Source organism: Leisingera aquaemixtae, assembly GCF_001458395.1.
Lineage (GTDB): Bacteria > Pseudomonadota > Alphaproteobacteria > Rhodobacterales > Rhodobacteraceae > Leisingera > Leisingera aquaemixtae.
The window spans coordinates 111,300-224,566 of sequence record NZ_CYSR01000030.1; the positions used below are offsets into that span (position 1 = coordinate 111,300).

Annotated in this window: 104 protein-coding genes and 1 tRNA gene (2 of these 105 cut by a window edge); 53 read left to right on the top strand and 52 right to left on the bottom strand. The window is 64.3% G+C overall.

What is annotated here, in order from left to right:
- The 5 genes from rplM to PHA8399_RS14165 all read left to right on the top strand — a co-directional run.
- Window positions 1-196, top strand: the final stretch of a protein-coding gene (rplM, locus tag PHA8399_RS14145) for a 50S ribosomal protein L13 (protein ID WP_008554374.1). 263 nt of this gene lie to the left of the window's left edge; the window shows 196 of its 459 coding nt (coding positions 264-459); its start codon lies off the left edge, out of view; the stop codon is at window positions 194-196.
- 5 nt (window positions 197-201) lie between these two features.
- Window positions 202-687, top strand: a complete 486-nt coding sequence (gene rpsI / locus PHA8399_RS14150) for a 30S ribosomal protein S9 (protein WP_058286771.1) — start codon at window positions 202-204, stop codon at window positions 685-687.
- 165 nt (window positions 688-852) lie between these two features.
- Window positions 853-1,476 (top strand): CatB-related O-acetyltransferase, encoded by a 624-nt coding sequence (locus tag PHA8399_RS14155; RefSeq protein WP_058286772.1) that lies wholly within the window; start codon window positions 853-855, stop codon window positions 1,474-1,476.
- Between the two features lie 134 nt (window positions 1,477-1,610).
- Window positions 1,611-1,979, top strand: coding sequence for a group I truncated hemoglobin (locus PHA8399_RS14160; RefSeq protein WP_058286773.1), 369 nt, complete (start codon window positions 1,611-1,613; stop codon window positions 1,977-1,979).
- A complete protein-coding gene (locus tag PHA8399_RS14165) occupies window positions 1,976-3,034 on the top strand; it encodes an adenylate/guanylate cyclase domain-containing protein (RefSeq protein WP_058286774.1) in 1,059 nt (352 codons plus the stop codon). Before PHA8399_RS14160 ends, PHA8399_RS14165 begins: the two co-directional genes overlap by 4 nt.
- Window positions 3,035-3,043: 9 nt before the next feature.
- On the opposite strand, the gene PHA8399_RS14170 is transcribed toward PHA8399_RS14165, so the two are convergent.
- From PHA8399_RS14170 to guaA, 10 genes are all read right to left on the bottom strand, one after another.
- Window positions 3,044-3,661 (bottom strand): TetR/AcrR family transcriptional regulator, encoded by a 618-nt coding sequence (locus PHA8399_RS14170; protein ID WP_058286775.1) that lies wholly within the window; start codon window positions 3,659-3,661, stop codon window positions 3,044-3,046.
- Complete coding sequence (gene ppk2 / locus PHA8399_RS14175) at window positions 3,654-4,523, bottom strand: polyphosphate kinase 2 (RefSeq protein WP_058286776.1); 870 nt, start codon at window positions 4,521-4,523, stop codon at window positions 3,654-3,656. The genes PHA8399_RS14170 and ppk2 overlap by 8 nt, the downstream gene beginning before the upstream one ends.
- Window positions 4,524-4,584: 61 nt before the next feature.
- Window positions 4,585-5,538, bottom strand: a complete 954-nt coding sequence (locus PHA8399_RS14180) for an alpha/beta fold hydrolase (protein WP_058286777.1) — start codon at window positions 5,536-5,538, stop codon at window positions 4,585-4,587.
- 1 nt (window position 5,539) lies between these two features.
- Entirely contained in the window at window positions 5,540-6,457 is a 918-nt protein-coding gene (gene metA, locus PHA8399_RS14185) for a homoserine O-acetyltransferase MetA (RefSeq protein WP_058286778.1), read from the bottom strand.
- Window positions 6,458-6,516: 59 nt separating this feature from the next.
- Window positions 6,517-7,380 carry a hypothetical protein gene (locus PHA8399_RS14190; RefSeq protein ID WP_058286779.1) on the bottom strand — a complete coding sequence of 288 codons (864 nt, stop codon included), beginning with the start codon at window positions 7,378-7,380 and terminating at the stop codon, window positions 6,517-6,519.
- A gap of 55 nt (window positions 7,381-7,435) precedes the next feature.
- Window positions 7,436-8,350, bottom strand: coding sequence for a DMT family transporter (locus tag PHA8399_RS14195; protein WP_058286780.1), 915 nt, complete (start codon window positions 8,348-8,350; stop codon window positions 7,436-7,438).
- Between the two features lie 119 nt (window positions 8,351-8,469).
- On the bottom strand, window positions 8,470-9,594 hold the full coding sequence (locus PHA8399_RS14200) for an OmpP1/FadL family transporter (RefSeq protein ID WP_058286781.1): 1,125 nt from the start codon (window positions 9,592-9,594) through the stop codon (window positions 8,470-8,472).
- Window positions 9,595-9,697: 103 nt separating this feature from the next.
- Entirely contained in the window at window positions 9,698-10,582 is an 885-nt protein-coding gene (locus PHA8399_RS14205) for a DMT family transporter (RefSeq protein WP_058286782.1), read from the bottom strand.
- 143 nt (window positions 10,583-10,725) lie between these two features.
- The gene (locus PHA8399_RS22715) at window positions 10,726-12,243 is read right to left on the bottom strand and encodes a hypothetical protein (protein WP_244270227.1); all 1,518 of its coding nucleotides are present in this window, start codon (window positions 12,241-12,243) and stop codon (window positions 10,726-10,728) included.
- 104 nt (window positions 12,244-12,347) lie between these two features.
- Window positions 12,348-13,910 carry a glutamine-hydrolyzing GMP synthase gene (gene guaA / locus PHA8399_RS14215; RefSeq protein WP_058286783.1) on the bottom strand — a complete coding sequence of 521 codons (1,563 nt, stop codon included), beginning with the start codon at window positions 13,908-13,910 and terminating at the stop codon, window positions 12,348-12,350.
- Window positions 13,911-14,153: 243 nt separating this feature from the next.
- On the opposite strand from guaA, the gene PHA8399_RS14220 reads away from it, so the two are divergent.
- Entirely contained in the window at window positions 14,154-15,701 is a 1,548-nt protein-coding gene (locus tag PHA8399_RS14220; RefSeq protein ID WP_058286784.1) for a trimethylamine methyltransferase family protein, read from the top strand.
- Window positions 15,702-15,715: 14 nt separating this feature from the next.
- On the opposite strand, the gene PHA8399_RS14225 is transcribed toward PHA8399_RS14220, so the two are convergent.
- Window positions 15,716-16,075, bottom strand: a complete 360-nt coding sequence (locus PHA8399_RS14225; protein ID WP_058286785.1) for a DUF6477 family protein — start codon at window positions 16,073-16,075, stop codon at window positions 15,716-15,718.
- A 270-nt stretch (window positions 16,076-16,345) separates the two neighbouring features.
- Here PHA8399_RS14225 and PHA8399_RS14230 point away from each other — a divergent pair, with 270 nt between their 5' ends.
- Window positions 16,346-17,383 (top strand): DUF6456 domain-containing protein, encoded by a 1,038-nt coding sequence (locus PHA8399_RS14230; protein WP_500683701.1) that lies wholly within the window; start codon window positions 16,346-16,348, stop codon window positions 17,381-17,383.
- A gap of 44 nt (window positions 17,384-17,427) precedes the next feature.
- Here PHA8399_RS14230 and PHA8399_RS14235 read toward each other — a convergent pair whose 3' ends face one another.
- The 3 genes from PHA8399_RS14235 to PHA8399_RS14245 form a co-directional block, all read right to left on the bottom strand.
- Complete coding sequence (locus PHA8399_RS14235) at window positions 17,428-17,889, bottom strand: cupin domain-containing protein (RefSeq protein ID WP_058286786.1); 462 nt, start codon at window positions 17,887-17,889, stop codon at window positions 17,428-17,430.
- A gap of 160 nt (window positions 17,890-18,049) precedes the next feature.
- Complete coding sequence (locus PHA8399_RS14240) at window positions 18,050-18,598, bottom strand: peroxiredoxin (RefSeq protein WP_058286787.1); 549 nt, start codon at window positions 18,596-18,598, stop codon at window positions 18,050-18,052.
- A 196-nt stretch (window positions 18,599-18,794) separates the two neighbouring features.
- A complete protein-coding gene (locus PHA8399_RS14245) occupies window positions 18,795-19,709 on the bottom strand; it encodes a hypothetical protein (RefSeq protein WP_058286788.1) in 915 nt (304 codons plus the stop codon).
- A 222-nt stretch (window positions 19,710-19,931) separates the two neighbouring features.
- Here PHA8399_RS14245 and lipA point away from each other — a divergent pair, with 222 nt between their 5' ends.
- Window positions 19,932-20,882 carry a lipoyl synthase gene (lipA, locus tag PHA8399_RS14250; protein WP_058286789.1) on the top strand — a complete coding sequence of 317 codons (951 nt, stop codon included), beginning with the start codon at window positions 19,932-19,934 and terminating at the stop codon, window positions 20,880-20,882.
- A complete protein-coding gene (locus tag PHA8399_RS14255) occupies window positions 20,879-22,021 on the top strand; it encodes an amidohydrolase (protein WP_058286790.1) in 1,143 nt (380 codons plus the stop codon). Before lipA ends, PHA8399_RS14255 begins: the two co-directional genes overlap by 4 nt.
- Window positions 22,022-22,024: 3 nt before the next feature.
- Here PHA8399_RS14255 and PHA8399_RS14260 read toward each other — a convergent pair whose 3' ends face one another.
- Entirely contained in the window at window positions 22,025-22,402 is a 378-nt protein-coding gene (locus PHA8399_RS14260) for a hypothetical protein (protein ID WP_058286791.1), read from the bottom strand.
- 244 nt (window positions 22,403-22,646) lie between these two features.
- Window positions 22,647-23,192: a hypoxanthine phosphoribosyltransferase gene (gene hpt, locus PHA8399_RS14265; protein WP_058286792.1), complete on the bottom strand. Its 546-nt coding sequence runs from the start codon at window positions 23,190-23,192 to the stop codon at window positions 22,647-22,649.
- Between the two features lie 74 nt (window positions 23,193-23,266).
- Here hpt and PHA8399_RS14270 point away from each other — a divergent pair, with 74 nt between their 5' ends.
- Window positions 23,267-23,713, top strand: coding sequence for a type II toxin-antitoxin system RatA family toxin (locus PHA8399_RS14270; RefSeq protein ID WP_058286793.1), 447 nt, complete (start codon window positions 23,267-23,269; stop codon window positions 23,711-23,713).
- Between the two features lie 94 nt (window positions 23,714-23,807).
- The gene (gene tmpT / locus PHA8399_RS14275; protein ID WP_058286794.1) at window positions 23,808-24,449 is read left to right on the top strand and encodes a thiopurine S-methyltransferase; all 642 of its coding nucleotides are present in this window, start codon (window positions 23,808-23,810) and stop codon (window positions 24,447-24,449) included.
- A 102-nt stretch (window positions 24,450-24,551) separates the two neighbouring features.
- Here the strand turns inward: tmpT and PHA8399_RS14280 are convergent, their stop codons facing one another.
- The 4 genes from PHA8399_RS14280 to PHA8399_RS14295 form a co-directional block, all read right to left on the bottom strand.
- Entirely contained in the window at window positions 24,552-25,733 is a 1,182-nt protein-coding gene (locus PHA8399_RS14280; RefSeq protein WP_058286795.1) for an ammonium transporter, read from the bottom strand.
- 139 nt (window positions 25,734-25,872) lie between these two features.
- On the bottom strand, window positions 25,873-26,364 hold the full coding sequence (locus PHA8399_RS14285) for a CinA family protein (RefSeq protein WP_058286796.1): 492 nt from the start codon (window positions 26,362-26,364) through the stop codon (window positions 25,873-25,875).
- A gap of 2 nt (window positions 26,365-26,366) precedes the next feature.
- On the bottom strand, window positions 26,367-26,873 hold the full coding sequence (locus PHA8399_RS14290; protein WP_058286797.1) for a phosphatidylglycerophosphatase A family protein: 507 nt from the start codon (window positions 26,871-26,873) through the stop codon (window positions 26,367-26,369).
- Complete coding sequence (locus PHA8399_RS14295; RefSeq protein WP_058286798.1) at window positions 26,870-28,006, bottom strand: bifunctional 2-C-methyl-D-erythritol 4-phosphate cytidylyltransferase/2-C-methyl-D-erythritol 2,4-cyclodiphosphate synthase; 1,137 nt, start codon at window positions 28,004-28,006, stop codon at window positions 26,870-26,872. The genes PHA8399_RS14290 and PHA8399_RS14295 overlap by 4 nt, the downstream gene beginning before the upstream one ends.
- Before the next feature lie 181 nt (window positions 28,007-28,187).
- Between PHA8399_RS14295 and dusB the strand changes: the two genes are divergently transcribed.
- The 5 genes from dusB (at window position 28,188) to ntrX (ending at window position 35,410) form a co-directional block, all read left to right on the top strand.
- Window positions 28,188-29,174 (top strand): tRNA dihydrouridine synthase DusB, encoded by a 987-nt coding sequence (dusB, locus tag PHA8399_RS14300; protein WP_058286799.1) that lies wholly within the window; start codon window positions 28,188-28,190, stop codon window positions 29,172-29,174.
- Window positions 29,171-30,250: a two-component system sensor histidine kinase NtrB gene (locus PHA8399_RS14305; RefSeq protein WP_058286800.1), complete on the top strand. Its 1,080-nt coding sequence runs from the start codon at window positions 29,171-29,173 to the stop codon at window positions 30,248-30,250. The genes dusB and PHA8399_RS14305 overlap by 4 nt, the downstream gene beginning before the upstream one ends.
- Before the next feature lie 3 nt (window positions 30,251-30,253).
- Window positions 30,254-31,621, top strand: coding sequence for a response regulator (locus tag PHA8399_RS14310; protein ID WP_058286801.1), 1,368 nt, complete (start codon window positions 30,254-30,256; stop codon window positions 31,619-31,621).
- 100 nt (window positions 31,622-31,721) lie between these two features.
- A complete protein-coding gene (locus PHA8399_RS14315; protein WP_058286802.1) occupies window positions 31,722-34,004 on the top strand; it encodes a sensor histidine kinase NtrY-like in 2,283 nt (760 codons plus the stop codon).
- A complete protein-coding gene (gene ntrX, locus PHA8399_RS14320) occupies window positions 34,001-35,410 on the top strand; it encodes a nitrogen assimilation response regulator NtrX (RefSeq protein ID WP_058286803.1) in 1,410 nt (469 codons plus the stop codon). The genes PHA8399_RS14315 and ntrX overlap by 4 nt, the downstream gene beginning before the upstream one ends.
- 45 nt (window positions 35,411-35,455) lie before the next feature.
- On the opposite strand, the gene PHA8399_RS14325 is transcribed toward ntrX, so the two are convergent.
- The gene (locus tag PHA8399_RS14325; RefSeq protein ID WP_058286804.1) at window positions 35,456-37,789 is read right to left on the bottom strand and encodes a caspase family protein; all 2,334 of its coding nucleotides are present in this window, start codon (window positions 37,787-37,789) and stop codon (window positions 35,456-35,458) included.
- A 438-nt stretch (window positions 37,790-38,227) separates the two neighbouring features.
- A complete protein-coding gene (locus tag PHA8399_RS14330; RefSeq protein ID WP_082649553.1) occupies window positions 38,228-38,698 on the bottom strand; it encodes a hypothetical protein in 471 nt (156 codons plus the stop codon).
- Between the two features lie 113 nt (window positions 38,699-38,811).
- Between PHA8399_RS14330 and trkA the strand changes: the two genes are divergently transcribed.
- The 4 genes from trkA to hflX all read left to right on the top strand — a co-directional run bounded on the left by trkA (window position 38,812) and on the right by hflX (window position 43,357).
- On the top strand, window positions 38,812-40,188 hold the full coding sequence (gene trkA / locus PHA8399_RS14335; protein WP_058286806.1) for a Trk system potassium transporter TrkA: 1,377 nt from the start codon (window positions 38,812-38,814) through the stop codon (window positions 40,186-40,188).
- Window position 40,189: 1 nt separating this feature from the next.
- Window positions 40,190-41,725: a TrkH family potassium uptake protein gene (locus PHA8399_RS14340; RefSeq protein WP_058286807.1), complete on the top strand. Its 1,536-nt coding sequence runs from the start codon at window positions 40,190-40,192 to the stop codon at window positions 41,723-41,725.
- A gap of 121 nt (window positions 41,726-41,846) precedes the next feature.
- On the top strand, window positions 41,847-42,086 hold the full coding sequence (gene hfq, locus PHA8399_RS14345) for an RNA chaperone Hfq (protein WP_005611588.1): 240 nt from the start codon (window positions 41,847-41,849) through the stop codon (window positions 42,084-42,086).
- On the top strand, window positions 42,086-43,357 hold the full coding sequence (hflX, locus tag PHA8399_RS14350; protein WP_058286808.1) for a GTPase HflX: 1,272 nt from the start codon (window positions 42,086-42,088) through the stop codon (window positions 43,355-43,357). The genes hfq and hflX overlap by 1 nt, the downstream gene beginning before the upstream one ends.
- Before the next feature lie 65 nt (window positions 43,358-43,422).
- On the opposite strand, the gene PHA8399_RS14355 is transcribed toward hflX, so the two are convergent.
- Complete coding sequence (locus PHA8399_RS14355) at window positions 43,423-45,897, bottom strand: penicillin acylase family protein (protein ID WP_058286809.1); 2,475 nt, start codon at window positions 45,895-45,897, stop codon at window positions 43,423-43,425.
- A gap of 116 nt (window positions 45,898-46,013) precedes the next feature.
- Between PHA8399_RS14355 and PHA8399_RS14360 the strand changes: the two genes are divergently transcribed.
- Window positions 46,014-46,886, top strand: a complete 873-nt coding sequence (locus PHA8399_RS14360) for an NAD(P)-dependent oxidoreductase (protein WP_058286810.1) — start codon at window positions 46,014-46,016, stop codon at window positions 46,884-46,886.
- 101 nt (window positions 46,887-46,987) lie between these two features.
- Here the strand turns inward: PHA8399_RS14360 and PHA8399_RS14365 are convergent, their stop codons facing one another.
- On the bottom strand, window positions 46,988-47,563 hold the full coding sequence (locus tag PHA8399_RS14365) for a lipid-binding SYLF domain-containing protein (protein WP_058286811.1): 576 nt from the start codon (window positions 47,561-47,563) through the stop codon (window positions 46,988-46,990).
- Between the two features lie 139 nt (window positions 47,564-47,702).
- Complete coding sequence (gene hemB, locus PHA8399_RS14370) at window positions 47,703-48,701, bottom strand: porphobilinogen synthase (protein WP_058286812.1); 999 nt, start codon at window positions 48,699-48,701, stop codon at window positions 47,703-47,705.
- A 185-nt stretch (window positions 48,702-48,886) separates the two neighbouring features.
- Between hemB and PHA8399_RS14375 the strand changes: the two genes are divergently transcribed.
- Window positions 48,887-49,408 (top strand): hypothetical protein, encoded by a 522-nt coding sequence (locus tag PHA8399_RS14375; RefSeq protein WP_058287275.1) that lies wholly within the window; start codon window positions 48,887-48,889, stop codon window positions 49,406-49,408.
- Window positions 49,409-49,479: 71 nt separating this feature from the next.
- A complete protein-coding gene (mfd, locus tag PHA8399_RS14380) occupies window positions 49,480-52,935 on the top strand; it encodes a transcription-repair coupling factor (RefSeq protein WP_058286813.1) in 3,456 nt (1,151 codons plus the stop codon).
- Window positions 52,936-52,990: 55 nt separating this feature from the next.
- Here the strand turns inward: mfd and PHA8399_RS14385 are convergent, their stop codons facing one another.
- The 4 genes from PHA8399_RS14385 to PHA8399_RS14400 all read right to left on the bottom strand — a co-directional run bounded on the left by PHA8399_RS14385 (window position 52,991) and on the right by PHA8399_RS14400 (window position 58,270).
- The gene (locus PHA8399_RS14385; protein ID WP_058286814.1) at window positions 52,991-54,664 is read right to left on the bottom strand and encodes a tetratricopeptide repeat protein; all 1,674 of its coding nucleotides are present in this window, start codon (window positions 54,662-54,664) and stop codon (window positions 52,991-52,993) included.
- Between the two features lie 61 nt (window positions 54,665-54,725).
- Complete coding sequence (locus tag PHA8399_RS14390; RefSeq protein WP_058286815.1) at window positions 54,726-55,949, bottom strand: multidrug effflux MFS transporter; 1,224 nt, start codon at window positions 55,947-55,949, stop codon at window positions 54,726-54,728.
- A 153-nt stretch (window positions 55,950-56,102) separates the two neighbouring features.
- Complete coding sequence (locus PHA8399_RS14395) at window positions 56,103-56,768, bottom strand: DsbA family oxidoreductase (RefSeq protein ID WP_058286816.1); 666 nt, start codon at window positions 56,766-56,768, stop codon at window positions 56,103-56,105.
- Complete coding sequence (locus PHA8399_RS14400) at window positions 56,765-58,270, bottom strand: class I adenylate-forming enzyme family protein (RefSeq protein WP_058286817.1); 1,506 nt, start codon at window positions 58,268-58,270, stop codon at window positions 56,765-56,767. Before PHA8399_RS14400 ends, PHA8399_RS14395 begins: the two co-directional genes overlap by 4 nt.
- Before the next feature lie 64 nt (window positions 58,271-58,334).
- Between PHA8399_RS14400 and PHA8399_RS14405 the strand changes: the two genes are divergently transcribed.
- Window positions 58,335-58,958 carry a helix-turn-helix domain-containing protein gene (locus PHA8399_RS14405; RefSeq protein WP_058286818.1) on the top strand — a complete coding sequence of 208 codons (624 nt, stop codon included), beginning with the start codon at window positions 58,335-58,337 and terminating at the stop codon, window positions 58,956-58,958.
- Between the two features lie 10 nt (window positions 58,959-58,968).
- Here the strand turns inward: PHA8399_RS14405 and PHA8399_RS14410 are convergent, their stop codons facing one another.
- The 5 genes from PHA8399_RS14410 to PHA8399_RS14430 form a co-directional block, all read right to left on the bottom strand.
- Window positions 58,969-59,160 carry a hypothetical protein gene (locus PHA8399_RS14410; RefSeq protein ID WP_375543688.1) on the bottom strand — a complete coding sequence of 64 codons (192 nt, stop codon included), beginning with the start codon at window positions 59,158-59,160 and terminating at the stop codon, window positions 58,969-58,971.
- A gap of 134 nt (window positions 59,161-59,294) precedes the next feature.
- Window positions 59,295-59,987, bottom strand: a complete 693-nt coding sequence (locus tag PHA8399_RS14415; RefSeq protein ID WP_058286819.1) for an aquaporin — start codon at window positions 59,985-59,987, stop codon at window positions 59,295-59,297.
- Window positions 59,984-60,460, bottom strand: a complete 477-nt coding sequence (locus tag PHA8399_RS14420; RefSeq protein WP_058286820.1) for an arsenate reductase ArsC — start codon at window positions 60,458-60,460, stop codon at window positions 59,984-59,986. Before PHA8399_RS14420 ends, PHA8399_RS14415 begins: the two co-directional genes overlap by 4 nt.
- Window positions 60,461-60,482: 22 nt before the next feature.
- Entirely contained in the window at window positions 60,483-61,316 is an 834-nt protein-coding gene (locus PHA8399_RS14425; protein ID WP_058286821.1) for an arsenate reductase/protein-tyrosine-phosphatase family protein, read from the bottom strand.
- A gap of 72 nt (window positions 61,317-61,388) precedes the next feature.
- The gene (locus PHA8399_RS14430; RefSeq protein ID WP_244270228.1) at window positions 61,389-63,104 is read right to left on the bottom strand and encodes an extracellular solute-binding protein; all 1,716 of its coding nucleotides are present in this window, start codon (window positions 63,102-63,104) and stop codon (window positions 61,389-61,391) included.
- A gap of 427 nt (window positions 63,105-63,531) precedes the next feature.
- Between PHA8399_RS14430 and PHA8399_RS14435 the strand changes: the two genes are divergently transcribed.
- On the top strand, window positions 63,532-64,305 hold the full coding sequence (locus PHA8399_RS14435; RefSeq protein WP_058286822.1) for a 3-hydroxybutyrate dehydrogenase: 774 nt from the start codon (window positions 63,532-63,534) through the stop codon (window positions 64,303-64,305).
- 103 nt (window positions 64,306-64,408) lie between these two features.
- Window positions 64,409-65,437, top strand: coding sequence for a patatin-like phospholipase family protein (locus tag PHA8399_RS14440; RefSeq protein WP_058286823.1), 1,029 nt, complete (start codon window positions 64,409-64,411; stop codon window positions 65,435-65,437).
- Here PHA8399_RS14440 and PHA8399_RS14445 read toward each other — a convergent pair.
- From PHA8399_RS14445 to PHA8399_RS14460, 4 genes are all read right to left on the bottom strand, one after another.
- Window positions 65,434-66,150 (bottom strand): DUF502 domain-containing protein, encoded by a 717-nt coding sequence (locus PHA8399_RS14445; RefSeq protein WP_058286824.1) that lies wholly within the window; start codon window positions 66,148-66,150, stop codon window positions 65,434-65,436. The two genes, PHA8399_RS14440 and PHA8399_RS14445, sit on opposite strands and share 4 nt — an antisense overlap.
- Before the next feature lie 81 nt (window positions 66,151-66,231).
- Window positions 66,232-67,146, bottom strand: coding sequence for a pseudouridine-5'-phosphate glycosidase (locus tag PHA8399_RS14450; protein WP_058286825.1), 915 nt, complete (start codon window positions 67,144-67,146; stop codon window positions 66,232-66,234).
- The gene (locus PHA8399_RS14455) at window positions 67,143-68,051 is read right to left on the bottom strand and encodes a PfkB family carbohydrate kinase (RefSeq protein WP_058286826.1); all 909 of its coding nucleotides are present in this window, start codon (window positions 68,049-68,051) and stop codon (window positions 67,143-67,145) included. The genes PHA8399_RS14450 and PHA8399_RS14455 overlap by 4 nt, the downstream gene beginning before the upstream one ends.
- A 41-nt stretch (window positions 68,052-68,092) precedes the next feature.
- On the bottom strand, window positions 68,093-68,902 hold the full coding sequence (locus PHA8399_RS14460) for a DUF4198 domain-containing protein (protein ID WP_058286827.1): 810 nt from the start codon (window positions 68,900-68,902) through the stop codon (window positions 68,093-68,095).
- Here PHA8399_RS14460 and PHA8399_RS14465 point away from each other — a divergent pair.
- On the top strand, window positions 68,901-70,052 hold the full coding sequence (locus tag PHA8399_RS14465; protein ID WP_058286828.1) for a HupE/UreJ family protein: 1,152 nt from the start codon (window positions 68,901-68,903) through the stop codon (window positions 70,050-70,052). The genes PHA8399_RS14460 and PHA8399_RS14465 overlap by 2 nt on opposite strands.
- A 49-nt stretch (window positions 70,053-70,101) precedes the next feature.
- Here PHA8399_RS14465 and PHA8399_RS14470 read toward each other — a convergent pair whose 3' ends face one another.
- The gene (locus PHA8399_RS14470) at window positions 70,102-70,734 is read right to left on the bottom strand and encodes a thiamine phosphate synthase (RefSeq protein ID WP_058286829.1); all 633 of its coding nucleotides are present in this window, start codon (window positions 70,732-70,734) and stop codon (window positions 70,102-70,104) included.
- A gap of 165 nt (window positions 70,735-70,899) precedes the next feature.
- On the opposite strand from PHA8399_RS14470, the gene PHA8399_RS14475 reads away from it, so the two are divergent.
- Genes PHA8399_RS14475 through PHA8399_RS14485 form a run of 3 tightly spaced genes read left to right on the top strand, consistent with a single transcriptional unit; the run spans window position 70,900 to window position 74,331 of the window.
- Window positions 70,900-71,652: an RNA methyltransferase gene (locus PHA8399_RS14475; RefSeq protein WP_058286830.1), complete on the top strand. Its 753-nt coding sequence runs from the start codon at window positions 70,900-70,902 to the stop codon at window positions 71,650-71,652.
- Window positions 71,653-71,712: 60 nt separating this feature from the next.
- Window positions 71,713-72,858: a heme A synthase gene (gene ctaA / locus PHA8399_RS14480; RefSeq protein WP_058286831.1), complete on the top strand. Its 1,146-nt coding sequence runs from the start codon at window positions 71,713-71,715 to the stop codon at window positions 72,856-72,858.
- Between the two features lie 3 nt (window positions 72,859-72,861).
- Complete coding sequence (locus tag PHA8399_RS14485) at window positions 72,862-74,331, top strand: carboxypeptidase M32 (RefSeq protein ID WP_058286832.1); 1,470 nt, start codon at window positions 72,862-72,864, stop codon at window positions 74,329-74,331.
- A 192-nt stretch (window positions 74,332-74,523) separates the two neighbouring features.
- Here the strand turns inward: PHA8399_RS14485 and PHA8399_RS14490 are convergent, their stop codons facing one another.
- Both PHA8399_RS14490 and gyrA read right to left on the bottom strand, forming a co-directional pair.
- The gene (locus PHA8399_RS14490) at window positions 74,524-74,874 is read right to left on the bottom strand and encodes a DUF6614 family protein (RefSeq protein WP_058286833.1); all 351 of its coding nucleotides are present in this window, start codon (window positions 74,872-74,874) and stop codon (window positions 74,524-74,526) included.
- Window positions 74,875-75,002: 128 nt separating this feature from the next.
- The gene (gyrA, locus tag PHA8399_RS14495; RefSeq protein WP_244270230.1) at window positions 75,003-77,711 is read right to left on the bottom strand and encodes a DNA gyrase subunit A; all 2,709 of its coding nucleotides are present in this window, start codon (window positions 77,709-77,711) and stop codon (window positions 75,003-75,005) included.
- 223 nt (window positions 77,712-77,934) lie between these two features.
- On the opposite strand from gyrA, the gene PHA8399_RS14500 reads away from it, so the two are divergent.
- Window positions 77,935-78,204, top strand: a complete 270-nt coding sequence (locus PHA8399_RS14500; RefSeq protein ID WP_058286835.1) for an usg protein — start codon at window positions 77,935-77,937, stop codon at window positions 78,202-78,204.
- Window positions 78,205-78,385: 181 nt separating this feature from the next.
- Entirely contained in the window at window positions 78,386-79,513 is a 1,128-nt protein-coding gene (locus PHA8399_RS14505) for a hypothetical protein (RefSeq protein ID WP_058286836.1), read from the top strand.
- A gap of 7 nt (window positions 79,514-79,520) precedes the next feature.
- Here PHA8399_RS14505 and PHA8399_RS14510 read toward each other — a convergent pair whose 3' ends face one another.
- Window positions 79,521-80,474: a radical SAM protein gene (locus tag PHA8399_RS14510; RefSeq protein WP_058286837.1), complete on the bottom strand. Its 954-nt coding sequence runs from the start codon at window positions 80,472-80,474 to the stop codon at window positions 79,521-79,523.
- Between the two features lie 140 nt (window positions 80,475-80,614).
- Here PHA8399_RS14510 and zwf point away from each other — a divergent pair, with 140 nt between their 5' ends.
- The 3 genes from zwf to pgi are packed head-to-tail and all read left to right on the top strand — an operon-like array spanning window position 80,615 to window position 84,380.
- Window positions 80,615-82,090, top strand: coding sequence for a glucose-6-phosphate dehydrogenase (zwf, locus tag PHA8399_RS14515; RefSeq protein WP_058286838.1), 1,476 nt, complete (start codon window positions 80,615-80,617; stop codon window positions 82,088-82,090).
- Window positions 82,087-82,758: a 6-phosphogluconolactonase gene (gene pgl, locus PHA8399_RS14520; protein ID WP_058286839.1), complete on the top strand. Its 672-nt coding sequence runs from the start codon at window positions 82,087-82,089 to the stop codon at window positions 82,756-82,758. The genes zwf and pgl overlap by 4 nt, the downstream gene beginning before the upstream one ends.
- A gap of 17 nt (window positions 82,759-82,775) precedes the next feature.
- Complete coding sequence (gene pgi / locus PHA8399_RS14525) at window positions 82,776-84,380, top strand: glucose-6-phosphate isomerase (protein ID WP_058286840.1); 1,605 nt, start codon at window positions 82,776-82,778, stop codon at window positions 84,378-84,380.
- A gap of 81 nt (window positions 84,381-84,461) precedes the next feature.
- On the opposite strand, the gene PHA8399_RS14530 is transcribed toward pgi, so the two are convergent.
- The 4 genes from PHA8399_RS14530 to PHA8399_RS14545 form a co-directional block, all read right to left on the bottom strand.
- Complete coding sequence (locus PHA8399_RS14530) at window positions 84,462-84,887, bottom strand: hypothetical protein (protein ID WP_244270231.1); 426 nt, start codon at window positions 84,885-84,887, stop codon at window positions 84,462-84,464.
- A gap of 215 nt (window positions 84,888-85,102) precedes the next feature.
- A tRNA-Gly gene (locus PHA8399_RS14535) sits at window positions 85,103-85,176 on the bottom strand.
- A gap of 75 nt (window positions 85,177-85,251) precedes the next feature.
- Window positions 85,252-87,297 carry an ASKHA domain-containing protein gene (locus PHA8399_RS14540; RefSeq protein WP_058286842.1) on the bottom strand — a complete coding sequence of 682 codons (2,046 nt, stop codon included), beginning with the start codon at window positions 87,295-87,297 and terminating at the stop codon, window positions 85,252-85,254.
- Window positions 87,298-87,441: 144 nt separating this feature from the next.
- Window positions 87,442-88,608, bottom strand: a complete 1,167-nt coding sequence (locus PHA8399_RS14545) for a CaiB/BaiF CoA transferase family protein (RefSeq protein WP_058286843.1) — start codon at window positions 88,606-88,608, stop codon at window positions 87,442-87,444.
- Window positions 88,609-88,792: 184 nt separating this feature from the next.
- Between PHA8399_RS14545 and guaB the strand changes: the two genes are divergently transcribed.
- From guaB to PHA8399_RS14560, 3 genes are all read left to right on the top strand, one after another.
- The gene (gene guaB / locus PHA8399_RS14550; RefSeq protein WP_058286844.1) at window positions 88,793-90,241 is read left to right on the top strand and encodes an IMP dehydrogenase; all 1,449 of its coding nucleotides are present in this window, start codon (window positions 88,793-88,795) and stop codon (window positions 90,239-90,241) included.
- Between the two features lie 36 nt (window positions 90,242-90,277).
- Window positions 90,278-91,450, top strand: coding sequence for an RsmB/NOP family class I SAM-dependent RNA methyltransferase (locus tag PHA8399_RS14555; protein WP_058286845.1), 1,173 nt, complete (start codon window positions 90,278-90,280; stop codon window positions 91,448-91,450).
- 100 nt (window positions 91,451-91,550) lie between these two features.
- On the top strand, window positions 91,551-93,866 hold the full coding sequence (locus PHA8399_RS14560) for an ATP-binding response regulator (RefSeq protein ID WP_058286846.1): 2,316 nt from the start codon (window positions 91,551-91,553) through the stop codon (window positions 93,864-93,866).
- 55 nt (window positions 93,867-93,921) lie between these two features.
- Here PHA8399_RS14560 and PHA8399_RS14565 read toward each other — a convergent pair whose 3' ends face one another.
- Window positions 93,922-94,521 (bottom strand): hypothetical protein, encoded by a 600-nt coding sequence (locus tag PHA8399_RS14565; RefSeq protein WP_058286847.1) that lies wholly within the window; start codon window positions 94,519-94,521, stop codon window positions 93,922-93,924.
- 193 nt (window positions 94,522-94,714) lie between these two features.
- Here PHA8399_RS14565 and recA point away from each other — a divergent pair, with 193 nt between their 5' ends.
- From recA to PHA8399_RS14585, 4 genes are all read left to right on the top strand, one after another.
- The gene (gene recA, locus PHA8399_RS14570; protein ID WP_058286848.1) at window positions 94,715-95,782 is read left to right on the top strand and encodes a recombinase RecA; all 1,068 of its coding nucleotides are present in this window, start codon (window positions 94,715-94,717) and stop codon (window positions 95,780-95,782) included.
- A gap of 157 nt (window positions 95,783-95,939) precedes the next feature.
- On the top strand, window positions 95,940-98,591 hold the full coding sequence (gene alaS / locus PHA8399_RS14575) for an alanine--tRNA ligase (protein ID WP_058286849.1): 2,652 nt from the start codon (window positions 95,940-95,942) through the stop codon (window positions 98,589-98,591).
- Window positions 98,592-98,669: 78 nt separating this feature from the next.
- Entirely contained in the window at window positions 98,670-98,957 is a 288-nt protein-coding gene (locus tag PHA8399_RS14580; RefSeq protein WP_058286850.1) for a DUF1330 domain-containing protein, read from the top strand.
- Window positions 98,957-99,439 (top strand): MOSC domain-containing protein, encoded by a 483-nt coding sequence (locus PHA8399_RS14585; RefSeq protein ID WP_058286851.1) that lies wholly within the window; start codon window positions 98,957-98,959, stop codon window positions 99,437-99,439. Before PHA8399_RS14580 ends, PHA8399_RS14585 begins: the two co-directional genes overlap by 1 nt.
- A 40-nt stretch (window positions 99,440-99,479) precedes the next feature.
- Here PHA8399_RS14585 and typA read toward each other — a convergent pair whose 3' ends face one another.
- Together typA and PHA8399_RS14595 are read right to left on the bottom strand one after the other, a co-directional pair.
- Window positions 99,480-101,300: a translational GTPase TypA gene (gene typA / locus PHA8399_RS14590; RefSeq protein ID WP_058286852.1), complete on the bottom strand. Its 1,821-nt coding sequence runs from the start codon at window positions 101,298-101,300 to the stop codon at window positions 99,480-99,482.
- Window positions 101,301-101,394: 94 nt separating this feature from the next.
- Window positions 101,395-101,730, bottom strand: a complete 336-nt coding sequence (locus tag PHA8399_RS14595; RefSeq protein WP_058286853.1) for a DMT family transporter — start codon at window positions 101,728-101,730, stop codon at window positions 101,395-101,397.
- Window positions 101,731-101,978: 248 nt separating this feature from the next.
- Here PHA8399_RS14595 and PHA8399_RS14600 point away from each other — a divergent pair, with 248 nt between their 5' ends.
- The gene (locus PHA8399_RS14600) at window positions 101,979-102,761 is read left to right on the top strand and encodes a class II glutamine amidotransferase (protein ID WP_058286854.1); all 783 of its coding nucleotides are present in this window, start codon (window positions 101,979-101,981) and stop codon (window positions 102,759-102,761) included.
- A 24-nt stretch (window positions 102,762-102,785) separates the two neighbouring features.
- Here PHA8399_RS14600 and PHA8399_RS14605 read toward each other — a convergent pair whose 3' ends face one another.
- The 3 genes from PHA8399_RS14605 to PHA8399_RS14615 are packed head-to-tail and all read right to left on the bottom strand — an operon-like array spanning window position 102,786 to window position 104,847.
- Complete coding sequence (locus PHA8399_RS14605; RefSeq protein WP_058286855.1) at window positions 102,786-103,955, bottom strand: HD domain-containing protein; 1,170 nt, start codon at window positions 103,953-103,955, stop codon at window positions 102,786-102,788.
- Window positions 103,952-104,194, bottom strand: coding sequence for a hypothetical protein (locus tag PHA8399_RS14610; protein WP_058286856.1), 243 nt, complete (start codon window positions 104,192-104,194; stop codon window positions 103,952-103,954). The genes PHA8399_RS14605 and PHA8399_RS14610 overlap by 4 nt, the downstream gene beginning before the upstream one ends.
- Window positions 104,194-104,847, bottom strand: coding sequence for an alpha/beta hydrolase (locus tag PHA8399_RS14615; protein WP_058286857.1), 654 nt, complete (start codon window positions 104,845-104,847; stop codon window positions 104,194-104,196). Before PHA8399_RS14615 ends, PHA8399_RS14610 begins: the two co-directional genes overlap by 1 nt.
- A gap of 187 nt (window positions 104,848-105,034) precedes the next feature.
- On the opposite strand from PHA8399_RS14615, the gene iscR reads away from it, so the two are divergent.
- The 10 genes from iscR to PHA8399_RS14665 form a co-directional block, all read left to right on the top strand.
- Complete coding sequence (gene iscR / locus PHA8399_RS14620; protein WP_058286858.1) at window positions 105,035-105,493, top strand: Fe-S cluster assembly transcriptional regulator IscR; 459 nt, start codon at window positions 105,035-105,037, stop codon at window positions 105,491-105,493.
- Between the two features lie 129 nt (window positions 105,494-105,622).
- Window positions 105,623-106,666, top strand: coding sequence for a cysteine desulfurase family protein (locus PHA8399_RS14625; protein ID WP_058286859.1), 1,044 nt, complete (start codon window positions 105,623-105,625; stop codon window positions 106,664-106,666).
- A gap of 14 nt (window positions 106,667-106,680) precedes the next feature.
- Complete coding sequence (sufB, locus tag PHA8399_RS14630) at window positions 106,681-108,204, top strand: Fe-S cluster assembly protein SufB (RefSeq protein ID WP_058286860.1); 1,524 nt, start codon at window positions 106,681-106,683, stop codon at window positions 108,202-108,204.
- 38 nt (window positions 108,205-108,242) lie between these two features.
- Window positions 108,243-108,557: a YbjQ family protein gene (locus tag PHA8399_RS14635; RefSeq protein WP_008556922.1), complete on the top strand. Its 315-nt coding sequence runs from the start codon at window positions 108,243-108,245 to the stop codon at window positions 108,555-108,557.
- 17 nt (window positions 108,558-108,574) lie between these two features.
- Complete coding sequence (locus tag PHA8399_RS14640) at window positions 108,575-109,177, top strand: hypothetical protein (RefSeq protein ID WP_244270232.1); 603 nt, start codon at window positions 108,575-108,577, stop codon at window positions 109,175-109,177.
- 41 nt (window positions 109,178-109,218) lie between these two features.
- Complete coding sequence (sufC, locus tag PHA8399_RS14645; protein ID WP_058286862.1) at window positions 109,219-109,974, top strand: Fe-S cluster assembly ATPase SufC; 756 nt, start codon at window positions 109,219-109,221, stop codon at window positions 109,972-109,974.
- The gene (locus PHA8399_RS14650; protein WP_058286863.1) at window positions 109,975-111,255 is read left to right on the top strand and encodes a SufB/SufD family protein; all 1,281 of its coding nucleotides are present in this window, start codon (window positions 109,975-109,977) and stop codon (window positions 111,253-111,255) included. It begins immediately after the preceding gene.
- Complete coding sequence (locus PHA8399_RS14655; protein ID WP_058286864.1) at window positions 111,255-111,740, top strand: YIP1 family protein; 486 nt, start codon at window positions 111,255-111,257, stop codon at window positions 111,738-111,740. The genes PHA8399_RS14650 and PHA8399_RS14655 overlap by 1 nt, the downstream gene beginning before the upstream one ends.
- Window positions 111,737-112,321 carry a YIP1 family protein gene (locus PHA8399_RS14660; RefSeq protein ID WP_058286865.1) on the top strand — a complete coding sequence of 195 codons (585 nt, stop codon included), beginning with the start codon at window positions 111,737-111,739 and terminating at the stop codon, window positions 112,319-112,321. The genes PHA8399_RS14655 and PHA8399_RS14660 overlap by 4 nt, the downstream gene beginning before the upstream one ends.
- A protein-coding gene (locus PHA8399_RS14665; RefSeq protein ID WP_058286866.1) for a cysteine desulfurase crosses the window boundary here: on the top strand, window positions 112,314-113,267 show its 5' portion. The gene runs 267 nt beyond the window's last position; only the first 954 of its 1,221 coding nucleotides appear in the window; it begins with the start codon at window positions 112,314-112,316; the stop codon falls past the right edge of the window. Before PHA8399_RS14660 ends, PHA8399_RS14665 begins: the two co-directional genes overlap by 8 nt.

Below are 113,267 nucleotides of genomic sequence, written 5' to 3' on the forward strand. Positions count from 1 at the left end.
ACAGGAAATCCTGGAAGGTGCACACCCGGAGCGCGTCGTGTTCCAGGCCGTCAAGCGCATGCTGCCGGGCAACCGCCTGGCGCGCCAGCAGATGACCAACCTGCGTATCTATGCCGGTGCCGAGCACCCGCACGAAGCCCAGGCCCCCGAAGTTCTGGATGTCAAATCCATGAACAAGAAAAACACCCGGAGCTGATATCGATGGCTGATCAGATCAACACTCTCGAAGAGCTCGCAGCTGCAACCGGTGTGGAAGCAGTGGCTGAGGAAACCATCGCGCGTGAGCCGGTTCGTGACGAACTGGGCCGCGCCTATGCCACCGGCAAGCGTAAAGACGCTGTTGCCCGCGTCTGGATCAAGCCGGGCTCCGGCAAGGTCGAGGTGAATGGCAAGGAAATCAACAAGTACTTCGCCCGTCCGGTGCTGCAGATGATCCTGCGCCAGCCGTTCCAGGTTGCCGGCGTCGAAGGCGAGTTTGACGTTTACGCCACCGTCAAGGGCGGCGGCCTGTCCGGTCAGGCCGGTGCGGTCAAGCACGGCATTTCCAAAGCACTGCAGCTTTACGATCCCGCCCTGCGCGGCGCGCTGAAAGCAGCAGGCTTCCTGACCCGCGACAGCCGCGTTGTGGAACGGAAGAAATACGGCAAGGCCAAAGCCCGCCGTTCGTTCCAGTTCTCGAAGCGTTAATTCGGAACATATCCAATTCGAAGGGGTCCGCCGCTGGCGGGCCCTTTTTTTGTGCCTGTTTTTTGAACCTGCCCGCTTTTGCCGAAATCTTTCAGGGTTCTTTTAGGAAGATTTTCTAATTTGTTTCCTGAATCGAGCGACCAGCAAGCGAAGGCAGGACAGATAATGGTAACACCGGAGAACCCCAAGACTGCTCCGATCGGCAACGGGCAGCTGGACATCGGCCGCCTCACTCATGGCTACGAGGATCTGGACATCCAGGAGCAGGGCGGCGGGGCCAATGTGTCCATTGGCGCGTTCTGCAGCATCGGTAGGGGGATGCGGATCCTGCTGGATGCCTCGCCCATGCTGGACCGGATCACCGCCTTTCCCTTTGGCGAGGTTTTCAGCGAAGAACTGGGCGGCGCCGGGGTGCACGTGCCGCGGCAGAACGGCGGCGATGTTGTCATCGGCAACGACGTCTGGATCGGTGCCAATGCCACCGTGCTGGCCGGTGTGACCATCGGAAATGGCGCTGTCATCGGCCCAAACGCCACTGTCGCCAGCGATGTCGGCGCCTATGAGGTCTGGGCGGGCAACCCGGCCCAGCGGGTGCGCAAGCGGTTTGACGACGCGGTCTGCGAAAAACTGCAGGAGCTGCGCTGGTGGGATCTGCCGCTGCCGCTGATCCGGGAAATGGCACCGCTGCTGTCGGCGCAGCCGACGGTTGAACTGCTCGAAGGCCTGCAGGGCATCGTTGCCGATCTGGTGACCTTCACCGACCAAGGCGCGGACGAAAGCGCGGCCTGAGGCCGGGCAGGGCTTTGCCCGCGGCAAACCGGCTTGATGTGCGGCCCGGGACCGGTCAGGTCCCAGGGCCGTTAACTTTTTGGCAGAACTGGCGTAACATGGGCTGACTGCTTCCTGTTGGGAGGACAGCTGCCATGCCGCAAACCATCTATGAGAAATACGGCGGGTTCAGCGCCATCAGCCGCGTCGTGATGACATTTTACGAGATGGCGCTCGAGTCCGATCAGATCGGCGACTACTTCGCCGACGTCGACATGGCGCGGCTGATTGACCATCAGACCAAGTTCATCTCCTCGCTCCTGGGCGGGCCAGCCTCCTTCAGCGACGAGCGGCTGGAGGCGGTGCACAGGGCGCTTGGCATCACCCATGAGGATTTCGACGAAATGGCGGCCCTGCTCAAGGAGGCACTGGAGCAGCACGGTCTGTCCGAACCGGATGTGCGCACCACGCTGACCGCGATCGAGGCCAAGCGAAACATCATCGTCACCAGGAACGCGGCATGAGCATTGCCGCCATCAATGAGCAGCTGCTGCGCGCGATTGGCGTCGGGGTGGCGGTGGTGCGGGCCTCTGACCTTGGGTTTGTCTTTCACAATCAGCCCTTTGCGGAATGGTTCGGCACGCCGGGCGAGGGCGCGGCGCTGACCGATGCCATCGACGGGCTGGACCGCGAGGATCTGGGCCCGCTGTGCGAGGAGGGGCTGCGCTATTCGGCGGAGCTGAAGATCAAGCGCAAGCGGCGCACGCTGGTCTTTGCCATCAACATCTCGCAGGCCAGCCATCTGGACGAGGCGCTCCTGGTGGTGGAATGCCAGAACATCACCCGCATCCGCGAACTGGAAAGCATGATCGACAGCTATTCCGCCATGGTTGAGCGCAACACCCGCGAACTGGAGCGCGAGAAGGAGCGGGTGGAGCGGCTGTTGCTGAACCTGATGCCGCGGCAGGTATATGAGGAGTTCAAAACCTTTGGCGTCGTCACCCCGCAGCTCTATCCCAAGGTCTCGGTGGTGATGCTGGATTTTGTGAATTTCACCGATTTCGCCTCCCGCACCGATCCGACGGTCACGCTGGGAGAGCTGAACGACATCTTCACCGCCTTCGACCGCATCGTCGAGCAATACGGCTGCGAGCGGATCAAGACCATTGGCGACGCGTATCTGGCGGTGGCCGGGATGCCGGAACCGATGCCCGAACACGCCACCGCCGTGGCCCATTGCGCCACCCGCTTCCTGCGTTATCTGGAGCGGCGCAATCAAAGCCACCAGCACAAATGGCAGGCGCGGATCGGGCTGGGCACCGGCTCCGCCGTGGGTTCGGTGGTGGGGATCCAGAAATACGTCTACGACGTGTTCGGCCCCGCGGTGAACCTGGCGTCCCGCCTGCAAGTCTTTGCCAATGCGATGAAAATCGTCGCCCCCGAAGAGATGAAGGCCGCGCTGTCGGAAGAATTCCGCGTCACCGACATCGGCCCCGAAGACATCAAGGGCATCGGCGAGGTCCATCTGATCAATGTCGGTGACGAGCTGAGCGCGCCGCAGCCCGCCAGCCGGTACTAACTGTCCGTTCTAGCTGTCCGGCTCTATCAGACCCAGCCCGCGTAAATAGATGCCAATGCCGCTTTCCAGCAGATCCTCGGGCGGAAACGGAGAGGTGGCGCCGGGAGAGTTGCGGGCATAAAGCTCCACCACCCCGTGGCTCATCGCCAGCACATGCGCCGAGAACATCGAGGCCGGCGGGCGTTTGTGTTCGGGGATGTGCTGGCTCAGGTCCGCCGCGGCGCGTTCCAGGATCTGCCGCGCGCGGGCGGCGGCATCGGCCAGCTCCGGCGTGCGGTTCACCGACACGCCGCTTTCGAACATGGCGATGTAATGGCCCGGATGCTTGCGCGCAAAGGCCAGATAGGCCCGGCCAGTCGCCTCGAACGCGGCCAGCGCCGAGGGCTGGTACTTGTCATAGGCGTGCTGCATCAGGTCGGCAAACATGATGTAGCCCTGGCGCGCGGCCTCGGCGATCAGGTCTTCGCGCCCTTCGAAATGGCGATAAACCGCGGCCGGGGTGACACCCGCCGTTTTGGCGGCCTCCGACAGGCTGAAACCGGTCGGGCCCTTGGCCTCGATCAGCTGCAGGGCGGCTTCGACCAGCGCCTGGCGCAGGTTGCCGTGATGATAACCGCGTTTAGGCATCCCAGATGTCCGGGCCTCCGCAAATTTCCGTGTCCAGGGCGCCGATGGCCTTGGCGTCCTTGTTGTCATAGTCAATGCCGCTCAGCACCGCGCGGATCGCCGCCAGCCGCGCCCGCCGCTTGCCGTCGGAGCGCACGATGGTCCAGGGAGCCTCGGGGCAATGGCTGCGCGCCAGGGTCTCGGAGATCGCGTCCGTGTAGGCGTCCCATTTCTCCAGCCCCTTGACGTCGATCGGGCTCAGCTTCCACTGCTTCAGAGGGTCGGATTCCCGCTTCAGGAACCGGCGCAGCTGTTCCGCCCGGCCGACGTTGAGCCAGAACTTGAACAGCTTGACGCCGTCCTCCACCAGCGCCTGCTCAAACCCCTTCACCTGGTGAAAGAACCGCTCGCGCTGGTCATCGGTGCAAAAACCGAACACCTTTTCCACCACGCCGCGGTTGTACCAGCTGCGGTCGAAGAACACGATCTCGCCGCCCGACGGCAGATGCTGGATGTAGCGCTGAAAGTACCACTGGCTCTGCTCTTCTTCGCTGGGTTTGGACAGCGCCACAACCCGGGCGCCGCGCGGGTTCAGGTTTTCGCGGAAGCGTTTGATGGTGCCGCCCTTGCCGGCGGCATCGCGGCCCTCCAGCACAATGGCGATGCGCGCGCCGCTAGCCTTGACCCAGGCCTGCAGCTTGACCAGTTCGACCTGCAGCGCCTCCAGCTCCGTCTCGTAGGTCTTGCGCGCCATCCGCTCCCGGTGCGGATAGCTGGGGGTGATGATTTCGTCCTTGTCAGCGGTCTGGATCGCCTTGCGGATCTCCTCCGGCGCGCCGGTCTGGTAGTAGCGGCTGATGGCCCCGTCAAATGGCAGCGTCATATGCAAAACCCTTCTGTCCCCAACACCTTATATGGGGATGCAGTATGGAATGTGAATCGCATTAACGCAAATCTGCCCGGGCGGCAGCGCGCTGCACCGCGGCGGCAACTTCATCGGTTGCCACGTGGTGCGGCATGTGGCCGATCCCCTCCAGCAGCGTCAGGGCGGCACTGGGAACATCCTGCACCAGCTGGCGCGCGTGGATATTGGGGCTGACGGTGTCATCCGCAGTGCCGTGGACGATTTCGACCGGGACCCCGATCCGGCTGTAAAGCGGTGCCAGCGCCTTCACCTCAGACAGCAGGTTGGCGCGCTGCCGGGCATTGGCCCGCAGCGAGTTGCGCCGCAGCGTCAGCCCGATGCCGAAATGCTCAGCATAGCCTTCCGGCACCGGCTGGGGCGCAAACACCGCGTCCAGCGTGTCCATGACGGTGGCGCGGGACACAAACGCGGTGAGGGCCGGGACCGCGAGGGCGCTGCCGATCCGCGACGACGTCACCTTGTAAAACGTGTCCAGCGGCGTGTCCCACGGGTGCGACACACCTGCAACGGACACCAGCGCCGCCAGCGCCTCCGGGTGGTCGACCGCCCAGGCCAGCGCCACCGCACCGCCGTAGCTTTGACCCAGCACCACAGGCTGCTGCGCGCCCAACTGCGCCGCGGCCTGGCGCAGCAGGTCCGCCTGCTGCCGGATCGTTGCGCCGCTGCTGTTCAGGCGGTCGGAATAGCCCAGGCCCGGGCGGTCGAACACCAGGATGCGGAAATCCCTGGCCAGCGCCGGCGCCAGCCGGAAGGTCATGTCCCGGGTATTGCCGCTGGAGCCGTGGATCAGCACCAGGTCCGGCGCGCTGCCCTTGGGCTGGCCCATCTCCACCACATGCACCCGGTGGCGCCCGACCACCAGCACCTGACCCTGCGGCGGGTGGCTGGCCTCGGCGGCGGCCTCGCGCCGTCCGGCCTGCCAGGCCGTCAGCGCGGCGCCGGTTGCAACAGCGAGGCTCAGATAAACCAGCATCCTACCGGCCGATCTGATCCAGCTCATATGGCGTGGTCTGGTAGATCTCATTGATCCAGTTGCCATACAGAAGATGCGCGTGGCTGCGCCAGCGGTTCTGCGGCTGCTGGCTGGGATCATCGTTCGGATAGTAGTTGTCCGGCACGTTGATCGGGGTGCCATTGGCCACGTCGCGGTCGTATTCCTGCTTCAGCGTATCACTATCGTATTCGAAATGGTTGAAGATATAGAGCGCGCGGTGCGCCTTGTCCTCCACCAGGCAGGGGCCGACCTGATCGCTGCCCAACAGGGTGCGCAGCCCCGGGGCCGCGTCAATCTCATCCTGTTTCATCTCGGTCCAACGGCTGACCGGGATCACGAAATCATCCGAAAACCCGCGCAGGTACGGCGAGGCCGGCGCCAGGTTCCGGTGCCGGAAGCATCCGAACGCCTTGTGGTCCAGCATGTGCTTTCTGACGCCATGGAAATGGTTGATCATCGCCATGCCGCCCCAGCAGACGCCAAAGGTCGAATGCACGTTGGTCTGGGTCCACTCGAACACCTCCTGCATCTCGTCCCAATAGGTGACTTCCGGAAACTCCAGATGCTCGATCGGGGCGCCGGTGATGATCAGCCCGTCAAACTTCTCGTGCTTCACGTCCTGGAAGGAGTGATAGAACTCCTCCATATGCTCAGCCGCGGTGTTCTTGGTCTGATGCTCGGTCATCCGGATCAGGCTCAGCTCGATCTGCAGCGGCGTGGCGCCGATCAGCCGGGCAAACTGGTTCTCGGTCTGGATCTTCTTGGGCATCAGGTTCAACAGCCCGATGCGAAGCGCCCGGATATCCTGCCGTGCTGCCTGATCCGGCGACATGACCATCACGCCTTCGTTCGTCAGAACGTCATAGGCGGGGAGGTCTGCTGGGATCTTGATGGGCATGTCACTGTCCTGATTTGCGGAAGGGTGTACGATATAGCGGAAGTTGAGAAATAGGCGGCTTAGCTGCGGGCCTCAAGGGCGGAGGCGATCAAATCCACGAAACCGGCCTCATCCTTGACGGCTGAGATCTGGTCGGCGGTGACAGTGATACCCCAATTGTCCGCCATCGCCTGATAGCGCGGCTGGCGGTGCGCCAGCGCCTGGGCGTAGGTCCAGCGGATAAAGGCATCGGGGTCCACATCGCCCTCAGCTATGCCATTTTCCTTGAGATACTCTTGCCAGACACGGTCCAGGAACTCCGGCTGATAGGACATCGGCTTGGGGGCGCGGTCGAACCGGCGCACCAATTCCTCGGTGTGGGCGTCGGTGCCCTTGATCCAGACCATCAGCGTGTGCTTGCTGAGTTCGGACATGATCTGGTCGTGGGGATCGTCCACATCCACCCATTCGCAGATCGACCCGCCGGTATCGCAGATGAAGTTCGGATAGCCATAAAGCTGCTGCGCACGGTCTTCGAAATACTCGGTGTCCAGCAGCGCGCGGATCTCGGCGACGCGGAACTGCTCTTGACGCCGCTTGTATTCCGCGATCGGCAGCCCGCCCTTGGCCACATCGCCCGGCTTGCCCAGATAGGCCGCGACCGGTGTCAGGTTTTCAAAGGTGATGTTGGAGCCGATAAAGATCGAATCCGACAGCAGCAGCTCCCGCAGGAACGGCACTTTCATGGCCTCGGCCTTGGCGTTGTCGGCGATGTATTCGCCCATGTAGCGGGTGCCGATGCGGTAATCGACGGAGTAATGGAACCAGCTGCCGGCCCCGCGCAGGACGTTGCTGACATAAGTTTTGCCAAGCCCGGACATGCCAAAGAACAGCACCCGTTTGTTCGGCGCCTCGCGCCAGTCCTGTGCGGAAGAGTAGAGCATTAGATAAGTAGTCCCTGAAGGTTTCAGGCCTTGCTAATCCTCTGCGCGGGCTGGGTCAATTCCGTGCGCGCTTGCGCCGCAACCGGGGCATGCCGTTCAGGATCAGCAGCCCCGCCGCCAGCAGGGCAAAACCGGCATAGGCCTGCGGTTTCAGCGCTTCACCCAGCACCGCAGCGCCCAGCACGATGGCGACCGGCGGGATGATCAGCGTGACCAGCATCAGGTTGCCGCTGCCCGCCAGCCCCAGCACCCGGTAATAGAGCAGATAGGCCCCGGAAGTGGCGATCAGCGAGAAATAGGCGATGGACATCCAGGTGTCCGTTTCCAGCGCCAGCGCCGGAGGCCCGTCAATCAGCAGCGCAGCCGGTGCCAGGCACAGGGTTGACCCCGTGAGCATTCCCGCCGCCGCCACCTGCGGCGGCAGGCCGGACAGATGCAGCCGTGCCCAGGCACTGGCAAACGCATAGGACACCGTGCCCGCCAGAACCGCCAGCTGCGCCGTGCTGCGGATGTCAAAGGCGGCAAATTGCTCCAGCCCGATGGCCGTGGCCACGCCCAGGAAGCCAAGGGTGACCCCCAGCGCCTTGCGCGCCGTCAGCCGCTCATCGGCAAAGACCAGGGCCGCCACGATCACCCCGAACACGGCCGTCGCCGCATTCAAAATCGAGGTGAGGCCGGTTTCGATATGCAGCTGCCCCCACGCCATCAGCCCGAAGGGAATCACGTTATTGAGCAGCCCCATCACCAGGAACGCCGCCCAGACCCGCGGCGCCTTTGGCACCGGCAGCCGCATCAGCAGCACAACGGCCCACAGCAGCAGCGCCGCCCAACCGCAGCGGTGCAGCACCAGGGTGGCAACGGGGATTTCATCGAGGGCGATGCGGATCGACAGGAACGATCCGCCCCAGACCGCGCCGAGCAGGATCAGCTCGGCCCAGGCGCGGGGGGATATGGTCTTTTGCGGGCTCATGCACCTCAGCTAGCGCGCGGGCGGACGCCAAGCGACCCGTTTCTTGCGGCAAAAGAAAACCCCGCCCTGAAAGGGCGGGGTGTAAGCTGTCTCTGTTCAGGCGGAAGCCTGCCAGCGGATCAGAAGTTGTAGCCGACCTTCAGGCCAAAGCTGACAGCATCGTTGTCCTGAAAGTTGGTGACCGGGTTGCCGCTGGGAGAAGCGACCGCGTCGCCCAGCTGGGTATAGCGGATGCCGGCAGAAATGGTCATGTTGTCCTGCTTATAGCGCACGCCAAGCCGGATCGCCTCATACCCGTGGGTCGGCGCCAGCGGCGACACCAGATCGTCGCCGTCCACATCCGCATAGATAAACGCCAGCGACCCGGACCAGTTCTCGTTGAAGCTGCGGCCGATCCCCAGCGTGTAGGTAAAGGAATCGTCCAGGTCGATCAGGTCGACAGAGCGGCCGGCCAGGGTGCTCAGGCCCGGTACCACCAAATCCGTCACGCTGTGTTCAGCCCAGCGCACACCGCCAAACAGCAGCGTGTCCTTGGCGATGCCGGTCTGGAAGTCCAGGTTCACCGACTGCGGCGTCTTGGTCTGGGTCGAGGTGCTGGCGGTGGCCCCGGTTGCGAAGGTTTCGTTCAGATTGAAATCATGCTCGATTTCAGAGCTGTAGGTCAGCGCCGCGCGCAGGGCGATCTCGGGGATCTCATAGGCAACGCCAGCCACCCAGCCAAAAGCGCCTTCCTTGTTCACCTTCACGTTGTAGACGCCGCCGATCGAGGTGTAAGCGCCGCCCTGCAGATTGATTTCGCCATCAATCTCCTGATAGCGGATACCGCCATGAACGCTGAAACGCTCATTGAACTTGTAGCGCAAGAGGGCGGTGATCGCATTGGAGTCCGCCTGCGCGGTGGTCCCGCCCAGCAGCAAAGAGCCGGTGGTCGGGTAGTTCACGTCCACACCCCAGGGCTGATCGAAGATCAGGGCGAAGGACAGCTGTTCGTTAAGGTCCCGCTTGTAGCCCGCGCCGAACATGTTGAAGCGTTCGCCGACATCGCCGGTGGCAGAGCCGAGCGGGTTCAGGGTTGTCCGGTCATTGCCCGACAGGTCCACGGATGTGGTCGCGAAGGAGAATTCGGCGTAGTTGCCTTCTTCAAAGATAATCCCGATCGGCTGGCCGGTGCGGTCAAGGCCGCTGGCCATGGCAGGCCCGGACACCAGCGCCAGAGCGGCGGTTGTTGCAAGATAGCGTTTCATTGTTCCTCCCTTGGTAGCGGCCTGTGCGGACCGCTTTACGCGAAGGTAATAGGGCAGAAATCCGCAGATCAACCGTAACCAAGCGGCAACTAGCGTGAAACCTTCAGTTGCGGGCGGACCTGACGGGATTTCCGGCAACAATGTTGAGGTAATTCGCGATGCAGATGATGGCCGCGCCGCTCAGCACCCAGGCATCCAGCGCCTCGCCGTAAATCACCATGCCCAGGATCGCGATGGCGGGCAGCCGGGCGAAATCGATGGGCACCACGACGCTGGCGGGGGCCAGCGACAGGGCGGTGGTCAGGCAGAAATGCGCGGTGAGCCCGGCAATGCCGATCAGCACCAGCCAGGGCAGGGTGGAGGAATCCGGCAGCGCCATGTCGCCGTCCCATCCGGCTGCCAGCAGACCCATCACAAGTTGCATCGCCGTCAGCCACAACAGGATCGAGGCGGTCGTCTCGTGCCGGGTCAGCCGTTTGGTCAGGATCGCGGTCAGCGCAAAGAAGATCGCGCAGCCGGCCGCCGCGGCGAGGCCCAGGTTCACGGTGTCCGGACTGGGGCGGGCAACAATCAGGATGCCGGCAAAGCCCAGGCCCGCCGCCAGCATCCGCCGCCGGGTCAGGGTCTCGCCCAGCAACAGCGGCGACAGGATGATGACCCAGAGCGGTGAGGTGAACTCCAGCGCGAACACCTGCGCCAGCGGCACCAGCGTCACCGCCAGGAACCACAGGTTCTGGCCGGTGAAATGGACCGTGTTGCGCAGGAGATGCACGCCCAGCCGATCCCGCCGCACCTGTTGCCAGCGCCCGGTGGCCGTCAGCACCGCGGCCACGATCAGCAGCCCGACCATGCTGCGGTAGGTCATGATCTCGAAGGTGTCCAGCGTCAGCCCGGCCTCGCGGCCCGCGATGGCCATGGCGGAGAAGGAGACGATGGCGCCAATCATCCACAGGGCGGCCAGTCCCGCGCGCGCCTCACCCTCTGCCATTGCGGTTCCTCCCCCGTTGCTGCTGGCGGGAACAGACAAGGATACCGGCCGGGGGTCAAGGACAAGAAAGGCCCGGCTGCTGCAGGCGCGCAGCCGGGCCGGGCATCAGGTTCAGAAGTGCCGGGCTGGCGAAGCCCCGGAGATCAAGCCGCTGCGCTGCGCTGCGCAGCGCCGTCCAGGGTGCGGCCCGCGCTGAGATAGGCGTTTGCCTGAGCTACCGGGTCAAAGTTCAGCCGGCCCAGCAGCGTCCGGATTTCGGCGGTCAGCGCCTCCGTCACCTCGGACTGATTGCGGGTGGCGTTCTTTTTCTCCGGCAGCACCGGTGCGCCGTGGTGGCCCAGGGCCTCCAGAAGCCTGGCGGCACCGTCCGGCTTGGTGGCCTCCTCCAGCCGCGCCTCGACAAAGTTGATCCTGCCGCCGTACTTGATCAGATAGTAGGCGTAGCGGGCTTCCATCTCCAGCGCGTACCAGATGGCCCAGCCAATCTGCCCCATCTGCCGGAACACGGACGGGTTCACGATCACGTTGCGGTAGCTCATGTCCAGGTACCACTGCCAGGGGATGGTGATATTCTGGAAATCGTTGCGGCCGACGTAGCTGGCGCACTGCTTGGCCAGGTCGCGGCGCAGGATGATGACAGTTGTGCGGCTGCAGATGCTGCTGTCGGCGAGGGCCTCGATCAGCCCGCATTTGCCCAGGATATGATTGGATTCCGCATAAGGCGCCTGCAGCGAAGCAAGCTTGTTGCGCCAGAAGTCCCGCGTCACCCCGTCCATGCCCAGGGTGTTGAACCTGCGCATGTGACTGAATTCCGGCATGGCCGTGCCGAAATCCTCGACCCCCAGGGGTTCGTGCACAGAACGGATCTGCAGGTTGTCACCTAGGAATTGCGCAAGCCAAGCTGTTCCGGTCCGCCCGGCGGACAGGGTGAAGATAAAGTCGTTTTTGCCGGCCTGCTCCGGCTTGGCCATTGCCGGCACAGTGCTAGGGCGTTTGTAACCGAACTTGCGGATTTCAGTTGCGCATTGCTCTGCCACGATATCTGCCGCCCCGGGGTGCCGGGTATTCAGAGTGTCCGGATCGGCGCCGCTGCGCGGACGGAAGGCGCCCTTGGCGCGCAGGCCGGAGAACCGCTCCCACAGCCCGTCAATGCCCAGTGCCGCTATATCTTCCTCAAGATGTTCGTAGCGCAGATAAACATTCAGCGCATCCGGCCCTTCCAGCGGGGTGATGCGGCTGTTCTCTGTCAGCATGGTTTTGAAATTGCGCACGAATTTTCCGAACGGAATGCCGGCAGCGTCCGCCTTTTCCCAGTAGTAGCGGGAAATGATGGCATCATAAGGATCCCGCCATATGGTGACCTTGGTATAGCTGTCCCAGATCTCCTGCGGGATGATGGCTTTAGCCTGGGCCGCCGGGATGTGGTTATAGAAGGTCTCAGCGGTCTCAGTGCCGTCCGGCCAGACCTGCCGCCGATGGTTCTGCTGGCCGCGATAGCCCAAATCTGCACGGGTTGTCTCATCGTTCGGAGAAATCGGGGTTATGACACTGGTTTCGTCGCAGAAGCTGGACAGGGCGATTTCAATAGACGTGCCGCCGACCTTCTTGGTCTTGATGAAGATAAGTTTCAGCGGGTGGCAAATGATCGTTGGGTTCTCCAAACCAGTGGTGTTTGGGGAACTATTCCATTAACAGCTGACGGATTGGTTAACCGGAGCTGGCAAAAAGAAACCCCGGCCGCTGGGCCGGGGTCTCGAAGACTGGATCATTCCCACTCGATGGTGCCCGGAGGCTTCGAGGTGATGTCATAGGTGCAGCGGTTGATGCCCTTCACCTCGTTGATGATCCGGGTGGCGGTTTCGCCCAGGAACTCGTGGGTGAACGGGTAGTAATCCGCGGTCATGCCGTCCACCGAGGTCACCGCGCGCAGCGCGCAGGCATAGTCGTAGGTGCGGCCGTCGCCCATCACGCCGACGGTGCGCACCGGCAGGATCGCGACAAACGCCTGCCAGATCTCGTCATAGAGGCCGTGCTTGCGGATCTGGTCGATATAGACCGCATCCGCCTCACGCAGGATGTCCAGCTTTTCGCGGGTGATCTCGCCCGGGCAGCGGATCGCCAGGCCCGGTCCCGGGAAGGGGTGGCGGCCGATGAAGCTCGCGGGCAGGCCCAGCTCATGGCCCAGGGCGCGCACCTCGTCCTTGAACAGCTCGCGCAGCGGTTCCACCAGCTTGAGGCCCATTTTCTCCGGCAGGCCGCCCACGTTGTGGTGCGACTTGATGGTGACAGACGGCCCGCCCGAGAAGGAGACTGATTCAATCACATCCGGATAAAGCGTGCCCTGCGCCAGAAACTCGGCGCCCTCGATGGTGTCGGCGTGTTTCTGGAACACGTCGATAAACAGCTTGCCGATGATCTTGCGCTTGGTTTCCGGGTCCGACTGGCCGTCCAGCTCGCCCAGGAACAGCTCGCTTTCGTCGGCGTGGATCAGCTGGATGTTGTAGTTGTCGCGGAACATCTTCACGACTTCTTGCGCCTCGTTCTTGCGCAGAAGGCCATGGTCGACAAAGACGCAGGTCAGCTGGTCGCCGATCGCCTCGTGGATCAGCACCGCCGCCACCGAGGAATCGACGCCGCCGGACAGGCCGCAGATCACCTTCTTGTCGCCGACCTGCTCGCGGATCTGGCGGATCGCTTCGTCCTTGTAGGCGCCCATGGTCCAGTCGCCGGTGAAGCCGGCAATTTTGACGAAGTTCTCATACAGCGTCTTGCCGTTCGGGGTGTGGTGCACCTCGGGGTGGAACTGCACCGCAAAGAAATTGCGCTCCAGATCGGCGGTGATCGCAAAGGGCGCGTTGGGCGAGGTGCCATAGACCTCAAAGCCCGGCGCGATTTTGGAGACATGGTCGCCGTGGCTCATCCAGACCTGCTCGCGCTCCTCCAGGAACCAGCCGTTCAGCAGCGGGATGCGCTCCTGGCTCGGGGTCACGTAGGCGCGGCCGAATTCGGCGGTGCCGTGGCCGCTGACCACCTGGCCGCCGAGCTGGTGCATCATCACCTGCTGGCCATAGCAGATGCCCAGGATCGGCACGCCATAGTCGAAAATCTCCTGCGGCACACGCGGCGACCCCTCGCGGGTCACGCTGTCCGGTCCGCCCGAGAAGATCACCGCCTTGGGCGCCAGCTCGCGCACAAAGTCCATGGTGACATTCTGATAGGGGTGGATTTCGCAATAGACGTTCAGCTCGCGCAGGCGGCGCGCAATCAGCTGCGTGACCTGGCTGCCAAAGTCGATGATGAGAAGGCGGTCATGGGATGTCTCTGTCATGCACGCGCCATAGGGCAGGAACGCATTTTCCGCAAGGGGGTTTGGTGCTTGGCCCGCGTTCGGCCCGGTTTTTCAAGGCGGTGCGCCCTGTAACCCGCGCAAGTTTTGCCAAACTCCGCTGCCGCGGTGGAAAATGCCCCGCCAATGTCGCTTTTCAACTTGAATGGCCGCAATCCTGCGGCGCGGGGCGGCGCGGTGGCTATAATACCCTTCGCAATGAAATGCCTGTGGTGAGGATAAACCATGACAGAAGCAGCCCCGCGCCGTCGTGCCCGCGGTTCCGGCGGCGGCGCCGCCCGCCGCGCCGAACGCACCAGTGTCAAGATCGAGACCGCAAAGTACATCGAGCGCAATATCCCGAACTTCGAAGTCCTGAACGACGAAGCGCTGGAGATCATCGAGTACAACGCGGAAACCATCCTGGAAGAGGTCGGCGTCAACTTCGTTGACAACCCGGCGGCGCTGGAGCGCTGGCGCGCGGCGGGCGCGGATGTGCAGGGCGAGCGTGTGCGCATTCCCCGCGGCCTGGCCCGCAAGCTGTGCGAAACCGCGCCTGCGGAGTTCACCCAGCATGCCCGCAACCCCGAGAAATCGGTGGTCATCGGCGGCCGCAACATGGTGCTGGCGCCGGTCTACGGCCCGCCGTTCGTGCGCGACGCCAATGGCGGCCGCCGCTATGCGACCATGGACGACTTCAACAAGTTCGTGAAGCTGGCCTATATGTCCAAGTGGCTGCACCACTCCGGCGGCACCGTGTGCGAGCCCACCGACATCCCGGTGAACAAGCGCCACCTGGACATGCTGATGGCGCATATGACCCTCAGCGACAAGCCGTTCATGGGCTCTGTCACCGAACCCAGCCGCGCCCAGGACTCCGTCGACATGGCCGGCATCCTGTTCGGCAAGGACTTCGTGCAGAACAACACCGTGATGACCTCGCTGACCAACATCAACTCGCCGATGACCTTCGACGACGTGATGATGGGCTCGCTGGAAGTCTACGCGCAGAACATGCAGGCCTGCATCATCTCGCCGTTCATCGTCGGCGGCGCCATGGCGCCGGTGTCGGTTGCGGGCACCCTGACCCAGGTGCTGGCCGAGGTTCTGGCCGGCATCGCCTACAGCCAGCTGTGCCGGGCCGGTGCGCCTGCGATCTTCGGCGCCTTCGTGTCCTCGATCGACATGAACTCCGGCGCGCCGACCTTCGGCACCCCCGAGGCGTCGCTGGTCACCTACGGCGCAGGCCAGCTGGCCCGCCGCCTGGGCGTGCCGTTCCGCTCGGCCGGCTCCTTCTGCGGCTCCAAGCTGCCGGATGCGCAGGCGGCTTATGAAACCGCCAACTCGCTCAACATGGGCCTGCTGTCCGGCGTCAACTTCATGCTGCACTCCTGCGGCTGGCTCGAAGGCGGCCTTGTTGCGGACTTCGAGAAGTTCGTGATGGACGCCGACCAGCTGGGCACCCTGCACGGCCTCGCCAAAGGCATCTCGGTGGACGAGAACGGCCAGGCGATGGAAGCCATCCGCGAAGTCGGCCCCGGCGGCCACTACCTCGGCTGCGCCCACACCCAGGCCAACTTCAAGTCGGCGTTCTGGAAGTCCGACCTGCTGGATTACAAGCCGTTCGAGCAGTGGGAAGAGGAAGGCAGCCGCGACACCTATGCGCTGGCCACCAGCCGGGTCGAAAAGCTGCTGGCCACTTACGAGCAGCCGGCCATGGATCCCGCCATCAAGCAGGCGCTGGAAGAATACGTCGCCGAGAAAAAGGCCTCGATGCCCGACGCGTTCATGTAAACGCCAGAAAAAAATCAGGGGCAGGGGGCCGTACCCTCTGCCGCACTGGAACGGCGGTCCGCAGGGGCCGCCGTTTTTGCATCCCCCGGACGTCCCGCCGCGCGCAAGCAGGCCGCTTCACCCGCCAGCGCGATCAGCACATCCACATGGCGGATCAGGGAATAGCCCGCTTCGCCCGCCGTGCGCGCGGCATTCAGGGCGCTTTCCATATCCAGAAGCCGCATTACCGCGGCGGCGGGTTTCGGCAGTGTCCCATAGCCCAGGATCCGCCGTAAATCGCGCTGGCGGCAATAATTTGCGGCGCCCAGACGGGCCGCCCTGGACAGAATCCGCGGACGGCGAAGCAGCGATACCCGGGTGACTACATCCTGCATTGTCCTCTCCTTTTTCATTCTCTGTACCGGACCTGCTATAACACAACCTATCGTGGTGTTGCGGAGAGGGCGCTACCGGCGAACGGTCCGTTTTGTGATGATTATTCATTTTCTGGAAACAATAGCGCCTGATCTGAATTTCTTTTCAAAACCAGTCGGGTGACCGTGGAGGAGCCTTCGGGCGCGGTGAGCGCGGCCGGCGGGCGGGCCCGACTGACGACCGGGGGTCTGAAAATGCAAAACCTACCGCACGCACCCTTGCCTGGCTGGGTGCCGCTTGAGACATGCCGTTATCTTCAGCACACGGAGGCGGGCCGCCCGATCCGGCAGCTGGCCCGCAAAGCCGGGTGCCACCCGTCCACCATCCTGCGCCAGGTGCGGCGGGTGGAAACCTTGCGGGACGACCCGCTGATAGACGAGGTGCTGACCTATCTTGCCGGCCGCTATCAGGCCGACGGCGCCGCCAAGGCGGGCGCGGCTGCGGACAAGCCCGCGACGCGCGGCCTCACTGCCGGGTTCGAGCGCGAGGCCGCCAGCGTGCTGACCCTGCTCAGCCGCGGCGGCGCGGTTCTGGCTGCTGCGGAAGGGATGGAAATGGCGGTGGTCGTGCGGGAAGGCCAGGACAGCGACGGCCAGAAGGTGGCCGTGTCCCGCCCGCTGGCCGGGGCGCTGGCGCTGACCGGGTGGATCACCTGCTCCCGGCGGGGGCGGATCAGCCGTTATGCGATAACGCCTGCCGGCCGCACCGCCCTGAAACGGATCATCGCCGATCAGGAAAACCGGGCCAGGGCGCGGCTGGAGGGCGGCTTTGCCGAGGCGCAGGCGCCGTTTCTGGCCCCGGAAGGCAGCGGAATGCCGGGCTCTGTCCGCAAACCGCGCTATGGCACCTCGGAAACCCCGCTGGAGATGCTGGCGCGGCTGTCGGACAAGGACGGCAAGCCGTTCCTGTCCTCCGCCATGGTCCGCGCGGGCAAGCGGCTGCGCGAGGATTTCGAGCTGGCCCAGATCAGCAGCCATCTGATGCAGGAGACGCTTTATTTCACGCCGGGCAGCCGCGCCCTGCGCAGCAACAGCCACGAGGCGGGCGCCGCCGCGCAGCAGCGGATGACGGAGGCGCTGCAGAAACTGGGGGCGGGCCTCGGCGACATTGCCCTGCGCTGCTGCTGCCATCTGGAAGGTCTGGAAACCGCCGAGCGCAGCCTGGGCTGGCCTGCCCGCTCCGGCAAGGTGGTGCTGCGCATCGCGCTGCAGCATCTGGCGGATTACTACGGCGAAAGCAGCGCCCGCGAGGCAGAGCTGATCGGTTAGGGCCGCGCTGGCAGGCCGGGCAGGTCAACCGCGGCGTCAGCGTCCTACAGGTAAACGACGCCGAACCGTTCCTCAATCAGCCCGGGATCCCGCGCGCCGGACATGTTCTGCCGCGAGGTTTCAGCCATGAATTCCTCGGCCCAGTCGCCGGGGAAGATATAGCTGATGAGCTTCGCTTGCGACTGGCCGGTATTCCTCATGAAATGCGGCACGCCGCGCGGGCAGTGGACGCTGCCGCCCGGGCCGAGCGTATGGGTCTCGCCGCCGATCCTGGCTTCAAGCTGCCCCTCGATGACGTGAAACGTCTGGTCTTCCCATTTGTGGAAATGCTCCGGGATGACCGCACCCGGCGCAACCACGCCGTTGGTGATCACGTATTCCGACCCCGTGGCTTCTTTGCCGACCACGATCCCGGTGAATTCATCCTCGGCCATCATGTAGTTGCGGCTACTATCCCAGCTGGCAACAACAGTCTCCTTGACGGTTCCGGTTTGCTTGCGCGTCATCTTCTGCTCCTCTGCGGCGACGGGGGCCTGTGTCCTGCACATGGCTGCCGGACAGTGAACGCGATGCGGCTGCAGGTCAAAAATTTACCAATGCCGGCAGCACCAAAAACAAAAGGCCCGGCGCATCGGCCGGGCCTGGTGTTCAGCTTGAAGAGACGGCTCAGGCCGCGACTTCTGCCTTGGCTTCTTTCAGGTGCTTCAGCACGGTCTCCGGGGAGGAGACGCCATAGGGGTCTTCGCCGTGGTTGTCGGACAGGCCCGGCTCTTCGAACCATGCCTCGACCACGCCATCGTTGATGATGGCGGCATAACGCCAGGAGCGGTTGCCGAAGCCCAGGTTGTCCTTGGCGACCAGCATGCCCATCTTGCGGGTGAATTCGCCGGAGCCGTCCGGGATCACTTCCACGTTCTGCAGTTCCTGAGCGCGCGCCCAGGCGTTCATCACAAAGCTGTCGTTCACCGACATGCAATAGATCGCGTCGATGCCTTCGGCCTGGAAGTCGGCAAAGCCTTTCTCAAAGCCCGGCAGCTGGTAGGTGGAGCAGGTCGGGGTGAAGGCGCCGGGCAGTGAGAACAGCACAACGCGCTTGCCCGCAAAATAGTCGGCGGTGGTCTTGTCTTCCCAGCGGAACGGGTTCGGGCCCTCGATCGACTCGTCACGGACACGGGTGCGGAAGGTCACGTCGGGCAGCTTAACGCCAGCTTTCATCTCTGAATCTCCTGAAGGTTCATGCTCGTTCGGCGCGCAGACTTAAAACGATTCTAAGCCGGTATCAACACGTCCATGACTCCAGGATGCAGCTTGTGGTTCTGCGCCGCGGCAAGCAGCGCAGATGCGCCCTTCAAGGCGCGGATCGCGGCATGTTCCTGCCGCCGATCCTCGCTTTCAGCCGCCGGCCGCGGCGCTAGGCCGCAGCCTTCTTGATCGTCACCGTGGTGCCGCGCAGCTTCCGCTCAGCCGCGGCAGTAAGGTCATTGAATTTCTTCAGCGTCGCCAGCAGTTTTTTCTTGTCCTTGGAGTCGTTGATCGCGCCGGGGAACTTCTTTTTCACGGCTTGATACTGGTCGTTGATCTTCTTCAGATCCTTGAACTTGGCCGCCGCCGACTTCAGATCCGGCGCCGCCGCCTTGAGATCCTGGCCCGCCTTGTCGATCGCCGCCACGCAATGGGCGTTGATCGCCTTCACCAGCGCCCCGACCTGGTTGGTGTATTTCTTCAGATTGCGGTCCACCAGCAGCTGCGGCAGCTCGGTCATATCCTTTTTCTTATCGTGGCTGTCCGGCGACTCCTTCATGATCTTGGCCACGTTCTTCTGGAAGTTCGCCGCATAAAGCTTCTGCATCGCGTTCAGCTTGCCCTCGTATTCCGAGGCCTTCTTGACCTCGGCCATCTCCTTGGCCAGCGCGCCCTGCAGCGCCTCGATGTCCTTCTTCGAGGCAGAGGTCTTGGAACGCTTCTTCAAATCCTTTTCGATATCGCCGGCCAGTTTGTTTATCTTGGCCAGATGCGCCTTGGCCTCCGTGCAGAAGCCCTTCATCGCGTCGACTTCGCCCTGATGGAGGTCCACCGACTTGTTCCAGGTGGCCATGCCGTCCTTGAAATGCTTGTTCTTCTGGAAATCTGCCATCTTGCCGGAGGTCACCCCGTCAGCCCGCGCCTTGGCCAGGCTCTCGCGGAAATAATCCTCGCCCTCCCAGGCATTGCCCAGCGAAATCCCGATCCGCTTCTTGATTTTGTCACCTTCGGCGGTGGTGAATTTCTTGGTGCCCGCAGCCAGCTTCTTGTGCTCCGCCTTGAACTTTTCCAGCTCCTTGGCCATCACGCCCTCCCATACTGATTACCTGTGCCGATTACCTGAGCAATTGCCCTGCACAGCTGGACTATGTGCGGCGATGCGGCGCTTTGGCAAAGGAAAACGGCGCCAGTATCCGGGGGCTCAGCCATGATCAGGCGGCAAGGCAGGGTTGACGATATCCCCGTGCCAAGCCAAGTCAGCTATGATACACCCGCAAGAAAGCCAGAGGCCGGAAGGGAAACCCACGTGAGAGACCTTAAGATCCCGGAGCAGCGCCACCCCGAGAAGGCGCATCGTCCCGACAACGCTCAGCCCAAGAAGCCAAGCTGGATCCGGGTCAAGGCGCCGGGCGGCAAAGGCTATGCCGAAACGCATAAGATCATGCGCGACAACCAGCTGACCACCGTGTGCGAGGAAGCAGGCTGTCCCAACGTCGGCGAATGCTGGAGCCAGGGCCACGCCACCATGATGATCATGGGCGAGATCTGCACCCGCGGCTGCACCTTCTGCAACATCGCCACCGGCCGCCCCGACGCGCTGGATGCGTTTGAACCGGGCCGGGTGGCCCACGCGGTCCAGAAGCTGGGCCTGAACCACGTGGTGATCACCTCGGTGGACCGCGACGATCTGGAGGACGGCGGTGCCGAGCATTTTGCCCAGACCATCCGCGCCGTGCGCCACCGCAGCCCCAGCACCACCATCGAAATCCTGACCCCCGATTTCATCAAATGCGATGACAAGGCGCTGGAGATTGTGGTGGAGGCCAAGCCTGACGTCTTCAACCACAACCTGGAAACCGTTCCGGGCCTCTATCCCGAGGTCCGCCCGGGCGCGCGCTATTTCCATTCCCTGCGCCTGCTGCAGCGGGTGAAGGAGCTGGATCCCTCGATCTTCACCAAATCCGGCATCATGGTCGGCCTGGGCGAGGACGCGCAGGCGGTGAAACAGGTGATGGATGACATGCGCGCCGCCAACATCGATTTCCTGACCATCGGACAGTACCTGCAGCCGACGCCCAAGCACCACGCAGTCGACCGGTTCGTGACGCCGGAGGAATTCAAGACCTACGAGAAAGCCGCCTATGGCAAGGGCTTCCTGATGGTCTCGGCCACCCCGCTGACCCGGTCCTCCTACCACGCGGGCGACGATTTTGCCCGCCTGCGCGAGGCGCGCAACAAGAAGCTGGGTCTGGCATGACACCTGAGCGTCTGGCGCGGCTGACCCGGCTGCGCCACGCTCTGCACCAAATCCCCGAAGTGTCCGGCGCCGAGGAAAAGACCGCCGCCATGGTGGCGGGCTATCTGCGCCAGCAAAACCCCGATCAGCTGCTGACCGGCCTGGGCGGCCACGGCGTTGCCGCGGTTTATGAGGGCAGGGAGGATGGCCCTACGGTCGTCATCCGCTGTGAACTCGACGGGCTGCCGATTGAGGAGCTTTCGGACCAGCCTTACCGCTCCGCCCACCCAGGCCGCGGTCATCTGTGCGGCCATGACGGCCATATGGCAATGGTGGCGGCGCTGGCAGAAGACTTCTCCGCCCGCCGTCCCGCGACAGGCCGGGTGGTGCTGCTGTTCCAGCCCGCCGAGGAGACCGGCAAGGGCGCTGCGGCGGTGATCGCCGATCCCGCCTTCCCTCAGATCGCGCCGGATTATGCGTTCTCATTGCACAATCTGCCGGGTCTGGCGGTGGGGCAGGTGGACTTGTGTTCCGGCCCCGCCAACTGCGCCTCCCGCGGAATGCGGATCAAGCTGACCGGCAAGACCTCTCACGCTGCCGCGCCGCAGGACGGGGTGTCGCCCGCCGGGGCCATCGCCCGGTTGCTTCCGGGGCTTGCGGCTTTGGGCAGCGGCGGCGGTCTGGGGCCGGAATTTGCCCTTGTCACGCCGACCCATGCCCGGCTGGGCGAAGCCACGTTCGGAATCGCACCGGGGGAGGCGGAGGTCTGGGCCACCCTGCGCACCGTCACGGACACCCGAATGGACCAGCTGATCACTGCGGCCACAAAGCTGGCGGAGCAGGTCTGCGCGGCGGAAGGGCTGGAATTGGCGGTGGAATTCGACGACGTGTTCGCCGCCTGCAGCAACCACCCGGAGGCGGTTGAGGTGCTGCGCACAGCGGCCGCCGCGGCTGGCTGTCCGGTGCAGATGCAGGAGCTGCCCCAGCGCTGGTCCGAGGATTTCGGGCAGTTCGCCAAGGGCGCCAAAACGGCGATGTTCTGGCTGGGCTCAGGGGAGGCGCAGCCGCAGCTGCACAACCCCGATTACGATTTCCCGGACGCGGCAATCCCGGCCGGGGCCGGGATTTTTTTGCACGCGATCCGGGGTTTGCTTGGCTGACCTTTACTGGGTCAGCGCATTGACGACAGCCACCGCGCCGACAATCGCCAGCGTGTCCTTGACGACCTCAAAGATCTTGTTGTCCTGGCGCACGTAGCGGTGCCCGTCGCGCGGCGGCTCCAGCCCCCAGCGGCCGTAGTCGTCCACGTAGACCCAGTCATCCCCGCGGATGCGGCCTTCATAGCGGTCATGATTATGGTCGTGGCTGTGCTTGGAGTGGCTGTGCTTGGAGTGGTGGCGTTTCTTCACCTGGCCCGGGGCGTAATGGGCGGCGCTGTTATTGTGGCCCGGCGCCCATTTCGGCGGCCCGGCGTGGGCGGCTGCGGGGGCAAGGGCGAGGCTGGTGGCCGCGGCGGCGGCCGTCATCAAAAACTTGTGCATTGGCGGATCTCCCGTGATCTCTGCGCTTGCAGACCAGATGGGCAAAGCGGGCGGAAAAGGCAAATCGGCTGCGCCGGAATGTGCCGTCGGCAGAGCAAAACCGGCGGAGCGGCGCCGGTTCCTGGGTCCGTGCAGGTTCCTGATTTCTGTGGCATTTCTGCAAGGAAGCTGCGGCAGGCCGCATGAGCGGTGCACGGGCGGTGCACAGGGGGTGCACGCATGTCACCCCCGGTCATCGGCTGGCTCAGCCCTCGCCGGTGAAGCGCACCTTGCCGATATGCGGCAGGTTCCGGTTGCGCTGCGCATAGTCGATGCCATAGCCGACGACGAACTCGTCCGGGATCTCGAAACCCACCCAGTCAGAGCGAAAATCCACCTCGCGCCGCGACGGCTTGTCCAGCAGCGCAATCGACTTCAGCCGCGCCGGATTGCGGCTTTGCAGCAGGTGGGTGACGTGGTTCAGCGTGTGGCCGGTGTCGACGATATCTTCGACAACCAGCACGTCGCGCCCTTCAATCGCGCCGCGCAAGTCCTTGAGAATACGCACTTCCCGGCTGCTTTCCATCGCATCGCCATAAGAGGACGCTTCCAGGAAATCGACCTCGATCGGCAGGTCCAGTTCCCGCACCAGATCGGCGATGAACACAAAACTGCCGCGCAAGAGGCCGACGACGACCAGCTTGTCGGTATCGCCGAACTCCTTCTGAATCTCTTCGCAAAGTTCCTCGATCCGCGCGGCAATTGCCTTGGCCGAGATCATCACATCAATGACATATGGACGCTGTGACATGGCTGCCCCCTTGAATTTCCCGCGCGTACATAGGACATGACGCGTCACAATTGTAGCAGAAAATCAGCGGACAGATGCCCACACACTCGGAAACCCGCCAGATGCCCTATTCGGCGCAGCAGATGTACGATCTCGTGGCTGATGTCGCGCAATACCCCCAGTTCCTGCCCTGGTGCGCTGCCGCCCGCATCCGCAGCCGCGCGCCGCTGGGCGAGGCGGAGGTGATGGAGGCGGATCTGGTGATCTCCTTCAAGGTCTTCCGCGAACGCTTTGGCAGCCGGGTGACTTTATATCCCGGCGAGAAAAAGATCGACACGGAGTATCTGGACGGCCCGTTCCGCTACATGAAATCGAACTGGTCCTTTGCACCGCGCGAGGACGGCACCTGCGACGTGTCCTTCTTTGTCGATTTCGAATTCAAGAACGCGGTTCTGCAAGGCATCATCGGGGTGGTCTTCAACGAGGCGATGCAGCGCATCGTGCGCGCCTTCGAGCGCCGCGCGGCGGAGCTGTACCGCTAGGGGGCCGAGGGACAGAAACCTGTTGACCTCATGCGGGCTTCAAGCGGTATCCCCGGGTGAAACCATCAAACCCCACGGAAGGAACACCCCTGAAATGGAGCAGGAATTCTGGCAAGCGCGCTGGCGGGAGAACCGGACAGGCTTTCATGAGGCAGCCCCCAATTCCTTGCTGACGAGGCATTTCCCGGCGCTTGGCCTGACGGCGGGACAGTCCGTCTTTGTGCCGCTCTGCGGCAAGGCGCTGGATCTGGACTGGCTTTGCGCGCAGGGGCTGCGCGTGACCGGTGTGGAGTTCAATGAAGGCGCGGTGGAAGAGGTGTTTGCCCGCCAAGGGCTGACGCCGGAAATCACCCGCGCGCAGGGTCTTATCCGCTATCAGGCCGGGGATCTGACGCTTTTTGCCGGTGATTTCTTTGCCGTGGCCGCGGCGCATCTTGGTGCGGTCGATGCGGTCTATGACCGGGCCGCGCTGGTGGCGGTGATGCCTGAGGAGCGCGCGAAGTATGCCGCGCATCTGAACCGGATCACCGGCACGGCGAAACAGCTGCTGATCGCCTTCAGCTATGACCAGTCGCTGATGGACGGGCCGCCGTTTTCGGTGCCGGGCCAGGCGGTCGAGGCGCTTTACCGGGACACCCACAGGGTCACGCTGGCGCAGGAGCGTGCAGCGGACGGCCGGATCGGCAAACTCTGCAATGCGCAGGAGCAGGCCTGGCTGCTGACGCCCTTGTCCTGAAACCGGCTTGCCCGGAAACGGAAAACGGGTCCCCGAAGGGACCCGCCCGGTGCGAAAAATTGCACCTTCTGCCGTGAGTGGCGGCATCCGCCATGGCCGGGGTCAGCTGTTCATGTCGTATGCGCGCTCACCGTGTACGGACAGATCGAGGCCGTTGGTCTCGCTTTCAAGATCCACGCGCAGGGATGTGATCGCGGCGGAGACTTTCACCAGCACGATGGTCACGACCACGGTGAAGATCCCGACGATCACCAGCGCGCCCAGTTGCGCAGCCCAGGCACCGGCGCCGAAGACGGCGATCATGATGGTGCCGAAGATGCCGCCGACGCCGTGCACGGCAAAGACGTCCAGCGTGTCGTCGATCTGCATCCTGTTGCGGATCAGGTTGACCATCTCCTGGCACAGCACGCCGGCAACCGCCCCGATGATCAGCGCCTCCACCGGGCCGACAAAGCCGGAGGCCGGAGTGATCGAGGCGAGGCCTGCAATGGTGCCGGTCACCATGCCGACCAGGGAGGCCTTGCCGTATTTGATCTTTTCCCACAGCGCCCAGCTGAGCGAGGCCGTAGCGGCAGAGAGATGGGTCACGGTCAGCGCCATCGCCGCACCGCCGTCGGCGGCCAGCTGCGAGCCGCCGTTGAAGCCGAACCAGCCGACCCACAGCATTGCGGCGCCGATCATCACATAGCCGGGGTTGTGCGGCGGGATGGTGCGGTTTTTGCGCGGGCCCAGAAAGAAGGCGATGATCAGTGCGGCCAGACCTGCGGTCTCATGCACCACGATGCCGCCGGCAAAGTCCCTGACGCCGGTGTCGCCGAAGATGCCGCCATCGGCCAGAAAGCCGCCGCCCCAGATCCAATGCACCACCGGAGCGTAGCACAGAAGCATCCAAAGGCCGGAGAACACGAGCACAAAGCCGAAGCCCACACGCTCCACATAGGCGCCGACGATCAGCGCGGGCGTGATGATGGCGAATGTCATCTGGAAGGCAAAAAACAGAACCTCGGGCAGGGTGCCCGACAGGCTGTCGGCGGTGACGCCGTTCAGGAACATCTTGTCCAGCCCGCCCCAGAGGCCGCTGGTGCCGCTTCCGAAGGCAATGGTGTAGCCGAAGGCCAGCCACAGAACGCTCATCAAACAGGCAATGGCATAGCAGTGCATGAAGACGCTGAGCACATTGCGGGCACGCACAAGGCCGCCGTAAAACAGGGCCAGCCCTGGCAGTGTCATGAAGAGGACCAGGGCCGTGGCCACAATGATCCATGCGGTATCCGCTCCGTTCATCCGATTGTTCCTTCCCCTCAAAAACCGGTGGGATCAGGAGAAAGCGGAAAGCCCGCGCAGAAAAAAGCGGCAGGGGTGCGCAGCGCGCACAAAAACGGGGCTTTTTTGCAAGTGCTGAAAAATTGAGCGCCGCAGCGGGTCAGCTGCCCGTTTCGCGTTCGATTTGGGAAATGGCCTGCGCCAGCAGCTCCAGCGCGCGGTCGCGGGCCGCGGTGCGGACTTTGTCCCGCCCGATGGCGCCGAATTCCACCGTCTCGGTGATAGTCTTTTGGCGGTCGCGCGCGAGGCCGAAGCAGACGCGGCCCTCCGGTTTGAACTCGGAGCCCCCGGGGCCTGCGATGCCGGTGACGGAGACGGCAATCGTTACGCCTGCGTTCCGCACGGCACCTTCGGCCATCTCTGCGGCGACCTCTTCGCTCACCGCGCCCACCGCATCCAGGGTTTCTGCCCTGACACCCAGCATCTGCATCTTGGCGGCGTTTGAGTAGGTGACAAACCCCCGGTCCACCACCGCGGAGGATCCGGGGATATCCGTCAGCGCCGCGGCAATCATGCCGCCGGTGCAGCTTTCGGCGGTGGCGATGGTGATGCCAGCGGCAGTGGCGCGGCGGATGAGCTCGGCGGTGTCCATGCTTACATCCCTAGAACACCGTGGGACAGGAAGGCCAGCGCAACAACGCCGATGGCGGCAAGGATGCCTGCGATCACGTCATCCATCATCACGCCGGTGGCGCCTTTTTGGCGGTCGGCCCAGCCGACCGGGCCGGGCTTCCAGACGTCGAACAGGCGGAACAGCACAAAGGCGGCAATCCAGCCCGGCCACAGGGCGGTGATCTCGATATCATGCGCCCAGGCCGGATAAGAGACAGCCCAGAGCGCGGTGAACTGGCCTGCGACCTCGTCCAGAACAAATTCCGAGGGGTCCATGTTCTCGCGGTTGCGGGTCATCGCCTCCGCCGCCCAGACGCCGACGATCATGCAGACCACAGTCGCCAGCGCCAGAAGGAGAAACCCGCCCATCTGATGCAGTGCGTAGGCCATGGGAAGCGCGGCGAGGGAGCCCCAGGTGCCGGGGGCCGGGCGCAGGTAACCGATGCCGCCGACGGTGCCGATCAGGAAAGCCAGACGCGATGTCTTCATGTCTTCACCAGAGCTGCAGTGGCGATGGCGGCGATGCCTTCGCCGCGGCCGGTAAAGCCGAGGCGTTCGGAGGTCGTGGCCTTGATCGAAACACGGTCCGCGCTGATCCCGAGGATTTCTGCCATGACGGCGCGCATCTTGGCCGCATGCGGGCCGACCTTGGGGTATTCGCAGACCAGGGTGCAGTCGACGTTGGAGAGGGTGAAGCCCATCTCGCGGGCCAGATTGGCGGCGTGGCGCAGGAAGATTTCGCTGGCGGCGCCCTTCCACTGCGGGTCAGAGGGCGGGAAGTGCTGGCCGATGTCGCCCTGCGCCAGCGCGCCATAGATGGCGTCGGTGACGGCGTGCATGCCCACATCGGCGTCGGAGTGGCCTTGCAGGGTCTTTTCGTGCGGGATTTCGACACCGCAGAGGATCACGCTGTCACCGGGGCCGAACCGGTGCACGTCGTAGCCATTGCCAAGCCTGATATCCATGTCTGCTCCCAGTATGCGCTCCGCCCGGGCGAAGTCCTCGGGGCGGGTGATTTTGATGTTGTCGGGCTCGCCCGGAATGATGCGGACGTCAAGGCCTGCGGCGCGGGCGACCTCCACGTCATCCGCCGCGCCGCCCGGGTGGGCCAGGTGTGCGGCAAGGATCTCCTGATAGCGGAAGCCCTGCGGCGTTTGGGCTCCAAACAGGCCGCTGCGGTCCTGGGTGCCGGTCACGCTGCCCCCGGCACCGGTCCAAAGCGCATCGGTCACGGCCAGCGCCGGGGCCGCTGCAGGCCCATCGTCCAACGCGCTGATGATACTGCGGATCAGAGCGGAGCTGACACAGGGACGGGCGGCGTCGTGGATCAGCACCTTGTCCACCCCTTGTGCGTCCAAAGCCTTCAGCCCGTTCAGGACCGAGGCCGCGCGCTCGGCTCCGCCTTTGGCGAGGATCAGTGCGGGCTGGCCGGAGAAGGCCTCCCAAGCCTGTTGGTCGTCTGCCGAGAGAACCAGTACGGTAAAGTCCACGCCCGCCTTTTCAAAGGCGTCCAGCGTCCAGTCGATCACCCGGCGGCCCTTCAGCGGGCGCCATTGCTTGGGGGTGCCGCCGCCTGCGCGGGTGCCGCGTCCGGCGGCGACGATCAGGGCGGCTGTGGTCATGAAGGCCTCGTTGCAAATCCGGCCTTTGTTTATGAGGTGGCGCGGAGATAGGCAATCACCTGGCGGAAAGTGCCTAATAATTAGGCAAATGAGGGCTGGCAGTGCCTTGCACAGGGCGGTTTCATTGCTGCATAGCAGTGACTTCGGATAAAAAAGCTTCAGTTGCACAAGGATTAGGCAGTTGTCCTTCACGCTTGGAACCACCTCCATGTCTCCGCCGATTGCATTGGCGCCGATGGCCGGAATCACCGACCGCCCGTTCCGGGATCTGGTCCGCTCCTTCGGGGTGGGGCTGATGGTGAGCGAGATGGTGGCAAGCCAGGAGATGGTGCAGGCCAAGCCCGGCGTGCGGGAACGCGCGGAGCTGAGCGCCGATGCGGAAAACACCGCGGTGCAGCTTGCAGGGCGCGAGGAATACTGGATCGCCGAGGCTGCCAAGCAGGTCGCGGGGCAGGGCGCGCGGATCATCGACATCAACATGGGCTGCCCGGCCAAGAAGGTGACCAACGGCTATTCCGGCTCGGCCCTGCTGAAAACGCCCGACCACGCGCTGCGGCTGATCGAGGCTGTGGTCGGCGCGGTGGATGTGCCGGTCACGCTGAAGACGCGGCTGGGCTGGGACGATCACTGCCTGAACGCCCCGGATGTGGCGCGCCGCGCGGCGGAGGCCGGGGTGCAGATGGTGACGATCCACGGCCGCACCCGCTGCCAGTTCTACAAGGGGTCGGCGGATTGGGCGGCGATCCGGGCCGTCAAGGACGCGGTGAACGTGCCGGTGCTGGCCAATGGCGATATCGTGGACACGGCCTCTGCCAGGCAGGCGCTGGAGCTGTCGGGCGCCGATGGTGTGATGATCGGGCGCGGCGCCGAAGGCAAACCCTGGCTGCTGGCGGAGGTGGCGCATCATCTGTGGGGCACCCCGGCACCGGACGTCCCCGAGGGAGCGGCGCTGATTGCAATGGTTTCAGAGCATTACAAGGCGATGCTCGCGTTTTACGGGCCGGAACTGGGCGTGCGCGTCGCGCGCAAGCATCTGGGCTGGTACATGGATGAGGCCGGGACCGGCCCGGCCATGCGCCGGGCGGTGCTGACAGAGAAAGACCCAGCAGACGTTCTGGCCCTGCTGCCGGAGGCGCTGAGCGCGCGGGATGCGGAGGCTGCCGCATGATGGACAGCGCCGCCCTCTGGGCCTCTCTGCCGGTGCCTGCGTTCCTGATCGACGCCTGGGACAAGATCGCGGATGTGAACGCGGCCGGAGAAGGATTCTTGAACACCTCCCGCAAGGCGCTGCTGGGCCAGCCGGTCTGGGACACGCTGGCGATTGACGCGCCGATCGAGGATGCCTTTGCCCGCGCCCGGGTGCAGGGCACGCCGCTGTTCGTGAACGACATCGACGTCGGGTCCGGCAGCCGGGCGCCTTTGCAATGCGGGGTGCAGATCGCCTCGCTGCAGGGCCAGGAGGGGGTGATGCTGCTGATGGTCACCCCGCGCGAGCTGGCCGGGCGGATGACCCAGACCCATTCCGCCAAATCCGCCGCGGCCTCGGCCATCGGCATGGCGGAGATGCTGGCGCATGAGATCAAGAACCCGCTGGCGGGGATCACAGGGGCGGCGCAGCTTCTCAGCATGGGGCTGGGACCGGAGGATCTGGAGCTGACCGACCTGATCGTCAGCGAAAGCCGCCGTATCGTGAAGCTTCTGGAGCAGGTGGAGCAGTTCGGCAACCTGACAGAACCGGAGTTCAAGCCGGTGAACCTGCATGACGTGCTGGACCGGGCGCGCCGCTCGGCGCTGCTGGGCTTCGGGGCGCATATGACCATCACCGAAGGTTATGACCCGTCGCTGCCGATGGCCTGGGGCGATGCGGACCAGCTTTTGCAGGTGGTGCTGAACCTGCTGAAGAACGCCTCGGAAGCGGCTGATCCCAAGGGCGGGCATATCCGCATCCGCACCTTTTACGAACATTCCTTCCGGCTGCGCCGCAGTGACGGAACCGGCAAGCTGCTGCCCTTGCAGATCGAGATCATCGACGACGGGCCGGGGCTGCCGGAGAATATCAAGGATGACATCTTCGACCCGTTTGTGTCGGGCCGGGAGAATGGGACCGGGCTGGGTCTTGCTTTGGTGAGCAAGATCGTCTCGGAGCATAATGGCTGGATCTCGGTAAGCTCGGTTCCCGGGCGCACGGTGTTCCGGCTGTCGCTGTCGCGCGTGCCGCGTGACGCAAAACCTCAGGAGAGCTGATTCATGGACGGCACCGTTCTGGTCGCTGACGACGACCGCACCATCCGCACCGTTCTGACCCAGGCGCTGACCCGTGCAGGCTGCAAGGTGCATGCGACCTCCTCGCTGACCACGCTGATGCGCTGGGTGGGCGAGGGCAAGGGCGACGTCGTGATTTCGGATGTGATGATGCCGGACGGAAACGGGCTGGAGATGCTGCCCAAGATCCAGGCGGACCGGCCCGGGCTGCCGGTGATCGTGATCTCGGCGCAGAACACCATCATGACGGCAATCAAGGCGGAAGAGGCGGAGGCCTATGACTACCTCCCCAAACCCTTTGACCTGCCGGAGCTGATGAAGCGCACCGCCAAGGCGCTGTCGGCCAAGCGGGTGGCGCCGGCGGCCGCCAAGGGTGAGGTGCGGGAACGGCCGGAGGAGCTGCCGCTGATCGGCCGCAGCGAGGTGATGCAGACGCTGTACCGGCTGATTGCACGGGTGATGAACACCGATCTTCCGCTGCTGATCACCGGGGAAAGCGGGACGGGCAAGTCCCTGATCGCGCAGGCTATTCACGATTTCTCAGATCGCCGGACCCTACCGTTTGTGCATGCCGACGCCGCCAGCCTGATTGAGCTGGAAGGCCCGGCGCGGCTGCTGGCGCAGGCCAAGGGCGGCACGCTGGTGATTGATGAGCTGGCCGACCTGCCGGAAGAGGCGCAGGCGCGGCTGGTGCGGATGATGGACAGCCCCGGCGACCATGCGCCGCGCTTCATCGCCTCCAGCCAGAAAGACCTGGCGGCGGCGATGGAGGCAGGCGCGCTGCGCCAGGACCTGTATTACCGGATCTGCGGCACCGCGCTGCATGTGCCGGCCCTGCGCGAGCGGGTCGAGGATATTCCGCTGCTGTCGGAGCATTTCCTGATCCGGTCCGAGAACGAGGGCGCGCCGCACCGGGTATTGAGCGAGGGCGCGCGCGAGGTGCTGCGCCATTTCGGCTGGCCGGGCAATGTGCGGCAGCTGGAAAACGCGGTGCGCCGCCTGGCCTTGACCGCCCGCGGCGAGGAGATCACCCAGGCCGATGCCGCCGCTGTGCTGGGGCCGCAGTCCGGGCCGGAGCCCGCGGTGGCTGGCCTGTCCAGCGAGAAACTGTCCGAAGCCGTCGGCCGCCACTTGCAGCGCTACTTCGACCTGCACGGCGACATGCTGCCGCCGCCGGGCCTGTACATGCGGCTGCTGCGCGAGGTGGAGACACCGTTGATCGAGATTGCGCTGACAGCGACGGGCGGCAATCAGGCAAAATGCGCCGAGCTGCTGGGCATCAACCGCAATACCTTGCGTAAGAAGATCACCGATCTTGATATTGAGGTGACACGCCGCCGCAAACTGATGTAATATCGCCACAGAAATGTGGCTTTGCCGTGAATTTCCTAGGCAGGGCCACGAGATATGGCGGTGACTCGCAAAGAGTCGCACATCAGGATGAGGGCAGTGGGTGGCGTATAAGTCACATCTGAGGGCAGCATACGGGCCGCTTGCGGCCATTGACCGGTGGGGGAAGACCCGCCGCGCCCGCAATATCGGCACCATTGGCCTGGTTCTGCTGGGGCCGGTGCTTGCCTTGGCGACATTCCTGATCATCGGCCCGCTGGGGCAGGGGGCGTCCTCGCGGTCGCTGCGGCTGATCCTGCTGGCGGATCTGGTCTATATCCTGACCATCGCGGCGCTGGTGATGGCGCAGATCGTGCGCCTGTTTGCGGCGCGGCGCTCGAAATCGGCCGGCTCCCGCCTGCATTTGCGGCTGATCGGGGCCTTTGGCTTTCTGGCGCTGATCCCCACGGTCATTGTCGCGGTTTTTGCGGTGCTGACGGTGAATGTCGGGCTTGAGGGCTGGTTTTCGCAGCGGGTGCGCCAGGTGATTGGCAGTTCGCTGGCCGCCGCAGAAGCGTATCAGGCACAGCAGAAGGGCGACCTGAGCGAAGATGCCCGGGCCCTTGCGCGCTATCTGGACGGCAGCCGCACCCGCAGTTTCTTCATCAACGACGCTGAGCTGCGGCAGGTGCTGGCACAAGGCCAGCTGCAGATCCAGCGCGGCCTGCGCGAGGCCTATATCCTCGACAGCGGCGGGCAGATCCGGGCGCGCGGCGAACGCTCCTATGAGTTTGATTTCGAACGGCCCAACAGCCGCCAGCTGGAGGCGGCCCGCGAAGACGGCATGCTGCTGATCGAGGATTGGGACAACAGCGAGTTTCGCGCCCTGGTGCAGCTGAACGCCTTTGTCGACAGGTTTTTGTACATCAGCCGCGATGTGGACGGCGAGCTGCTGAACCTGCTGGATGACACCCAGGAAACCGCCCATCTTTATCAGCAGCTGGAAAGCGAACGCGGCCGGGTGCTGTTTGAATTTGCGCTGCTCTATATCGGCTTTGCGCTGATCCTGATCCTGGCGGCGATGTGGCTGGGCATGTGGTTTGCCGAGCGGCTGTCGCGGCCTGTGGGGCGGCTGACGGTCGCGGCGCAGCGGGTCGGCTCCGGCGATCTGGACGTGCAGGTTCCGGTTGATGACGGCGGCGACGAGATTTCCCAGCTGGGCCAGTATTTCAACCAGATGACCCGCGAGCTGAAGGGGCAGCACAGCCGCCTGCTGGACAACACCCGGCAGATCGAACGCCGCCGCCGCCTGTTTGACTCGGTGCTGTCGTCGGTGACGTCCGGGGTTGTGGGGCTGGACGCCGACGGGCGGGTGACCTTCGTGAACCGCTCTGCCGAACGCCTTCTGGACTGGCAGGAGGACCAGCAGTCGCTGGCGCTGGCCGTGTCCGTGCCGGAGTTCGGACCGCTGTTTTCTGAACTCATCGGCACTGGCGCCGAGGTGGTCCAGGAGGAAATCAAGGTGACCCGCCAGGGGCGGCTGGAAAACCTGCTGGTCCGGATGTCGCCGCGCCGGTCCGAAGAGGGCGGCCTGGAAGGCTATGTGGTGGCCTTTGACGATGTGACCGATCTGGTCAGCGCGCAGCGGATGGCGGCCTGGGGCGATGTGGCCCGCCGTATCGCGCATGAGATCAAGAACCCGCTGACCCCGATCCAGCTGAGCGCGGAGCGGATCAAGCGCAAGTTCGCGCCGAAGCTGGGTGAGGAAAACAGCGATCAGCTGCAATCCATGACCGACGTGATCGTGCGCCAGACCAACGACCTGCGCCGGATCGTCGATGAGTTCTCGAAATTCGCCCGCATGCCGGAACCGGAGCGGCGCGAGGAGGATCTGGTGAAACTGGTGCGGGACGCGGTGATCCTGCAGCAGCAGGGACAGCCGGATGTCCGGATTACGGCCAAGCTGCCAAAGGAGCAGATGCCCTCGGATCTGGATGCGACGATGATTGGCCAGGCGCTGACCAATCTGATCAAGAATGCAGGCGAAGCTATTGAAAGCCTGCAGAACAAGGGCGCTCCGGACGGTCTGGTGCCTCAGATCCGGGTGGCAGCGGAGAAGACGGGCAACTTCTACGAGATCCGCATCGCCGACAATGGCATCGGTCTGCCCGAAGACCGGGCGCGGCTGTTTGAGCCTTATGTGACCACGCGCGATGCGGGCACCGGGCTGGGGCTGCCGATCGTCAAGAAAATCATCGAAGAGCACGGGGGCACGCTGACGCTGGAAGATGGCCCGGTGTTCGAGGGACACGCGCATAACGGCGCAATGGCGGTGATCCGCCTGCCCGCCGCAGCCAAAAAAGCGGCGGCGCCTAACAAGAGCACAGTGAAAGCAGGTCTGACATGAGTGACATTCTGATTGTAGATGATGAGCGGGATATCCGTGAGCTGGTCTCGGACATTCTCGAGGACGAAGGCTATGCCACCCGCAAGGCCGGCAGTTCGGATGAGTGCATGGCCCGGCTGGAAGAGGCCAAGCCCGCGCTGATGATCCTGGATATCTGGCTGAAGGACAGCCAGATGGACGGCATCGACATCCTGAAGACGGTCAAACGGGACACGCCGGACATCCCGGTGGTGATCATTTCCGGCCACGGCAATATCGAAATCGCGGTCGCCGCGATCAAACAGGGCGCCTATGACTTCATCGAGAAGCCCTTTAACATCGACCAGCTGATGGTGGTGATCCGCCGCGCGATGGAAACTTCACGCCTGCGCCGCGAAAACTCCGACCTCAAGCGCAAGGAGACCGGTCCGGCGGATATGATCGGCACCTCCGCCGCGTTCCGCACCCTGCTGGGCCAGCTGGACAAGGTGACCAAATCCAACGGCCGGGTGATGCTGACCGGTCCGGCCGGCAGCGGCAAGGAAATCGCGGCGCGCTACATCCACGCCAATTCGAACCGGGCGTCGGCGCCTTTCATCACCGTGAACTGCGCCAGTATCGAACCGGACCGGATGGAAGACGTGCTGTTCGGCCGCGAATCCTCTGAGCGCGGGGTCGAGCCCGGCCTCTTGGAACAGGCGCATGGCGGCGTGGTGTTCTTTGACGAGGTGGCGGACATGCCGCCGGGCACCCAGTCCAAGATCCTGCGGGTGCTGGTGGATCAGCAGTTCCAGCGGGTTGGCGGCTCGGACAAGATCCGCGTCGATCTGCGGGTGGTGTCCTCCACCAACAAGAATCTGGATGCGGAGATCGAGGCCGGCACCTTCCGGCAGGAGCTGTACCACCGCCTGAACGTGGTGCCGGTTGCGGTGCCGTCGCTGGCGGACCGGCGCGAGGATATTCCGCTGCTGGCCAATTATTTCATCTCCCAGTTCAACGAGGCTCAGGGACTGCCGCTGCGGGAGCTGACCGAGGAAGCTGTGGCGCTGATGCAGACGATGCCGTGGCCGGGCAACGTGCGCCAGCTCAAGAACCTGGTGGAACGGGTGCTGATCCTGGGCGACGGCAGCGGCCCGATCGAGGCCAAGGACCTGCCGCGCGAAGAGGAAAAGACCGAAGAGGAGGGCCGGGTGGTGCTGTCCGGCGCGCTGGCGACCCTGCCGCTGCGCGAAGCGCGGGAGGCGTTCGAGCGGGAATACCTGCTGACCCAGATCAACCGCTTTGGCGGCAATATCAGCCGCACCGCGTCTTTTGTCGGCATGGAACGCTCGGCGCTGCACCGCAAGCTGAAATCGCTGGGGGTCGTGACCTCTAACAAGGCTGGCGCCCGGGTGGCGCATGTGGAAACCGAGGAAGAACAGGCCTGACCCGGCGGCAGCCGGTGCGCCCGGACATGCCGGGCGCAGGCGAGGTCAGAACAGGTCCTGTCGGATCGGGTTCACCGCAAAATGGATCTGCGCGGCCAGCTGCAGCCGGCTGACCGGATCCTCGGGAACGATGGCGGGCAGGCCCGCTTCCCGCGCGCGGTTTTCAAGCTGCTTGCGCGACGCCGGGCCGAACTGCCCGTCGACCGCAATGCCGGAACCCAGCTGGCGCAGGATATACTGGGTGCCCGCAGCGACGTCCCGTTCCGGCATGCCGGACAGCAGCTCGCGCGCGGCGGCGCGGGCGTCCGGATCGTTCAGCGCCATCGCCTTGCCCGCCCGCGCGGCAGCAGCATGGGCCGGAACCCGGTCAGAGAGCCGGTTCAGGGCAACCCAGGCGCCATTGGCACCGCCCCAGGCATCGCCGCGGGACAATCCCATGTCATACCATTCCAGCGCCTCCGCCGCGTCCCGTCCGGGCAGGTCGCCGCCCATGATCATCCGGCCGATCTCTGCCGGGGCGTGCGGATGGCCCAGCTGGGCCGCTTCGGCAAACAGCGCCCGGGCCTTTTCCTTGTCGGCCGGCTTGCCCGCGCCGCCATCGCGGTAGACATAGCCGAGATTGGCGGTGCCATAGATGTCGCCGCGCCCCGCCGAGGCCTCCAGATAGGACAGCCCGCGTTCCGGCTGCGCCAGCTCATCGCCGCTCCACAGGAAGAACACGCCCAGCTCATTCATCGAATAGGTATGGCCCAGCTCCACCGCGCGGCTGAGCAGATCGAAGCCGCGCTGCTTTTGCTCGGGCGTGCTGCTTGTGCGCAAAAGCCTCTTGCCGCGGGCGTGCATCGAGAAGGGGTCGCCCGCCTCGATCCCCTTGTCCCACAACGCAAAAGCCTTGTCCGGGTCATAGGCGATCGGCACGGTTTCGCGGTCCACATTCGGGGTGACATGCAGATAGGCGACCGCGTTGTAGGCGCGCACATGGCCCAGTTCGGCGGCTTTTTCAAAGGCGTCGTAGGCTTCGATCAAGCGGCCCTGACCCTGCAGCGCGCGGCCCAGCTGGTAGTGCAGCCGGCCAAGCTCCGGCGCGGCCCGCACCGCTTCGCGGCAGGCGGCCTCCGCCGCTTTCAGGTCAATCTCATTGGGATAGCGGTAAAGGCCCACCCCTTGCAGGTCCAGCAAATCCCCGGCTTCCAGATCGCACTGGCGGGCCACCATTTCCAGGTTCACGGTCACGTCACGCACCGTGTCCGCCTGCGCAAGCCGCAGAACCATCCGGTCCTTGCGCACCTGGCCGCCATCCTGCCGTGCGGGCAGTTCCGCCAGTTTCGGCGCATAGCTGAGGCTAAGCGCGCTGCCGTCCCCCGACTGCAGCGAAGTGACGCCGGAGGACGGGGATTCCAGAAGTGTCACCGTGGTGCCCGCGCCCACATAAGGGCGGATTTCCGGCGCCAGCTCCAGCGAGCGGCCAAGCGGGATTTTCACCGACAGCTGATCCGGCAGCTGGTTCAGGCTGGCCGGCGCGGCGCCGGGTTCTGCCTTGGCGACGTTCAGCGACCGGTCCGGCGGGCGCAGGTAGATCTTTTGCATCAGTGTCGAGCTTTCCCAGGGCACCTGGGTGTTGCCGGTTGTGCTGTAGACATCGCCGCGGATTGCGGCCAGCACGGTCATCGCGTCCTCCTCCGGGCGGTCGGGGAAGTGGCGCACGACTGAGGCCGTGTAGGGGCTGTTGCCGCCGGGCTCGCCATCCAGCGCGGTGGCGCCGGGGGAGGTGGAGAAGGCCACCAGCGTGTTCAGCGGCGGGCGGAACACGTCAAACCCTTCGCGCGCCTCATAGAGCTGGGCGCCGACCTCGGCGCTGAGTTTGGCGTCGGGCACCGGGTTGTCGCGGCAGGAATCCAGCATCAGGATCTGGCTGCCCGCCTTGCCGCCAAGAATGGCCGACACCCGGTCCAGCGTGACCGACTGGAAAGGCAGGTCGTGAATGCCCGACAGTTCCGCATCGCTGGTCAGCAAGTAGTTGCGCCGCCCCAGCTGGATGCCGTGGCCGGCGTAGTAAAAGAACACCTGGCTGCCGTCGCGGATGTTGAGCGCGGCCTGGCGCAGCAGCGCCTCAAACCCGCGCTTGTCCAGGTCATAGCCTTCAAAGACGGTATAGCCAAAGGACTTGAGCATCTGCGCCATCGCCTTGGCGTCATTGCGGGTATTGGTCAGGTCGGTGACGTGGTCATAGTCCTGGATGCCGATCACGATGGCGGTTTCGGGTGCCGCCGCGCGCTCGCTGGTTTCATAGGCGGCCTGTGCCGGCGCCGCGGGCAGCAGCGCCGCGCAAGCCAAAGCCGCGGCTGCGGGGCGGAGAGGTCTGTACGGCAGGGCTGTCATGACAGTGTCCCCGGGTTAGCCCCAGCCCCCGCCGCCGCCTCCACCGCCAGCACCTCCGCCTTTCGGCGGCCCGATAGTGTCTTCTTCCGGGGTGGCCGGAGCGGGGGCGGGCGCTTGTGCCGGAGCGGGGGCTGGAGCGGGTGCAGTTGCCGGCGCGCGGTAGGTTGCGGGCGCGCTGTACGTCGCGGGCGCCGGAGCCGGAGCGGTTACGGCGGTTGGGGGCGGAGCAATGGGCGTTGTGGGCTCGCAGGCTGCTGTGACAGCGGCGACGGGCAGCGCGGCAAACAGGAAATGTATCCGCATCGGGTACCTTTCTCTCGGAAAATACTAGTCAACAAACAATCCGGTAAACAGCTTACTTGAAATGGCGGTGCAAATCAAAGTTAAGCCGCAGAAGCCCCGCCCCGGAACCCGGCCAAAACGGCCAACGATGCAGAATCAGCCGCCGGGGCGGATGATGATGCTGCCATCCCGGTTGCGCTGCGCGCAGGCGGCTTCGGTCAGCGGTGCCAGCCGCGCGCCGGGCGGCACCACCGGGGCGGTCCGCCGGGTGCAGCGTTTCAGGGCGATCTGCTGGTAGCCTTTGGCGGCCATGCAGGATCTTTCCAGCCGCTTGCGCAGCGGCTTGTTCACATCCACCGTGTAGATGCTGCCCTCCACCCAGTAGCCGGGGTGGTAATAGCAGTCGCCGCCATGGCAGACCTTGCGGCCGGGGTAGAAGACTGGCGGGTGCTGGCGGATTTCATTCGCGACCGGCGCGTCTTTCAGGGACTGGGCCTGGCAGCTGAGTTCATCCGAGTGCAGGCGGGACACCTCAGCACCCTGCCTGTAGTAGACTGGGAGCGGGCCGCAGGCGGCGGCGCCCAGCAGCAGGACGAGGCCCGCCAGGATGGACAGATTTCTGCGCATGGGGAAATAATGGCTGCAATCAGAGGAAGTTACAATTAATTTGACCGTGAAAGCGGCTTCTGTCATTCACGTCGGGCAAAACTCCGCCGGAAATTCCGCCAAGGGATACGCATATGAAAGTCATTATCTGCGGTGCGGGCCAGGTCGGCTGGCAGATCGCCCGGCACCTGTCCGGCGAGCACAATGACGTCACCGTTGTCGACAACAATGCAGAACTGGTGCGCCGCGCCACCGACACGCTGGACGTGCAGGGCATTCACGGCTTCGCCTCATACCCGGATGTGCTGGAGCGGGCCGGGGCGCGGGATGCGGATATGATCATCGCCGCCACCCATTCGGACGAGGTCAACATGGTGACCTGCCAGGTGGCGCATTCCGTGTTCAAGGTTCAGCGCAAGATCGCCCGGCTGCGGGCCAAAAGCTATCTGACGGCAATCTATTCCGATCTCTATCAGCGCGAGCATCTGCCGATTGACGTGGTGATCAGCCCGGAGCGGGAGGTCGCCGCGGCAGCGATGCTGCGGCTGTCGGCGCCGGCGGCGTTTGATACCGAGACCTTCATGGGCGGGATGGCGCAGCTTCTGGGCATCCAGATCGATGCCGACTGCCCGGTGGTGAACACGCCGCTGCGGCAGCTGACCGATCTGTTCTCGACGCTGCGGGCGATTGTGGTCGGGGTGCGCCGCGACGGCACCCTGTTCGCGCCGGAGCCGGGCGATCAGCTGTTCGTGGGCGACAGCTGCTATGTGTTCTGCCACGTGGACGACGTGCCCCGCACCATCGAGGTGTTCGGCAAGCACGAGAAGCGCCAGGACCGGGTGGTCGTGGTCGGCGGCGGCAACGTCGGGCTGGAAGTGGCCAAGGCGCTGGAGAGCAGCACCTCCCGGATCCGGGCCAAGGTGATCGAGCGGGACCGAAGATGCGCGGAACGCGCCGCGGAGGAGCTGGAGCGCACCATCGTGCTGCACGGCGACGGCCTGGACCGGGCGCTGCTGATCGAGGCGGGCATCGACAAGGCCGATGCGCTGCTGGCGGTCACCGATGACGACAAGACCAACATGCTGGCCGCCGTGCGCGCCAAGGCCGAGGGCTGCCCGCTGGCGATTGCGCTGGTCAACGATCCCACCCTGGTGCCGCTGCTGCCGCACCTGGGCATCGACGCCTATATCAACCCGCGCTCCACCACCGTCAGCTCGATCCTGCGCCACATCCGCTATGGCCGGGTGCGGCAGGTCTATTCGCTGGGCGACGCCGAAGCGGAGATGATCGAGGCCGAAGTGCTGTCGACCTCGCCGATTTCCGGCCAGCTGATCCGGGACACCGACTTTCCCGAAGGCGTTCTGGTTGGCGGGGTGCAGAAGAACGGCGAGATGGTGCGCCCCTCCGGCGAGATGCGGATCGAGGAGGGCGATGTGATCGCGCTCTTTGCAATGGCGGATGACGTTCCGGAGGTCGAGCGCCTGCTGCAGGTGTCGATCGACTACTTCTAAGATGCGCCGACCGGTCCAAGCCCCCATCGGCGTGCTGCGCCTGCCGCTGTTCCTGCTGATCTGGGGCACCGCCTCGCTGGCGATGTGGCTGCCCGCGGTGCATGCGCTGGTGCTGGATGACCACCAGACATCGCGCAGTTTTTTCTATGCCGGGCTTGCCGGGATTATCCTGGTGGTGCTGATTGCCCTGTCGATGGGCAACCGGGTGCCGCGCTACAGCATGCCCGGGCAGCTTCTGTCGCTGCTGGCAACCTTTGCCGTTTTGCCGCTGTTCCTGGCGGTGCCGGTGCAGGATGCGCTGGTGGACACCCGCTTTTTGAATGCCTACTTCGACATGGTCAGCGCGATCACCACCACCGGCGCCGATATCTGGGCGGACCCGGGGCGGCTGCCGCCCAGCGTGCATTTGTGGCGGGCCATTGTCGGCTGGCTGGGTGGGCTGCTGATGTGGATCGCCGCCTCGGCGGTGCTGGCACCGATGTCGCTTGGCGGCTTCGAGGTCACCGCCAAGGGCGGGCCGGGCGGCGGCGCTGCCGTGCCCATCCACATGGAGCGGGCCGATCCGCGCCGCCAACTGGTGCTGGTCACCAGCACGCTGGCGCCGGTTTATGCGGGGCTGACACTGGTGCTGTGGATGCTGCTGATCATCACCGGCGAGGAGGCGCTGGCGGGGCTGAGCCACGCCATGTCGGTGATGGCCACCTCGGGGATTTCCGCAACCGGCGGGGTCGAGAACGCCGCCAGCGGCATTGCCGGCGAAATGGTGATGTTCCTGTTCATGTTCTTTGCCCTGTCGCGGCTGACCTTTTCCAGCGACACGGTGACGGCGGGCCAGGGGCGTCTGGACAAGGATCCGGAGTTCCGCACCGGGCTGCTGATCGTCTTTGGGGTGCCGCTGCTGTTGTTCCTGCGCCATTGGGTGGCCGCCTATGAGGTGGACGCCGGCGAGGACCTGCTGCAAGCGCTGCATGCACTGTGGGGGACGCTGTTCACGGTGATGTCCTTCCTGTCGACCACCGGGTTCGAAAGCGTTCACTGGGAGGCGGCGCGTTCTTGGTCGGGGCTGGAAACCCCCGGCATGATCCTTCTGGGGCTGGCGGTGTTCGGCGGCGGCGTTGCCACCACCGCCGGGGGCGTCAAGCTGCTGCGGGTCTATGCGCTCTACCTCAACGGGCTGCGCGAGATGGAGCGGCTGGTGCATCCCAGCTCTGTCAGCGGCGAAGGCGACCGCACCAAGCGGCTGCAGAAGAACGGCGCCTTTGTGGCCTGGGTGTTCTTCATGCTGTTTGCCCTGTCGCTGGCGCTGATCAGCACGGCGCTCGCCGCGGTCGGCAATGATTTCGAGCAGTCGATCGTGCTGGCCATTGCTACGCTTGCGACCACCGGCCCGCTGACCGAAAGCGCCGCGAGCGAACCGATTGTGCTCAGCCTGCTGACGACTCCGGCCAAGCTGATCCTGTGCATTGCCATGGTGCTGGGGCGGCTGGAGACGCTGGCCTTCATCGCGCTGCTGTCGCCAAACCTGTGGCGCAGCTGACAGCCGCTGGCCGGGTCGGCGTGTTTTTCGGTGGAAACTTGTATTTTCTCCGTTCATAGTGGTCTTTAACGTGCGTGCTGGTCCGCAGTGCGTGGCAAGAACAAAGGCGAGATAATAAAAAATGGCTTCGGACAGACAGAATCTTCAGGATGCCTTCCTGAATCACGTTCGCAAAACCAAGGTTCCGGTTACAATCTTTCTGATCAACGGGGTTAAACTGCAGGGTGTGATCACCTGGTTCGACAATTTCTGTGTGCTGCTGCGCCGCGACGGACAGTCGCAGCTGGTCTACAAACACGCGATTTCGACCATCATGCCGGCCCAACCGATCAGTCTCTATGAGGGTGAAGACTCCAATTGATGGAGCATGAAAGGAAGCAGACCCGCGCCTGGGTGCTGCATCCGGAAATCAAATCCGACAGCGGGCGCCGCGACCCGGCCCCCGCGCTTGCGGAGGCCGTTGCGCTGGCAGCGGCCTTGCCCGATCTTGACGTGATCGGCTCAGGCGTGGTGCGCCTGCCCAAGGCGCATGCGGGGATGCTGTTCGGCTCTGGCAAGATCGAAGAGCTGGCAAGCATCCTGAAGGCGAATGAGATCGAACTGGTCCTGATTGACGGGCCGGTTTCCCCCGTGCAGCAGCGCAACCTGGAGAAGGCCTGGCAGGTCAAGATCCTCGACCGGACCGGCCTAATCCTGGAGATCTTCTCGGACCGTGCGGCGACCCGCGAAGGGGTTCTGCAGGTTGAGATGGCGGCGCTCAGCTATCAGCGGACGCGGCTGGTGCGGGCCTGGACCCACCTGGAACGCCAGCGCGGCGGCCTGGGCTTTGTCGGCGGACCCGGCGAAACCCAGATCGAAGCGGACCGGCGCGCTATCGACGACCAGCTGGTGCGGCTGCGCCGGCAGCTGGACAAGGTGGTGAAAACCCGGACCCTGCACCGCGCCTCGCGCGCCAAGGTGCCGTATCCGATTGTGGCGCTGGTGGGGTACACCAACGCCGGCAAGTCGACGCTGTTCAACCGCCTGACGGGGGCAGAGGTGATGGCCAAGGACATGCTCTTTGCCACCCTGGACCCGACGATGCGGCGGGTGGAGCTGCCGGACGGGCCGGAGATCATCCTGTCCGACACCGTGGGCTTCATCTCGAACCTGCCGACGGAACTGGTTGCTGCCTTCCGCGCCACGCTGGAAGAGGTGCTGGCCGCCGATGTGATCCTGCATGTGCGCGACATCAGCCACCACGACAGCAAGCAGCAGGCGGACGACGTCGAGGGCATCCTGGCCTCACTGGGGGTGGACGAGAACCGCGTCCGGATCGAGGTCTGGAACAAGCTGGATCAGCTGCCTGAGGAAGAGGCCGAAGCCCGCCGCCAGCGGGCAGAACGCGAGGACGGCATCCATGCGATTTCGGCCCTGACCGGTGAGGGGCTGGACGGCCTGCTGGCCGACATTGCCGAAAAGCTGCAGGGCGTCCGCCACGAGGAAGTCCTGACCCTGACCTTTGCCCAGGGCAAGCAGCGCGCCTGGCTGTTCAAGGAAGATCTGGTGCTGCAGGAGAAGCAGACCGAGACCGGGTTTGACGTCACCGTGCTGTGGACCGACCGGCAGAGGGCCAAGTTCGACAGGCTTTGAAACGGACCTTGAAGCACAAAAGGAAACGGGCGCCGCAGCGCCCGTTTTTTATTGCCCCGTTCTGGTCACCGGGGTGTGATCCGGGTGATGCCGACCGCAGCCGCGCGGGCCAGGTCTTCGTCCAGCGACATCGGGATGTACTCGCCGCGGCGCCACAGCTGGGCCATGTCGTCGTAATAGCGCGACAGCGGGTGGCCGGACTGGCCAGTGGACACGATGAAGACTGAGCTGTCGGGATCGGCGAAGTCATAGACCCCGCGGTAGCCGGCTGCGTGGATGTTCTGGAACGGATCGGGATCCTTGCCGGAGCTTTTGCCGCGCTGCAGGGTGTTGTCGCTGCCGCTGGTGGACTGGCGGATGTTCACGAAATAGCGCAGCAGCGGCACGTCGCCCAAAACCGCATGGTCCTGCGTGGCCTGATGGGCGTCACCCCAGCGCAGCGATTCCAGCGCGCTGCCATAGCGTTCCTCGATCCAGATCAGCGCATCGTCCAGCGCCAGCCGAGCCATATCGGTGCAGGTCTCAGTCCGTGCGCTCTGGCGCACGTTGCACCAGGCGGACGCGCCCTCCACATCGCGGAAGACGCGCTCGATGAACAGCGGCTCCACATGGCGGAAGGATTTGGCCACCGGTCCCAGCTCATCCGTGATCAGCCGGGCCTGCAGCGCCCGCACCCAGGCGGCATAGATCAGCGGCTCCGGCAGATGCTCGTTCATCTCGCCGTTCCATTCGGACAGCAGGGTCAGGGCAATCTGACGCTGCCGCTCCCGGGTGCCCGCAGGGGCGGCCTCCCCGGTGAACCACAGATCGGCGCCGATCAGCGGCAACAGCGTGCGCGCGGTGTAGGAGACCGTGTCCAGCTGCGCCTCGATAAAGCTGTCGCGGGTATGCACCTCGCGGTTCTGCATCAGCTTCTGCCAGCGGTGGACACGCTGGGTATCGCCCCAGTCAAAGGAGACGTGGTCCGGGAAGGCGCGGTCGAGGATCTTGTTGTTGGTGTTGCCCAGAATGCCGCCGGCGGGGCGCAGGAACTCCGGGTTGTCCGCATAGGGCGCACGGCCCTGCCAGCGGTTTTCCGGGTGCCAGCCCTGGCTGGGCATCCGGCCCTTGCTTTGGTGCTTGGGGTCGCGTGCCGGGAAGGCGCCGACGGTCTTCAGCGCGATGGTATCTGCGTCCGCCAGCGTCAGGTTCTGGGAGGGCGCGATGAAATCCTCGCCCGCGGCGATGGCCTCTTGCACCGAGGTGCTGCGCATCAGGTTGATGGCCGCGCTCATCGAAGTGTCTTTGGGGCTGAGTACGGTCCAGCTGAGCGATACCACATGGCCGGGCGGGGTGATCTCTGCCAGGTTGAACATGGAGCCGGGCAGAACCGGGCCGTTGTCTGTCCAGCGCAGGGTCAGGGTGACCGGCGCCTCGTCCTTGATCTTGATGATCGACGGGCGGGTGATGAAGTCCTTGTAGCCGTCAACACTCAGGTATTCCTGCGGGTTTTCCGGGTTCAGTTTCTCGATGAACAGGTCCTGATCGTCGAGGTAGGAGGAGGTGACGCCCCAGCCCAGGCTGTCCGACCGCCCGGTGATGACGGCCGGGATGCCGGGGATGGTGCCGCCGATCACGCCGCCGGTGCCCAGTTCCAGCCGCGCCAGGTACCAGACGCCGGGGGCGCTGAGGCCCAGATGCGGGTCATTGGCCAAAAGCGTGCCGCCCGCAGCCGACCGGTTCGGCGCGGCGGCCCAGGCGTTGGAGGCGCCGGCCAGCCCTCGCGGCGCAACCGGGAACAGCAGGCTGTCTTCCTCAGTGCTGTCGGCGGAGGCGAACTGGCGGGCACCGGGCACAAGCTCGGCGTATTCGGGCAGCGCGGTGATACCGGTCCCCGGCGCATCCGGCAGAATATCCTTGATCCGGGTTTCGTCATTCAGCGCCAGCGAGGTGCGGGCGCGCAGGACCTCTTCGCGCATGTGGCCAGAGAGCTGCAGCGCCATCAGCTTCATGATCGCGATGCTGTCGGCGGGCTGCCAGGGCGGCAGCGGCATGCCGAACAGGAACATCTCCGGCGCGCCGCGGCCAAGCGCGTCTTCATTGATCTCCAGCAGGCGGGCGTTGACGCCTGCGGCATAAGACTTGAGCGCTGCCATCGCTTCGGGCGATTGCACCTCCACCGATTGCTGCGCCAGCCGGTACAGGTCCAGCCGCCGCAGATAGGTGTCGGTCTCCACCGTGCGGGTGCCGAAGATCTCCGACAGGCGGCCCTGGGCGGTGCGCCGCATCACCGCCATCTGCCACAGCCGGTCCTGAGCGTGGGCATAGCCGAGGCCGAAATAGACATCCTCGTCGCTGGCGCCGTAGCTGCCGAAGATATGCGGCACATTGGCGTTGTCGCGGACAATCTCAACCGGTGAGGACAGGCCGGGCAGGGCAAGTTCCTTGTCATACTCGGGCAGCGACTGCGCGGCGAGGTAGTAGATCAGCAGGGCGGCGAGAACGCTCAGCAGAATCAGCCCCGCAGCAATGCGCAGAAGCCAGCGGAAAAGATGTCCCATCAGCGGTTGTTTCCCATTGGGTTTTTGTCATTTCCACCGGCCGGCAGATTGCGCCCTGCGGCGGCGGTGGTAGGGTTGGCGACAACATATGCGAAGACAGATCAAGGGAAAAGCAGATGGCAAAAATCGCGTTTCTGGGCCTCGGAGTCATGGGCTATCCGATGGCCGGGCACCTGCAGGCCGCGGGCCATGAGGTCACGGTCTACAACCGCACGGAAGCCAAGGCCAAGGCCTGGGCCAAGGAGCACGGCGGCCATTTTGCCGCCACCCCGCGCGCCGCGGCCTCCGGGGCGGAGTTTGTGATGGCCTGCGTGGGCAACGACGATGACCTGCGCTCGGTGTGCCTGGGTTCGGATGGCGCCTTTGCCGGCATGTCCAAGGGGGCGGTGTTTGTCGACCACACCACGGTGTCGGCCAAGGTGACGCGGGAGCTTTACGCAGCGGCGCAGCAGCACGGCGCCGCCTTTGTGGATGCGCCGATTTCCGGCGGCCAGGCCGGCGCGGAGAACGGCGCGCTGTCGGTCATGTGCGGCGGTGATGAGGATGCCTATGCCCGCGCTGAGCCGGTGATTGATGCCTATGCCCGCATCTGCCGCCGCATCGGCGAGAGCGGCGCCGGGCAGATGACCAAGATGTGCAACCAGATCGCCATTGCCGGTCTGGTGCAGGGGCTGAGCGAGGCGCTGCATTTCGCCGAAAAGGCGGATCTGGACGGGCGCGCGGTGGTCGAGGTGATCAGCCAGGGCGCGGCGGGCAGCTGGCAGATGGCGAACCGCTATGAAACCATGCTGGACGATCATTTCGAGCACGGGTTCGCGGTGGACTGGATGCGCAAGGATCTGGGCATCTGCCTGGATGCCGCGAATGAAACCGGCGCCAGCCTGCCGGTGACGGCGCTGGTCGATCAGTTCTACAAGGATGTGCAGAAGATGGGCGGCGGGCGCTGGGACACCTCGTCGCTGTTCAAGCGGCTGCGCCAGCTGGGCTGAGCAGAAAGAAAAATGGCCTTTCCGGCTGGAAAGGCCATGCCTCCGGCGGGGATATTCAGGCCAGAAGAAAGCGCGGGTCCTTGCTGGCCGGGACCGCGTCCTCAGGGGATGATGCGGGTGTATTTGGTGCCTTCCAGGGTGGCGCCCACCCGCAGGCCGGCCTGGCCGAAGACGGCGGCGAGCACCGGCGAGGTCAGCGTATTGGTGTCGGCGGTCAGCGAATTGCCTTCGTCGCGGATCACGTATTCCACATCGGCCCCTGCGGCCCAGCCGGAGGAGCGGCGGAAGCCGGCCAGCGCGTCTTCGGTCATGAAGAACAGCACATGGGCATACTGCTGGGCGCCGATCTGCAGGCCTGCGTTGCCCTTGACGGTGGAATAGTAGTCCACGGTCACGCCGTTGATCCGCAGCGCGCCGCGGCCATAGGCGCCGCCAAAGACAAAGCCGGCCTCAGTGACCAGCGGCATCACCAGCATCCCGGTCGACTTTTCGGCCAGGGTGCGGGTGTTGGGGAACTGGCTGTACATCTGGTTCAGCGTCGCGTCGACGCGGGCGTCGATGGTTGCGGCGTTGCTGTTGCCGACGCCGTTGCCGCAGGCGGCGGTGACGCCGGCACCGGCCAGGGCGGCCAGGGCAAAGCCGCGGCGGGTCATGCGGGAAGAGGAAAAACTGCTCATTTCTCAGGTGCCTGTTATGATTTTCTGCAAGGCCGGTTTGGCCCGGCTCTGCGCTTGTGTATACGCGGAAAACCGCTGCCTGTCATCAATAGCAAAGCGGTTATTGGCGGCTTCCCGCTGAATTGATCCGGCGCCAGTGTCAGCCGTTCAGCAGCTTGGCCGCGGCCGGGGCGAAATAGGTCAGGATGCCGTTGCACCCGGACCGCTTGAAGGCCATCAGGCTTTCCATCATCACCTTTTCGCCGTCAATCCAGCCGTTCTGCGCCGCGGCCTGGATCATCGCGTATTCGCCGGAGACCTGATAGGCATAAGTCGGCACGCCAAAGGCGGATTTCACACGGTGGCAGATGTCCAGATAGGCGATGCCGGGTTTGACCATCACCATGTCAGCGCCTTCCATCAGGTCGCGCTCGATCAGCCGCAGCGCCTCGTCGCTGTTGGCCGGGTCCATCTGGTAGGTTTTCTTGTCGCCCTTCAGCGCACCGGACGCCCCGACCGCATCGCGGAACGGCCCGTAATAAGCAGAGGCGTATTTCGCCGCGTAGGAGAGGATCGCGACGTTGTGGTGGCCGGCCTGCTCCAATCCCGCGCGCATCGCACCGATGCGTCCGTCCATCATGTCGGACGGGCCGATGATGTCCGCCCCGGCATCGGCCTGGGCCAGGGTCATCTTGACCAGCGCCTCCACCGTTGCGTCATTGACGATCTCGCCGTCCACCACATAGCCGTCATGGCCGTTGATATTGTAGGGATCCAGCGCCACGTCGGTCATCACCGCAATCTCCGGCGCCGCGTCCTTGATGGCGCGGATCGCACGGTTCGTCAGGTTGTCCGGGTTCCAGGCCTCGGCGCAGTCCTCGGTCTTGAGCGAAGCGTCGGTATAGGGGAAAAGGCAGATGGCCGGGATCCCCAGCGCCTGCGCCTCGACCGCGGCTTCGGCAATCTTGTCGATCGAGCGGCGCATCACGCCGGGCATCGAGGCAACCGGTTCCTCAACGCCATCGCCGTCGCGGACAAACACCGGCCAGATTAAGTCGGACGGGGTCAGGGTGTTTTCCTGCACCAGGTTGCGGATCGCCTGGCTGGCGCGGGTGCGGCGCAGGCGGGCGGCGGGAAAGGGCGCGACGGTGGGCTTCATGGCGGTCTCTCGTTTTGGCTGGCCCATGGGTGGCATGGAAGCGGTCCCGGGAACAAGGGGCACATTCGCCGCGCCGGAAAACTTGTGCGTCCTGCGGGGCTTGCCTGTGCGCGCTTCCCGGTTGATATAGGTCCGGTTGACGATATTCCGGCCCGGAGATCTGCGGGCGCAAGATGGGGGCTGGCGTGGATCTGCTTCACATTATCTATGAGATGATTGAGCTGCGGTCATTCTCCAACCTGTGGTACTGGATTTCGCTGGCGGTGCTGTGGTCCTCGGCCAGCCATTGGATCCTGGGGGTGCCCTATGACATGGTCTACAGGGCGCAGCGCAAGGGCGGCCAGGCGGAACAGGACCTGGAGGATATCGCCCGGGTCAATGTGAACCGGCTGATGTATATCTCCGAGGTGTCGGGGCCCTGGCTGGTGGCGCTGTCCTGTTTCCTGCTGTCCGGCCTGGCGATGCTGGGTTTTGTCTATCTGCTGGAAATCGCCCAGGCGGTGTTTCTGCTCGCCTTCCCGATGGCGGTGGTCGGGGTGATCAGCTATTTCACCGCCCGCCGCATCGCGCAAGAAAAGGCGACGGGCGAAGAGCTGCGCAGGCGTCTGGCCTTTTGCCGCCTGTATATCCAGTTCGTCGGCGTCATATCCATTGTGGTCACCGCGTTCTGGGGCATGTATCAGAACCTGACGATCGGAGCATTGTGACAGGCGGCGCGGCAGGCGGCCGGGCAGGTGCCGGGCCGGCGCGCCTGGCGGATTTCTGGAGAGGATAACGCATGGCACAGCGTGCAATCACCATGGGCGGCGCGCCCGAAGGGTTCGACGCCCGGCTGATCCTGAAAGAGGTTCAATCCTCCGGCGCGCCGGTGCTGCATGTGGCGCGCGACGACAAGCGGATGGAGGCGATGCGCGCCGCGCTGGCCTTCTTTGCGCCGGAGATGCCGGTTTTCGTGTTCCCGGGCTGGGACTGTCTGCCCTATGACCGGGTGTCGCCCAACGCCGACATCTCCGCGGCGCGGATGGCCACCCTGGCGGCGCTGGTGCACCAGATGCCCAAGCAGTTCGTGCTGCTGACCACGCTCAACGCCGCCAGCCAGCGGGTGCCTGCGCGCGAGGTGCTGCGCGAGGCGGCCTTCACCGCCCGGGTTGACCAGCGGATTGATGAGGACGCGCTGCGCAGCTTCCTGGTCCGCATGGGGTTCACCCAAAGCCCGACGGTGATGGAGCCGGGCGATTATGCCATCCGCGGCGGCATCATCGATATCTTCCCGCCGGGCGAAAGCGGTCCGGTGCGGCTGGACCTGTTCGGCGACGTGCTGGACGGCGCGCGGCGGTTCGATCCGGTGTCGCAGCGCACGACGGAAAAGCTGGAGGTGGTGGAGCTGGCGCCGGTCTCAGAAGTGATTCTGGATGAGGCGGCGATCACCCGGTTCCGGCAGAATTACCGGATCGAATTCGGCGCTGCCGGGACCGACGACCCCCTCTATGAAGCGGTGAGCGCGGGGCGCAAGCACCAGGGGATCGAGCACTGGCTGCCGTTTTTTCATGAGAAGCTGGAGACCCTGTTCGACTACCTGCCGCGGGCCTCGGTGACGCTCGATGATCAGGTGACGCCGGCGCGGCTGGCGCGCTGGGACAGCATCGAGGACCAGTATCAGACCCGCAAGCACGCGATGGCGCAGAAGGGGCGGATCGACACGGTTTACAAACCCGCGCCTCCGGGGCTGCTGTACCTGGACGATGCCGCCTGGGAGGCGGCGGTGGCGGACATGCGCGTGGTGCAGTTCCATCCGCTGCCGCAGGCGTCCGGGCCTGGCACGGTGGATGCGGGCGGGCGCATCGGCCGTAACTTCGCGCCCGAGCGGCAGCAGGAAAACATCAGCCTGTTCGGGGCCTTGGCCGCGCATATTAAAGCGCGGATGCAGGAGGGGCCGGTTTTGGTCGCCTCCTACTCCGAAGGTGCGCGGGAGCGTCTGACCGGGCTGATTGAGGATGAGGGCCTGGCGGAAGCCATTCCGGTGATGGACGGCACCCGCATCGGCAAATCCGGCCTGCATCTGGCGGTCTGGGCGCTGGAGCACGGGTTCGAGGCGCCGGGCCTGACGGTGATCTCCGAACAGGACGTGCTGGGCGACCGGCTGATCCGGGCGCCGAAGAAACGCCGCAAGGCGGAGAACTTCCTAACCGAAACCCAATCGCTCACCCCCGGCGATCTGGTGGTGCATGTGGACCACGGCATCGGCCGCTACAAAGGTCTGGAAGTGGTGACGGCCGCGGGTGCGGCGCATGAATGCATCCTGCTGGAATATGCCGAACAGGCCAAGCTGTACCTGCCGGTCGAGAACATCGAGTTGCTGTCGAAGTACGGCCACGAGGAAGGGTTGCTGGACCGGCTTGGCGGCGGTGCCTGGCAGGCCAAGAAAGCCAAACTCAAGGAACGCATCCGCGAGATGGCGGACAAGCTGATCCGCATCGCGGCGGAGCGCGCCCTGCGCAAGGCGCCGGTGATGGATCCGCCGCCCCACGCCTGGGAGGAGTTCTCCGCCCGCTTCCCCTATCAGGAGACCGACGACCAGCTGCGCGCCATCGAGGATGTGATGGAGGATCTGCATTCTGGCCAGCCGATGGACCGGCTGATCTGCGGCGACGTCGGTTTTGGCAAGACCGAGGTGGCAATGCGCGCGGCCTTTGTCGCGGCAATGTCCGGGCTGCAGGTGGCCGTGGTCGCGCCGACCACGCTGCTGGCCCGCCAGCACGCTGCCTCCTTCAAGGACCGGTTTCGCGGATTTCCGTTGGAAGTCAGGCAGCTATCGCGCTTTGTTGCCGCGAAAGAGGCCAGCAAAACCCGCGAGGGGCTGGGCAAGGGGACGGTCGATATCGTGGTCGGCACCCATGCTGTGCTGGCCAAGAACATCAAGTTCCAGAACCTCGGCCTGCTGATCATCGACGAGGAGCAGCACTTTGGCGTCGCCCATAAGGAGCGCCTGAAACAGTTGCGCAGTGACATCCATGTGCTGACCCTGACGGCCACGCCGATCCCGCGCACGCTGCAGCTCAGCCTGACGGGCGTGCGCGATCTGTCGATCATCGGCACACCGCCCGTCGACCGCCTGGCGATCCGCACCTATGTCAGCGAATTCGACAGCGTCACCATCCGCGAGGCGCTTCTTCGCGAGCATTACCGCGGCGGCCAGAGCTTTTATGTGGTGCCGCGGATCACCGATCTGCCGGAGGTCGAGGAGTTCCTGAAGGCGCAGCTGCCGGAGCTTTCTTACGTCGTGGCGCACGGCCAGATGGCGGCGGGGGAACTCGACGACAGGATGAACGCCTTCTACGACGGCAAATACGATGTGCTGCTGGCCACCACGATTGTGGAAAGCGGTTTGGATATTCCAACTGCCAACACGATGGTCGTGCACCGCGCCGACATGTTCGGCCTGTCGCAGCTCTATCAGATCCGCGGCCGTGTCGGGCGCTCCAAAACCCGCGCCTATGCCTATCTCACCACCAAGCCGCGCCAGCGCCTGACCCCGGCGGCGGAGAAGCGCCTGCGGGTGCTGGGGTCGCTCGATACGCTGGGCGCGGGCTTTACCTTGGCCTCGCAAGACCTTGATATCCGGGGCGCCGGCAACCTCTTGGGGGAGGAGCAGTCGGGTCAGATGCGGGATGTAGGCTACGAGCTCTACCAGTCGATGCTGGAGGAGGCGATTGCCAAGATCAAGGCGGGGGAGATGGAGGGCCTCAGCGACGCCGACGAACAATGGGCGCCGCAGATCAACCTGGGCGTTCCGGTGCTGATCCCCGAGGACTATGTGCCGGATCTGGACGTGCGCCTGGGCCTTTACCGCCGTTTGTCGTCGCTCTCGACGAAGGTGGAGCTGGAAGGCTTCGCGGCGGAGCTGATCGACCGTTTCGGCAAGCTGCCCAAGGAAGTGAACACGCTGATGCTGGTGGTGCGGATCAAGGCGATGTGCAAACGCGCAGGGATCGCCAAGATGGACGGCGGCCCGAAGGGCGCAACGATCCAGTTCCACAACGACAAATTCGCGTCGCCGCAGGGGCTGGTGGAGTTCATTCAGGGCCAGAACGGTTTGGCCAAGGTGAAGGACAACAAGATCGTCGTGCGCCGGGACTGGAAAAGGGACGCGGACAAGATCAAGGGCGCCTTTGCCATTGCCCGCGATCTGGCAGAAAAAGTCGTGGCCGAGAAGAAGAAGGCGAAGGCCGGGTAACGGGCGCCAAGGAAATTCAAATTTCCTTGGCAAATTTCTTTCTCAAGAAATTTTCTCAGCCGCAGCAGTTGTCTGGCGCCATGGCAGCCTGAGCACAGAAGCAGGAGGCGCCCACGGCCCGGTCAGCGCGTGCCAGCGCCAGATCTAGTTTCTGCTTTATGTGTTTTATCTCAACATCTTCTCCGCGGGCCTTCAGGCAGTCGTGCAGGCCCTTGAGGCTCCAGATATTGTCCGGATGCACCGAGGCGCGCGGCAGGCTGCCGTCCAGCCCGAGGTCGGCGCGGTAGACCGCTTCGGCCTCTGTCGCCTGTCCCTGCTCAAACAGCAGCGCCCCCAGCGCGTGGCGGGTGGGCTGCATCCAGCCCCAGGGTTCATCATAAGGCAGGTTGTCATCGAGCTCCGCTGAGCGGCGCAGATGGACAAAGGCCGTGCCGTAATTGCCCTTGCGGTACTCGATCTCGCCGCGCAGCATTTCCGCTGCGATTTCAAGCAGATCCACGACGCGGTTGTTGTGGAGAAGCCGGGTGTCCGGCACCCGGGCCTTGGCCGCCAGGAACTGCTGTTCCTCCGCCTCGGCCTCTGCCACGCGGCCGGTGGCGGCATAAGCAATGGCGCGGGCGTAATGGGTGTTTGCCGTCAGGGTGCAGTAAAGTTTCCGATCCTCCGGCAGCTCAAGCGCCATCGCCTCCTCCCAGCGCCCGAAGCGGACCAGGATATGCGGGTGCATCGCCATGTAGCTTTCGAAGTAATCCGCCATCGGCGGGCTTTCGATCCGCAGCATGTCTTCCGGCGTGGTGTCCAGAATGCCCTGATTGGCTGCAAGTGCAGGTTCGATCTGGCCCGGGAACATCGCGCCGAAAATGACGAAGTGGCAGTTGTGCTGGCGGTAGCCGGTATAGATGTTGAAGGCGCCTTCGCGCTGGTAGTATTTGAGGTCTGCCTCAATCGCCTTGAGGTTCCAATGCACCACGCTGTGGTAGTCGCCGCACAGCACGTCGATATGGGTCGGCATATGCACCAGATGGCCCGCATCCGGCACCAGCGTGCGCAGCACGTCGGCGGCCTTCAGCGCCTTCTCCGGCGCCGGCGACATCTCCATCAGATGCACGTAAAGATGCAGCAGGCCGGGGTGCTGCATGGCGCCGGGGGCGTTGTCCATAGCCCATTCCAGAACCTCCTGCGCTTCCAGCGTGGCGGCGCCGTCGGCGGGCTTGCCGGCTTTCAGATCCCACATCTGCCAGGGCGTCAGGTTCAACAGGCTCTCGGCATAGACCGTGCGCAGGTCCAGGTGATCGGGGCAAGCGGCAAAGGCTCTGCGCATGGCATCGGCGAATGCGTAATCCCAGGCATGCATGTCCTCCACCGCCTCGCGCTGGGGGTAGCGGGCCTGCAGGGCGCGGATCAGCTGCTGCTCTGCCTCCGGGCAGCCCTCGATGCAGGTCAGCGCCGATCGGGCCGCGTCATAGGCTTCGGCCAGCGCCTTGGCGCGGCCCTTGTCGTCGCGCAAGGCCCAGGGCAGGTTGTAGTTCGGCCCGGCCGCATAGGCCACGCCCCAATGGGCCATGGCACAATCCGGGTCATGTTCCAACGCGCGCTGGAAACAGGCGATGGCTTCTTCGTGATTGTAGCCATAGGTCCAGATCAGGCCGCGGTCGAACCAGCGCTGCGCCTCGGGCGAGCTGGTGGTCACCGGGCAGGAATAGCTGCCGAGATCATAATCGTAGCCCATCAAAAAAACCTCCCCAAATGATGGGAGAGGTTAGGGACAGGCCGGCGCGCGGACAAGGCCGTTATTCGGCGGGCAGCCGCGCCTCGGCCCTGGCCATCTGCAGCATCAGCACAAACGCAAGCGCTGCCATGGTCAACAGGCCCGCGCCCAGCGGCAGCAGGGAGCCGTCGAACAGCAGTCCGACCGGGGCGGCAATAGCGGCGGCCAGAACGGTGGAGATCGCCCCGATCACCGAAGCCGCCATACCGGCGATATGGCCCATCGGCTCCATCGCGATGGCATTCAGGTTGCCCAGCGTGGTGCCGGCCAGGAAAAACACGCTGGTCTGCCAGGCGATGAACAGGCCGAACAGCAGCCCGCCCGGCAACGGGGTGGAGCTGAGAAACAGCATGGCGGCAGAGGCAACCATCTGCGCCGCCAGCGACCAGGTCACAATGCGCCGCATCCCGACCCGGACCACGATGGCGGCGTTCAGCAGGCTCGCCGTCCCCGCCATCAGCGCCACAAAGCCAAACCAGAACGGGAAGCTTTCGGCGCGGTCAAAGATCACGTCATAAACCGGCTGCACCATGGTCAGCATGGTGAACAGCATACCCAGGCACAGGGTCTGCACCATGATCGACAGGCGCACGGTGGGATGGCCCAGCATCTCCGTCACCGCCCCCAGCAGCAGCGGCAGGCGGAACGGGCGGCGGTTTTCGCGCGGCAGGGTTTCCGGCAGGCGCAGGCCCATCCACATCACGACGATGACGGCAAAGATGGCGAAGGCCAGGAAGATGCCGCGCCACCCGGAAAACGCGATGATGCCCGCGCCCAGCATCGGCGCGAAGGCGGGCACCAGGGTAAAGATCATCATCGCAATCGACATCAGCCGTGCCATTTCCCGGCCTGCGTACAGGTCGCGCACGATGGCGATGCCGACGATGCGCGGCCCGGCGGCCCCCAGTCCCATCACCACACGCGACGCCAGCAGCAGCTCCAGCGAGTGCGACCGCCAGGCAACGGCGGCGGCAAGGATGTAGAGCACGGCACCGCCGGCAATCACGCGCTTGCGGCCAAAGGCATCGGACAGCGGCCCGGTGAAGAAGGTGCCGATCCCCATGCCCAGCACAAAAGACGTCAGCACCAGCTGCGCTTGGTTCGCGTCGTCTGGGCTCAGCGCCGCGCCGATCTCGGGCAGGGCGGGCAGCATCGCGTCGATGGAAAAGGCGATGGTGGCAAACATCATCGCGATCAGCGCGATGAACTCAGCCTTGGCCATGCCATGGGCGGGGGACTGTGACATCTGAAACCTCTAACAGCTCTTCAGAGGGTTCCGGCGTAATAGGGCCGGTCTGGGAGCCGTCCGGTTCCGCTACCATAAACCAGCCAGCCGTGCCAGCGCCCGGTTGCACAGGATCCTGTGCATAGTTGCGATGCTAAGGACTTTTGCGGCCGCCTATCCTCCGTCTTCTGCCTTCAGCTGCTGCAGGATGTCTTCAATGACCTGCTTCCACAGCTCCGGCGGCTGGGCGCCGGGCACCGCGTGCTGGCTGGCGACAATGAAGGTCGGGACAGAGGTCACGCCCATCTTGCGGGAATGCGCGTCGCGGTCGCGGATCACCTGCACATCGCTGTCGCCCTCCAGCAGGCGGGAGACCACATCCGCGTCCATGCCAGCCTCTTGTGCGATTTCCGCCAGAACGGCGTGGCCGCCAATGTCCCTGGCATCCACGAAATAGGCCTTGAACAAGGCATCCACGACCTGGCTCTGCTTGCCCTCAATCCCGGCCCAATGGATCAGCCGGTGCGCGTCCAGCGTGTTGGGGGTGCGCTTCATGCCCTCGAAATTGATGGTCAGCCCGGCCTTCTCCGCGTGCTCCACCACCGGCGCGTAGGCTTTGATCGCGGCCTCTTTGCCGCCGAACTTGCGCTCCAGGTAGTCGCGCCGGTCCATGCCCTCGCGCGGCATGTCGGGGTTCAGCTGGAACGGGTGCCACTCGATCACGAACGGATGGTCCGGCACCTCGGCCAGCGCCTTGTCCAGATGGGTCTTGCCGATATAGCACCAGGGGCAGATCGGGTCCGACAGGATGTCGAGCTTGACGGCGGGCATTTGGGTCATCCTTTGAACAGGGCGGGCAGGGCGCGGCGCAGCAGTTTGCCGTTGGCGCCGGTGGGCAGCGCGTCCAGGTGGACATAGGCGCGGGGCTGCTTGTAGCGGGCCAGGCGGCGGGATGCAAAGGCCTGCAAGTCTTCCGTCTTCAACTCTTCGGGACCGGTATAGAAGGCGGCGATGACATAGGTGTCTTCCTTCACCTCCACCGCGGCGGCGCCGGCCTGGGTGATGCCCGGATGGGCCGCCAGCGCGGTTTCGACCTCGATGGGGGAAACCCGGTAGCCGCCTGCATTCATCATGTCGTCGCCGCGCCCCAGATAGCGGATCTGCCCGTCTGGCGACATCGCGCCCTGGTCGCCGGTCAGGAACCATTCGCCCTGATAGCGGGCCGCGGTTTCCTCCGGCGCGTTCAGATAGCCGAGCATCAGCCCGGGGTCGGAGCGGTGGATGGCGATGGTGCCTTCCTCGCCCATCGGCACCGGCCCGTCCGCGCCGGTGATTGCCACCTTGCGGCCCGGCTGCGGCCGGCCCAGGGCGCCGTCCTGCGCCGCATGTGAAGGGGACGCGGAAATGAAGGTCGAGCATTCCGACATGCCAAACGCCTCGTAAAGCCCGCGGCCGGTGGCGGCGGCCCAGCTTTCGTAAAGGTGGCGTGAGAGCTTTTCACCTGCGCAAAGCCCGTGCCGCAGGTCCGGCAGGTCCAGCGGGCCGCCCCGCAGCATCTTGCGGTAGACCCCGGGGGCCGCGGCGAAAAGGGTCGCGCGGTGCCGCCGCAGCAGCTCCGGCAGGTCTTCGGGCGGGGTTCCGGGGGCCGGGATCAGCGCCGTTGCGCCGGCGGCCCATGGGTCCATCAGCCCGGTGCCCAGGGTGTAGGTCCAGTTGAAGGCACCGGCGTGCAGCAGCCGGTCCTGTCCGGTTAGCCCGTACCAGCCGTCCACCATCATCTGCCGCGCCCAAATCGCCCTGTGGGCATGCGCCACAGCGCGCGGATTTCCGCTGGTGCCGGAGGTGTAGACCACATAAGCCAGCCTGTCCGGCGCCCCAAAGGCATAATCGCAGGGGGCGAGCCGGTGCATCTCCAGCAATCGCGCGGTGCTGATCTGCACCGGGTGACTCGCGCAGGCCACAGCCGGATCCCGCAGAACCGCCGCGGGCTTCAGATCCGCGATGATCCGGGCGGTTTCTACCTCCGTCAGCTGGGCCGAGGTCGGCACCGGCACCAGCCCGGCGGCAATGGCGCCAAGATAGGCCACCGGAAACTCAACCGTGTTCCCGAGCCGCATCAGGACAATGTCGCCAGGGGTCAGGCCAGCCGCCAGCAGCCCGGTTCCGGTGCCGCGCACCGCCGCTTCCAGCCGGGCAAAGCTCCAGTGATCGCTGCCATCACGGGTCAGAACCGACAGCGCGGTCTTTTCCGCCAGGCGCCCGGCATGGCGCAGCACATGGGCGGCCAGATTGAAAGGAGACGGGCAGGGCGCGAACGGCCCCTGATCAAAAACAGACAGCATGGCAAATGGCTAGCCTGCGCTGTCCTGCGTTGCAAGGCGCGCAGGTGCGGCTTATAGAGTGCGTATGACTGGCCGTGACCCGAAATCCCTGATCACCATCGCCCGTGCCAACGGCGGCGAAGACGACGCAGAGCCGCTGGATCTGGGCGCCCGGGTGCGGGAGCTGCGCAAGGCGCGGGACTGGACGCTGGAACATGCGGCCAATCAGGCCGGGCTGGCGCGGTCCACCCTGTCCAAAATCGAAAACGGCCAGATGTCACCGACTTACGAGGCGCTGAAGAAGCTGGCCGTGGGCCTGCAGATCTCGGTGCCGCAGCTGTTCACCCCGCCGCAGCGCGATCAGGTGAACGGGCGGATGACCGTGACCAAATCCGGGGACGGATCGGCCCATGCCACCGCCACCTACGAGCATGAGCTGCTGGCCGACGGGCTGACCCGCAAGCAGATGCTGCCTTACCGGGCCCGGGTGCGGGCGCGGTCGATGGAGGAATTCGATGGCTGGGTGCGCCATGACGGCGAGGAATTCCTGTATGTGCTGACCGGCGTGGTCAAGCTGTACACGGAATTCTATGAGCCGATTGAGATGCGCCGCGGCGACAGCGCCTATTACGACGCGGCCATGGGCCACAACGTCATCTCCGTCAGCCCCGAAGATGCCATGATCCTCTGGGTAACATCGCTGGCCTGACGGCCGGGCGCTAGTGCTTGCGCCCGTCCAGCTCTCTCAGCAGGCTTTCGATGTAGAGGAAATCATCCACCTCCTCCCTGGCTTCATTCAAGGTGAGGTGATGGGTTCGGGCCAAGTAGGCAACGAATTTGTCCCGGTCATCCAGTATGGATGGCGCATTGCTGGCTTTCAGGTGCGGAAAGCGCTGTTTGATGCGGGGCATCCTGTCAATCCAGCTGGCAGCTGCTGCTTGTACAGGCATCGGGGGGCACTCCCTGACAAACGGTTTATGATTTTTTGGACCCCCATCGTATCACTTTTCCGGCAAGTTTGTAACGGCCCGCCGGGGCCGCCGGATCACCCCTGCCGGGCTCGGCGGGTTTCTGCCGTCGCGGAGGGCGCGGCAAACAGACGGGTCAGCACAATGTGGCCAATGCCGACCGCAACCAGCTGCATCGCGATGAACATCGGAATGTGGCCCGGATAGATGCCTGCGAAGGTGTCGGTGAAGCCGCGGGCGATGGTCACCGCCGGATTGGCAAAGCTGGTGGAGGACGTGAACCAATAGGCGCCGGTGATGTAAAGGCCAACCAGCGGAGGAACGGCGTCGGGACGCGACCGCAGCCCGCCGAAGATCACGAACAGCAGGCCAAAGGTGGCCAGGATCTCGGAAAACCATTGACCGCTTCCGGTGCGGTGCATGGTGGCGGAGCTTTGCAGAATTGCAAGGTCGAACATCGCATGGCAGGCCCAGACGCCAAGGATGCCGCCGGCTGTCTGCGCCAGCATATAGGGGGCCGCCGCGCGCCAGGGATGCTCGCGGCGCAGGGCAAAGGCAAGGGTCACCGCCGGATTGAAATGGGCGCCGGAAACCGGACCCAGGGTGGTGATGATCACATAGAGCATACAGCCGGTGGCCACGGCATTGGCCAGCAGCGCCAGGGCCACGTTACCGTCCGCAAGGGTCTCCGCCATAATGCCGGACCCCACCACACCAACCAGCAGCATCGCGGTGCCCAGGCCCTCGGCCAGAAGTTTCTGCGCGGTCATGCGATCTCTCCAATCCGGTTGAGCTGCTGCGCCAGGTCCGCTGGCGCCATGGTTTCGAACGGCATCTCCAGCAGCGCCTTGGCGCGCTTTTCCAGCGTGGTATAGGCGGCGCGGAAGGCGGCGTCCCAGTCCGGCTGCTGGGCCGCTGCGGGATCTTCGACGCCCCAGTGGGCACGCACCGGCGCGCCAGGCCAGACCGGGCAGGTTTCGCCGGCGGCAGAGGCGCAGACGGTAATCACCACATCCATCTCCGGCGCGCCTTCGGCGGCGAACTCATCCCAGCTTTTGGAGCGGGCGCCGGAGGTGCCGTGGCCCAGTTCATTCAGCAGCACCAGCGATTGCGGATGCACTTTGCCGGTGGGGTCAGAGCCTGCCGAATAGGCGCGCACGCGGCCTGCGCCCAGCGTGTTGAAGATCGACTCCAGCAGGATGGAGCGTGCGGAGTTGCCCGTGCAGAGGACAAGAATGTTCATTGGTGATGACCGTGCTTGAAGGTTAGTCGGAAATCGTCACGCGGCCGGTATCGTCAACCCGGTGCTGAAGCGACAGGCGGTCGAGCGTATCAAATGGCAGCGCCACAAAGGCTTTGATGCGGTTGCGCAGCAGCCCGTAGGCCTGCTGGAAGGCAAGGCGGCGTTCGGCGTCGGTGCCGGTGGCCTTGACCGGGTCGGCCAGGCCCCAGTGGGCACTCATCGGCTGGCCGGGCCAGGCCGGGCATTCCTCGTTGGCGGCATGGTCGCAGACGGTGAAGACGAAATCCATTTGCGGCGCGCCGGGACTGGCAAATTCATCCAGATCCTTGGATCTCAGGCCGGCGGTGTCATACCCCTTGGCCTGCAGCAGCGCGGTCACTTCCGGCCGCGGGCCTGGCGACGGGCGGGTGCCTGCGGAAAAGGCCCGGAACTTGCCTTCGCCGGCCTGGTTCAAGATGGCCTCTGCCAGCAGCGACCTGGCGGAATTGCCGGTACAGATGAACAGCACGTTGAAAGGGCGGCCGGCGGTTGGCACCGGCATCACCTCATTGCTGGCAGGGGCGCAGATACCGGGCCGGTTCTGGCAGCAGCCGGACAGCAGATCGTCGAACATCCCGCGCAGCCCCGGCAGGTCGGCGGTGTACATCAGCGAGGTGCCGGTCCGGTGCTGGCTGATCAGCCCGGCCTGTTTCAGCACCGACAGATAGGCAGATGCGGTATTGGCCTTGAATGCCAGCGCCGCGGCAATCTCTCCCGCGGGCACGGCATCCGGATAGCGGCGCATCAGCAGGCGGAACAGGGCCAGCCGGTTGGGATGCGCAAGGGCGCTCAGCTTATCTGTGATTTCTATTTCCATAATTCGTGAATTACGGAAATAGAACCTGCCTGTCAACGCCGCTGACGGTCCTGAGCCTGCGGCGCCAGATGCTCAGTCGGCTTCGTACCACCAGACATCCGGCATGAACCCGGTGCGGTCGCCATAAACCGGCAGCCTGTCTGGATAGCGCATTTCCTTGATATGGGCGATCCGCCCCACATCGAAGGACCAGAACGGAATGACATAGCGCCCCGCGGTCAGGACCCGGTCCAGCGCCCGCACGGCGGCGGTGAAATCCTCCGGCGCCTTGGCGGTCAGCATCGCGTCGATCATCGCTTCGGCAGCGGGGCTGTCCATCCCCATCAGGTTGCGGCTGCCGGGCTGGGTAATACCGTCGCGGCCCCAGTAATAACGCTGCTCGTTGCCGGGGCTCAGCGACAGCTCCATGCGGTAGCGGGTGAGGTCGAAGTCATAGCCAGTCCCGCGTTCGACATACTGCGCGTTGTCGACGGTTTCGGCGGACAGGGTAATGCCCAGGCGTTCCAGCTCGCGGGCGTAGATCTCTGTCACGGTTTTCATCTCGCCGTCGCCCTGGCGGATCAGCACGGTCAGGTTCAGCGCCTCTCCATCGCCGTTGCGCAGCACGCCATCGGTCACGGTCCAGCCCGCGTCTTCCAGCAATTTCATGGCCTTGCGCAGATTGCCGCGGTTGCGCTTGCTGCCGTCGCCCTGCGGCAGCGTGTAGCCTTCCAGGGTGCCGGGCAGCAGGCTGCCCGCGAACGGCTCCAGCAGCGCCCGGACTTTGCCGCTGGCCGCCCCTGGCTGCATCCCCAGCGCAGAGCCGGAGAAATAGGAGGTGATCCGCGGCTGCACGCCGCCGGTCACGGTGCCGTTGATGTATTCGAAGTTGAACGCCAGCAGCAGTGCCTCGCGCACGCGCCAGTCATCCAGCGGCGCGCGGCGGGTGTTCATCACCATTCCGGTCATGCCGGAGGGGCGCTGATGCGGGATCTCGCTTTTGACCACATCGCCGCGGGTAACCGCCGGGAAGCTGTAGACACTGTCCCATTTGTCGGCATTGAACTCGCGCACCGCGCTCAACTCGCCCGCCTTGAAGGCCTCGAACAGCACGGTTTCATCACCGAAGAAGTCGATGCGCAGCTCGTCGAAATTCTGGGTGCCGCGCTGAAGCGGCAGGTTCTTGCCCCAGTAATCGGGATTGCGGCGCAGGGTGACAAAGCGGCCCGGCTCATAGGCGCTGACCACATAAGCCCCGGTGCCGATGGGCGCGCCCTCGACCGTATCGCTGCCAAAATCCTTGCCCTCCCACTGCGCCTTTTTCAGGATCGGGCGCATGCCGGCGATCAGGGCCAGCTCGCGGTCCTCGGTGTTGAAGGTCAGGCGCAGGCTGCGCGGGCCGGTCTGTTCGATGCGGTCCACCTTGGTCCAGAAACCGCGGTAGCGGGGGTGCCCCTGGGTGCCAAGTGTCTCATAGGACCAGATCACATCCTCGATGGTGACCGGGCTCCCATCGGAGAATCGCGCCTCCTCCCGCAGGGTGAATTCCACCCAGGAGCGGTCCTCAGGGGTCTCGACCGATTCGGCCAGAAGGCCGTAGAGGGTGAAGGGCTCGTCCCAGGAGCGGCCCATCAGGCTCTCGTAACTCCAGAACCTCAGCTGCCACGGAGAGGTGCCTTTCAGGGCGAACGGGTTCAGCGAGTCAAAGCCGCCGGTGTTGCCGAAGACCACCTTGCCGCCCTTGGGGGCATCGGGGTTGGCATAGGGCAAGGACACAAAATCCGGTGGCAGGGCGGGGTCCCCGTACATAGCTATGCCATGCGCCGATTCTGCCTGAGCGGAATTCGCGGCAAAAGCCAAGGTGATTCCGGCCAGTGCCGCGCGAAGATTCAGGAAATTTTCTTTTCGCAGTTTCACAACAATCCCGCTCTGCCCTTATTTTCTTGCTTCCGCACGCTACGTGCGCTTTTTCGTCTTTTCAAACTTTTAGCTTGGACGAAAGCCGGAAATTGCTTATAAAGAGATCACTGCTCGATAGGTTTCTTGCCTGTATGAAACCTGCCTCAATAACTAACGCCCGCCTTGTGCGGGCGTTTTTTTCTGGGCCGTTTCCCGTCCGTGATACCCGTTAATGCCCCCGCGTTCCGCCAGGGCTCTGCGTAGTCTTACGCGTTTCCTTTGCATCTGCAGCATGGCACAGTGGCGGCAGTTTGATTGAGCCAAAGCGGAGAAGCTGATGTCCTTGCAAGGGAAGACTGCCGTCATCACCGGATCGAATTCAGGCATTGGCCTGGGGGTTGCACGCGAACTGGCGCGGGCAGGGGCCAATGTGGTGCTGAACTCCTTTACAGACCGGGAGGAGGATCACGCGCTGGCCGGCGCGGTGGCCCGTGAATTCGGCGTCCAGGCCCGCTACATCCAGGCCGATATGTCCAACGGCGCCGATTGCCGGGCGCTGATCGAAAAGGCCGGCGCCTGCGATATCCTGATCAACAACGCAGGCATCCAGCATGTGTCGCCGATTGACGAGTTCCCGCAGGACAAGTGGGACGCGATCATCGCGATCAACATGACATCCAACTTCCACACCATGGCCGCGGCCTTGCCGAAGATGCGGGCAGCGGGCTGGGGGCGGATCGTCAATATCGCCTCGGCGCACGGGCTGACGGCCTCTCCCTTTAAATCGGCCTATGTGGCGGCCAAGCATGGCGTGGTCGGCATGACCAAGACCGTGGCGCTGGAAACCGCGGAGGAGCCGATCACCTGCAATGCGATCTGCCCGGGCTATGTGCTGACGCCGCTGGTGGAGGCGCAGATCCCCGACACCATGGAGAAGTACAACATGGGCCGGGAAGAGGTGATCAAGAAGGTCATGCTGGAGCGCCAGCCCAGCCGCGAGTTCGCAACTGTGGAGCAGCTGGGCGGCACGGCGGTGTTCCTGTGCTCGGACGCGGCCGCGCAGATCACCGGCACCGCGATCAGCGTCGACGGCGGCTGGACCGCACTGTAACGGCCAAGCTTTAGGGCGGGAGGGGGCCAGCCCCCTCTTGCCCCTTGAAGGGGGCAATTCACCCCCGGGATATTTCCGGCCAGAAGAAAAGGCGGACCGGCTCATGACTGTGAAAATCAATCTGGCCCTGCAAGGCGGCGGTGCGCACGGGGCGTTCACATGGGGGGTGCTGGACCGTCTGCTGGAGGACGAGGGGATCGAGGTGGCCGGGATCACCGGAACCTCTGCCGGTGCGCTCAACGGGGCGGCGTTTAAGTCCGGCATGGTGCAGGGCGGGCGCCAGGGCGCCAAGGCGGCGCTGGATGGCCTGTGGCAGCGCATGGGGGCGGTGGGAGACATGCGGTTTACCCATTGGCTGACCCGGTCCGACGCGATGGCCTGGGCGAGCGCTTGGGAGGCCGTCCTGCCGTTCACTCCGATGGAGGCGGTGAGCCAGGTGGTCTCCCCCTATCACTATGGCCCGTTTTACGAGAACCCGCTGCGGGAGGTGGTGGAAGCATTCCGGTTCGAGGACGTTTGCGCAGGCGCGGGTCCGGAGCTGTTCGTTTGCGCGACCTGCGTGCGCAGCGGCAAGATCCGGATCTTTGAAGGAGACCAGATCAGCACGGACGCGATCCTCGCCTCCGCCTGCTTGCCGGATCTGTTCCAGGCGGTGGAGATCGAAGACCCGGAAACCGGCCGCATGGAGGCCTATTGGGACGGCGGCTATACCGGCAATCCGGCCCTGTTTCCGCTCTTCAGCGGCGACCTGCCGGGGGATGTGGTGATTGTGAACATCAACCCGCTGGAGCGCGAGGAGATCCCGAAGACGCCGCAGCAGATCCGCAACCGGGTGAATGAGATCAGCTTCAACTCCTCGCTGCTGCGGGAGCTGCGGGCGATCAATTTCGTGCAGCGGCTGCTGGCCGACGGCACCATTCAGCGCGGCCGGATGAAACAGGTGCGGGTTCACATGATCGCGGATGACGCCTTGATGACGCAACTGTCGGTCACCACCAAGGTGATTCCGGTGCCGCAGATCCTGGCGCGGCTGAAACAGGCGGGACGGGACGCGGCAGAGGGTTTCCTGACGCGCGACCGGGAAAACCTCGGGGTGCGGTCCTCCGCCGATCTGCCGGCGATGTTCGGTTAGGCGTCTTCTTTTTCGGGCGCCTTGGCCTTCTTGCCGTTTTCCAGCGGTTTCGTTGGGTCCTTGGGGGTGGGGTACACAAGGCCTGCCGAGATCACCAGCTTGGCCGAATCCTCCACCGACATGTCCAGTTCGATCACGTCTTCCTCGGGCACGAACAGCAGGAAGCCCGAGGTCGGGTTCGGAGTGGTCGGAAGGAAAACGCTGACCAGCCCGCCGCTGGTTTCGGCCCGCTTGGCAATCTCGCCCTTGGCGGAGGTGGAGATGAAGCCGATCGCCCAGATGCCCTTGCGCGGGTATTGCACCAGACAGGCCTTCTCGAAACTGCGCTCGGACTGGGCAAAGACGGTCTCGGAGATCTGCTTGATGCCGGAATAGACCGTGCGCACCACCGGCATCCGGTCCACCAGGCTTTCGGCGAAATTGATCAGGGAGCGGCCAATCAGGCCCTTGGCGATCCAGCCCACGATGATGGTGAACAACAGGAAGATGATCAGCCCGACGCCGCGCAGGTTGATGCCGATATACTGTTCGGGGCGGAAGGTGTGCGGCACCAGTGGCAGCACCACGCTGTCGATCCAGCCCATCACCGACCACAGGAGCCAGATCGTCAGCCCCACCGGCGCGATGACGACGATCCCGGTAAAGAAGGAAGCGCGCAGGCTGGCAAACAGCCCGCGGCGGCGGTGAGGTTCATCGTCGAAAGGCGTTGTCATAGGTCTGCTTTTGCTCAAATTCCGAATGGAACCTATGCACTGTTCGGGGGCGGAGCAATGGGGGCCGCCCCCGAATTCATATCATTGCGTCAGTTTGTTGAGTTCCTGTGCGATCTTTGCCGCCAGCCGGGCATTGTTGCGCACCAGGGCGATATTGGCGGTAAGCGAGCGGCCGTCCGTCAGCTCAAAGATGCGGCTCAGCAGGAAGGGGGTCACATCCTTGCCCGCAATGCCCTGGGTGTCTGCTTCGGACTGGGCCTGGGCGATCACAGGCGCCAGGTCCTCGGCGGCGATCTGGGCGTCTGCCGGGATCGGGTTGGCCACCAGCTGGCCGCCCGGCAGGCCCATCGCCTGACGGGTGGCGTGGGCGCGGGCGATCTGCGCCGCGTCATCCATGCGCAGCGGCGCCTTGAGGTCCGATTGCGCCGACCAGAAGGCCGGGAAGCTGTCCTGCCCGTAGGCGATGACCGGCACGCCCTGGGTTTCCAGCACTTCCAGCGTCTTGGGCACGTCGAGGATCGCCTTGGCGCCAGCGGCCACAACCGTCACCGGGGTCTGCGCAAGCTCCAGCAGGTCGGCGGAGATGTCAAAGGTGGTCTCCGCGCCCTTGTGGACGCCGCCGATGCCGCCGGTGGCAAAGACGGAGATGCCTGCCAGCCGCGCCGCGATCATGGTGGCCGCCACCGTGGTCGCACCGGTGCCGCCGGTGGCGATGCAGGCAGGCATATCCGCGCGGGAGATCTTGGCGACGCCCTTGGCCTGACCCAGTGCTTGCAGCTGATCGGGTTCCAGACCCACGTGCAGTACGCCCTCAATCACTGCCATGGTGGCAGGCACGGCACCGGCCTTGCGGATGTCCTGCTCCACCTGTGCGGCAACCTCGACGTTCTGCGGGTAGGGCATGCCATGGGTGATGATGGTGCTTTCCAGCGCAACAATGGCGCGGCCTTCGGCCTTGGCAGCCTGGACCTCGGACGAATACTGAATGTCGATCACAGCGGGGGTTCTCCTGAAACGTAGGTTGCCGCAGCCTTGAGGGCTGAGGCCAAAGCGGATTTGCGGTCTTCGCCCCGTGCCTCGGCAACGATATGGGCGGCCATGAAGGTATCGCCCGCGCCGGTCACCCGGGCGACGGTGACGCGGGGCGGGTGCAGGGTGATGGTGCCCTTGGCGTCCGCCACGGTGGCAGAGGCACCGCCATCGGTGACCAGCACCCGGGCGGCGCCGCGGTCCAGCATTGCCTGGGCAGCGGTTTCGCTGTCGGTGAACTCCGCCTGGCACAGGATGCCGGCCTCTTCCAGGTTCACATAAAGCGTGCCGCGGGTGCGGGTCAGGAACGGGCGCAGCCGTTCCGCCTTGCCCGGCGACGCAGGCGCGACGCGCAGGTCGGCCTTGGCGAAAGCGGGGCTGGCGACGATATCATCCAGCAGCGACAGCGTCAGGTTGCCGTCCAGCGCCACCTGGCCCGCGTAAGGCACGTCCTCAGAGCCCAGAGAGCCGTCCGACAGCGGCCGCAGGATCTTGTCTCCGGCGGCCTCCAGCGAGTGCGCGTCGGCAATCGCGGCGATCAGCCCGTTGGCGCCCTCCACCGCCATGTAGCGGTCGGTGGGCAGATCCTCGGAACGGTAGATGTGATCCGTGATCAGCCCGAAATGGCCGCAGGCGTGGATCAGCTCGTCCCCTTCGGGGTCGCGGCCCACCGCGGTCAGCAGCGCGGGCTGGACGCCGAACCGGGACAGCGTCATGGCGATGTTCATAGCAACCCCGCCGGGCAGGCGGGTAATGCGGCCGGGCATATCCGAGCCGCGCTGCATTTCCGTGGTGCAGCGGCCGATGATGTCCCAAAGGACCGAGCCGATGCACAGAATGGCGGGGGGCTGTGAGGCAGAGGCTTGTGTCATATTGACCTATTGCCGCCTTTGCCGCACCTCTGCAAGCGGCTTCACTCAGCAGGCACCGCAAAGGTCAGGGCCGCCCAATGGCTTTCCCAAACGTAATCTTTGCCCTCCGGCGCCGGGCGCAGGACAACGGCGTCCAGCAGGTATTGATGGCCCGGCATCACGGGGACAGCGGTTTCGCCCTCGGCATCCGTCAGCCGGGTGGTGATGGTGACACTGCCATCGGGGGCCTTGGCAAAAACCTCGACCTGGGCCTTGGACCGCGGCTCTCCCTGGTAGAGCACCCGGACAGGCAGCCCCTGGGACAGGTCATCTGTATAGGGGTTGGCCTGGGCAACGATCTCTGTCTCCAGCCCGGTGGCGGCATCTGATCCGCTGCCGTTCCCGATCGCTACCAAAGACTTGGCGTACCGGGTGTATTGCTCGCCAAAGCCCGCCTCCGGCAGCCCGCGCGCCTGATGCTGCGTGCGGATATCGCCGAATCCCTTGTGGTCGATGAAGGCCTGGAACGCCTCCCACGTGTCATAGGTCAGCGTTTGCGGCCGGGTCTGATGGATCAGCACCGCCAGCCCGTCTTGCGCCATTTCGGCGGCAAAGGCGGGCATGTCGCCCATCCGTCCCTGATACGGCGCGGCTGCTGCGCCCTGCATCACCTCGAACCGGGCGATCCGGTGGTCCAGATAGGGCTGCTCAGCACCTTTGAACGCCTGGCCGTTGCGCAGCCTTGCCACCACGGTATTTCCCGAAACTTCTTGATATTTTTCCGGCTCAATCCAAAACTCGTGGGATAAACCCGGCCCGGCCGCCAAGGTCAGCCCGGAACAGAGAATTGAGCAGAACAGGCGGTATTGCATGAAAGTGTCCTTGGCTGTCAGGCGCGGCTATTTTTGGCCGCGGACCTTATTTGCGCTGTTGTTCTGCTGGGGTGCAATAGCCGCCGCAAGCGCCCGCGCTCATGAGGTCACCCCGGCGATTGCCGATTTCACCGTGGCGGACGGCCGGATCACCCTGGAATTGCGCCTGAATGCCGAGGCCTTTGTGGCGGGCATCAACCTGGACGGGCTGGCGGACACGAACCAGACCGCGCAGGCCGCCGATTATGACGAGCTGCGCGCGCTGGGCCCGGCGGAGCTGGAACCGATGGTGCGCCTCTTTGCCGAGGACTGGCTGGAAGCCTTCTCCGTTCAGGCGCCGGACCCGGTTTCGCTCAGCCTGTCCCGGATCACCATCCCGGAGACCGGCGACGCCAGCCTGCCGCGCGCCTCCGTTCTGGAGTTCAGCGGCGAGGTTCCGCCCGGGGCCCGCAGCCTGCGCATTGCCTGGCCCGCGGGCTCCGGCGGGGTGGTGCTGCGGCAGAACGGGGTTGCGGAGCCCTATACCGGCTACCTGCAGGGGGGAGAGACCTCCCCGCCCATCCCGCTTGGCGGCGGGGCGGCCAAGACGCCGGTCGAGGCCTTCATGGAATATATCCCCGTCGGCTTTGCCCACATCCTGCCAAAGGGGCTGGATCATATCCTGTTTGTGCTGGGGCTGTTCTTTCTCAGCCCCCGGGTGAAGCCACTGCTGCTGCAGGTGAGCGTGTTCACCGTCGCCCATACTATCACCCTGGCGCTGGGCGCGCTGGGCCTGGTGTCTGTCAGCGCCGCCATTGTCGAGCCGCTGATTGCGCTGTCGATTGTCTTTGTCGCGGTCGAGAACATCTTTGCCCGCAAGCTGCACAGCTGGCGCACATTTGTGATCTTCGGCTTTGGCCTGTTGCACGGCTTGGGCTTTGCGTCCGTGCTGGGGGCGTTCGGGCTGCCGCAAAACCAGTTCCTGCCCGCGCTCATCGGCTTTAACGTCGGGGTTGAGCTGGGCCAGCTGGCGGTGATCGCTGCCGCCTATCTGGGCGTGCGCCTGTGGTTCGGGCGGCACCCCAAATACCGCGGCCGGGTGGCAATCCCGGCCTCCGTCACCATCGCCATGATCGGCAGCTACTGGTTTGTGGAACGGGTGTTCCTGTAACCACCCGCCAAAGGACCAGCCCGGATAGCCGAGCCGGCAGCGCGGCTGGTCAGCCCATCGCCCGCATCAGGGTCTTGAGCGCCGCAAGCGGATCTTCCGCGTGCCAGATCTCATCCCCGATGCCGAAGAAGTCGGTATTGGGGGCGATCGAGCGCACCAGATCCTCGGTCAGACCGCCTTCGGCCACCACCGGAACCTCAATCATCTTCGACCACCACTCGAACAGATCGGCCTCCGCCCGCGCGCCGTCGCCCAGGCCGGATGTGCCGACAGGGCCAAAGCTCACGTAATCCGCGCCCGCTTCGCCGGCCACCATGCCGTCATGCTGCGAGGCGCCGCAGAAGCAGCCGACAATCGCATCCGGCCCCAGCGCCTTGCGCGCGGCGCGCACCGATTTCGACGCGTCGGTCAGATGCACGCCGTCCAGGCCCAGCCGTTCAGCCAGGATCTGATGGTCCGAGATCACCAGCGCCACATCGCGTTCCATGGTCACTTCGCGCAGCGCGTCGCCCGCGCGGCTCAGCGTGTCCTGATCGCGGCTGGCCAGATCCAGGCGCACGCAGGCCACGTCCACCTGATCCAGCACCCGCGCCAGCAGACCGGGGAATTTGCCCAGTTCGAAACTCGGCGGGGAGATCAGGTAGATCTGCGGCTGCTCCGGTGCGTCAGCAGGGCTTCCCATCATGGTGCTCCATTATTCAGGCGATTGGACGGTGTTTAGCCGATTTGGTGCCGGACGCAAGGATTTGCGGCGGTGTCGGCCTGCATATTGCGCGCCAAAACCCGCTGGACCTTGCCCCGCCGCCGCGCGGGCAGTACAGCAGTGCCGATTTTGCCGGAGAACACGATGCCCACCGATACGCCTCAGCCCGCCTTTGTCCTTGTCCGCCCGCAGATGGGCGAGAATATCGGTGCCGCCGCGCGGGCGATGTGGAACTTCGGCCTCGACCGGATGCGGATCGTGGCGCCGCGCGACGGCTGGCCGAACCCCAAGGCGGTGGCGATGTCCTCGGGCGCGGGCCGCCTGCTGGACGAGGCGCAGCTCTGTGCCGATGTGCCGGAGGCGCTGGGCGACTGCACCTATGTGTTTGCCACCACCGCCCGCCAGCGCGGGCTGACCAAGCCGGTCTACAGCCCCGAACGCGCCATGCAGATCGCGGCAGAGAAGATCGCCGCAGGCGAGAAGGTCGCGGTGATGTTCGGCCCGGAGCGCGCCGGATTGGAAAACGAGGATATCGCCAAGGCCAACGCCATCATCTCGGTGCCGGTCAATCCGCTGTATGCTTCGCTGAACCTGGGCCAATGCGTTCTGCTGACCGGCTATGAATGGATGCGCCAGTCCGGCGATGTGGTGCATGAAACCACCGATCTGGGCCGCAAGGGCGACTGGGCCACCGGCGTTGAGGTCGAGAAGCTGGTGGAGCACTACGAGGAGCGGCTGGACGCGGCGGGATTCTTCTATCCGCCGGAGAAGGCCGAGGGCATGAAGACCAACCTGCGCAACCTGTGGTCCCGGATGCGGATGACCCGCTCCGACGTGCAGATGCTGCACGGGATCATGCGGCAGATGGTCCGCTGGAAAGAGCGGGGCGGCGAGTAAGCCGCTCTGGACCAATTCCGAAACCGCCCCTAGCTTGGCACCACAGACAAAGAGGCAAGCATGAGCAAGCGCAGCATTTTCGAAGAGGTCGAGGGCGAGAAAAAAGACGCGCCCGCGGTGCAGCCGGGGCTGATCGACCGCGGCCGCGGCGGCGCCCGCAAGGCAATCCGCGCCTGGCTGATGGTTCTGTTTGGCCTGGTGGTTGCGATGATCGTGGTGGGCGGGCTGACGCGGCTCACCGACTCCGGCCTGTCGATCACCGAATGGCGCCCCGTGACCGGGGCGATACCGCCGATGTCCGAAGCCGAATGGCAGTCCGAGTTCGACAAATACAAGCAGATCGACCAGTGGCGCATCGAGAACCAGTGGATGCAGCTGTCTGATTTCAAAGAGATCTACTGGTGGGAATGGGGCCACCGCCAGCTGGGCCGGGTGATCGGCCTGATCTGGGCGCTCGGCTTCCTCGGCTTTCTGGTGGCGCGCAAGATCCCCGCGGGCTGGACCGGCCGGCTGCTGCTGCCCGGCGTCCTCGGAGGTGTGCAGGGCGCCATCGGCTGGTGGATGGTGGTCTCTGGTGTCACCCAGGGCGAGGGGATGACCGCGGTGGCCTCCTACCGGCTGGCGGTGCATCTGGGTCTGGCGTTTGTGATCCTGGGCTTTATTGCCTGGTACGTGCTGATGCTGGGCCGCGAGGAGCGCGAGCTGATGCAGGCGCGCCGCGCCAAGGAGGCCAAGCTGTTCAGCCTGTCCACGGGATTGATGCATTTTGCTTTCCTGCAGATCCTGCTGGGCGCGCTGGTCGCTGGCATTGACGCGGGCCGCTCCTACACCGATTGGCCGCTGATGGGCGGGCAGGTGATCCCGCCGAACCCCTTCATGATCGAGCCGCTGTGGAAGAACTTCTTTGAGAACCCCGGGCTGGTGCAATTCATTCACCGTGTCGCGGGCTATCTGCTGTTTGCCTTTGCCGTGCTGGCCTGGTTGCGCGGGCGCAACTCTGCCCACGCGCGCACCCGCTTTGCCTTCAACGCCGTGTTTGCGGCGCTGTCCGTGCAGGTGCTGCTGGGGATCATCACCGTGGTCTATGCCGCGCCGCTGCACGCTGCCATAACCCATCAGCTGGTGGCGGTTGGCGTCTGGGTGCTGATCCTGCGCGCCCGCTTCCTGTCGGCCTATCCCATTGCAACCTCGATCAAGGATCACTGACGCATGAGCGCATTTGACGAACTGATGGCCTTCCAGCGCGAAACCCAGGCGCTGGGGCAGATTGCGGGCCGTCTGGGCTGGGATCAGGAAACCGTGATGCCGCGCGGGGCCGCGCCGCAGCGGGGCGAGGAAATGGCCGCGATCGAGGCGGTGCTGCACGCCCGCCGCTCCGACCCGCGGGTGGCGGAGTGGCTGGAGCAGGCCGAAGCGCCCGATGAAGCCGGTGCCGCGCAGCTGCGCGAGATCCGCCGCAGCTATGAGCGCACCGTCAAGGTGCCTGCCGCTCTGGCCAAGAAGATCGCCCAGGTCACATCGGAGGCGCAGGGCAAATGGGCCGCCGCACGGGCAGATGAGGATGTCGCAGCCTTCCTGCCTGTGCTGGAGGAAGTGGTGTCTCTGAAGCGCGAGGAAGGCCAGGCGCTGGCTGCGGGCGGCGATGTCTATGACGCCATGGTCGAGGACTATGAGCACGGAATGACCGGGGCAGGGATTGCGGAGATCTTTGACGCCATGCGCCCCGGGCTGGTGGAGCTGCGCGCCAAGGTGCTGGAGAAACCCGCGCCGAAGGGGCTGGAGGGCACCTTTGACGACGCCGCGCAGATGAAGCTGACCCGCAAGATTGCCAAGGTGTTCGGCTATGACATGGCGCATGGCCGGGTCGACAAGGCGGTGCATCCGTTCAGCTCCGGCTCCGGGCTGGACGTGCGGATCACCACGCGGACCAGCGCAACCGATCCCTTCAACTGCTTCTATTCCACCATTCATGAGGTCGGCCACGGCGCCTATGAGCAGAACATCAGCCGCAATTACCTGCTGACACCGCTGGGCAGCGGCGTGTCGATGGGGGTGCATGAAAGCCAAAGCCGGATCTATGAAAACCAGATCGGCCGCAGCCGCGCCTTTACCGGCTGGCTGTTTGAGGAGATGAAAGCCGCCTTTGGCGATTTCGGCATTGCTGATGCGGATGCCTTTTATGCCGCCGTCAACGCGGTGCATAAGGGCTATATCCGGACGGAAGCGGATGAGCTGCAATATAACCTCCATATCATGCTGAGGTTCGGCCTGGAGCGCGCGCTGATGAGCGGCGATCTGGCGGTGAAGGATCTGGAAGCGGCCTGGAACGACCGGTTTGAGGCGGATTTCGGGTATGCGGTGGACAAGCCCTCCAACGGCTGCCTGCAGGATGTGCATTGGTCGGTCGGGCTGTTCGGCTATTTCCCGACCTACAGCCTGGGCAATGTCTATGCCGGCTGCCTGTACCAGGCGCTGCGCCGGGACGTGCCGGGGCTGGATGCCCAGCTGGCCCAGGGCGACACCACAGGCGCCACCGGCTGGCTGAAGCAGAACCTGCAGCAGCACGGGGGCTTGCGCAGCCCGCGCGGCACCATCGTCCATGCCGCGGGAATGGAACCCGGGCATGAGCCGCTGCTGGCTTATCTGGAAGAGAAGTTCAGCCTGCTTTACGGCCTGTGAGTCCGGCCAGGCCGCCGGGTAACGCCTTCCCCGGGCAGCAGAAATCAGCTGCCCCGGAATTGCCTCATTTCAGGTGTACTCTCTAAGACTCCTGGGGACGGGACCACGAGGGTAGAGCCATGCATACAGCCGTAGCCTATTTGATCTTTGCCAGCTTCGTGCTGGCGCCATCCCTGATCTGAGCCACCAGTCTCAGATCAGCGCCATGCGCTCCGCCCGCTCGGGATCCGGGAAGGGACGGTAAAGGCCGATCTCCGCGGTGGCGATCAGGGCGGTCACGTGTGAGTACAGCTTTTCCACTTCCTCGTCGTGTTCGCCCAGAACCCGGAAGGCCTGATCCAACTGAGTCATATCCTTGAATTCAATTTCCAGCAGGAAGTCGCGGCAGTTGTCGCTTGCCAAATTCAGCTTGCGCCGCAGCAGACGCCAGCCGAGCACCACACCGCGTGCCTGCAGATAGTTCATCCATTGCTCAACCGCGCTGGCAAAGCTCAGCGCCTTGGCCTCGTGGTGCAGGTCGATGGAGCAGTGATACAAGTTCATGGGGCATCCCCTTGCTGAGAAAACGAACCTTGACCGCAAGAATGCCTGAAACCCGTTAGGGGGCCGTTAACAAAGCGAACGCCGCCCTGGCAACAGGACGGCGTTCAAATCTTTCAGCTGCGCGGGGCTTATTCCTCGCCGCTGTCCTCCTCTTCGCCGTTTTCGGCGATCCAGGCGACAGAGACCACTTCCTCGCCCTTGCCGGTGTTGAACACCCGCACGCCGCCGGCAGAGCGCGAGCGGAACGAGATGCCATCGACCGGCACCCGGATCGACTGGCCCTTGGAGGTGGCCAGCATGATCTGGTCGTCCAGCTCCACCGGGAAGGAGGCGACGATCTCGCCGCCGCGCATCGCCTTGTCCATCGCGGTCACGCCCATGCCGCCGCGCCCGCGCACCGGGTAGTCGTGCGAGGACGACAGCTTGCCCGAACCGCCCGCGGTGATTGTCAGGATCAGGTTCTCGGCTGCCGACATCTCTGCATAGAGCTCGGTGGAGAAGTTCGGATCCTCGGGCGCATCCTCGTCAGTGGTTTCCGCATCGTCGGTCAGGCCCGCCATCGCCCGGCGCATCTTAAGGTAGGCGGTGCGCTGCTCCGGCGTGTATTTGGAGTGGCGGATCACCGACATCGACACAACGCTGTCCTCGCCGGTCAGCCTGATGCCGCGGACACCGGTGGATTCGCGCGAGTTGAACACGCGCACGTCGGTGGAGCGGAAGCGGATGGCGCGGCCGGAGTTGGTGAACAGCATCACGTCGTCGTCTTCCGAGCAGATGCGCACGTTCACCAGTTTTACGGAGCCGTCTTCCGGCAGTTTCATCGCGATCTTGCCGTTGCGGCGGACGTTGGTGAAGTCCGACAGACGGTTGCGGCGCACGTCGCCGCCGCTGGTGGCGAAGACCACCTGCAGGTTTTCCCATTCCTCGTCCGGCACATCGACCGGCATGATGGCGGCGATGGAGACGCCGGTCGGGATTGGCAGGATGTTGACGATGGCCTTGCCCTTGCCGGTGCGGCCGGACTGCGGCAGGCGCCAGGTCTTCAGCTTGTAGACCATGCCGTCGGTGGTGAAGAACAGAAGCTGGGTGTGGGTGTTGGCCACAAACAGCGTGGTCACCACGTCCTCTTCCTTGGTCTGCATGCCGCTGAGGCCCTTGCCGCCGCGCTTCTGGGCGCGGAAATCGGCCAGCGGCGTGCGCTTGATCCAGCCGCCGGAGGTCACGGTCACCACCATGTCCTCGCGCTCGATCAGGTCCTCGTCCTCCATGTCGCCGGACCAGTCGACGATCTCGGTGCGGCGCGGCACGGCGAAGTTGTCGCGCACTTCGCGCAGCTCGTCACTGATGATGCCCATGATGCGCTCGCGCGAGGACAGGATTTCCAGATAGTCCTTGATCTTGCCGGCCAGTTCTTCCAGCTCGTCCGTGACTTCTTTCACGCCGATCTGGGTCAGGCGCTGCAGGCGCAGTTCCAGAATTGCGCGGGCCTGGGCTTCGGACAGGTTATAGGTGCCATCGTCGTTTGCCGTATGGGTCGGATCGTCGATCAGCGCGATGTATTCGAAGATCGGCTGTGCCGGCCAGCGGCGGGTCATCAGCTTTTCACGCGCTTCAGCGGCGTCCGCGGACTGGCGGATGGTGGTGACGATCTCGTCGATATTGGTCACCGCCACGGCCAGGCCGCACAGGATATGGCTGCGCTCGCGGGCCTTGCGCAGCAGATGCGCCGTGCGCCGGGCCACCACGTCTTCTCGGAAATCGATGAAGGAGGTCAGGAACCGGCGCAGCGTCAGCTGTTCCGGCCGGCCGCCGTTCAGCGCCAGCATGTTGCAGCCGAAATAGGTCTGCATCGGGGTGAAACGGTAGAGCTGGTTCAGCACCACCTCGGGGGTTGCGTCGCGTTTCAGCTCGACCACCACCCGCACGCCGTTGCGGTCGGATTCATCCTGCACGTGGGCGACGCCCTCGATCTTCTTCTCGCGGACCTGCTCGGCGATCTTCTCGATCATCGCGGCCTTGTTCACCTGATAGGGAATCTCGTCCACGACAATGGCATAGCGGTCCTTGCGGATCTCCTCCACGCGGGTCTTGGCGCGGATGATGACGCTGCCGCGGCCTTCAAGATAGGCCTTGCGCGCGCCGGCACGGCCCAGCATCAGCGCGCCGGTCGGGAAGTCGGGGCCGGGGATGTATTCGATCAGCTGCTCGCTGGTCAGGTCCGGATCCTCGATCAGCGCCAGCGTGGCGTCGACCACTTCGCCCAGGTTGTGCGGCGGGATGTTGGTGGCCATACCAACGGCGATGCCGCCAGCGCCGTTGACCAGCATGTTCGGGAAGCGGGCCGGGAGCACGGTCGGCTCGCGGTCCTTGCCGTCGTAGTTGTCCTGGAAATTGACGGTTTCTTTCTCGATATCCGCCAGCAGCGCCGCGGCGGGCTTGTCCATGCGCACCTCGGTGTAGCGCATGGCCGCCGGGTTGTCGCCGTCCATCGAGCCGAAGTTGCCCTGGCCGTCCAGAAGCGGCAGCGACATCGAGAAGTCCTGCGCCATCCGCACCAGCGCGTCATAGATCGCGCTGTCGCCGTGCGGGTGGTATTTACCCATCACGTCGCCGACCGGGCGCGCCGACTTGCGGTAGGCCTTGTCATGGGTGTTGCCGGATTCGTGCATCGCATAGAGAATGCGGCGGTGCACCGGTTTCAGGCCGTCCCGCAGGTCCGGGATGGCGCGGCTGACGATGACCGACATCGCATAGTCGAGATACGAGTTGCGCATCTCGGCTTCGATGGAAACGGTCGGCCCATCATATGCCGGGCGTCCCGGCAGATTTTCTTCCATATTTTCAGGAGTTTCCGGCGTATCGCTCACGTTGGCTGCCCGCTCTTTCTTCTGGGTCTATATCTTGTGTTCGCACCCTATCAGATACCGTATATGCGGCGCAAGCAGGCAGCCGGGAACAGCGGCAACAGGCCGTTCACACATCGGTAACGCACTGTTTTTGAGGAAATTAACCAATACCAGCCTAGCATTATCAGAAGGGGGCCAAGATTGGAGGCTGAAAATGGAGACCAGCGAAACCGAGCTGATGCTGAAAGGATACGGGCTGACCACGGCGGAATTCACCTACCGGATGCCCGATTTCACCCGTGTCCTGAATACATTTGTCTGGCAGGAGTACGATCTGGCGCCGGATCATCCGCGGCTGTTCGAGTTCATCGAGTTCTGGCAGCGCGAGATTGAGGGTCCGCTGCATTCGGTGCGGTTCAACCACCGCAAGATGATCGGCCCCGGTGAATGGCGCAACGTGGTCGGGGAATTCCAGATCCACTAGGCCATCCTGTCCCGACGGCAACAGGCAGGCCCGGGAACCGCCGGGCTGTTCCTTGGCTATTGCGGGAGCCAAAGCGCGGCCTTACTCCTATGCGTGTTAAAAAGTCTGGTGCGGCACCGCAGCGCCGGACAGCGCCAAACGGTGGCGGGCAGTCGATAAACAGGCAATACGGCAGGATTTAATGCGCACATATATCTTGGGAAACCAGTTCGAGAACGCACTGGAGGCCACTCTTACCATCCGCGAGAGCCTGTATGGCCGGGACGGCGACGATACCTTTTCAATCTATCATCACGACGAAGGCGCCGGTGTGTATGCCGATCTGTCGGACCGGTTTTTCGGCGGTGCCGGCAATGACACGATCAGTTCGCTCAATTTCGATCTGACGGCGGGCAGCACGCTGCGCGACTACAGCCAGCTCAGCTTTCACGGCGGGGCCGGGTATGACACTGTGTCCTCGCAGATCGACGTGCAGATTACCGGCGGCTTCACCCTGGATCTTTCGCAGATCGAAACGAGCGTTCGGTCGGTCGAACATTGGGATTACGGCATAGATCTGGGCACCAGCACAGGCGACGGCGAATTTGTCATCCGGGCCGGGCGGCAGGACGACACGCTGGATATCCGGCAGTGGGAAGCGGCAGGGGATGCGAGTATCAAGGTTAAGACCCTGGCCGGGAACGATCATGTCAAATATTCCACCGTCGAGGATGTCAGCGATCTGCGTGTGAACACCGGCGGGGGCAATGACTATTTTGAATTCAACGGGTTCTGGAACATCACCGCTGACCTTCGCGTCTCCACTGGCAGGGGCAAGGATACGGTGGTCATCAACGGAACCACCATCGCTTATCCCGACGGTTTGACGGCGGATATCCGCACCGGTGCCGGCGCCGACACGATCGTTCTGGAAGGGATGCACTCAGAGAGCCTGAATTCGGGCGCGGGCAATGACGATATCTATATCCTGACCGGCAGCTTCAGGAATGCCGCCGACACAATCACGACCGGGGCGGGCAAGGACGAGCTGTTCATCGAATTGGACGCCTACTCCACCGTTGCGGTGCTGGATGACTTCTCGGCCGAGAACGACGTGTTTGTGTTTGACGCTGGCGAGGCCAGAGGAACCATCTCCCGCAACACCGATGTAACCTTCGACAGGACGGAGTGGCAGAACGCCAGCGAAGACCGCCTGTATATGAGCAACGCCGAGAACAAGCTGTATTATGGCGATAACGTGCTGGTGGACTTCACCACCGACGTGACATTGAGCGCTGCCAATTTCACCACCGGCGACTGGGAGTACTGAAAACCCCTCAGGCGGAGCAGCTGGCCCCCCCAAGGACGCAGAATTTGGCGCAATGGGGGTGGTTCAGCTGCACCGGGGTTTCGGCTTCGGCCAGGGTGGTGCCCAATTCGAACTCCGGCGCGTAGGGCAACAGGGTGCAGGCCAGAACGGCGGGTGTCTCTGCGCCCTTGCGCTTGACCACCATCCGCGAGGACGCGCACATTACACTGTCCGGCGATTTGTTGAGGATGCCCCAGCAGGCGCTTGTGATTTCAGGGACTTCCACACGCTCGTCCATTTCCGGAAACAGCACTGTCTGGCCCGGGTCCTGGGCGTCGATGGCGAACCCGTGCTGTTCAAACAGCGCGGCATAGCCGGCACGGGCCTCCGCCTCGCTCTCGCCCCAGACGGTGCGGCCGGCAACTGCCATCCGGAAGCCGTTTTCGCGCAGCCACTTCATGCCTTCGAGTGTCTTGGCAAAGCTGCCTGTGCCGCGTTCCTTGTCATGCAGGTCGGCACTGTGGTGGTCGACGGAGATCCGCAGGGTCAGCTTGTCCCCGAACGCCTCCCGCAGGTCCAGCAGCCCGGCTCTCACCGTTTTGCGCATCATCGGGCGCATGGCGTTGGTCAGGATCAGCACCTCGAAGCCGCGCTCCAGCGCGGAGCGGGCCATCGCGGTCATCTCCGGGTTCATGAAAGGCTCGCCGCCGGTGAACCCGATTTCGCGGACCGGCCATGCGCGCGCGGCGATCTGATCCAGATAGCTCCGCACCTCGGCCTCGGTCAGGTAGACCAGTGCATCGTTGGTGGGGGAACTCAGGATATAGCAGTTGCTGCATTCGATATTGCACAGCGTGCCGGTGTTGAACCACAGGGTTTCCGGGCGGCTGAGCGGCACAGAGGCGCGGTCCTGACCATCTGCCGTCACGTAAGCGTCTTGAAACTTGCCTAGGTTCGCGACGGGTTTTTGCAGGTCTTTCATGCAGATGTCCTCTGGGGCAGTTCCTTTCGCCGGAAGCTACCTTATACTGGGCAGGAAATGAAAGCAGCCGGGCAGGCACATGACAGGGATGTGAGCGGCGGTGTGCCGCGCTTGCCCCGGCTTAGACAGGAAGAACAATAATGGTTTCGCGTGTCATACCGGTCGATCCGTTTGACCTGGTGATTTTCGGCGGCACCGGCGATCTGGCGCAGCGCAAGATTCTGCCTGCCCTGTTCCGCCGCCATTGCGCCGGCCAGCTGCCGGGCGGCGAGCGGATTATCGGCGCCGCGCGGACCGCTATGAGCAGCGCGGACTACCGCACCGTCGTGGCAGAAGCGATCCGCGCGCATGCAGGCCCAAAAGCCTGCGGCGGCGGTGCGCTGGAGGCGTTCCTGGAGCGGATCAGCTATGTCGCGCTGGATGCCTTGGGCGAGGCGGGCTGGCAGCAGCTTTGCAGTGCGCTGGAGGGCACGGAGGAGCAGCGGATCCGGGTGTTCTATTTCTCCGTGGGGCCGGGCCTGTTCGGTCCGCTGGCGGAACGGCTGCACCGCTACGGGCTCGCCACCCCGCAGACGCGGATCGTGGTGGAGAAACCCTTTGGCCACGATTTGGCCTCCGCGCGCGAGCTGAACCGGACGCTGGCCAGCCATTTCGACGAAGGCCAGATCTACCGGATCGACCATTACCTGGGCAAGGAGACGGTGCAGAACCTGATGGCGGTCCGGTTCGGCAACATGCTGTTTGAGCCGTTGTGGAACAGCCAGTACGTGGATCACATCCAGATCACCGTGGCCGAAACCGTCGGTGTGGAGGGGCGCGAGGAGTATTACGAGCGCGCCGGCGCCATGCGCGACATGATGCAGAACCACCTGATGCAGCTTCTGTGCCTGATCGCGATGGAGCCGCCTGCGAAATTCGACCCGGACGCGGTGCGCGACGAAAAGCTCAAGGTGATCCGCGCCCTGGACCCGGTGGAGCCGCATCACATCGTGCGCGGCCAGTATCAGGCGTCGCTGGACCCGGAGGCACCGCATCCGTCCTACCGCGGGCTGGTCGGCAACCCGCGCAGCACCACTGAAAGCTATGTGGCGCTGAAGGCGCATATCAGCAATTGGCGGTGGGCCGGCACGCCGTTTTATCTGCGCACCGGCAAGCGGCTGGTGAACCGGTCCTCCGTCATCAACGTGATGTTCAAGGATGCGCCCCATTCGATTTTCGGGGCGGAGGCCGGGCGCCATGCCAACCATCTGAAGATCCGTTTGCAGCCGAACGAGGGCATCACGCTCAGCGTGACCATCAAAGAGCCGGGGCAGGGCGGGATGCGGCTGGTCGACGTGCCCCTGGACATGAGCTTTGCCGAGGCGCTGGGGCCGGAGGGCGGCGATCCGCCAGATGCCTACGAACGGCTGATTATGGATGTTGTGCGCGGCAACCAGACGTTGTTTATGAGAGGGGACGAGGTGGAGGCCGCCTGGGCCTGGACCGATCCGATAATTGAGGGCTGGAAATCCAGGGGCGATGTGCCTAAACCCTACGTTAGCGGTACCACCGGTCCGGAGGATGCCGATTTGCTTATGCGCCGCGACGGGCGTGAATGGAGGGGGATCAACCCATGAAATTCAACGAATACCCTGACCAGGACATGCTGGCGATTGAAGTCGCGAATGAAATTGCCGGAGATCTGAAAACACATCTTCTGCACCATGACACAGTCTCTTTCGCGGTTGCCGGCGGCACCACGCCCGGGCTCATCTTTGACGATCTTTGCGCCGCGGACATTGAGTGGGACCGGGTACATGTGATGGCAACGGACGAACGCTGGGTGCCGCAGGAGCATGCCCGCTCCAACGCGGCGATGATCCGGGCGCGGCTGCTGCAGAACCGGGCCGCTGCGGCGCAGTTCCTGCCGTTCCACGTGCCTGAACGGGAGCCGGAGGAGGTGCTGGCGGAGCTTGAAAGCCGGGTGGTGCCGGAACTGCCGCTGTCGGTGCTGCTGCTGGGGATGGGCGAGGACATGCACACCGCCTCGCTGTTTCCGGGGGCAGAGGGGCTGCTGGAGGCGCTGGAGCCGGATGCGCCTGCGCTTACAGTGATGCGCCCAAGCAGCCAGCCCGAAGCGCGGGTCAGCCTGACGGCGCGGGTGCTGGATGGCGCCATTGCCAAGCATCTGGTGATTTTCGGCGACGCTAAACGGCGGGCGCTTGAACAGGCGATGACGCTGCCGCCGGAAACGGCACCGGTCCAGGCTGTATTGTCCGAGGCGTCCGTGCATTGGGCACCTTGAATTCAGGAAAGTTAACTATGTTCGATGCCTTGAAGACGCTGCATGCCGAAAAATGCGGCGAAAATATTCCTGACCTGTTCGAGAAGAACCCGCAGCGCGCCAGCGCGTTCAGCGTGCGGTTCGAGACGCTGTTGTTCGACTATTCCAAGACCCGGATCACTGAAAAGGTGCGCGAGGGTCTGATTGAACTGTGCGAGGTGCAGGACGTCGCCGGGCGGCGTGCGGCGATGTTCGGCGGCGGCCTGATCAACGAGACCGAACAGCGCGCGGTGCTGCATACCGCCCTGCGCGACCCGGACGGGCCGGACCTGCTGGTTGATGGAGAGGACGTGCGCGCGCCCTTGCGGCACACGCTGGAGCGGATGGAGGATCTGGCGCGCCGGGTGCGCTCCGGCGCGCTGGCCGGGCCTGGCGGTGCCTTCACCGATGTGGTCAACATCGGCATTGGCGGCTCCGATCTGGGGCCGGTGATGGCAACGCTGGCGCTGGCGCCGTATCACGATGGCCCGCGCTGCCATTTCGTGTCCAACGTCGATGGCGCCCACATTCACGACATTCTGCAACGGCTTGATCCCAAAACAACTTTGGTGATTGTCGCCTCCAAGACATTTACCACTGTCGAAACCATGACCAACGCCGCCACGGCGCGGCGCTGGGTGGAGGCAGGCGGCGGCGCGGCGGCGCGCCAGTTTCTGGCGCTGTCGACGTCGGAGGAGGAAACCGCGGCCTTCGGCATCCCGCCGGAGCATGTGTTCGGCTTTGAAGATTGGGTCGGCGGGCGCTACTCGGTCTGGGGCCCGATCGGGCTGAGCCTGATGCTGGCGGTCGGGCCGAAGCATTTCCGGGATTTCCTGGTAGGCGGCAAGTCGATGGACGACCACTTCCGCACGGCCCCCTGGGAGCAGAACATGCCGGCGATGCTGGCGCTGACCGGGATCTGGCACCATCAGGTCTGCGGCTGCCCGACCCGCGCGGTGCTGCCCTATGACCAGCGGCTGCGGCGCCTGCCGGCCTATCTGCAGCAGCTGGAAATGGAATCGAACGGCAAGTCGGTTGCCATGGACGGCACGCCCTTGCCCTACAATTCCGGCCCGGTTGTCTGGGGCGAACCCGGCACCAACGGCCAGCACGCGTTTTACCAGCTGCTGCATCAAGGCACCACGGTTGTGCCAGCCGAGTTTCTGGTTGCCGCCAAGGGGCATGAGCCGGAGCTGGACCAGCACCACCAGCTGCTGGTGGTGAATTGCCTGGCGCAATCCGAGGCGCTGATGCGCGGCCGCAGCCTGGAAGAGGCCTGCGCGCTGATGAAGGCCGCCGGCTATGAAGGCGCAGAGCTGGACCGGCAGGCGCGGCACCGGGTGTTCCCGGGCAACCGGCCCTCCACCACGCTGATCTACCCGCAGCTGACGCCCTATGTGCTGGGCCAGATCATCGCGCTTTATGAGCACCGGGTGTTCGTCGAGGGTGTGATTCTGAGCATCAACTCCTTTGACCAGTGGGGCGTGGAGCTGGGCAAGGAACTGGCCAATTCCCTGCTGCCGCTGCTGCGCGGCGAGGGGTCTGCGGACGGCAAGGACGGATCAACCCGGGCGCTTCTAAAGTTTGTTCAGGACGCGCAGTAGGGCGCTGGACGGACCCCCGCCCGGAAGCCGGGCCAACGATCTGCCTGAGCGTCCTCAGGCAGATCCGGACCGTGCGCTTCCTTAGGGCATGGTCACGCTGCTGGTGATGGTGTTCACGAATTTTCCGGTCTCGGGATCGGTCAGCGACGAATACGTGCCGCCGCCTTTCGCATCGGCCCATGGACCGGTGCCGCCGCTCAGGGTCCAGCTTCCGGTCAGCGCGCCGGACTCATCCATGCCTTCCGCGTCCCAGTGCAGCACGACCTTTTCGCCGGCGCTGTCGGTAAAGGCGCAGATGCCGCCGCCCTCAACCTGGCCTGAGGCGATCTCAACCGCACCGTAACAGGGGCCTGCCGCGCCGTTCATCGGATGCTCGGCCTCTTCCATTTTCACGTTTTCATAGGAGCTGCTGATCTGCATCACCATATGGCCTTCGGCAATCTCACTGACGGAACTGGTCGATATGCCGGTTCCTTCACCCGGCTGATCCCAGGTTGTGCCGGCCAATGCGGCTCCGGCGCTGAATGCGCAAAACAGTGATGCGGTCAAATAATGTCGTGTCATACTGATACCCTCCCAACCAAGCCGCCTGCACATTGCAGGCAGGCGGTCCCAGTCTAGCACATTTCGCCCTGCGCCGCGCGGCAGCCATCCTGCAGGCGGTCCGCACCGGCACGCGGCCCGGTCGGGCGGAGGTAACGTTTTGAAATGTATTGGGAAGTTGGAGCGGGTAGCGGGAATCGAACCCGCGCGTTCAGCTTGGGAAGCTGACAGGCTACCATTACATCATACCCGCCTGTGGACAGCAGGATTATGCTGCAGCGCCGAGGAGGTCAAGAGCGCTGCAGCGGAATTTTCGCGTCTTTGCGGATCAGCCGCGGCGGCGGCGGCGGCGCCCTCCGGCCCCTTCGCCGTCACCGCCCCCGGTGTTGAAATTCACCTGCGGCAGCGTAACCACGGTTTCCAAAATCGGGAAGGGTTCGGCCGAGTTCGGGATCGCCGAGGCGTTCACGAAATGCTCCTGGAAGCGGGGTTCGACGGCGGTTTCGATCTTTTCGATCCGGCGCACGGTTTCCTCGATCTCGCCGCGTGCTTCGGTGTTCAGGAGCGCAATGCGGGCGCCGGTGCCTGCGGCGTTACCGGCAGAGGTCACCTTGTCCAGCTGGCAATCGGGGATCATGCCCAGCACCATCGCGTGTTTGGCAGAGATATGCGCGCCAAAGGCGCCGGCCAGCACCACGCGGTCCACCTTGTCGACGCCAAACTTGTCCATCAGGAGGCGCGCGCCGGAATAAAGCGCCGCCTTCGCCATCTGAATGGCGCGGATGTCCGGGTTGGTGACGGTGATGGTCGGGCCGCCGTCGGCGGAGCCGTCCCACAGCATATAGGCGTTGGTGCGCCCGTCCTGGATGCAGCGGGCGGAGCCGGTCTGCACAGCGGAGCCGATGAGGCCGGAGGCATCCAGCAAGCCTGCCATGCGCATTTCGGCAATCGCCTCGATGATGCCGGAGCCGCAGATGCCGGTGATGCCGGTGGTGGCAATGGACTCGGAGAATCCGTCCTCGTCCGACCAGACGTCGGAGCCGATCACCCGGAAGCGCGGTTCCTTGGTCTCCGGGTTGATCGCGACCCGTTCAATGGCGCCGGGAGCGGCGCGCTGGCCGCTGGAAATCTGCGCGCCCTCGAATGCGGGGCCGGTGGGGGAGGAGCAGGCCAGAACCTTTTCCTTGTTGCCGAGCAGGATCTCGGCGTTGGTGCCCACATCGACCACCAGCACCAGATCCTCGGATTTGTCAGGGGCTTCCGACAGCGCCACCGCGGCGGCATCGGCGCCGACGTGGCCGGCAATGCAAGGCAGCAGGTAGACACGGGCGGCAGGGTGGATGTTCAGCTCCAGCTCGGTTGCGCGCAGTGCCAGCGAATTGGAGGTCGCCAGGGCAAAGGGCGCCTGGCCCAGCTCGAACGGGTCGATGCCAAGGAACAGGTGGTGCATCACCGGGTTGCAGACAAAGACCGCGTCCACGATCAGCGCCTTGTCAATGCCCGCTTCAGTCGCGATCTGGGTGAACAGCGCACTCATGCCCTCGCGCACCGCACGGGTCATCTCCTTGTCGCCGCCCTTGTTCATCATCGAATAGGACACCCGGCTCATCAGGTCTTCGCCAAAGCGGATCTGCGGGTTCATGATGCCGGAGGAGGCCACGACCTCGCCGGTTTGCAGATCGCAGAGATGGGCGGCGATGGTGGTGGAGCCGAGGTCGACGGCCAGGCCGTAGATCGAGCCCTCGTAGAAGCCGGGCCAGATGTGCATGATCTTGGGCGGGTGGTTTGCGTCGCCCAGATGCACCGCCACGGTCACTTTCCAGCCGCCCTTGCGCAGGGCTGGCTGCAAAACGCTCAGGATATGCAGGTCCGTCTTGACGCCTTTCAAGTTCCACTGGCTGTTCAGCGCCTCGATCAGCCGCTCCATATCGCCGGTGGGCTTGTGCATGTCGGGTTCTTCCACCTCGACATAATAGAGCCGGGTGGAGGGGTTCATGGTGATCTCGCGGGCCTCGGCGCGTTTGCGCACCACCTGGCGGTGGACCTGGCTTTCCGGCGGCACGTCGATCACCACGTCGCCCTGCACGGTGGCCTGGCAGCCCAGGCGGCGGCCGTCGATCAGGCCGCGCTTGTCCTTGTAGCGCTGCTCAACCTTGTTCCATTCGCTCAGCGCGCCCTCCTGCACGGTGACGCCGTGTTTGGGGAACTCGCCATAGGAGGGGGTGATCTGGCACTTGGAACAGATGCCGCGGCCGCCGCAGACCGAGTCGAGGTCGACCCCCAGTTGCCGGGCGGCGGTGAGGATTGGCGTGCCAACGGGGAAACGCCCGCGCTTGCCGGAGGGGGTAAACACAACGAGGGGTTCGTCAGTCATGCCTGTGGCCTTCTCATTCCGCAATTTAGGCGGAGCATATGGGCTTTTGCGGCAAGCGAAAGGCAAGGGGCGGCATTTTCCCGCCTGCCGGCGGCATTTTTGTGAATTGATGACTTTGGGATGCGGATTTGCGGCGTCGTGCCGTCAGGCGGGCTGCTGCCGTTCAACCTCTTCCAGCCACGCCAGAATCTGCGCCCGGCTGCCGTCCAGCCGCGGCGCAGGGGGCCGGGTTGCAGGATCGGGCAGGCCGCTCATCTTGATCGGATTGCCAGCTGACAAATATTCGGGGCGGCCATTCTCGTCCAGCACATCCACGACCATGTTGCGGGCCAGGATCTGCGGATCCTTAAGCACCTGATCGACAGTCTGGATCGGCCCGGTGGGAATGCCAGCCCCGGTCAGCAGCGCGATCCAATGCGCTTTAGTTTCCTCCAGGGTCACCGCCTCGATCAGCCGTTTCAGCAGGCGGGCGTTGTCGCAGCGGGCGGGATTGGAGGCAAAGCGCGCGTCCCCGGCCAGCGGCAGCTGCAGCACATCGCACAGGCGGGCAAACAGCGCGTCATTGCCGGCCGCAATCACAAACAGCCCGTCGGAGGCGTGAAAGGTCTCAAACGGGGTGATCGACGGGTGGCGCGCGCCAGAGGGCTGCGGCGCTTCGCCGGTCACCGAGGTGATGGCAATGGCATGCTCCAGCAGCGCCAGCTGGCTGTCGAGCATGGCCACGTCGACGAATTTGCCTTCGCCGGTTTTCTGGACGTCCAGAAGCGCCGCAAGGATGCCGTGGCCCAGAAACATGCCGGCCACGATGTCGCCGATCGAGGCGCCGACCCGCACCGGCTCGCGGTTCTTTTCGCCGGTGATCGACATCACCCCGCCGCGGGCCTGGACCACCATGTCATAGGCCGGTTTCAGGGCATCCGGCCCGCTGTGGCCGAAGCCGGAGACGGCACCGTAGATCAGCCGGGGGTACTGCGCGTGCAGCGCGTCCCAGCCGTAGCCCAGCCGCTGCATCACCCCGGGGCGGAAGTTTTCCAGCAGCACATCGGCCTGTGCCAGCAGCCGCTCGAATATGGCGCGGTCGTCCGGGGCCTTCAGATCCAGCGCGATGCTTTCCTTGCCGTGGTTGATGGTGGCGAAATAGGCGCTTTCGCCGTCCTTGAACGGCGGGAAGGTGCGGGTGTCGTCACCGCCGCCGGGGCGCTCCACCTTGATGACCCGGGCGCCCAGATCGGACAGGATCATGGAGCAGTAGGGGCCGGCCAGCACATGGGTAAGGTCCAGGATGGTGATGTTGTCCAACGGTCGGGGCATGGGGGATCCTGTTCGCGGTTCGATGCAGCACAGTCCTAACGTTCCTGTGAAACAGAACCTTGATGCAAGTCAGGAAAAGCCGGGTTTTCTGCACTGCGGGAATTCTTGCCCTCTGCCTCTTTTCCCCCGGGCGGTTCTGTGCCATAGGGTCACCGCCAAACGGGGTTATGCATGGGGATGACAAATGCAGATTCGTGAGGCTCTCACCTTTGATGATGTTCTTCTGGTGCCGGGCGCGTCCAGCGTGCTGCCCAGCACCGCCGACACCCGCACCCGGGTGACGCGGTCGGTGTCGCTGAACATCCCGCTGCTCAGCTCGGCGATGGACACGGTGACCGAATCCCGCATGGCGATTGCGATGGCGCAGGCCGGCGGCATGGGGGTGATCCACAAGAACCTGAACACCGAAGAGCAGGCCCGCGAAGTGCGCCGGGTGAAGCGCTTTGTCTCCGGCATCGTCTATAACCCCATCACCCTGACCGCAGACCAGACGCTGGCCGACGCCAAGGCCCTGCAGGAGCGCTACCGGGTGACCGGCTTCCCGGTGGTGGACGAGGCCGGCCGCGTTGTCGGCATCGTCACCAACCGCGACATGCGCTTTGCCTCCGATGACAGCACGCCGGTTTCGGTGATGATGACCTCTGACAATCTGGCGATGCTGCAGGAGCCAGCCGATCTGGAAGAGGCCAAGTCGCTGATGAAGGCGCGCCGGATCGAAAAGCTGCTGGTCTCCGACAAGAACCGCAAGCTGACCGGTCTGCTGACCCTCAAGGACACGGAACAGGCGGTTCTGCACCCCACCGCCTGCAAGGATGAACTGGGCCGCCTGCGTGTGGCGGCGGCCAGCTCGGTTGGCGACAGCGGCTTTGAGCGCTCCGAGGCGCTGATCGACGCGGGCGTGGACATCGTCGTGGTGGACACCGCGCACGGTCATTCTGCGGGCGTGATCGACGCGGTGACACGGATCAAGGCGCAATACAGCAATGTGCAGGTGATTGCCGGCAACGTAGCCACCGCGGAAGCGACCCGCGCGCTGATTGACGCGGGCGCGGATGCGGTCAAGGTCGGCATCGGCCCGGGTTCGATCTGCACCACCCGCATGGTGGCAGGTGTCGGAGTGCCGCAGCTGACCGCGATCATGGATTGCGCAGGCGCTGCCGGCGATATTCCGGTGATTGCCGATGGCGGCATCAAGTTCTCCGGCGATTTTGCCAAGGCGATTGCGGCAGGCGCCTCCTGCGCGATGGTCGGCTCGATGATTGCGGGCACCGATGAGTCCCCAGGCGAGGTGATCCTGTATCAGGGCCGCTCGTTCAAATCCTACCGCGGCATGGGCTCGATGGGCGCAATGGCGCGCGGCTCTGCCGACCGCTATTTCCAGAAGGACGCCGCCAGCGACAAGCTGGTGCCGGAAGGGATCGAAGGCCAGGTGCCGTACAAGGGCGGTGCCGGGCCGGTGGTGCATCAGCTGGTGGGCGGCCTGCGCGCGGCGATGGGGTATACCGGCTGTGCCACCGTGGATGAGATGCGCAAGAACTGCAACTTTGTCCGCATCACCGGTGCCGGTCTGAAGGAAAGCCACGTGCATGACGTGCAGATCACCCGTGAAGCGCCGAACTACCGGGCGGGCTAAGCTGATGATGGCCGCATGTGATACCGGGGCAGGGGCATGACCCCCGCCGCCCGCCTGCAGGCGGCCATTGAAATCCTCGACCAGGTGCTGACGGGGGAGCCTGCGGAAAAGGCGCTGACCTCCTGGGGCCGGCGCAGCCGCTTTGCCGGCTCCAAGGACCGCGCCGCGGTGCGTGACCATGTGTTCACCGCGCTGCGCTGTATGCGCTCCCATGCCGCCCTGGGCGGCGCGCGCAGCGGGCGCGGGCTGATCCTTGGCGCCCTGCGCGAGGCGGGGCAGGATCCGGATGAAGTGTTTACCGGCCAGGGCCACGCCCCCGCGCCGCTGACCGGGGCGGAACGCCAGCTGCCGCCGCCGCCTGAAGGGGCTGAGGCGCTGGATATTCCCGATTGGCTGTGGCCCGCGTTCAGTGCCAGCCTTGGCGCGGAGGCGGAAGCCGCCGCGCAGGCCCTGCGCCATCGTGCGCCGGTGCATCTGCGGGTGAACACCGCCCGGGGCACCTTGCAGCAGGCGCAGCAGGCCTTGGGCGCCGAGGGTATTGCCACCCGGCCGCATCCCGCGGCTGCCGCCGCGCTGGAAGTCACCGAAGGCGCCCGCAAGCTGCGCAACGCCAAAGCCTATGCCGACGGCCTGGTGGAGCTGCAGGACGCCGCCAGCCAGGCGGTGGTCGAGCAGCTGCCGCTGACGGACGGCATGTCCGTCCTTGATTACTGTGCCGGCGGCGGCGGCAAGAGCCTTGCCATGGCGGCTCGCGCCCGGATCCGGCTGCACGCCCATGACGCCGATCCCAAGCGGATGAAGGACCTGCCGGAGCGCGCCGCGCGGGCAGGCGCCAGTGTGACGCTTCTCTCCCCCGCGGATGCTGCTCGCACGGGTCCCTTTGACCTGGTGCTGTGCGATGTGCCCTGTTCAGGGTCCGGATCCTGGCGGCGGGCGCCAGAGGGTAAATGGCGGCTGACGCCGGAGGGCTTGCGCGCCTTGCAGGAAACCCAGTCGGAAATCTTGCGCACGGCGGCCGGTCTGACGGCGCCGGGCGGCACGCTGGCCTATGCGACATGCTCCATGCTCCAAGCGGAAAACACCCAGCAAGTTCAAACCTTTATCGGAGAAAGTCCCGAGTGGTCCCTGGCGGCGGAGCAAAGCTGGCAGGTGCAGGACGGCACCGATGGGTTCTATGTTGCCGTGTTGACGCGCGCAAAGGCTGGTTGATAGGGTCGCGGCCGGGAAACCCTTTGTTTTTCTTAACGTGGTTTTAACCAAAGCCGCCGCGTTATGGCGTCACCAAGCACTGACCATGGATGGAGCCGTAATGTCCGGTCGCCAAGACACTTCCGTTCCGGAACTGCGCGTTTACGCGCCTGAGCATGCCCGGCTGGCCGCCACGCTGCTGCTGGCCGTGATGCTGATGTCCGGCCCCTGGCTGTTTGCGCTGCCCGACTGGATGAGCCGCGGCTTCGTCATGGTGGGGCTGACACTGGCGGCGGTGGCGGGCCTCATGGCGGTGCAGAGCCGGATGCGGCTGAACGCGCGGGCGATGGCGGCGGAGCTGCTGACCGGCTTTATCGAAAAAGATGCCACTCCCAGCTTTGTCACCGATGACGACGGGGTGATCCATGCCTGCAACGGCGCCGCGGTAAAGCGGTTCCAGGACGGCAGCCGGGACACCCTGCCGGGCACATTGCGGTCGATCCTGGCGAACCCGTCTGCCGTGCTCTACCGGCTGCAGAGCCGCGCCCGTGTCGATGGCGCCGCGCGGGAAGATATCGTGACCCGGCGCGGCCATGTCCGGCTGGCGGTACACCAGATGACTGGCGGCAGTTTCCTGTGGCGGGGTGGGGATATTCTGGAGCGCGGCGGCAACGGCCGCGGCGCGGAGTCGATACCGGTGCCGATGATCACCGTTGGCCGCACCGGCGCAGTCCTGTTCATGAACGAGGCAGCCCGCAGCCTGATCGGCGAACGGGTGAAGTCGACTGACCGCCTGTTCCCGGCGCTGCCGGTTCTGCCGGGGCGGATCAACACGCTCAGCACCAAAAACGGCCCGGTGCAGGTTCTGGTCAGCGAAAACAACCGCAACCAGGGCCGCAGCGAATTGTTTATGATGGAAGTGGACGAAAGCGGGCTGGACGCGGCGCAGGCCGGGCTGGAGGCCTTGCCGGTTCCGTTCCTCAAGGTGGCGCCCACCGGCGAGATCCTGACCACCAACCGGATGGCGCTGCGCCTGCTGGGGGTGGAGAGCTGCGCCAATCTGAAACTCGGCCAGCTGATGGAAGGCCTTGGCCGACCCATGTCCGACTGGCTGCGCGACACCGCTGACGGGCTGGCGCCGAACAAATCCGAATTTCTGCGCCTGTCCCGCTCGGACAAGGAGGTCTTTGTCCAGGTCACCCTGACCCGCGTGGTCGAAGAGGGCACCCCGGTGCTGATTGCGGTGCTGAACGACGCGACCGAGCTGAAGACGCTGGAAGCGCAGTTCGTGCAAAGCCAGAAGATGCAGGCGATCGGCCAGCTGGCAGGCGGGGTGGCACATGACTTCAACAACCTGCTGACGGCGATTTCCGGCCACTGCGACCTGCTGCTGCTGCGCCACGATCAGGGCGATCAGGACTATGGCGATCTGATCCAGATCCATGAGAATGCCAACCGCGCGGCCTCGCTGGTCAGCCAGCTGCTGGCGTTCTCGCGCAAGCAGACGCTGCAGCCGGAGATCCTGGATGTGCGCGACACGCTGTCGGATCTGACCCATCTGCTGAACCGCCTGGTCGGCGAAAAGGTCACCCTGACCCTCAGCCACGATCCGGTGATGAAATCCATCCGCGCCGACAAGCGGCAGCTGGAACAGGTGCTGATGAACCTGGTGGTGAACGCGCGCGATGCGATGCCGCAGGGCGGCGAGATCCGGGTGGAGACCGAGGTTCTGTCGCTGGACAAGCCGCTGGAGCGGGACCGCGCCACCATGCCCGCCGGCGATTGGGTGACCGTGAAGGTCTCCGACGAGGGTGTCGGGATTGCGCCAGACAAGCTGCAAAAGGTGTTCGAACCCTTCTACACCACCAAGCGCACGGGCGAGGGCACCGGTCTGGGCCTGTCCACGGCCTATGGCATCATCAAGCAGACCGGCGGCTATATCTTCGTCGACTCGGTTCAGGGTCACGGCACCCAGTTCACCCTGTTCTTCCCGGTCTTCAAGCAGCAGGCGGATGCGCTGGCCGTGGAAAAGCCTGCGGTGGCGGAAGACAAGACCGCGGCCAACCAGCATGGCGAGGGCGTGGTGCTGCTGGTCGAGGACGAGGCGCCGGTGCGGGCCTTTGCCTCGCGTGCGCTGCGGATGCGCGGCTATACCGTGCTGGAGGCGGAATCGGCCGAGGATGCGCTGCGCACGCTGGAAGATCCCGGCCTGACAGTGGATGTCTTTGTCACCGACGTGGTGATGCCCGGTATGGATGGTCCCAGCTGGGTGCGTGAAGCGCTGAAGGAGCGGCCCGATACCCGTGTGGTATTCGTCTCTGGCTATGCCGAAGGCGCCTTTGGCGAGGCGCAGCCGGAGGTGCCGAACTCGGTGTTCCTGCCCAAGCCCTTCTCGCTGAACCAGCTGACCGAGACGGTGCACGCCCAGCTGCATTGAGCCCCGGGCGGCAGCTTCAAAGAACCAAGCCGCCGGACCCGGCGGCTTTGCCGTGTCAGCGGACCGGGATCGACTGGTACAGCTCGAACTCAGCCGCCCGTTTGCGCCGCAGGCGGGCCCCGGCCTCCGGGCTGAGCGGCAGATCCGCTGCCGGGCTGACGTTCTTGCGCTCCAGATGCAGTTCCGTGTCCAGGCGCTGTTCGAGAAATGTTTTCAGCGCGTTCCGGTCCTCATAGCGGAACAGATGGCTGACCTTGCAGCCGTTCGGCTGCGCTTCCAGAAACTTTGCCTGGCTGCCGACATTGGCATAGGCGGGCGGCTTGCCCTTGCAGCAGGCGTTCAGAAAATCTTCGAAACTGATGTCCTTGGTGGAATTGGGCTGGCCGTCCAGCGCAGGCCGCTGGCGGTAGCGGTACCAGCTGCCCAGCCAGTTGACCGGCTCCCGCATCACCGCGGCAACCTCCAGCTCCGCCCCGCAGACCTTTTCATACATCGGCCGGATCCAGCGGTTATAGCGGTAAAGCGGCGCGTGCTTCAGCTCCGGCGGGTCGGAGATCACCAGATCTGCCCGGTCGCGCAACGCCGCCTGAAAGGCGGTGGTGCCGGTCTTGGGAACGGACAGAAGCGCCAGCCGTTCCTTGAAAAATATCATCATTCCGTTAACTGCCCGGTAAAATTTATTGCTCTGCCTTAACCATAAATCTTTCTTTAACACCCCGGCCCTGAACTGGGTACATCAGTTTTCCTGTTGCAATGTTCTCTTTTTGATCTCATAAGGAACAAGAGGTGAACAAAGCAGTGATTGCCGCACGCCCCGGTGTGTGACAGATAGAAAGGGACAAGGGACTATGGCGGATCTTTTGACCATGAAAAATAAAATTAGCGGTGACAAGCAAAAGGCGCTCGACAGCGCGCTTGCCCAGATTGAGCGGCAGTTCGGCAAGGGCTCCATCATGAAGCTCGGCGATGGCACGGCCCTGCAGGAGATCGAGGCCAGCTCGACCGGCTCCCTGGGGTTGGACATCGCGCTGGGGATCGGCGGCCTGCCGATGGGCCGGATCATTGAAATCTACGGCCCCGAAAGCTCGGGCAAGACCACGCTGACGCTGCACTGCATTGCAGAACAGCAGAAGAAAGGCGGCGTCTGTGCCTTTGTCGACGCGGAACATGCGCTGGACCCGCAGTATGCGGCCAAGCTGGGCGTCGATCTGGATGAGCTGCTGATCTCCCAGCCCGACACCGGTGAACAGGCGCTGGAAATCACCGATACGCTGGTGCGCTCCGGCGCGGTCAACATGGTGATCGTCGACTCGGTGGCGGCACTGACCCCGAAGTCGGAGCTTGAGGGCGACATGGGCGACAGCAGCGTCGGCGTGCAGGCCCGCCTGATGAGCCAGGCGATGCGCAAGCTGACCGGCTCCATCAGCCGCTCCAAATGCATGGTGATCTTCATCAACCAGATCCGGATGAAGATCGGCGTGATGTTCGGCAGCCCGGAAACCACCACCGGCGGCAACGCGCTGAAATTCTATTCCTCCGTCCGTCTGGACATCCGCCGCATCGGCGCGATCAAGGACCGGGACGAGGTGGTCGGCAACTCCACCCGTGTCAAGGTCGTCAAGAACAAGGTGGCGCCGCCGTTCAAGCAGGTGGAATTCGACATCATGTACGGCGAGGGCATCTCCAAGATGGGCGAGCTGCTGGACCTGGGCGTGGCGGCCGGTGTCGTCAACAAGTCCGGCGCCTGGTTCTCCTACGGGGATGAGCGCATCGGGCAGGGGCGCGAGAACGCGAAGGTGTTCCTGCGCGAAAACCCCGCCATTGCCTATGACATCGAGGACAAGATCCGCGCCTCGCACGGGCTGGAATTCGAACGCCCGGATCTGGACGGCGCCGACGATATCCTTGAGGCCTAAGCGCCGGATAATCTGATCAAATCTGAGGATCACGGGGGCGCGGCGCAGGCTGCGCCCTTTTTCATCGGTGCCGCCGCTTCCCGCTGTAGACAGTGCCCCGGCAGGCGGGTAAACCTGCCCGGAACGCTTGTTTTTAAGCCCGCAAGAGATCCCGCATATGCCGACGCTCAACGATATCCGCTCTACCTTCCTGACCTACTTTGCCAAACAGGGGCACGAGGTTGTCGACTCCAGCCCGCTGGTGCCGCGCAACGACCCCACGTTGATGTTCACCAACTCCGGCATGGTGCAGTTCAAAAACTGCTTCACCGGGGTGGAAACCCGCGAGTACAAGCGCGCGACGTCGTCGCAGAAATGCGTCCGGGCCGGCGGCAAGCACAACGACCTCGACAACGTGGGCTATACCGCGCGCCACCACACGTTTTTTGAGATGCTCGGCAACTTCTCCTTTGGCGACTACTTCAAGGAAGAGGCGATCCCCTTTGCCTGGGAGCTGATCACCAAGGAATTCGATATTCCGAAGGACCGGCTCTACACCACCGTCTATCACACCGATGACGAAGCCTTTGAGATCTGGAAGAAAATGGGCGTGCCGGAGGAGCGGATCATCCGCATCGCGACCTCCGACAACTTCTGGCAGATGGGCGACACCGGCCCCTGCGGCCCCTGCACCGAGATCTTCTATGACCACGGCGACCACATCTGGGGCGGCCCTCCGGGCTCGCCGGAGGAAGACGGCGACCGCTTCATCGAGATCTGGAACCTCGTCTTCATGCAGAACGAGAGGTTCGCGGACGGCACGATGGTCGATCTGGACATGCAGTCCATCGACACCGGCATGGGGCTGGAGCGGATTGCGGCGCTGCTGCAGGGCACCCACGACAACTATGAAACCGATCTGTTCAAGGCCCTGATCGAGGCGTCCGCGAACGTCACGAACACCGACCCGTTCGGCGATCAGAATGTGCATCACCGGGTGATCGCCGATCACCTGCGGTCGTGTTCCTTCCTGATCGCCGAGGGCGTGCTGCCCTCGAACGAAGGCCGCGGCTATGTTCTGCGCCGGATCATGCGCCGCGCGATGCGCCATGCCTCGCTGCTGGGCGCCACCGATCCGGTGATGCACAAGCTGGTGCCGTCGCTGGTGCAGAAGATGGGCGCCGCCTATCCGGAGCTTGGCCAGGGCCAGGCGCTGATCGAAGAGACCTTCGAGCAGGAGGAAACCCGTTTCCTGCGCACGCTGGACCGCGGCCTGAAACTGCTGGATGAAGCCTCTGCCGATCTGAGCAAGGGCGACGTCTTGCCGGGCGAGACAGCGTTCAAACTCTATGACACTTACGGCTTCCCGCTCGACCTGACCCAGGACGCCCTGCGCGCCAAGGAGATCGAGGTCGACACAGACGGCTTTGACGCCGCGATGAAGGCGCAGAAGGAGCAATCCCGCGCTGGCGGCATCGGGCTGGGCGAAGCGGCGGATGTGAAGGTCTACTTCGATATTGTCGACGCGGCCGGCACCACCGACTTCCTGGGCTATGAGACTGAAAAGGCCGAGGGCCAGATCGTCGCCATCGTCAAGGACGGGGCGCAGCTGCAATCCGCTGCCAAGGGCGACACGGTTCAGATCATCCTGAACCAGACGCCGTTTTATGGCGAAAGCGGCGGCCAGGTGGGCGACAGCGGTGTGCTGACCGTTGAGGGCGGCGCGGCCCGCATCACGGACACCAAGAAGGTGGAGGGTCTATTCCTGCACATTGCCGAAGTGACCGAGGGCAAGGTTGCCGTCGGGCAGGGCGCGGCGATGGAAGTGGACCACGACCGCCGCAGCAAGATCCGGGCCAACCACTCGGCCACTCACCTGCTGCACGAGGCGCTGCGCAACGCGCTGGGGGATCATGTAGCGCAGAAGGGGTCGCTTAATGCGGCGGACCGGCTGCGGTTCGACTTCAGCCACAACAAGGCGATGAACGCGGAGGAACTGGCCAAGGTCGGCGCGGAGGTGAATGATTTCATCCGCCAGAACACGCCGGTCTCCACCCGGATCATGACCCCGGATGATGCGCGCGAGCTGGGCGCTCAGGCGCTGTTCGGCGAGAAATACGGTGACGAGGTCCGCGTTGTCTCCATGGGCCGCGCAGCCACAGGCAAGGGCCATGACGGCGACACCTATTCGATCGAGCTGTGCGGCGGCACCCATGTGAAGCAGACCGGCGACATCGGCACCTTTGTCATTCTGGGCGACAGCGCGTCCTCTGCCGGCGTGCGCCGGATCGAGGCGCTGACCGGTGCGGCGGCGGTGGAGCATCTGGAGCGCGAAGCGGGCCGGATGTCTGAGGTTGCAGCGGCCCTGAAGGCGCAGCCTGCGGAGGTTCTGGACCGTCTCAAGGCGATGATGGATGAGCGCAAAGCGCTGCAGAACGAGATTTCCAACCTCAAGCAGCAGATCGCCATGGGCGGCGGCTCCGGCGGCGGCGCCGAGGCCAAGGACGTGAATGGCAAGAAGTTCCTGGCCCAGGCGCTCAAGGGCGTGTCCGGCAAGGACCTGCGCGGCCTGATCGACAAGCACAAGCAGAACATCGGCTCCGGCGTGATCCTGCTGATCGCCGAAGAAGACGGCAAGGTGGCCGTGGCCGCTGGCGTGACCGACGATCTGACCGGTGAAGTCTCTGCCGTGGACGTGCTGAAGGCCGCGGTTCCGGCCGTGGGCGGCAAGGGCGGCGGCGGCCGTCCGGATATGGCCCAGGGCGGCGGCAAGGACTTCTCCGGTGCCGAGGAGGCGATCAAGGCCGCGGAGGCCGTGCTGGCGGGCTGACCATTTGGTCAAAAAACACTTGGTCTTTCCGGCGAACGGCCTAAGCTGCCGGAAAGATCATCAACCTGGGAGGCTCCGATGCCCGCGCTTTGGATTGCACATGTGACTGTCACCGACGCCGATGCCTATGGCAAATATGCCGAACTGGCAGGCCCGGCCATCGCCAAGCATGGCGGCGAGTTCATTGCCCGCGGCGGCCGCTTCGTGCAGCTGGAGGGCAAGGAGCGCCCGCGCAACGTCGTTGCCAAATTTCCCAGCGTTGAAGCGGCGGTCGACTGCTATCAAAGTGCCGAATACCAGGAGGCGCTGGATCATGCGCGCGGTGCTTCGGAGCGCGAGCTGATGGTGGTGGAAACCTCCGAGTAATGGTCACCGCCTTTGCGGAGATGCTGAAATGCCATGCGGCCCCGGGCCGGGTGGCATGGATTGGGCTGCGTCCCGGGCGGCGGGAAGACGTTCAGATGCCCGGCAGCGCCGAAGTGTCCCCGGATGGCTTGGCCGGCGATCATGCCAAGGCTGGTAAACGCGCCGTGACCCTGATCCAGGCGGAACATTTGCCGGTTATCGCGGCCCTTGCCGGCATGGACGTGGTGAAGCCGGAGCAGTTGCGGCGAAACCTTGTGATTTCAGGCATCAACCTTGCAGCGCTGCGCAAAGCGGCACTGCGGGTTGGCAATGCGGTGCTGCAGGTCACCGGGCCTTGTCCGCCATGTTCGAGGATGGAGGAAGTGCTGGGCCGCGGCGGATACAACGCGATGCGCGGGCATGGCGGCTGGTACGCAGAAGTGCTGCAACCGGGCAGGGCCGTCTTGGGCGACAGCGTTACGCTTCTGGCAGACGCAGAATGAAAAACGGCGGCAGATCTCTCTGCCGCCGTTTTCATGTTCGTCAGGCGCTTGCCTTGGCCATCCGCTTGCGTTCATGCGGGTCCAGGTAGCGCTTGCGCAGGCGCACGCTGTTCGGCGTCACCTCGACCAACTCATCGTCGTTGATGTACGCGATGGCCTCTTCAAGCGACAGCGTCATCGGAGTGGTCAGGCGGACCGCGTCGTCGGTGCCAGAGGCCCGCACGTTGGTCAGTTTCTTGCCTTTCAGCGGGTTCACTTCCAGGTCGTTGTCGCGCGAATGCTCACCGATGATCATGCCGGTGTAGATGTCTGCCTGGGCGCCGATCATCATCTTGCCGCGCTCTTCCAGGTTCCACAGCGCGTACGCCACCGACTGGCCGTTCTCCATCGAGATCAGCACGCCGGCGCGGCGGCCCGGGATGGCGCCCTTGTGCGGTGCCCAGCCGTGGAACACGCGGTTCAGCACGCCGGTGCCGCGGGTGTCGGTCAGGAACTCGCCGTGATAGCCGATGAGGCCGCGCGAGGGGACATGGGCGATGATGCGGGTCTTGCCTGCGCCTGCGGGCTTCATCTCGACCAGTTCACCCTTGCGGGCGCCGGTCAGCTTTTCGATCACCGCGCCGGAGTATTCGTCGTCCACGTCAATGGTGGCTTCCTCGATCGGCTCCATGCGGACGCCGTCGACTTCCTTCATGATCACCTGCGGGCGGGAGATCGACAGCTCGAAGCCTTCGCGGCGCATGTTCTCGATCAGAACGCCCATCTGCAGTTCGCCGCGGCCGGAAACCTCGAACGCCTCACCGCCGGGGGTGTCCTGGATCTTGATGGCGACGTTGCTTTCGGCCTCTTTCATCAGGCGGTCGCGGATGACGCGGGACTGCACCTTCTTGCCGTCGCGGCCCGCCAGCGGGCTGTCGTTGATGCCGAAGGTCACGGTGATGGTCGGCGGGTCGATCGGCTGCGCATCCAGCGGTTCATCCACGGCGAGTGCGCAGATGGTGTCTGCCACGGTGGCCTTGGACATGCCGGCGATGGAGACGATGTCGCCTGCCTGGGCTTCTTCGATGTCCTGCTGGGCCAGGCCGCGGAAGGCCTGAATTCGGGTCACGCGGAACTGTTCGATCTTCTGGCCGATGCGGGAAATCGCCTGCACGGTGGCGCCGACCTTGAGCTTGCCGGACTCAACCCGGCCGGTCAGCAGGCGGCCTACGAAGGGGTCGCTGCCCAGGGTGGTGGCCAGCATCCGGAAATCTTCGTCCTGGCGCTTGATCTGCTTGGGTTCCGGAACGTGGTTCACGATGAGGTTGAACAGCGCGTGCAGGTCCTTGCGCGGGCCGTCCAGTTCTGCATCGGCCCAGCCGGAGCGGCCGGAAGCATACATATGCGGGAAGTCCAGCTGGTCCTCGGTCGCGTCGAGCGAGGCAAACAGGTCAAAGCATTCGTCCAGCGCGCGGTCAGGCTCGGCGTCGGGCTTGTCGACCTTGTTCAGCACCACGATCGGGCGCAGGCCCAGGGCCAGCGCCTTGGAGGTCACGAATTTGGTCTGCGGCATCGGGCCTTCGGCGGCGTCCACCAGCAGCACCACGCCGTCGACCATCGACAGGATGCGCTCCACCTCGCCGCCGAAATCGGCGTGGCCGGGGGTGTCGACGATGTTGATGCGGGTGCCGTTCCACTCGACCGAGGTCGGTTTGGCAAAAATGGTGATGCCGCGCTCGCGCTCCAGATCGTTGCTGTCCATGGCGCGTTCCGCCACAGCTTGATTTTCGCGGAAGGCGCCGGACTGTTTCAGCAGCTCGTCGACCAGGGTGGTTTTGCCGTGGTCAACGTGAGCAATGATTGCGATGTTGCGCATATCCATGACGTTCGCCTTTGTAAGGAAGTTGGGCCGCGCATAGCCCGAACCCCGCGCAAAGGCCAGAGGAAAACAGCTATCCGGCGCCTTCTATAGCGGATCAGTGGCCGGAGGACTTGGAAAACAGGTGGATGACGATGATGCCGGACATGATCAGCAGCATGCCGATCACCGCAGGCAGATCCAGTTTCTGGCCGAAGACGACGAAGGCGATCACCGCAATCAGCAGGATGCCGAGACCGGACCAGATGGCATAGACGACGCCCACCGGCATGAATTTGAGCGTCAGCCCCATCATGTAGAAGGAAAAGGCATAAGCCACCAGAACGATCAGCGACGGCCCCAGCCGGGAGAACTGCTGGCTGGCCTGCAGCGCCGTGGTGCCGATGGTTTCCGCCGCTACGGCGATGATCAGGTAGAAATAGTGTACCGGCATTTCCGCCTCCGTTCTGCGCGCTCGCCCCCGCGGCGGCGGGCCTGTTTCCCCGCTACCGCATCCGCCGCGTTCAAGGAAGTCCCGATGCGTCGCCGGCTGCCGCTTTTCCGCCTGCTAAGGCGGTGAACAGGGGACTGTGCGCAGAAACACTGGACTGTGATTTGGGGATTTCTTAGGGGATTGTCCCAATAATTCAGTGGTCGCGAAAACACTGATCCGATTCCCAAATGAGAGCGGGGGACTGCCACATGTGCCGCTGGGCTGCCTATTCGGGGGCCGATGTGTTCCTGGAAGACATCATTTCAATACCCGCACATTCCCTGATTGCCCAAAGCCAGAAAGCGGCAGAATGCAAGACGGCAACCAATGGCGACGGGTTCGGCATTGCCTGGTACGGCCAGCGCCCGGAGCCGGGCCTGTACCGTGATGTGTATCCGGCCTGGTCGGACTGCAATCTCCGGGCGCTGGTCCGGCAGGTCAAATCGGGGCTGTTCCTGGCGCATGTGCGCGCCTCGACGGGGTCGGCAACCAGCCGCAACAACTGCCATCCTTTCACCGCGGGCCGGTGGAGCTTCATGCACAACGGTCAGGTCGGCGGCTTTGAGAAGTTCCGCCGCCACGCCGACATGTGCATCCCGGATGAGCTTTATGAGCACCGCAAAGGGGCGACCGACAGCGAGGTGCTGTTCCTGCTCGCCTTGCAGCAAGGCCTTGATGCGGATCCGAAGACGGCGCTGGAGCGGGCGGTTGCGCGGATGGAGGCCTTGTCCCGCGCACGGGGCGCCACGCCGCATATGCGCCTGTCCGTGGCAATGTCGGATGGTGAGAGGCTGTATGCCGCGCGCTATTCCTCGGACAGCGTTGCGCCCTCGGTCTATTACCGCTGGAGCAGCAGCATGGGCGGCTGGGCGGTGGTGTCGGAACCGCTGGAACAGACCGGGGAAGCCTGGAACGAGCTGAAGCCGGGCGCCTTTCTGACACTGACCGGCGACGGAGCGGAAATCGAGCCTTTTCAACCGTTTCTGGAGTGAGGTTCAGCGGCCGGGCGGCTGGTGTTACAGACGCCCGGTCTCGCGGAACCAGGGTTCGATCGTTGCGCGCACATAGTCCCAAACGCCGGGCGTGCCGCGGCTGACCTTTTCGCCGACGCGGGCGTCAAGCTGCGGCAGGGTCACGTTGTAATCGACCCAACTGCCGCCGCCGTTCAGCAGGTTCAGCAGCACCGGCTGCACCCGGTCGATGGACTTGGCATAGACCGCATCTGCGCTGCCTGCGGCCTCGAACTCTTCCCAGATCGCGCGCATCGGCCCGCCCTGGTCCGCGGGCAGCAATCCGAACAGGCGGTCTGCGGCAGCCTGCTCCTCGGCGGCAAGCGCCGCAAGCGCGGCGGGATCCACAACCCCGTGAATCGGCGCATCGCCTGCGTCGATTTCCACCAGGTCATGCAGCAGCAGCATTTGCAGCACCCTGTCCACATCGGCGGTATCCGCGCCGTGTTCGGCCAGAACCCAGGCGTAAAGCATGATATGCCAGCTGTGCTCTGCCGAGTTTTCGTGCCGCGAGCCGTCACCCAGCCGGGAGGCGCGGGTGATCAGCTTCAGCTTGTCGGCTTCATTCAGGAAGGGCAGGCGGGCCGTCAGGCGGCTGCAGTCATATCCGGTGTCCTCACCCAGCAGCGCCAGCGCATGATGGAAGGCTTCCGGCAGGTCATGCTCCAGCGCGGCGGCGCGGCCGCCGATCAGGTTCTGGCGGACCACATCGACATGCCAGTCCAGGGGCTCTGCGCCGTACAGGGTCTGAAACACCGGCTGACAATGGTCCAGCCGCTTGGCAAACCGCGCATCCGGGCTTTGCGCCGCTTCGAACTCCTGCCACAGCGTCATGAATTCTGCGCCCTGATCCGCGGGCAGCAGGCCGAACAGCTGGTCTGCCGCAGCCAGCTCCGCCTGCGCCACTGCGTCCCAATCCACCGCGTCGGTGATCGGGTGGTCGCCTGCGTCGATCTCGACCAGATCATGCAGCAGCAGCATCCGGATGGCGCGGAAAACGTTCACCTCCGGCTCTGCGAAGGGCGCCAGCACCAGCGCGTACAGCGCCAGATGCCAGCTGTGCTCGGCTGAGTTTTCGCGGCGGCTGCAATCCAGGATCAGGTTCTGGCGTTCAACCCGGCGCAGCTTGTCAGCTTCCAGCAGGAAGGCGAATTGCGCGTGCAGCCGGACGCTCATGTCTCAGCCCTTGTTTCCAGCTGCGCTTGCAGCGCGGCGACTTTCTTATTGAGAAACTCGCGCGCCTTGCGTTCCGCCAGGCGCACGCGCATTTCCGTGAGGAACGCCTCTTCGAGCGACTGGGAGGCGGCGCCCAGCACCTGGCCCACCTCCACATAAAGCCTCTCCTCGCCGCTGGCGTCCTGAACTTTGAGCGTATCGACCGCCAGTTTTTGCGCCAGCGTCTCGATTGTGCTCATCAGCGGGTGGTCTCCGTCAGGCGGCGCTTCACATAGTCGGTCACGGTGCCGATCATCGTGTCCATATACGGATCCTGGAAGAAGTGGTCCGCACCCTCGACCTCGGTATGGGTGATGGTGATCCCCTTCTGCTCATGCAGCTTGCTGACCAGGTTGGCGGTATCGGCGGGCGGCGCCACGCGGTCGGCGGTGCCATTGATGATCAGGCCCGAAGACGGGCAGGGCGCCAGGAACGAGAAGTCGTACATGTTGGCCGGCGGGGCGACCGAGATGAAGCCGGTGATCTCGGGGCGGCGCATCAGCAGCTGCATACCGATCCACGCGCCGAAGGAGAAGCCCGCGACCCAGCAATGCTTGGAGTTGGTGTTCATCGACTGCAGGTAATCCAGAGCCGATGCCGCATCGGACAGTTCGCCCACGCCCTGGTCGTATTCGCCCTGGCTGCGGCCGACGCCGCGGAAATTGAACCGCAGAACCGTGAAGCCCATGTTGTAGAACGCATAGTGGAGGTTGTAGACCACCTTGTTGTTCATGGTGCCGCCGAACTGCGGATGCGGGTGCAGCACGATGGCGATCGGGGCGTCTTTTTCTTTTTGCGGGTGATAGCGGCCTTCGAGGCGGCCTTCGGGTCCGGGAAAGATGACCTCGGGCATGGGCGGTTTAAATCCTAATCTCGTTTTCGGGTCTGCCGGCAGAATACTTGACGGGTTCCGTCAGGCATCTTAGAACGGTTCTAATCAAGGGCGCAGGCCTGGGCCGAACACCGTCAGGGTGAGATACGCACAGACGCGGCGAAGGTCAATGTTTTCGCATCCGTGCCCTGATTTCGAGGAGACATAGATGAAGCTTTCCACCAAGGGGCGCTATGCTATGGTCGCATTGGCCGACATCGCGCTGCAAACGCAGGGCGATCTGGTGCCGCTGGGCGATATTTCCAAGCGCCAGGATATTTCCTTGCCCTACCTTGAACAGCTGTTCGTCAAACTGCGCCGTGCCGGTCTGGTTGAATCGGTGCGCGGCCCCGGAGGCGGCTACCGCCTGGCCAAGCCGGCGTCGGAGATCCGGATTGTCGACGTGCTGTCTGCCGTGGATGAAACGGTGGATGCGATGCACAAGGGGGCCGGTGCTTCCGGGGCGCTGTCGGGCAGCCGGGCGCAATCGCTGACCAACCGCCTGTGGGAGGGCCTCAGCGCGCATGTTTATGTGTTCCTGCACCAGACCCGCCTGTCGGATGTGATCAAGAACGATCTGGCGCCGTGCCCGGCGGTGCCCAGCTTGTTTGCGGTTGTCGATGACTGAGGTGGCCCGCACACGGCTCATCCACCTGTGCCGAAGCGGGGCGCATTCCGCGCAAAAGCGGCGGGAAAGCTTTGCGCATTTGTGCGCACGCGCGTATGAGGCAGCAGAGATCTGCAAAAAGATGCATCCATGAAACGCGTTTACCTCGACCACAATGCCACTGCCCTGCTGCGCCCTGAGGCGAAGGCCGCGATGATTGCGGCAATGGATGTCTGCGGCAACCCGTCTTCGGTGCATGCCGAGGGCCGGGCCGCAAAGGCTCTGGTTGAGAAGGCGCGGGCGCAGGTGGCCGCCGCGTTTGGCGCGGACGGGGCGGATATCGTGTTCACCTCCGGCTCGACCGAGGGCGCGTCGCTGGCGCTGGCCGGCCGCGGCCTGCATGGCGCGCCGGTGGAGCATGACGCGGTGCGCGCCTGGACCGTTGAGGATCTGAAAGTGGGGTCCGATGGTGCGGTCGAAATCACTGATCCTGCAGCCTCCACCCTGCAGCTGGCGAATTCCGAAACCGGGATCATGCAGCACCTGCCGGACGGTCTGGCGGTAACGGATGCGACCCAGGCCTTCGGTAAACTGCCGGTGGCGTTCAACTGGCTGGGCGCCCGGATGGCGCTGATTTCGGCGCATAAACTGGGCGGTCCCAAGGGCATTGGTGCGGTCGTCATGAAGCGCGGCACCGATCTGCCTGCTCAGATCAAGGGCGGCGGCCAGGAGATGGGCCGCCGGTCCGGCACCGAAAACGTCATTGGAATCGCAGGGTTCGGCGCCGCAGCTGAAGCAGCCGCCAAAGATCTGGCCAATGGTGTATGGGACAGGGTTGCAGAACTTAGAAATATTCTAGAGAAGGCGCTTGTGTCTGGCGCAAGCCATACTATTTTTGTCGGGAAGGATCAGAAGCGGCTGCCGAACACCCTGTGTTTTGCATCGCCGGGCTGGAAGGGGGAGACCCAGGTCATGCAAATGGACCTTGCGGGATTTGCCATCAGCGCCGGCAGCGCTTGTTCCAGCGGCAAGGTGCGCGCCAGTGCGGTGCTGACCGCCATGGGATATGACGAGGCCACAGCCCAGGGCGCGGTGCGCGTGTCGCTGGGGCCGGAGACAACGGAAGAAGACGTGCTGCGCTTTGCCGAGGCGTGGCTGCAGAAAGAAAAGAAACATCGCGCCCGTGCAGCGTGAGTGAGGAGAAGACGATGGCCGCTTTGGACCAGACCCAAGTCAAGGAAGGTGTTGACCAGGAAACCGTGGACGCAGTCCGCGAGGTTGGCGGTGCTTATAAATACGGCTGGGAAACCGACATCGAGATGGAATACGCCCCCAAGGGGCTGACCACGGATATTGTCCGGCTGATTTCGGAAAAGAACGAAGAGCCGGAATGGATGCTGAATTGGCGTCTGGAAGCCTACGAGCGCTGGCTGCAAAAAGAAGAGCCCACCTGGGCGATGGTCGAATATCCGGAAATCGATTTCCAGGATCAGTATTACTATGCCCGTCCCAAATCGATGGAAGTGAAGCCCAAGTCGCTGGATGAGGTCGACCCCAAGCTGCTGGCGACCTACGAAAAGCTGGGTATCCCGCTGAAAGAGCAGATGATCCTGGCAGGCGTCGAAGGTGCGGGCCAAACCCCGGAAGAAGGCCGTAAGGTCGCCGTGGACGCGGTGTTCGATTCCGTTTCTGTCGGCACAACCTTCCAGAAGGAACTGAAAGAGGCGGGCGTCATCTTCTGCTCGATCTCCGAAGCCATCCGCGAGCATCCCGAACTGGTGAAGAAATACCTCGGCACCGTAGTGCCGGTGTCCGACAACTTCTATGCCACCTTGAACTCCGCCGTGTTCTCTGACGGCTCCTTTGTCTACGTGCCGCCGGGTGTGCGCTGCCCGATGGAACTGTCGACCTACTTCCGCATCAACGCGGAAAACACCGGCCAGTTTGAACGCACCCTGATTATTGCCGATAAAGGCAGCTATGTCAGCTACTTGGAAGGCTGTACCGCACCTGCGCGCGATATCGCACAGCTGCATGCCGCAGTGGTGGAAATCATCATCGAAGAAGACGCCGAGGTGAAATACTCCACCGTTCAGAACTGGTATCCGGGCGACGAGAACGGCAAGGGCGGCATCTACAACTTCGTGACCAAGCGGGCCGACTGCCGCGGCGACCGCGCCAAGGTGATGTGGACCCAAGTGGAAACCGGCTCTGCCGTGACCTGGAAATACCCGTCCTGCATCCTGCGCGGCAACGAAAGCCAGGGCGAATTCTACTCGATCGCCATCGCCAACAACATGCAGCAGGCCGACACCGGCACCAAGATGATCCATCTGGGCAAGAACACCAAGTCGCGCATCGTGTCCAAAGGCATCTCTGCCGGCAAGGCGCAGAACACCTACCGCGGGCTGGTGTCGATGCACCCCAAGGCCAAGAATTCGCGCAACTACACCCAGTGCGACAGCTTGCTGATCGGCGACAAATGCGGGGCGCACACGGTTCCCTATATCGAGGTCAAGAACAACTCCTCCCGCGTGGAGCACGAGGCCACCACCTCCAAGGTGGACGATGACCAGCTGTTCTACTGCCGCCAGCGCGGCATGGACGAGGAGGAGGCGGTGGCCCTGGTGGTCAACGGCTTCTGCAAGGACGTGCTGCAGGCGCTGCCAATGGAGTTCGCCATGGAAGCCCAGCAGCTGGTCGCGATCTCGCTGGAAGGGTCTGTCGGCTGATGACAGGCCCTTGGGCATCACCGCATGGAGGCAACAGCATGATCATTACAACCACAAACTCCGTCGAAGGCTACCAGATCTCCGAATACAAGGGCATCGTGGTGGGTGAGGCGATCATGGGCGCCAATGTGGTGCGCGATGTCTTTGCCTCGATCACCGACATCGTCGGCGGCCGCTCCGGCGCCTATGAAAGCAAACTGCAGGACGCGCGCGAAACCGCGCTGGCAGAGCTGGAAGACCGCGCCCGGGCCAAGGGTGCCAATGCGGTTGTGGGCGTCGACCTCGACTATGAAGTGGTCGGGCAGTCCATGCTGATGGTCTCGGCCAGCGGCACCGCCGTGGTGCTGGGCTAAGGGGCCGGGAGTTGGACGTGGCCAAAGACGAGCATCTGATCGAGCGCCCGCCGCTTACCCTGCCGCCGCAAGAGGCGGAGTGGGTGTGCAGCCATTACCAGGAGGCAAGTGTCATCCTGGAATACGGCAGCGGCGGATCAACCGTGCTGGCGTCTGAGCTGAGCGGGAAAAAGGTCTTTTCCGTCGAGTCCGACAAGATGTGGTACCGCATGATGAAGCGGTACTTGCGTCAGGCCGGGTCTAAGTCCGAGGTGCATCTGCACCACGCCAACGTGGGCAAAACCGGCAAGTGGGGACGGCCGCTGAACAACGACATGTGGCGGCGGTTTCACCAGTATCCGAATTCGGTCTGGGATCTCGATACTTTCGAGGCGCCGGATCTGGTGCTGATTGACGGCCGCTTCCGGGCGGCCTGCTTTCTGACCGCCATGCTGCGCACGGAACGGCCCGTCACCGTGTTGTTTGACGACTACGCGGGGCGGGCGCTGTACAAGCAGGTCGAAAGATGGGTGAAGCCGGTTGAAATCAGCGGCCGCATGGCCCGGTTCGAGCTGCTCCCCGATGAACTTCCGCGGCGGGATCTGACCCAGATCCTGACGCTTTACACCAAAACCTTCTAGGCGCCGACGGCGGCCGGAACAGTACTATGCGAGAGGCAAAAATGCTCGAAATCAAAAACTTGCACGTCAAGCTTGAAGACGAAGACAAGCAGATCCTGAACGGCGTCGACCTCACCGTCGAAGCGGGGAAGGTGCATGCGATCATGGGGCCGAACGGCTCGGGCAAATCCACCCTGTCCTATGTCCTCTCGGGCCGTGACGGATATGAGGTGACGGAAGGCTCTGCCGAGCTGGAAGGCGAAGACATCCTGGAGATGGAGCCGGAAGAGCGCGCTGCGGCGGGCATGTTCCTGGCCTTCCAGTATCCGGTTGAAATCCCCGGCGTCGGCAACATGACCTTCCTGCGCACCGCGGTGAACGCGCAGCGCAAGGCCCGCGGCGAGGAAGAGCTGTCGGCTTCCGACTTCCTGAAAATCATCCGCGCCAAGGCGAAGACCCTGAAGATCGACGCCGACATGCTGAAGCGTCCGGTCAACGTCGGCTTCTCCGGCGGTGAGAAGAAGCGCAACGAGATCCTGCAGATGGCGATGCTGGAGCCGAAGCTGTGCATCCTGGACGAGACCGACTCCGGCCTCGACGTGGACGCGATGAAGCTGGTGGCCGAAGGCGTTAACGCGCTGCGCGACGAAGGCCGCGGTTTCCTGGTGATCACCCACTACCAGCGCCTGCTGGACCACATCAAACCGGACGTGGTGCACATCCTGGCCAACGGCCGCATCGTCAAGACCGGCGGCCCCGAGCTGGCGCTGGAGGTCGAAAACAACGGCTACGCCGGCATCCTGGCAGAGGAGGCATAAATGGCCCTGCCCGAAGTCAAGCAAAGCGCAACTGAGGCACGGCTGTCAGCGCTGAGCCTGCCGGAAAGCGGCTGCCTCAAGTCGGCCCGCGAGGCAGCGCTGTCACGGGTCCAGACCATGGGCCTGCCCAGCCGCCGCGACGAGTACTGGAAATACACCAAGCCGGACACGCTGGTGCAGGCCAGCGCGCCCAAGGCGGCGGTGTTCGACGCCGATGAAGCGCCGATGTTCAGTGCCTTTGAGCGTTTGAACATCGTTTTCGTTGATGGCGTGTTTGATGCAGAAGCCTCCGACGATCTGTCTCTGGAAGGTGTCACCATCGACCGGATCGAGGATATCTGCTGCAAGGATATCCATTGGGCCAAAGACTTGTACGGTGTTCTTGAAGCACGCGGGCAGACCCCGGTGGAACGTCCGCTGGCGGCGCTGAACACCGCATTTGCCAGCGATGGCGTGGCGATCCGGGTCACTGGCAAGGTTTCCAAGCCGATCAACTTCACCTATGTGCATTCGGACGAAAACTCCGACGCGATCCTGCATCACGTGATCCGCGTCGAGACCGGCGCCGAGGTGACGATCCTGGAAAATGGCCCGGCGGCTTCGCGCTTCAACAAGTGCATGGAGATCGACGTGGCCGACGGCGGCAAGCTTCATCTGGTGCGTGCCCAGGGCCGCGACCATGAGCGCCGCGCGGCCACCCACTTGTTTGCCCGCCTGGGCAACGAGTCGGTGTTCAAGTCCTTCACCCTGACCGTGAACGGCGTGCTGACCCGCAACGAGGCGGTGATCGAGCTGACCGGCGACGACGCGGTGGCCCATATCGCGGGCGCCTGCGTCGGCGATGGCGATTTCCACCACGACGATACCGTCTTCATCACCCATGACGCGGTGAACTGCGAAAGCCGTCAGGTGTTCAAGAAGGTTCTGCGCAACGGGGCCACCGGTGTGTTCCAGGGTAAGATCCTGGTGAAGGAAGGCGCGCAAAAGACGGACGGGTATCAAATTTCCCAGTCGCTGCTGCTGGACGAAGACAGCCAGTTCCTGGCCAAGCCGGAGCTGGAAATCTACGCCGATGACGTCGCCTGCTCGCATGGTTCGACCTCTGGCGCGATCGACGAGGAAGGCCTGTTCTACCTGCGCTCGCGCGGGGTGCCGCATGCGGAGGCAACTGACCTGATGACGCTGGCCTTCCTGGCCGAAGCGGTGGATGAGATCGAAGACGCGGACATCGCCGCCGACATCGTCTCCCGCCTCGAAGGCTGGCTGGCCCGGCGCCGCTGATGTCCGTCACCACGGATATCCCGGCAACCTACAAGGGGCCGCGCAAGGTGTTTGCGCGGCTTCTCAGCATGGGCGCGCGCGAAGACCGCCTGCTGGTGTTCCTGATCGCCGGCTGCGTGCTGACCTTTGTGGCGCAAATGCCAAAACTGGCCCGCGAGGCGCATCTGACGGGGCAGGATCTCAACATGCTTTTGGGCGGCGCGCTGCTGGGCATCGTCTTTATCGCGCCGCTGCTTCTTTACGTCCTGGCATTAGTTGCGCATTGGATTGCCCGGGCCGCGGGCGGGCAGGGTGATGCTTATCGGGCCCGGCTTGCGCTGTTCTGGGCGTTTCTGGCCTCAAGCCCGCTGATCCTGCTGAACGGCCTCGTGGCCGGTTTCATCGGCGCCGGTGCGGCGCTGAATCTGGTGGGCGCGCTGTGGTGCGCCGTCTTTCTGTGGTTCTGGATTTCCGGCATGATCCAAGGGTATTGGACAAAGTCATGAACGCTCTGGCTGCTTTTGCCCTGCTGACAATCAAGTCTCCGCGCGATGCCGCGATGCAGATCCTGGCGCGCGATTGGCCGCGGGAAGCGCTGTGGACCGCGTTCCTGCTGTCCGTGGTGCTGAACACCTGCGTCTACACGCTGCAGCAGGTTCTGTTCCCGCTGCCGCCGGAAGTCTTGCTGCCACGGTTTGCGCCCGGTGCCTATTTCGCGGTCATTCTGGTGCTGCAACTCAGCTTCATTGCGATGCTGGCCACCACCGGCCGCTGGCTGGGCGGGCAGGGTGACCTGCCGTCGCTGCTGGCGCTGATCACCTGGCTGCAATTGCTGCAGGCCGCGTTGAACGGTGCCATTGTGGCGGTGTTCCTGGTCCTTCCGGCGCTGGCGGCGCTGCTCAACATTGCCGCCAATATCGTAGTGTTCTTTATCCTCTTGCATTTCGTCAACGCGGCGCACAGGTTCGGCTCCGTCTGGCGCTCGCTTGGGGTGGTTTTGATGGCCAGCCTGATCCTGGTGTTTGCTCTACTCTTCATCGTGGGTCTGATCGGCCCAGCCAATCTGGGACTGCCCGAAAATGTATGACGTCGAAAAAATCCGTGCCGACTTCCCGATCCTCTCGCGTGAGGTGAACGGCAAGCCGCTGACCTACCTCGACAGCGGCGCCTCGGCCCAGAAGCCGCAGGTTGTGATCGACGCTGTGACCAAGGCGTATGCCGAGGAATATTCCAACGTTCATCGTGGCTTGCACTTTCTTTCTAATCTCGCGACGGAGAAGTATGAGGCGGTGCGTGGCATCATCTCCCGGTTCCTGAATGCGGGCGACGAACACACCATCGTGCTGAACTCCGGCACCACCGAGGGCATCAATCTGGTCGCCTACGGCTGGGCAATGCCGCGGCTTCAGGCAGGGGACGAGATCCTGCTGTCGGTGATGGAGCACCACGCCAACATCGTGCCCTGGCATTTCCTGCGTGAGCGTCAGGGGGTGGTGCTGAAGTGGGTGGATACCGAAGCAGACGGCAGCCTGGACCCGCAAAAGGTGATCGACGCGATCACCCCCAAGACCAAGCTGGTAGCGGTGACCCAATGCTCCAACGTTCTGGGCACCGTGGTGGACGTGAAGGCCATCACCCAGGGCGCCCATGCCAAGGGGGTGCCGGTGCTGGTCGACGGCTCGCAGGGGGCGGTTCACATGCCGGTCAACGTGCAGGACATCGGCTGCGACTTTTACGCAATCACCGGCCATAAGCTCTATGGTCCGTCCGCCTCCGGCGCGATTTACATCAAGCCGGAACGCATGGCAGAGATGCGCCCGTTTATCGGCGGCGGCGACATGATCAAGGAAGTCTCCAAGGAGCAGGTCATCTACAACGATCCGCCGATGAAGTTCGAAGCCGGCACGCCGGGCATCGTGCAGACCATCGGCCTGGGCGTGGCGCTGGAATATATGATGGACCTGGGCATGGAAAACATCGCCAGGCACGAGGCGGGTTTGCGCGACTATGCGATGGAGCGGCTGACCGGACTG

Coding starts and splice junctions, on each gene's coding strand:
- rpsI (WP_058286771.1), top strand. CDS start 202: ATGGCTGATCAGATCAACACTCTCGAAGAGCTCGCAGCTGCAACCGGT.
- PHA8399_RS14155 (WP_058286772.1), top strand. CDS start 853: ATGGTAACACCGGAGAACCCCAAGACTGCTCCGATCGGCAACGGGCAG.
- PHA8399_RS14160 (WP_058286773.1), top strand. CDS start 1,611: ATGCCGCAAACCATCTATGAGAAATACGGCGGGTTCAGCGCCATCAGC.
- PHA8399_RS14165 (WP_058286774.1), top strand. CDS start 1,976: ATGAGCATTGCCGCCATCAATGAGCAGCTGCTGCGCGCGATTGGCGTC.
- PHA8399_RS14170 (WP_058286775.1), bottom strand. CDS start 3,661: ATGCCTAAACGCGGTTATCATCACGGCAACCTGCGCCAGGCGCTGGTC.
- ppk2 (WP_058286776.1), bottom strand. CDS start 4,523: ATGACGCTGCCATTTGACGGGGCCATCAGCCGCTACTACCAGACCGGC.
- PHA8399_RS14180 (WP_058286777.1), bottom strand. CDS start 5,538: ATGCTGGTTTATCTGAGCCTCGCTGTTGCAACCGGCGCCGCGCTGACG.
- metA (WP_058286778.1), bottom strand. CDS start 6,457: ATGCCCATCAAGATCCCAGCAGACCTCCCCGCCTATGACGTTCTGACG.
- PHA8399_RS14190 (WP_058286779.1), bottom strand. CDS start 7,380: ATGCTCTACTCTTCCGCACAGGACTGGCGCGAGGCGCCGAACAAACGG.
- PHA8399_RS14195 (WP_058286780.1), bottom strand. CDS start 8,350: ATGAGCCCGCAAAAGACCATATCCCCCCGCGCCTGGGCCGAGCTGATC.
- PHA8399_RS14200 (WP_058286781.1), bottom strand. CDS start 9,594: ATGAAACGCTATCTTGCAACAACCGCCGCTCTGGCGCTGGTGTCCGGG.
- PHA8399_RS14205 (WP_058286782.1), bottom strand. CDS start 10,582: ATGGCAGAGGGTGAGGCGCGCGCGGGACTGGCCGCCCTGTGGATGATT.
- guaA (WP_058286783.1), bottom strand. CDS start 13,910: ATGACAGAGACATCCCATGACCGCCTTCTCATCATCGACTTTGGCAGC.
- PHA8399_RS14220 (WP_058286784.1), top strand. CDS start 14,154: ATGACAGAAGCAGCCCCGCGCCGTCGTGCCCGCGGTTCCGGCGGCGGC.
- PHA8399_RS14225 (WP_058286785.1), bottom strand. CDS start 16,075: ATGCAGGATGTAGTCACCCGGGTATCGCTGCTTCGCCGTCCGCGGATT.
- PHA8399_RS14235 (WP_058286786.1), bottom strand. CDS start 17,889: ATGACGCGCAAGCAAACCGGAACCGTCAAGGAGACTGTTGTTGCCAGC.
- PHA8399_RS14240 (WP_058286787.1), bottom strand. CDS start 18,598: ATGAAAGCTGGCGTTAAGCTGCCCGACGTGACCTTCCGCACCCGTGTC.
- PHA8399_RS14245 (WP_058286788.1), bottom strand. CDS start 19,709: ATGGCCAAGGAGCTGGAAAAGTTCAAGGCGGAGCACAAGAAGCTGGCT.
- PHA8399_RS14255 (WP_058286790.1), top strand. CDS start 20,879: ATGACACCTGAGCGTCTGGCGCGGCTGACCCGGCTGCGCCACGCTCTG.
- PHA8399_RS14260 (WP_058286791.1), bottom strand. CDS start 22,402: ATGCACAAGTTTTTGATGACGGCCGCCGCCGCGGCCACCAGCCTCGCC.
- hpt (WP_058286792.1), bottom strand. CDS start 23,192: ATGTCACAGCGTCCATATGTCATTGATGTGATGATCTCGGCCAAGGCA.
- PHA8399_RS14270 (WP_058286793.1), top strand. CDS start 23,267: ATGCCCACACACTCGGAAACCCGCCAGATGCCCTATTCGGCGCAGCAG.
- tmpT (WP_058286794.1), top strand. CDS start 23,808: ATGGAGCAGGAATTCTGGCAAGCGCGCTGGCGGGAGAACCGGACAGGC.
- PHA8399_RS14280 (WP_058286795.1), bottom strand. CDS start 25,733: ATGAACGGAGCGGATACCGCATGGATCATTGTGGCCACGGCCCTGGTC.
- PHA8399_RS14285 (WP_058286796.1), bottom strand. CDS start 26,364: ATGGACACCGCCGAGCTCATCCGCCGCGCCACTGCCGCTGGCATCACC.
- PHA8399_RS14290 (WP_058286797.1), bottom strand. CDS start 26,873: ATGAAGACATCGCGTCTGGCTTTCCTGATCGGCACCGTCGGCGGCATC.
- PHA8399_RS14295 (WP_058286798.1), bottom strand. CDS start 28,006: ATGACCACAGCCGCCCTGATCGTCGCCGCCGGACGCGGCACCCGCGCA.
- PHA8399_RS14305 (WP_058286800.1), top strand. CDS start 29,171: ATGATGGACAGCGCCGCCCTCTGGGCCTCTCTGCCGGTGCCTGCGTTC.
- PHA8399_RS14310 (WP_058286801.1), top strand. CDS start 30,254: ATGGACGGCACCGTTCTGGTCGCTGACGACGACCGCACCATCCGCACC.
- ntrX (WP_058286803.1), top strand. CDS start 34,001: ATGAGTGACATTCTGATTGTAGATGATGAGCGGGATATCCGTGAGCTG.
- PHA8399_RS14325 (WP_058286804.1), bottom strand. CDS start 37,789: ATGACAGCCCTGCCGTACAGACCTCTCCGCCCCGCAGCCGCGGCTTTG.
- PHA8399_RS14330 (WP_082649553.1), bottom strand. CDS start 38,698: ATGCGCAGAAATCTGTCCATCCTGGCGGGCCTCGTCCTGCTGCTGGGC.
- trkA (WP_058286806.1), top strand. CDS start 38,812: ATGAAAGTCATTATCTGCGGTGCGGGCCAGGTCGGCTGGCAGATCGCC.
- PHA8399_RS14340 (WP_058286807.1), top strand. CDS start 40,190: ATGCGCCGACCGGTCCAAGCCCCCATCGGCGTGCTGCGCCTGCCGCTG.
- hfq (WP_005611588.1), top strand. CDS start 41,847: ATGGCTTCGGACAGACAGAATCTTCAGGATGCCTTCCTGAATCACGTT.
- hflX (WP_058286808.1), top strand. CDS start 42,086: ATGGAGCATGAAAGGAAGCAGACCCGCGCCTGGGTGCTGCATCCGGAA.
- PHA8399_RS14355 (WP_058286809.1), bottom strand. CDS start 45,897: ATGGGACATCTTTTCCGCTGGCTTCTGCGCATTGCTGCGGGGCTGATT.
- PHA8399_RS14360 (WP_058286810.1), top strand. CDS start 46,014: ATGGCAAAAATCGCGTTTCTGGGCCTCGGAGTCATGGGCTATCCGATG.
- PHA8399_RS14365 (WP_058286811.1), bottom strand. CDS start 47,563: ATGAGCAGTTTTTCCTCTTCCCGCATGACCCGCCGCGGCTTTGCCCTG.
- hemB (WP_058286812.1), bottom strand. CDS start 48,701: ATGAAGCCCACCGTCGCGCCCTTTCCCGCCGCCCGCCTGCGCCGCACC.
- mfd (WP_058286813.1), top strand. CDS start 49,480: ATGGCACAGCGTGCAATCACCATGGGCGGCGCGCCCGAAGGGTTCGAC.
- PHA8399_RS14385 (WP_058286814.1), bottom strand. CDS start 54,664: ATGGGCTACGATTATGATCTCGGCAGCTATTCCTGCCCGGTGACCACC.
- PHA8399_RS14390 (WP_058286815.1), bottom strand. CDS start 55,949: ATGTCACAGTCCCCCGCCCATGGCATGGCCAAGGCTGAGTTCATCGCG.
- PHA8399_RS14395 (WP_058286816.1), bottom strand. CDS start 56,768: ATGACCCAAATGCCCGCCGTCAAGCTCGACATCCTGTCGGACCCGATC.
- PHA8399_RS14400 (WP_058286817.1), bottom strand. CDS start 58,270: ATGCTGTCTGTTTTTGATCAGGGGCCGTTCGCGCCCTGCCCGTCTCCT.
- PHA8399_RS14405 (WP_058286818.1), top strand. CDS start 58,335: ATGACTGGCCGTGACCCGAAATCCCTGATCACCATCGCCCGTGCCAAC.
- PHA8399_RS14410 (WP_375543688.1), bottom strand. CDS start 59,160: ATGCCCCGCATCAAACAGCGCTTTCCGCACCTGAAAGCCAGCAATGCG.
- PHA8399_RS14415 (WP_058286819.1), bottom strand. CDS start 59,987: ATGACCGCGCAGAAACTTCTGGCCGAGGGCCTGGGCACCGCGATGCTG.
- PHA8399_RS14420 (WP_058286820.1), bottom strand. CDS start 60,460: ATGAACATTCTTGTCCTCTGCACGGGCAACTCCGCACGCTCCATCCTG.
- PHA8399_RS14425 (WP_058286821.1), bottom strand. CDS start 61,316: ATGGAAATAGAAATCACAGATAAGCTGAGCGCCCTTGCGCATCCCAAC.
- PHA8399_RS14430 (WP_244270228.1), bottom strand. CDS start 63,104: ATGTACGGGGACCCCGCCCTGCCACCGGATTTTGTGTCCTTGCCCTAT.
- PHA8399_RS14435 (WP_058286822.1), top strand. CDS start 63,532: ATGTCCTTGCAAGGGAAGACTGCCGTCATCACCGGATCGAATTCAGGC.
- PHA8399_RS14440 (WP_058286823.1), top strand. CDS start 64,409: ATGACTGTGAAAATCAATCTGGCCCTGCAAGGCGGCGGTGCGCACGGG.
- PHA8399_RS14445 (WP_058286824.1), bottom strand. CDS start 66,150: ATGACAACGCCTTTCGACGATGAACCTCACCGCCGCCGCGGGCTGTTT.
- PHA8399_RS14455 (WP_058286826.1), bottom strand. CDS start 68,051: ATGACACAAGCCTCTGCCTCACAGCCCCCCGCCATTCTGTGCATCGGC.
- PHA8399_RS14465 (WP_058286828.1), top strand. CDS start 68,901: ATGAAAGTGTCCTTGGCTGTCAGGCGCGGCTATTTTTGGCCGCGGACC.
- PHA8399_RS14460 (WP_058286827.1), bottom strand. CDS start 68,902: ATGCAATACCGCCTGTTCTGCTCAATTCTCTGTTCCGGGCTGACCTTG.
- PHA8399_RS14470 (WP_058286829.1), bottom strand. CDS start 70,734: ATGGGAAGCCCTGCTGACGCACCGGAGCAGCCGCAGATCTACCTGATC.
- PHA8399_RS14475 (WP_058286830.1), top strand. CDS start 70,900: ATGCCCACCGATACGCCTCAGCCCGCCTTTGTCCTTGTCCGCCCGCAG.
- ctaA (WP_058286831.1), top strand. CDS start 71,713: ATGAGCAAGCGCAGCATTTTCGAAGAGGTCGAGGGCGAGAAAAAAGAC.
- PHA8399_RS14485 (WP_058286832.1), top strand. CDS start 72,862: ATGAGCGCATTTGACGAACTGATGGCCTTCCAGCGCGAAACCCAGGCG.
- PHA8399_RS14490 (WP_058286833.1), bottom strand. CDS start 74,874: ATGAACTTGTATCACTGCTCCATCGACCTGCACCACGAGGCCAAGGCG.
- gyrA (WP_244270230.1), bottom strand. CDS start 77,711: ATGGAAGAAAATCTGCCGGGACGCCCGGCATATGATGGGCCGACCGTT.
- PHA8399_RS14500 (WP_058286835.1), top strand. CDS start 77,935: ATGGAGACCAGCGAAACCGAGCTGATGCTGAAAGGATACGGGCTGACC.
- PHA8399_RS14505 (WP_058286836.1), top strand. CDS start 78,386: ATGCGCACATATATCTTGGGAAACCAGTTCGAGAACGCACTGGAGGCC.
- PHA8399_RS14510 (WP_058286837.1), bottom strand. CDS start 80,474: ATGAAAGACCTGCAAAAACCCGTCGCGAACCTAGGCAAGTTTCAAGAC.
- zwf (WP_058286838.1), top strand. CDS start 80,615: ATGGTTTCGCGTGTCATACCGGTCGATCCGTTTGACCTGGTGATTTTC.
- pgl (WP_058286839.1), top strand. CDS start 82,087: ATGAAATTCAACGAATACCCTGACCAGGACATGCTGGCGATTGAAGTC.
- pgi (WP_058286840.1), top strand. CDS start 82,776: ATGTTCGATGCCTTGAAGACGCTGCATGCCGAAAAATGCGGCGAAAAT.
- PHA8399_RS14540 (WP_058286842.1), bottom strand. CDS start 87,297: ATGACTGACGAACCCCTCGTTGTGTTTACCCCCTCCGGCAAGCGCGGG.
- PHA8399_RS14545 (WP_058286843.1), bottom strand. CDS start 88,608: ATGCCCCGACCGTTGGACAACATCACCATCCTGGACCTTACCCATGTG.
- guaB (WP_058286844.1), top strand. CDS start 88,793: ATGCAGATTCGTGAGGCTCTCACCTTTGATGATGTTCTTCTGGTGCCG.
- PHA8399_RS14555 (WP_058286845.1), top strand. CDS start 90,278: ATGACCCCCGCCGCCCGCCTGCAGGCGGCCATTGAAATCCTCGACCAG.
- PHA8399_RS14560 (WP_058286846.1), top strand. CDS start 91,551: ATGTCCGGTCGCCAAGACACTTCCGTTCCGGAACTGCGCGTTTACGCG.
- PHA8399_RS14565 (WP_058286847.1), bottom strand. CDS start 94,521: ATGATGATATTTTTCAAGGAACGGCTGGCGCTTCTGTCCGTTCCCAAG.
- recA (WP_058286848.1), top strand. CDS start 94,715: ATGGCGGATCTTTTGACCATGAAAAATAAAATTAGCGGTGACAAGCAA.
- alaS (WP_058286849.1), top strand. CDS start 95,940: ATGCCGACGCTCAACGATATCCGCTCTACCTTCCTGACCTACTTTGCC.
- PHA8399_RS14580 (WP_058286850.1), top strand. CDS start 98,670: ATGCCCGCGCTTTGGATTGCACATGTGACTGTCACCGACGCCGATGCC.
- PHA8399_RS14585 (WP_058286851.1), top strand. CDS start 98,957: ATGGTCACCGCCTTTGCGGAGATGCTGAAATGCCATGCGGCCCCGGGC.
- typA (WP_058286852.1), bottom strand. CDS start 101,300: ATGGATATGCGCAACATCGCAATCATTGCTCACGTTGACCACGGCAAA.
- PHA8399_RS14595 (WP_058286853.1), bottom strand. CDS start 101,730: ATGCCGGTACACTATTTCTACCTGATCATCGCCGTAGCGGCGGAAACC.
- PHA8399_RS14600 (WP_058286854.1), top strand. CDS start 101,979: ATGTGCCGCTGGGCTGCCTATTCGGGGGCCGATGTGTTCCTGGAAGAC.
- PHA8399_RS14605 (WP_058286855.1), bottom strand. CDS start 103,955: ATGAGCGTCCGGCTGCACGCGCAATTCGCCTTCCTGCTGGAAGCTGAC.
- PHA8399_RS14610 (WP_058286856.1), bottom strand. CDS start 104,194: ATGAGCACAATCGAGACGCTGGCGCAAAAACTGGCGGTCGATACGCTC.
- PHA8399_RS14615 (WP_058286857.1), bottom strand. CDS start 104,847: ATGCCCGAGGTCATCTTTCCCGGACCCGAAGGCCGCCTCGAAGGCCGC.
- iscR (WP_058286858.1), top strand. CDS start 105,035: ATGAAGCTTTCCACCAAGGGGCGCTATGCTATGGTCGCATTGGCCGAC.
- PHA8399_RS14625 (WP_058286859.1), top strand. CDS start 105,623: ATGAAACGCGTTTACCTCGACCACAATGCCACTGCCCTGCTGCGCCCT.
- sufB (WP_058286860.1), top strand. CDS start 106,681: ATGGCCGCTTTGGACCAGACCCAAGTCAAGGAAGGTGTTGACCAGGAA.
- PHA8399_RS14635 (WP_008556922.1), top strand. CDS start 108,243: ATGATCATTACAACCACAAACTCCGTCGAAGGCTACCAGATCTCCGAA.
- sufC (WP_058286862.1), top strand. CDS start 109,219: ATGCTCGAAATCAAAAACTTGCACGTCAAGCTTGAAGACGAAGACAAG.
- PHA8399_RS14650 (WP_058286863.1), top strand. CDS start 109,975: ATGGCCCTGCCCGAAGTCAAGCAAAGCGCAACTGAGGCACGGCTGTCA.
- PHA8399_RS14655 (WP_058286864.1), top strand. CDS start 111,255: ATGTCCGTCACCACGGATATCCCGGCAACCTACAAGGGGCCGCGCAAG.
- PHA8399_RS14660 (WP_058286865.1), top strand. CDS start 111,737: ATGAACGCTCTGGCTGCTTTTGCCCTGCTGACAATCAAGTCTCCGCGC.